Annotated in this window: 105 protein-coding genes and 2 pseudogenes (1 of these 107 running past the window's edge); 42 read left to right on the top strand and 65 right to left on the bottom strand. The window is 68.8% G+C overall.

The genetic code is table 11. The annotated features are described in order from the left end of the window. Positions 1-508: the 5' end (the start) of a hypothetical protein gene (locus tag ACIBVN_RS30690; protein ID WP_397142264.1), read on the bottom strand. Its footprint begins 1,343 nt before the window's first position; 508 of the gene's 1,851 nt are visible here — the first part of the coding sequence; it begins with the start codon at positions 506-508; its stop codon lies off the left edge, out of view. Positions 509-880: 372 nt separating this feature from the next. Between ACIBVN_RS30690 and ACIBVN_RS30685 the strand changes: the two genes are divergently transcribed. The 9 genes from ACIBVN_RS30685 (at position 881) to ACIBVN_RS30645 (ending at position 7,457) form a co-directional block, all read left to right on the top strand. Then, positions 881-1,348, top strand: coding sequence for a WXG100 family type VII secretion target (locus ACIBVN_RS30685; protein WP_397142262.1), 468 nt, complete (start codon positions 881-883; stop codon positions 1,346-1,348). Positions 1,349-1,432: 84 nt separating this feature from the next. Continuing rightward, positions 1,433-1,756 (top strand): WXG100 family type VII secretion target, encoded by a 324-nt coding sequence (locus ACIBVN_RS30680; RefSeq protein ID WP_397142260.1) that lies wholly within the window; start codon positions 1,433-1,435, stop codon positions 1,754-1,756. Positions 1,757-1,833: 77 nt separating this feature from the next. Continuing rightward, on the top strand, positions 1,834-2,298 hold the full coding sequence (locus tag ACIBVN_RS30675; protein WP_397142258.1) for a hypothetical protein: 465 nt from the start codon (positions 1,834-1,836) through the stop codon (positions 2,296-2,298). An 18-nt stretch (positions 2,299-2,316) separates the two neighbouring features. Beyond that, positions 2,317-3,744, top strand: coding sequence for a hypothetical protein (locus tag ACIBVN_RS30670; RefSeq protein WP_397142256.1), 1,428 nt, complete (start codon positions 2,317-2,319; stop codon positions 3,742-3,744). A 20-nt stretch (positions 3,745-3,764) separates the two neighbouring features. After that, positions 3,765-4,241, top strand: a complete 477-nt coding sequence (locus ACIBVN_RS30665; RefSeq protein ID WP_397142254.1) for a hypothetical protein — start codon at positions 3,765-3,767, stop codon at positions 4,239-4,241. A 9-nt stretch (positions 4,242-4,250) separates the two neighbouring features. Continuing rightward, complete coding sequence (locus ACIBVN_RS30660; protein ID WP_397142252.1) at positions 4,251-5,564, top strand: hypothetical protein; 1,314 nt, start codon at positions 4,251-4,253, stop codon at positions 5,562-5,564. Positions 5,565-5,759: 195 nt separating this feature from the next. Beyond that, positions 5,760-6,065, top strand: coding sequence for a hypothetical protein (locus tag ACIBVN_RS30655; protein ID WP_397142250.1), 306 nt, complete (start codon positions 5,760-5,762; stop codon positions 6,063-6,065). Continuing rightward, on the top strand, positions 6,062-7,243 hold the full coding sequence (locus tag ACIBVN_RS30650) for a transglycosylase SLT domain-containing protein (RefSeq protein WP_397142248.1): 1,182 nt from the start codon (positions 6,062-6,064) through the stop codon (positions 7,241-7,243). The genes ACIBVN_RS30655 and ACIBVN_RS30650 overlap by 4 nt, the downstream gene beginning before the upstream one ends. Before the next feature lie 91 nt (positions 7,244-7,334). Continuing rightward, positions 7,335-7,457 carry a hypothetical protein gene (locus ACIBVN_RS30645; RefSeq protein WP_397142246.1) on the top strand — a complete coding sequence of 41 codons (123 nt, stop codon included), beginning with the start codon at positions 7,335-7,337 and terminating at the stop codon, positions 7,455-7,457. A gap of 15 nt (positions 7,458-7,472) precedes the next feature. Here the strand turns inward: ACIBVN_RS30645 and ACIBVN_RS30640 are convergent, their stop codons facing one another. Then, positions 7,473-9,695 (bottom strand): serine/threonine protein kinase, encoded by a 2,223-nt coding sequence (locus ACIBVN_RS30640; protein ID WP_397142244.1) that lies wholly within the window; start codon positions 9,693-9,695, stop codon positions 7,473-7,475. Positions 9,696-9,940: 245 nt separating this feature from the next. Here ACIBVN_RS30640 and ACIBVN_RS30635 point away from each other — a divergent pair, with 245 nt between their 5' ends. Further along, positions 9,941-10,132, top strand: a complete 192-nt coding sequence (locus ACIBVN_RS30635; RefSeq protein ID WP_397142242.1) for a hypothetical protein — start codon at positions 9,941-9,943, stop codon at positions 10,130-10,132. Here the strand turns inward: ACIBVN_RS30635 and ACIBVN_RS30630 are convergent. The 4 genes from ACIBVN_RS30630 to ACIBVN_RS30615 form a co-directional block, all read right to left on the bottom strand. Next, the gene (locus ACIBVN_RS30630) at positions 10,122-16,277 is read right to left on the bottom strand and encodes a hypothetical protein (protein ID WP_397142240.1); all 6,156 of its coding nucleotides are present in this window, start codon (positions 16,275-16,277) and stop codon (positions 10,122-10,124) included. The genes ACIBVN_RS30635 and ACIBVN_RS30630 overlap by 11 nt on opposite strands. A gap of 6 nt (positions 16,278-16,283) precedes the next feature. Then, positions 16,284-16,583 carry a hypothetical protein gene (locus ACIBVN_RS30625; RefSeq protein WP_397142238.1) on the bottom strand — a complete coding sequence of 100 codons (300 nt, stop codon included), beginning with the start codon at positions 16,581-16,583 and terminating at the stop codon, positions 16,284-16,286. Next, positions 16,580-16,963, bottom strand: a complete 384-nt coding sequence (locus ACIBVN_RS30620) for a YbaB/EbfC family nucleoid-associated protein (protein WP_397142236.1) — start codon at positions 16,961-16,963, stop codon at positions 16,580-16,582. Before ACIBVN_RS30620 ends, ACIBVN_RS30625 begins: the two co-directional genes overlap by 4 nt. Before the next feature lie 166 nt (positions 16,964-17,129). Then, complete coding sequence (locus ACIBVN_RS30615) at positions 17,130-17,402, bottom strand: WXG100 family type VII secretion target (protein WP_026214895.1); 273 nt, start codon at positions 17,400-17,402, stop codon at positions 17,130-17,132. Positions 17,403-17,532: 130 nt separating this feature from the next. Between ACIBVN_RS30615 and ACIBVN_RS30610 the strand changes: the two genes are divergently transcribed. The 7 genes from ACIBVN_RS30610 (at position 17,533) to ACIBVN_RS30580 (ending at position 24,096) form a co-directional block, all read left to right on the top strand. Then, complete coding sequence (locus tag ACIBVN_RS30610) at positions 17,533-18,252, top strand: SDR family NAD(P)-dependent oxidoreductase (RefSeq protein ID WP_397142234.1); 720 nt, start codon at positions 17,533-17,535, stop codon at positions 18,250-18,252. A gap of 28 nt (positions 18,253-18,280) precedes the next feature. Continuing rightward, positions 18,281-20,029 (top strand): acetyl/propionyl/methylcrotonyl-CoA carboxylase subunit alpha, encoded by a 1,749-nt coding sequence (locus ACIBVN_RS30605; protein ID WP_397142232.1) that lies wholly within the window; start codon positions 18,281-18,283, stop codon positions 20,027-20,029. Between the two features lie 128 nt (positions 20,030-20,157). Next, positions 20,158-21,534 carry a hypothetical protein gene (locus ACIBVN_RS30600; RefSeq protein WP_397142230.1) on the top strand — a complete coding sequence of 459 codons (1,377 nt, stop codon included), beginning with the start codon at positions 20,158-20,160 and terminating at the stop codon, positions 21,532-21,534. Between the two features lie 399 nt (positions 21,535-21,933). After that, positions 21,934-22,437 (top strand): AAA family ATPase, encoded by a 504-nt coding sequence (locus ACIBVN_RS30595; RefSeq protein ID WP_397142228.1) that lies wholly within the window; start codon positions 21,934-21,936, stop codon positions 22,435-22,437. Continuing rightward, entirely contained in the window at positions 22,434-23,054 is a 621-nt protein-coding gene (locus ACIBVN_RS30590) for a histidine phosphatase family protein (RefSeq protein ID WP_397142226.1), read from the top strand. Before ACIBVN_RS30595 ends, ACIBVN_RS30590 begins: the two co-directional genes overlap by 4 nt. Next, the gene (locus ACIBVN_RS30585; protein ID WP_397142224.1) at positions 22,997-23,527 is read left to right on the top strand and encodes a GNAT family N-acetyltransferase; all 531 of its coding nucleotides are present in this window, start codon (positions 22,997-22,999) and stop codon (positions 23,525-23,527) included. The genes ACIBVN_RS30590 and ACIBVN_RS30585 overlap by 58 nt, the downstream gene beginning before the upstream one ends. Continuing rightward, positions 23,524-24,096: a DUF6506 family protein gene (locus ACIBVN_RS30580; protein ID WP_397142222.1), complete on the top strand. Its 573-nt coding sequence runs from the start codon at positions 23,524-23,526 to the stop codon at positions 24,094-24,096. Before ACIBVN_RS30585 ends, ACIBVN_RS30580 begins: the two co-directional genes overlap by 4 nt. On the opposite strand, the gene ACIBVN_RS30575 is transcribed toward ACIBVN_RS30580, so the two are convergent. From ACIBVN_RS30575 to ACIBVN_RS30525, 11 genes and pseudogenes are all read right to left on the bottom strand, one after another. Then, positions 24,093-24,374 carry a gas vesicle protein K gene (locus ACIBVN_RS30575; RefSeq protein ID WP_397142220.1) on the bottom strand — a complete coding sequence of 94 codons (282 nt, stop codon included), beginning with the start codon at positions 24,372-24,374 and terminating at the stop codon, positions 24,093-24,095. The genes ACIBVN_RS30580 and ACIBVN_RS30575 overlap by 4 nt on opposite strands. Then, positions 24,371-24,565 (bottom strand): gas vesicle protein GvpJ, encoded by a 195-nt coding sequence (gene gvpJ / locus ACIBVN_RS30570; protein ID WP_397142218.1) that lies wholly within the window; start codon positions 24,563-24,565, stop codon positions 24,371-24,373. Before gvpJ (ACIBVN_RS30570) ends, ACIBVN_RS30575 begins: the two co-directional genes overlap by 4 nt. Further along, the gene (locus ACIBVN_RS30565; RefSeq protein ID WP_397142216.1) at positions 24,559-25,425 is read right to left on the bottom strand and encodes a GvpL/GvpF family gas vesicle protein; all 867 of its coding nucleotides are present in this window, start codon (positions 25,423-25,425) and stop codon (positions 24,559-24,561) included. Before ACIBVN_RS30565 ends, gvpJ (ACIBVN_RS30570) begins: the two co-directional genes overlap by 7 nt. After that, positions 25,422-25,739, bottom strand: a complete 318-nt coding sequence (gvpJ, locus tag ACIBVN_RS30560) for a gas vesicle protein GvpJ (RefSeq protein ID WP_397142214.1) — start codon at positions 25,737-25,739, stop codon at positions 25,422-25,424. The genes ACIBVN_RS30565 and gvpJ (ACIBVN_RS30560) overlap by 4 nt, the downstream gene beginning before the upstream one ends. Before the next feature lies 1 nt (position 25,740). Beyond that, complete coding sequence (gene gvpO, locus ACIBVN_RS30555; protein ID WP_397142212.1) at positions 25,741-26,103, bottom strand: gas vesicle protein GvpO; 363 nt, start codon at positions 26,101-26,103, stop codon at positions 25,741-25,743. A 4-nt stretch (positions 26,104-26,107) separates the two neighbouring features. Continuing rightward, entirely contained in the window at positions 26,108-26,338 is a 231-nt protein-coding gene (locus ACIBVN_RS30550) for a gas vesicle protein GvpG (RefSeq protein ID WP_397142210.1), read from the bottom strand. Between the two features lie 6 nt (positions 26,339-26,344). Beyond that, complete coding sequence (locus tag ACIBVN_RS30545; protein WP_397142208.1) at positions 26,345-27,154, bottom strand: GvpL/GvpF family gas vesicle protein; 810 nt, start codon at positions 27,152-27,154, stop codon at positions 26,345-26,347. Positions 27,155-27,357: 203 nt separating this feature from the next. After that, positions 27,358-27,531 (bottom strand): annotated as a pseudogene (gene gvpJ, locus ACIBVN_RS30540) (gas vesicle protein GvpJ); the annotation flags it as partial. A gap of 166 nt (positions 27,532-27,697) precedes the next feature. Next, a complete protein-coding gene (locus ACIBVN_RS30535; protein ID WP_397142206.1) occupies positions 27,698-28,702 on the bottom strand; it encodes a LacI family DNA-binding transcriptional regulator in 1,005 nt (334 codons plus the stop codon). Further along, complete coding sequence (locus ACIBVN_RS30530) at positions 28,699-31,461, bottom strand: glycoside hydrolase family 3 C-terminal domain-containing protein (protein ID WP_397142377.1); 2,763 nt, start codon at positions 31,459-31,461, stop codon at positions 28,699-28,701. Before ACIBVN_RS30530 ends, ACIBVN_RS30535 begins: the two co-directional genes overlap by 4 nt. 104 nt (positions 31,462-31,565) lie before the next feature. Next, positions 31,566-32,765 carry an ROK family protein gene (locus tag ACIBVN_RS30525; RefSeq protein ID WP_397142204.1) on the bottom strand — a complete coding sequence of 400 codons (1,200 nt, stop codon included), beginning with the start codon at positions 32,763-32,765 and terminating at the stop codon, positions 31,566-31,568. A gap of 197 nt (positions 32,766-32,962) precedes the next feature. Between ACIBVN_RS30525 and ACIBVN_RS30520 the strand changes: the two genes are divergently transcribed. From ACIBVN_RS30520 to ACIBVN_RS30510, 3 genes are read left to right on the top strand one after another with little or no spacing between them, the layout of a single operon-like run. Then, positions 32,963-34,600 carry an extracellular solute-binding protein gene (locus ACIBVN_RS30520; protein WP_397142202.1) on the top strand — a complete coding sequence of 546 codons (1,638 nt, stop codon included), beginning with the start codon at positions 32,963-32,965 and terminating at the stop codon, positions 34,598-34,600. Positions 34,601-34,634: 34 nt separating this feature from the next. Further along, entirely contained in the window at positions 34,635-35,606 is a 972-nt protein-coding gene (locus ACIBVN_RS30515; RefSeq protein WP_397142200.1) for an ABC transporter permease, read from the top strand. Continuing rightward, the gene (locus tag ACIBVN_RS30510; protein ID WP_397142198.1) at positions 35,603-36,520 is read left to right on the top strand and encodes a carbohydrate ABC transporter permease; all 918 of its coding nucleotides are present in this window, start codon (positions 35,603-35,605) and stop codon (positions 36,518-36,520) included. Before ACIBVN_RS30515 ends, ACIBVN_RS30510 begins: the two co-directional genes overlap by 4 nt. On the opposite strand, the gene ACIBVN_RS30505 is transcribed toward ACIBVN_RS30510, so the two are convergent. The 4 genes from ACIBVN_RS30505 to ACIBVN_RS30490 all read right to left on the bottom strand — a co-directional run bounded on the left by ACIBVN_RS30505 (position 36,510) and on the right by ACIBVN_RS30490 (position 39,922). Continuing rightward, positions 36,510-37,694, bottom strand: a complete 1,185-nt coding sequence (locus ACIBVN_RS30505) for a serine hydrolase domain-containing protein (protein WP_397142196.1) — start codon at positions 37,692-37,694, stop codon at positions 36,510-36,512. The two genes, ACIBVN_RS30510 and ACIBVN_RS30505, sit on opposite strands and share 11 nt — an antisense overlap. A 41-nt stretch (positions 37,695-37,735) precedes the next feature. Further along, positions 37,736-38,113 carry a helix-turn-helix domain-containing protein gene (locus tag ACIBVN_RS30500; RefSeq protein ID WP_397142194.1) on the bottom strand — a complete coding sequence of 126 codons (378 nt, stop codon included), beginning with the start codon at positions 38,111-38,113 and terminating at the stop codon, positions 37,736-37,738. Between the two features lie 1,225 nt (positions 38,114-39,338). Continuing rightward, positions 39,339-39,575 carry a hypothetical protein gene (locus ACIBVN_RS30495; protein ID WP_397142192.1) on the bottom strand — a complete coding sequence of 79 codons (237 nt, stop codon included), beginning with the start codon at positions 39,573-39,575 and terminating at the stop codon, positions 39,339-39,341. Further along, the gene (locus ACIBVN_RS30490) at positions 39,572-39,922 is read right to left on the bottom strand and encodes a hypothetical protein (protein WP_397142190.1); all 351 of its coding nucleotides are present in this window, start codon (positions 39,920-39,922) and stop codon (positions 39,572-39,574) included. The genes ACIBVN_RS30495 and ACIBVN_RS30490 overlap by 4 nt, the downstream gene beginning before the upstream one ends. Positions 39,923-40,774: 852 nt before the next feature. Here ACIBVN_RS30490 and ACIBVN_RS30485 point away from each other — a divergent pair. Next, positions 40,775-41,095 (top strand): hypothetical protein, encoded by a 321-nt coding sequence (locus ACIBVN_RS30485; RefSeq protein ID WP_397142188.1) that lies wholly within the window; start codon positions 40,775-40,777, stop codon positions 41,093-41,095. 134 nt (positions 41,096-41,229) lie between these two features. On the opposite strand, the gene ACIBVN_RS30480 is transcribed toward ACIBVN_RS30485, so the two are convergent. From ACIBVN_RS30480 to ACIBVN_RS30445, 8 genes are all read right to left on the bottom strand, one after another. Beyond that, a complete protein-coding gene (locus ACIBVN_RS30480; protein WP_397142186.1) occupies positions 41,230-41,784 on the bottom strand; it encodes a hypothetical protein in 555 nt (184 codons plus the stop codon). Positions 41,785-43,080: 1,296 nt separating this feature from the next. Then, positions 43,081-45,750 (bottom strand): cellulose binding domain-containing protein, encoded by a 2,670-nt coding sequence (locus tag ACIBVN_RS30475; RefSeq protein ID WP_397142184.1) that lies wholly within the window; start codon positions 45,748-45,750, stop codon positions 43,081-43,083. 171 nt (positions 45,751-45,921) lie between these two features. Then, positions 45,922-46,353, bottom strand: a complete 432-nt coding sequence (locus tag ACIBVN_RS30470) for a hypothetical protein (RefSeq protein ID WP_397142182.1) — start codon at positions 46,351-46,353, stop codon at positions 45,922-45,924. A 61-nt stretch (positions 46,354-46,414) separates the two neighbouring features. After that, positions 46,415-49,291, bottom strand: a complete 2,877-nt coding sequence (locus tag ACIBVN_RS30465; RefSeq protein ID WP_397142180.1) for a glycoside hydrolase family 3 C-terminal domain-containing protein — start codon at positions 49,289-49,291, stop codon at positions 46,415-46,417. Between the two features lie 14 nt (positions 49,292-49,305). Beyond that, complete coding sequence (locus tag ACIBVN_RS30460) at positions 49,306-50,127, bottom strand: carbohydrate ABC transporter permease (RefSeq protein WP_397142178.1); 822 nt, start codon at positions 50,125-50,127, stop codon at positions 49,306-49,308. Beyond that, a complete protein-coding gene (locus ACIBVN_RS30455; RefSeq protein WP_397142176.1) occupies positions 50,124-50,987 on the bottom strand; it encodes a carbohydrate ABC transporter permease in 864 nt (287 codons plus the stop codon). Before ACIBVN_RS30455 ends, ACIBVN_RS30460 begins: the two co-directional genes overlap by 4 nt. Beyond that, positions 50,988-52,295 carry an ABC transporter substrate-binding protein gene (locus tag ACIBVN_RS30450; RefSeq protein ID WP_397142174.1) on the bottom strand — a complete coding sequence of 436 codons (1,308 nt, stop codon included), beginning with the start codon at positions 52,293-52,295 and terminating at the stop codon, positions 50,988-50,990. Positions 52,296-52,313: 18 nt separating this feature from the next. Next, positions 52,314-54,602 (bottom strand): TIM-barrel domain-containing protein, encoded by a 2,289-nt coding sequence (locus ACIBVN_RS30445; protein WP_397142172.1) that lies wholly within the window; start codon positions 54,600-54,602, stop codon positions 52,314-52,316. A 239-nt stretch (positions 54,603-54,841) separates the two neighbouring features. Here ACIBVN_RS30445 and ACIBVN_RS30440 point away from each other — a divergent pair, with 239 nt between their 5' ends. Continuing rightward, a complete protein-coding gene (locus ACIBVN_RS30440) occupies positions 54,842-55,237 on the top strand; it encodes a nuclear transport factor 2 family protein (protein ID WP_397142170.1) in 396 nt (131 codons plus the stop codon). Positions 55,238-55,259: 22 nt separating this feature from the next. On the opposite strand, the gene ACIBVN_RS30435 is transcribed toward ACIBVN_RS30440, so the two are convergent. From ACIBVN_RS30435 to ACIBVN_RS30415, 5 genes are all read right to left on the bottom strand, one after another. Next, positions 55,260-55,439, bottom strand: coding sequence for a hypothetical protein (locus ACIBVN_RS30435; protein WP_397142168.1), 180 nt, complete (start codon positions 55,437-55,439; stop codon positions 55,260-55,262). Positions 55,440-55,680: 241 nt separating this feature from the next. Continuing rightward, positions 55,681-57,309 carry a phospho-sugar mutase gene (locus ACIBVN_RS30430; protein ID WP_397142166.1) on the bottom strand — a complete coding sequence of 543 codons (1,629 nt, stop codon included), beginning with the start codon at positions 57,307-57,309 and terminating at the stop codon, positions 55,681-55,683. A gap of 28 nt (positions 57,310-57,337) precedes the next feature. Further along, positions 57,338-58,141 (bottom strand): purine-nucleoside phosphorylase, encoded by an 804-nt coding sequence (locus tag ACIBVN_RS30425; protein WP_397142165.1) that lies wholly within the window; start codon positions 58,139-58,141, stop codon positions 57,338-57,340. Positions 58,142-58,144: 3 nt separating this feature from the next. Next, the gene (locus tag ACIBVN_RS30420) at positions 58,145-59,449 is read right to left on the bottom strand and encodes a M20/M25/M40 family metallo-hydrolase (RefSeq protein WP_397142164.1); all 1,305 of its coding nucleotides are present in this window, start codon (positions 59,447-59,449) and stop codon (positions 58,145-58,147) included. Then, positions 59,446-60,438: an Lrp/AsnC family transcriptional regulator gene (locus ACIBVN_RS30415; protein WP_397142163.1), complete on the bottom strand. Its 993-nt coding sequence runs from the start codon at positions 60,436-60,438 to the stop codon at positions 59,446-59,448. The genes ACIBVN_RS30420 and ACIBVN_RS30415 overlap by 4 nt, the downstream gene beginning before the upstream one ends. A gap of 111 nt (positions 60,439-60,549) precedes the next feature. On the opposite strand from ACIBVN_RS30415, the gene ACIBVN_RS30410 reads away from it, so the two are divergent. Continuing rightward, positions 60,550-61,851 carry an MFS transporter gene (locus ACIBVN_RS30410; protein ID WP_397142161.1) on the top strand — a complete coding sequence of 434 codons (1,302 nt, stop codon included), beginning with the start codon at positions 60,550-60,552 and terminating at the stop codon, positions 61,849-61,851. On the opposite strand, the gene ACIBVN_RS30405 is transcribed toward ACIBVN_RS30410, so the two are convergent. Continuing rightward, the gene (locus tag ACIBVN_RS30405) at positions 61,848-62,339 is read right to left on the bottom strand and encodes a gamma-glutamylcyclotransferase (RefSeq protein ID WP_349446890.1); all 492 of its coding nucleotides are present in this window, start codon (positions 62,337-62,339) and stop codon (positions 61,848-61,850) included. The genes ACIBVN_RS30410 and ACIBVN_RS30405 overlap by 4 nt on opposite strands. Positions 62,340-62,523: 184 nt before the next feature. Between ACIBVN_RS30405 and ACIBVN_RS30400 the strand changes: the two genes are divergently transcribed. Continuing rightward, a complete protein-coding gene (locus ACIBVN_RS30400) occupies positions 62,524-63,912 on the top strand; it encodes an NAD(P)H-quinone dehydrogenase (RefSeq protein ID WP_397142158.1) in 1,389 nt (462 codons plus the stop codon). Positions 63,913-63,930: 18 nt separating this feature from the next. Here ACIBVN_RS30400 and ACIBVN_RS30395 read toward each other — a convergent pair whose 3' ends face one another. Further along, positions 63,931-64,656: a MarR family transcriptional regulator gene (locus ACIBVN_RS30395; protein WP_397142156.1), complete on the bottom strand. Its 726-nt coding sequence runs from the start codon at positions 64,654-64,656 to the stop codon at positions 63,931-63,933. A 294-nt stretch (positions 64,657-64,950) separates the two neighbouring features. Here ACIBVN_RS30395 and ACIBVN_RS30390 point away from each other — a divergent pair, with 294 nt between their 5' ends. The 3 genes from ACIBVN_RS30390 to ACIBVN_RS30380 are packed head-to-tail and all read left to right on the top strand — an operon-like array spanning position 64,951 to position 68,337. Next, the gene (locus ACIBVN_RS30390; protein WP_397142154.1) at positions 64,951-66,126 is read left to right on the top strand and encodes a cytochrome P450; all 1,176 of its coding nucleotides are present in this window, start codon (positions 64,951-64,953) and stop codon (positions 66,124-66,126) included. Between the two features lie 44 nt (positions 66,127-66,170). After that, positions 66,171-67,454: a serine hydrolase domain-containing protein gene (locus tag ACIBVN_RS30385; protein ID WP_397142152.1), complete on the top strand. Its 1,284-nt coding sequence runs from the start codon at positions 66,171-66,173 to the stop codon at positions 67,452-67,454. Then, positions 67,432-68,337, top strand: coding sequence for a DUF4097 family beta strand repeat-containing protein (locus ACIBVN_RS30380; protein ID WP_397142150.1), 906 nt, complete (start codon positions 67,432-67,434; stop codon positions 68,335-68,337). Before ACIBVN_RS30385 ends, ACIBVN_RS30380 begins: the two co-directional genes overlap by 23 nt. 126 nt (positions 68,338-68,463) lie before the next feature. Here ACIBVN_RS30380 and ACIBVN_RS30375 read toward each other — a convergent pair whose 3' ends face one another. From ACIBVN_RS30375 to ACIBVN_RS30365, 3 genes are read right to left on the bottom strand one after another with little or no spacing between them, the layout of a single operon-like run. Further along, positions 68,464-68,949 (bottom strand): GyrI-like domain-containing protein, encoded by a 486-nt coding sequence (locus tag ACIBVN_RS30375; RefSeq protein WP_397142148.1) that lies wholly within the window; start codon positions 68,947-68,949, stop codon positions 68,464-68,466. Positions 68,950-68,959: 10 nt separating this feature from the next. Further along, positions 68,960-69,910, bottom strand: coding sequence for a sigma-70 family RNA polymerase sigma factor (locus ACIBVN_RS30370; protein WP_397142146.1), 951 nt, complete (start codon positions 69,908-69,910; stop codon positions 68,960-68,962). Beyond that, positions 69,871-70,686, bottom strand: a complete 816-nt coding sequence (locus ACIBVN_RS30365) for a MerR family transcriptional regulator (protein WP_397142144.1) — start codon at positions 70,684-70,686, stop codon at positions 69,871-69,873. Before ACIBVN_RS30365 ends, ACIBVN_RS30370 begins: the two co-directional genes overlap by 40 nt. Positions 70,687-70,767: 81 nt before the next feature. Between ACIBVN_RS30365 and ACIBVN_RS30360 the strand changes: the two genes are divergently transcribed. The 3 genes from ACIBVN_RS30360 to ACIBVN_RS30350 are packed head-to-tail and all read left to right on the top strand — an operon-like array spanning position 70,768 to position 73,635. Continuing rightward, positions 70,768-71,490, top strand: a complete 723-nt coding sequence (locus tag ACIBVN_RS30360; protein WP_397142142.1) for a TetR/AcrR family transcriptional regulator — start codon at positions 70,768-70,770, stop codon at positions 71,488-71,490. Next, complete coding sequence (locus ACIBVN_RS30355) at positions 71,450-72,910, top strand: AMP-binding protein (protein ID WP_397142140.1); 1,461 nt, start codon at positions 71,450-71,452, stop codon at positions 72,908-72,910. Before ACIBVN_RS30360 ends, ACIBVN_RS30355 begins: the two co-directional genes overlap by 41 nt. Then, on the top strand, positions 72,907-73,635 hold the full coding sequence (locus ACIBVN_RS30350; RefSeq protein WP_397142138.1) for an enoyl-CoA hydratase/isomerase family protein: 729 nt from the start codon (positions 72,907-72,909) through the stop codon (positions 73,633-73,635). The genes ACIBVN_RS30355 and ACIBVN_RS30350 overlap by 4 nt, the downstream gene beginning before the upstream one ends. A 21-nt stretch (positions 73,636-73,656) precedes the next feature. Here the strand turns inward: ACIBVN_RS30350 and ACIBVN_RS30345 are convergent, their stop codons facing one another. From ACIBVN_RS30345 to ACIBVN_RS30325, 5 genes are all read right to left on the bottom strand, one after another. Further along, positions 73,657-74,268: a PH domain-containing protein gene (locus tag ACIBVN_RS30345; protein WP_397142136.1), complete on the bottom strand. Its 612-nt coding sequence runs from the start codon at positions 74,266-74,268 to the stop codon at positions 73,657-73,659. Then, complete coding sequence (locus ACIBVN_RS30340) at positions 74,265-75,338, bottom strand: adenosine deaminase (RefSeq protein ID WP_397142134.1); 1,074 nt, start codon at positions 75,336-75,338, stop codon at positions 74,265-74,267. The genes ACIBVN_RS30345 and ACIBVN_RS30340 overlap by 4 nt, the downstream gene beginning before the upstream one ends. Positions 75,339-75,371: 33 nt before the next feature. Further along, complete coding sequence (locus ACIBVN_RS30335; protein ID WP_349446875.1) at positions 75,372-75,722, bottom strand: cupin; 351 nt, start codon at positions 75,720-75,722, stop codon at positions 75,372-75,374. A gap of 4 nt (positions 75,723-75,726) precedes the next feature. Beyond that, the gene (locus tag ACIBVN_RS30330) at positions 75,727-76,314 is read right to left on the bottom strand and encodes a hypothetical protein (protein ID WP_397142132.1); all 588 of its coding nucleotides are present in this window, start codon (positions 76,312-76,314) and stop codon (positions 75,727-75,729) included. A gap of 100 nt (positions 76,315-76,414) precedes the next feature. Beyond that, complete coding sequence (locus tag ACIBVN_RS30325; protein WP_397142130.1) at positions 76,415-77,830, bottom strand: MFS transporter; 1,416 nt, start codon at positions 77,828-77,830, stop codon at positions 76,415-76,417. 87 nt (positions 77,831-77,917) lie between these two features. On the opposite strand from ACIBVN_RS30325, the gene ACIBVN_RS30320 reads away from it, so the two are divergent. Then, a complete protein-coding gene (locus tag ACIBVN_RS30320) occupies positions 77,918-78,304 on the top strand; it encodes a MarR family winged helix-turn-helix transcriptional regulator (RefSeq protein ID WP_397142128.1) in 387 nt (128 codons plus the stop codon). A gap of 122 nt (positions 78,305-78,426) precedes the next feature. Here the strand turns inward: ACIBVN_RS30320 and ACIBVN_RS30315 are convergent, their stop codons facing one another. The 6 genes from ACIBVN_RS30315 to ACIBVN_RS30290 form a co-directional block, all read right to left on the bottom strand. Beyond that, positions 78,427-79,704 (bottom strand): thymidine phosphorylase, encoded by a 1,278-nt coding sequence (locus ACIBVN_RS30315; protein ID WP_397142126.1) that lies wholly within the window; start codon positions 79,702-79,704, stop codon positions 78,427-78,429. Further along, complete coding sequence (locus tag ACIBVN_RS30310) at positions 79,704-80,102, bottom strand: cytidine deaminase (protein ID WP_397142124.1); 399 nt, start codon at positions 80,100-80,102, stop codon at positions 79,704-79,706. Before ACIBVN_RS30310 ends, ACIBVN_RS30315 begins: the two co-directional genes overlap by 1 nt. After that, a complete protein-coding gene (locus ACIBVN_RS30305) occupies positions 80,099-81,379 on the bottom strand; it encodes an ABC transporter permease (protein ID WP_397142122.1) in 1,281 nt (426 codons plus the stop codon). Before ACIBVN_RS30305 ends, ACIBVN_RS30310 begins: the two co-directional genes overlap by 4 nt. After that, on the bottom strand, positions 81,376-82,518 hold the full coding sequence (locus ACIBVN_RS30300) for an ABC transporter permease (RefSeq protein WP_397142120.1): 1,143 nt from the start codon (positions 82,516-82,518) through the stop codon (positions 81,376-81,378). Before ACIBVN_RS30300 ends, ACIBVN_RS30305 begins: the two co-directional genes overlap by 4 nt. Then, the gene (locus ACIBVN_RS30295; protein ID WP_397142118.1) at positions 82,518-84,104 is read right to left on the bottom strand and encodes an ABC transporter ATP-binding protein; all 1,587 of its coding nucleotides are present in this window, start codon (positions 84,102-84,104) and stop codon (positions 82,518-82,520) included. Before ACIBVN_RS30295 ends, ACIBVN_RS30300 begins: the two co-directional genes overlap by 1 nt. 83 nt (positions 84,105-84,187) lie before the next feature. Further along, positions 84,188-85,255 (bottom strand): BMP family protein, encoded by a 1,068-nt coding sequence (locus ACIBVN_RS30290; protein ID WP_397142116.1) that lies wholly within the window; start codon positions 85,253-85,255, stop codon positions 84,188-84,190. Positions 85,256-85,559: 304 nt separating this feature from the next. Between ACIBVN_RS30290 and ACIBVN_RS30285 the strand changes: the two genes are divergently transcribed. Beyond that, the gene (locus ACIBVN_RS30285) at positions 85,560-87,410 is read left to right on the top strand and encodes a Xaa-Pro dipeptidyl-peptidase (RefSeq protein WP_397142114.1); all 1,851 of its coding nucleotides are present in this window, start codon (positions 85,560-85,562) and stop codon (positions 87,408-87,410) included. Positions 87,411-87,455: 45 nt separating this feature from the next. Here ACIBVN_RS30285 and ACIBVN_RS30280 read toward each other — a convergent pair whose 3' ends face one another. From ACIBVN_RS30280 to ACIBVN_RS30260, 5 genes are all read right to left on the bottom strand, one after another. Further along, positions 87,456-88,220: a hypothetical protein gene (locus ACIBVN_RS30280; RefSeq protein WP_397142112.1), complete on the bottom strand. Its 765-nt coding sequence runs from the start codon at positions 88,218-88,220 to the stop codon at positions 87,456-87,458. Positions 88,221-88,227: 7 nt separating this feature from the next. Further along, complete coding sequence (locus tag ACIBVN_RS30275) at positions 88,228-88,674, bottom strand: GNAT family N-acetyltransferase (RefSeq protein WP_397142110.1); 447 nt, start codon at positions 88,672-88,674, stop codon at positions 88,228-88,230. A 91-nt stretch (positions 88,675-88,765) separates the two neighbouring features. After that, on the bottom strand, positions 88,766-89,551 hold the full coding sequence (locus ACIBVN_RS30270) for a hypothetical protein (protein WP_397142108.1): 786 nt from the start codon (positions 89,549-89,551) through the stop codon (positions 88,766-88,768). Positions 89,552-89,621: 70 nt separating this feature from the next. Then, positions 89,622-90,626 carry a DUF711 family protein gene (locus ACIBVN_RS30265; protein ID WP_397142106.1) on the bottom strand — a complete coding sequence of 335 codons (1,005 nt, stop codon included), beginning with the start codon at positions 90,624-90,626 and terminating at the stop codon, positions 89,622-89,624. 78 nt (positions 90,627-90,704) lie between these two features. After that, on the bottom strand, positions 90,705-91,946 hold the full coding sequence (locus ACIBVN_RS30260) for an amidohydrolase (RefSeq protein ID WP_397142104.1): 1,242 nt from the start codon (positions 91,944-91,946) through the stop codon (positions 90,705-90,707). A 440-nt stretch (positions 91,947-92,386) separates the two neighbouring features. Between ACIBVN_RS30260 and ACIBVN_RS30255 the strand changes: the two genes are divergently transcribed. After that, entirely contained in the window at positions 92,387-93,778 is a 1,392-nt protein-coding gene (locus ACIBVN_RS30255; RefSeq protein ID WP_397142102.1) for a peptide ligase PGM1-related protein, read from the top strand. Here the strand turns inward: ACIBVN_RS30255 and ACIBVN_RS30250 are convergent. Beyond that, complete coding sequence (locus ACIBVN_RS30250) at positions 93,750-93,995, bottom strand: SCO4848 family membrane protein (protein WP_349446862.1); 246 nt, start codon at positions 93,993-93,995, stop codon at positions 93,750-93,752. The genes ACIBVN_RS30255 and ACIBVN_RS30250 overlap by 29 nt on opposite strands. A gap of 83 nt (positions 93,996-94,078) precedes the next feature. On the opposite strand from ACIBVN_RS30250, the gene ACIBVN_RS30245 reads away from it, so the two are divergent. After that, the gene (locus ACIBVN_RS30245) at positions 94,079-95,188 is read left to right on the top strand and encodes a D-alanyl-D-alanine carboxypeptidase family protein (protein ID WP_397142100.1); all 1,110 of its coding nucleotides are present in this window, start codon (positions 94,079-94,081) and stop codon (positions 95,186-95,188) included. On the opposite strand, the gene ACIBVN_RS30240 is transcribed toward ACIBVN_RS30245, so the two are convergent. Both ACIBVN_RS30240 and ACIBVN_RS30235 read right to left on the bottom strand, forming a co-directional pair. After that, positions 95,177-96,127, bottom strand: a complete 951-nt coding sequence (locus ACIBVN_RS30240) for a YihY/virulence factor BrkB family protein (RefSeq protein ID WP_397142098.1) — start codon at positions 96,125-96,127, stop codon at positions 95,177-95,179. The genes ACIBVN_RS30245 and ACIBVN_RS30240 overlap by 12 nt on opposite strands. Before the next feature lie 32 nt (positions 96,128-96,159). Then, a complete protein-coding gene (locus tag ACIBVN_RS30235) occupies positions 96,160-97,443 on the bottom strand; it encodes an amidohydrolase family protein (RefSeq protein ID WP_397142096.1) in 1,284 nt (427 codons plus the stop codon). 61 nt (positions 97,444-97,504) lie between these two features. On the opposite strand from ACIBVN_RS30235, the gene ACIBVN_RS30230 reads away from it, so the two are divergent. The 4 genes from ACIBVN_RS30230 to ACIBVN_RS30215 all read left to right on the top strand — a co-directional run bounded on the left by ACIBVN_RS30230 (position 97,505) and on the right by ACIBVN_RS30215 (position 101,329). Beyond that, positions 97,505-98,011 (top strand): MarR family winged helix-turn-helix transcriptional regulator, encoded by a 507-nt coding sequence (locus tag ACIBVN_RS30230; protein WP_397142094.1) that lies wholly within the window; start codon positions 97,505-97,507, stop codon positions 98,009-98,011. 200 nt (positions 98,012-98,211) lie between these two features. After that, a complete protein-coding gene (locus ACIBVN_RS30225; protein WP_397142092.1) occupies positions 98,212-99,402 on the top strand; it encodes a helix-turn-helix domain-containing protein in 1,191 nt (396 codons plus the stop codon). Positions 99,403-99,509: 107 nt separating this feature from the next. Then, on the top strand, positions 99,510-99,695 hold the full coding sequence (locus ACIBVN_RS30220; protein ID WP_397142090.1) for a hypothetical protein: 186 nt from the start codon (positions 99,510-99,512) through the stop codon (positions 99,693-99,695). Positions 99,696-99,790: 95 nt separating this feature from the next. Beyond that, a complete protein-coding gene (locus tag ACIBVN_RS30215) occupies positions 99,791-101,329 on the top strand; it encodes an alpha/beta hydrolase (protein ID WP_397142088.1) in 1,539 nt (512 codons plus the stop codon). Positions 101,330-101,514: 185 nt separating this feature from the next. Here ACIBVN_RS30215 and ACIBVN_RS30210 read toward each other — a convergent pair. Beyond that, positions 101,515-101,715 (bottom strand): annotated as a pseudogene (locus tag ACIBVN_RS30210) (MarR family transcriptional regulator); the annotation flags it as partial. Positions 101,716-101,929: 214 nt separating this feature from the next. Between ACIBVN_RS30210 and ACIBVN_RS30205 the strand changes: the two are divergent. Beyond that, a complete protein-coding gene (locus ACIBVN_RS30205) occupies positions 101,930-102,277 on the top strand; it encodes a YciI family protein (RefSeq protein ID WP_397142086.1) in 348 nt (115 codons plus the stop codon). Further along, positions 102,271-103,458 (top strand): RNA polymerase sigma factor, encoded by a 1,188-nt coding sequence (locus tag ACIBVN_RS30200; protein ID WP_397142084.1) that lies wholly within the window; start codon positions 102,271-102,273, stop codon positions 103,456-103,458. The genes ACIBVN_RS30205 and ACIBVN_RS30200 overlap by 7 nt, the downstream gene beginning before the upstream one ends. A gap of 326 nt (positions 103,459-103,784) precedes the next feature. On the opposite strand, the gene trpS is transcribed toward ACIBVN_RS30200, so the two are convergent. Together trpS and ACIBVN_RS30190 are read right to left on the bottom strand one after the other, a co-directional pair. Next, positions 103,785-104,789 carry a tryptophan--tRNA ligase gene (gene trpS / locus ACIBVN_RS30195; RefSeq protein ID WP_397142082.1) on the bottom strand — a complete coding sequence of 335 codons (1,005 nt, stop codon included), beginning with the start codon at positions 104,787-104,789 and terminating at the stop codon, positions 103,785-103,787. Positions 104,790-104,803: 14 nt separating this feature from the next. Then, positions 104,804-106,117: a hemolysin family protein gene (locus ACIBVN_RS30190; RefSeq protein ID WP_397142080.1), complete on the bottom strand. Its 1,314-nt coding sequence runs from the start codon at positions 106,115-106,117 to the stop codon at positions 104,804-104,806. Between the two features lie 86 nt (positions 106,118-106,203). Here ACIBVN_RS30190 and galE point away from each other — a divergent pair, with 86 nt between their 5' ends. After that, entirely contained in the window at positions 106,204-107,154 is a 951-nt protein-coding gene (galE, locus tag ACIBVN_RS30185; RefSeq protein ID WP_397142078.1) for a UDP-glucose 4-epimerase GalE, read from the top strand. Positions 107,155-107,363: 209 nt separating this feature from the next. On the opposite strand, the gene ACIBVN_RS30180 is transcribed toward galE, so the two are convergent. Further along, positions 107,364-108,335, bottom strand: a complete 972-nt coding sequence (locus ACIBVN_RS30180) for a malate dehydrogenase (RefSeq protein WP_397142076.1) — start codon at positions 108,333-108,335, stop codon at positions 107,364-107,366. 56 nt (positions 108,336-108,391) lie between these two features. After that, on the bottom strand, positions 108,392-110,443 hold the full coding sequence (locus ACIBVN_RS30175) for a serine/threonine-protein kinase (protein WP_397142074.1): 2,052 nt from the start codon (positions 110,441-110,443) through the stop codon (positions 108,392-108,394). 157 nt (positions 110,444-110,600) lie between these two features. Here ACIBVN_RS30175 and ACIBVN_RS30170 point away from each other — a divergent pair, with 157 nt between their 5' ends. Next, positions 110,601-111,728, top strand: a complete 1,128-nt coding sequence (locus tag ACIBVN_RS30170; RefSeq protein ID WP_397142072.1) for a saccharopine dehydrogenase family protein — start codon at positions 110,601-110,603, stop codon at positions 111,726-111,728. Positions 111,729-111,752: 24 nt separating this feature from the next. Here the strand turns inward: ACIBVN_RS30170 and ACIBVN_RS30165 are convergent, their stop codons facing one another. Further along, the gene (locus ACIBVN_RS30165; protein WP_397142070.1) at positions 111,753-112,784 is read right to left on the bottom strand and encodes a polysaccharide deacetylase family protein; all 1,032 of its coding nucleotides are present in this window, start codon (positions 112,782-112,784) and stop codon (positions 111,753-111,755) included. 114 nt (positions 112,785-112,898) lie between these two features. Continuing rightward, positions 112,899-113,342, bottom strand: a 444-nt coding sequence (locus tag ACIBVN_RS30160) for a FadR/GntR family transcriptional regulator (protein ID WP_397142068.1), incomplete at its 5' end; no start/stop codon positions are given.

The raw sequence follows: 113,342 nt of genomic DNA, 5'->3' as shown, positions 1-113,342 counted from the left end.
CGTCCGCGACTCCGTTGCCGTCGGTGTCCTCCACGCTGGTGTTGGGATCCTCGACGTCCTTGACCCCGTCACCGTCCTGATCGTCGGGTGTTCCGTCCCCGTCGGCATCGGTCTGGTCGACCTGGACGCCACTCTGTTCGCCTGACTCCTGAGGCTTGGGGGTCTCGTTCGTCTCGGCGTACGCGGGCAGCTCCGTGCCACCGCGGGCGCGGTCGTCAATGTCGTGAAGCACCGTCGGATCGTCGTCGCGGGACCCGTCGACCGTGAGCCGCTCACCTGCGGAGCTCGGCGTCGAGTAGACGGTCGTGACGGCAGAATCGCCGAGAACATCCGCAGTCCCGTTACCGTCCACGGCATCGCCCACGACCATCTCGGCCCCAAGTCCGGATGACGCGGGAATCTCGGCACTGTCACCCGCCGGGATCGAGACCACGCTCGCGCGCGTCGCGTCGTCATGTGGCGCGTCGCCCCAGTTGAGCAGCGCTTCGATGCCTGGCCCCTGAGTCACTGCGGCCCCCGTTCAAACGCCCATGCTGATCGGGAACCTTAGCCGACCCAGCTGCCTGCCGTACAGAACGGGACGAACACCACCGAACATCACACGGACATACGACGCAGACTGCCACAGAGGCAACCAGATCACCTCAACACTCGTAGCCAGCCCCTCGCATGCAGAGACTTCACCAGCAGGACGAATGATGTTAATCCGTAATCGTGCATGCATGATATGTATGTGGCAAGATACTCCCCGTGTGACTTTTGATGTTACACGTGGAGATCCTCCGAGCTGACAACCCTGGTCAGATCGGGAGCGGACGGACGCGGTCAGACGTCGCCCTGAAGAGACTGCAGGGCACAGATTCGCCAGAGGGGACCTGAAGTGGCTGAAAGCCTGAACAGCTTCACAGCAACACCAGAGCAGATGAAAGTGGCCGCCGGCCACGTCAAGGAAGCGGCCGAGGCAATCGACAGCCTGCGCCGAAGCGTCGGGACGGCGATCGAGCAGCTCACCCAGATGGCCGGCGGCCGCCAGGGCTGGGGTGGGCAGGCCGCCAACCAGTACAGGCTGCACATGGAGAAGTGGGACCGGATCTGCCGGGACAAGATCCTTCGGGATCTCGAGAAGATCTTCGACGACCTCAACGTCACCGCAGGTGTCTACTCCAACGCCGAGGCCGACAACAACCTGAACAGCCTCGGCCTCACCGACCTGGACGGGAACGGCCAGACTGACGCGCTCAACCTCCACGACAACAACGTCCCGGGGGGCCGGGGGGACATCGACAGCCTCATCAACCAGTACGAGCCCATTGCGACCCAGTCCGAGAACGCTGCAGCCTCTCGCTGACCCATCACCGGCACCGTCAGGACCCGCTGATCTTCGGTTGCCGCTAGACCAGCACGCAGCATGAGCTAGACAACGGAGGATGCCATGAGTGGCAGGACGCAAGTCAACTTCGGGATGATGGAAGACGCCAACATCGCGCTTCTCGGCGTGGTGACGAAGCTCGACCAGATCACCGACGACCTGTACAAGCAGATCATGCTGGACTTCGGTCAGGACAGCAACGACCCTGCTGTGAACAACTGGGACGGTGCCGCGAAGACATACTTCGACCAGCGGCGCGCGGCCTGGGACCAGGCCGAGCGGGAGATGGGTGACCAGCTCCACGCGGCGGCCAAGGCAATCGGCGTGGCCAACGACAACTACAAGGCAGCCGAAGACGCGAACCGCAGGATCTGGGCACAGCCCTGACTAGAGCTGTCGGGCATTCTTGGCCATTGCTTCATGCCGCGGCCGAGAATGCCCGTCTTGTGCGTTGAAGGAGAGATGTGGCGGAGGACTATCCCCCCTACTACGCCGGGTCAGGCTACAACCCTCCGGGGCCCGATGCGGACAGGGGCTGGGACTGGATCGAGGACGTCAAAGGCGTCGGCGAGGATCGCGTCAACGACCCCGGCCGCATGAGGGACGTGGCCAGGGAACTGGACCGCGCAAGAGGGCCATTGACCGGTGACGCCTTCTCCGAGGGTTACACGACGGGCACCGTCTCGAGCATCAGGGAGACCATCGACCCGTCGGGAAGCGAAGGCAGCGACCTGGCCGGCAGGGGCGCGGCCGCCATCGTCGGCAAGTGGGACGCCGCCAAGGACTTCGGCGCCATCCTCAACAGCGCCGGAACACAATTCGGCACGGCGTACGAGTGGTTCGTCGAAACCTACGACGCAGCCATCCGGGCCATCAACAGGAACGCCGACATCCACGACATCACCGGACAGGCCAACGAAGGCAACTGAGTTCAAAGGAACGCGACGATGGCGACTGGCAAGCGGGAACGGCTGCAGATCGCTCCGGGGGTCGTGCCGGCGCCCGGCGGTGAGGACCAGTACAACAAGGCGACCATCCAGAACCTCCTGCAGGACACCTCGCCCGCCATGATCTCGGACGTGGGCTTCGCTTACATGCACGCGGCCAATGCCATCAAGGACGCCTGTGCAGCGCTGAAGACCCAGGCGCAGGCACTCGCCGGCGTATGGAAGGGTCCGGACGCGGCCCAGGTCCAGGAAGCCCTGCGCATGTTGTACTCCACCGGGATGGAGATCTCCACCAAGATGGACCGGATGTCCACCGGCGTCCGAACCTATGCGCAGACGCATCTCCCCCAGGCGATCAGCAAGGTCAACGCGATCAATCCCGGGGATACGGCCCAGGAGGGCAGCGCCGGAGGGGCCTCCGGCTACAGCACAAGCCAGCAGGCCGAACAGGCCGCCGATCAGCAGGCTGCCAATGCCGCGGCCGAGGAGGAGAACCGCCAGGCGCGTGAGGCACTCCGCACGCTGAATGGCGAGCTCAACTCCATCTGGGCCGCACACGTTCCCGTGGACATCGAGGTCGACCTGCCGACGATCAACCTTGGCGCCGGCGACGGCCACGACCCGGCCGACCCGTACGGCGGACGCAACCCGGGCGACATCGTCGTGAGCGGCAACAGTGGCGGGAGCAGCGGCGGGAACGGTGACGGGAGCGGTGGCGGGAGCGGTGGCGGGAACAGCGGCTCCGCTGGGGGCGGCTACCGCGGTGGGAACACCGGACCCCACGACGGCACAACGGGCGGGGATCAGCGCGGCGACCGGCCGGGCGGACAGGACGAACGCGGCGAAGACGACCGCGGCGGCGGAAACGGCACGGACCGGCCGGGCGAGGGCGACCAGACCAACCAGCCAGGCGACCAGTCCAACCAGCCAGGCGACCAGAACGCGGGCGACCAGGATGGCAGGGGCAACGGCGGTCCGGACAGCAGCCGGCAGGGCGACACCGTCCCGCCGGTGATCGGCCAGGACGAACAGCAGCACACCCGACTCGGCGACACCGATAGCCAGATCGACCCGAAGCGTACCGAAAACGTCAGTTACGACCCCACGATCTCGCAGCCCACCAGTACGCCGCACCAGAACACGATAACCACGCGACCCACCACCCCGGCGATCACACCGACGACGCAGGGACCGGTCACGGTGATCGGCGAGCCGATGTCCGGCCGCCCCGCCTCCATCCCGTCCGCCGCCGTGCGGGGGTCCGGAGCCACGCCGTTCTTGGGCATGCCGTACGCGCCACTTGGCCACGCCGGCATGATCGGCGACCAGGGCGGGGAAGCCGTACGGAACGTCAACCTTCCCGTGGATCGAAGCCAATGGGACCCGCAGCTCGATGAGCACACACCGGTGTCTGACACGATCCGTTGACGCGAGAAAGGGCAACCATCATGGCTTTTCGCCTCGATCCTGACTGGCCTGGGCTCAAGGACCAACCGAGCGTCGACGACCACGACGTTGATGACACCAACATGAAGCGCATCGCCGGCGACATGGAAGCACTACTGGACCGCCTCACCCGAAACACAGGCTCCGCCGAATCCGCAGAGTTCGAGCCTGGCGACCAGCTGCCGGCCGCTCCACAACTTTCAGAAGGCGCCGGGACTCTCCCCGATCTACAACGGATATGCGCCATCACCGAGACGCAGATGGGTGGCAGCGACCCAATGTGGACGACGGCGAACGGCTTCGCCCGATCAATCATGAACGCCTATGTCCTCCTGGTCGGCGAGCAAGGTAGCGGCTCCGGCAAGTACGCGCTGCTGACCGCAAAGGACGAGAAAGGCAACTGGCCGCTGGCCGAGACGGTGCGGACAATGGGCAAGCGCTGGGGCGAGGCCAACGAAGCCAACACTTTCCAGGTCTAGGAGCACGACATGGGCGAGAAACCGCAGAACGTCTCATCGGAGCCGATCACGTCCATGGGGATGCGGCCCGGGAGCACCCAGGATCCGCAGACCACCTGGGTGACGGGGGCCGGTTGGCTCACCACGGAGGCCGCCAACAAGATCAAGGAGTGGTTCGAGAGCACCGATCCGGTGGCCGTCCAGCGGGCCGGCTCCTACTACCTCGCCGCCGAAGGGTTGCTCAACCGCTTCGCTCACGACTTCAAGGAGAAGGCGATCGAGCTGGCTCAGCACTACAAGGGGCCTACCGCCAAAGCGACCCAGGAGCAGTTGCAGTACTTTCATGCGAGCGTCCGCGAGCTGGCGGACAAGTTCGGCGAGGTGGGCAGGCCGCTCCAGGATTACGCCCAAACGCTGGCGCGTGCCCAGCAGGACATCAAAACCAGCGATGACCTCGGGTTCTTTGAAGGAGTCCCCTTCAAGCGCATGCACGACCTGGAGAACAAGGCGAAGGATCTGCTCAAGAAAGTCAACGAAGAGATCGTCCAGCACTACGACCGGCTTCCTCGCTCAATCCAGCAGGCCATGCCTGACCCCAACCTCAATGGCGGCACCCCTCCGTTCGAGAAGATCAACATGCCTTCCTCCTTCGACGGCCCGAACTTCGATCCGAACTCGATGAACTCCTCCGGTTACGACCCGAACGCGCTCAACCGGCCGGGACTGGATCCGAAAAACTTCGACACCGACGGGATGAACGACGACGGAATCGACACCCGCCCGATCAAGACGGACGGGTTCAACACCGGCCCGACGGATCCCGGCAGGCTCAATGGCAACGGTCTCAATGGCAATGGGATCGACCCCAATGGCCTCGGCCAGCGCGGCATGGGTGACAATGCGTTCGACACGAGCGGCCTGAACCCCAACGGCATGAACCCCAACGACCTGGACCCCAACAGCCTGAACCCCAACGGCCTGAACCCGAACGGCCTGAACCCCAGCGACCTGAACGACCGAACGGGCTTGGCGAATTACGTCCCGAACACCGCATTGACGGATCCGAACGCGCTGAACACCCCGACCGGGTACAACACGTCAGGAAACTCGGCCGGCAGCGGGTACGGCTCCAGCGTGGGGAACGGGACGGCGGCGACGGCGGCGAACGCAACCCGCGGCACCGGCATGAACGGCGCACCGTTCTTCCCCATGAACGCCCATCCGGCCGGCGCCAACCAGGATGGTCAAGGGAACCGAACCTCCCCTCTTTACGAGGACGACGATGTCTACACCGGCGGCGGCCCCGACACCATCGTCAGCAACATCGACCACCGCACGGTGTGAGGCGAATCCCTGGTCCTTGGACGAAGGGCTGAGGGTAGGCGAACCAGCCGCCGTGCGGCGACCATGCCGTCGAGACCCGGTGCCGAGCGCCACAGAGTGGGGCGCGCCGATCAGCCCATACGGCGTATACGTAACTCAGTTAGCATTTCCCCACTATGTTCCGCTGTATGCGGCTCCGGAGGAAGGACGACCGCGGTGGCAGGCTTCGACCTCAACCGTCAGGCGCTCGAGCGAATGCGCCGGACCGTGATCGAGGCTGCTGGGCAGCTGGGCTCGATCGGCGACAATTTCGCTGACAAGGCGCCCAATTCGTCGATCTTCGGTACGGTTGCGAGCGCGGACATCCTGGCCAAGGCAGTGAACGGAGTCGAGCAGCGCGCGAGTGATGAGTACGGGAAGGCAGAGAGCAACCTGAAGGCTGTCGAGCGCGCGATCGGCAAGGTCCAGACGAACATCGACCAGGCAGACCTCGACAGCACACCGGGTGAGAGCAAAAAGTGAGCCTGCGCGACCAGATCGCCGCACTCCCCGGCGGCGGCCAGCTGACCCCCAGCATGGACAAGGTCAACGGCGACCCAGAGAAGATCAGGGCGATCGCCGCCCGCTGGCGTCTGCTGGGCAACGCCTCCTTCGAGGAGCCTGCCAACCGCGGCGAGGTGGCCAAGCCCGGCCCACTCGGCGACATCGCCGGCGCCGCGCGGCTCGTGGACGACGCGTGGAACGGTGACTCGGCCCGGGCGTTCCTCGACCACATGAAAAGTTACGGCAACGCGGGTCTGGCGCTGCAGGAGGCGCTCGACGACTGTGCCAGGTTCCTGGAGGACGCCGCGGACTCGCTCGATCGTGCCAAGCGAGGCGTGAACGGCATCTGCGAGACCCTGCTCACCCAGGTCTCCACCTTCAGAACCAAATACAGGAATTACCCGGCCTCCGATGTCGAGCCCGGTGTGGAGAGCATAGTCAAGAAGCATGTGGAGCCTGTCCAGACCCACGCGTCGAACGCGGAGACGGCCGTCTCCGCCGCCGCCAGATCGATCAACCAACGACTGGGCGAGAACCGGCTGCCGTTCACGTTCGAAGACATCAAGCCTCCAGAGGAGGAGGGCTTCGTCGGCACGAGGAGCGGCTGGACACCAGTGTCTCCCGAAGAGCTGTCCGACCCGGTCAGGACCACGCTCAGCGGCGACGCGGGCAGCGGCGGGGGCGCGGGGACGGGCGGCGGCGCCGCCTACAGCGGCGTCTCCGGCGGAGGCGGCCCGCCCGCGCCCAAGGAGCAGGTGGTCCAGTGGATCCAGAACGCGATCAAGGAGATGAAGGACCCCCGCTACGCCGCCGAACTGCGCCGCCGCGGGATCGACCTCAGCGACCTGGATCCGAACGACCCCAAGGACATCGAACGCATCTGGACGATCATCTTCCATGAGTCCGGTGGTAGGCCGGATGCGATCAACAACTGGGACATCAACGCGCAGAACGGCGTGCCGTCGCAGGGCCTGATGCAGACCATCCCACCCACGTTCAACGCCCATAAGCTGCCCGGCCACGACGAGATCCTCAACCCGGTGGACAACATCATCGCCGGCGTCCTGTACACCTACGGTCGCTACGGCGACCTGGCCCACCACCCGGGCATCTGGTCTCTGGAGAACGAGCCCAACGGTGGCTACAAACCGTACTAGAGGGCCTGTACGGAGTTCGGAACACATCAAGCCAGCCGGGCACTAGGAGTTCGTGCCCGGCTCCGGCCACCGGCTCGACAGCCGTCGGACGATGAGCCACACCGTGGCCGCCATCGTCGAATACATGCACTACGCCATCGAGCGCTACAGCTCAGTATCCGCGGTGCCGGGGGTCGTGGGGATGACGACCGGGTCCGGCTACCACGGTTACTGAGTCGGTCAGCGGGTCCTAGCCGCAGTTGGACCAGTCGACGCTGGTGCTGCCCGAGCCGGCGCTGCCGGAGTACTTCACACACTTGCCCTTGGCGGGCAGCTTGACGGGCCCCGCGTAGTACTCGAAGTTGCCCGAGTCGGTTTGGCTCCCGCCGCCCTTCACCTCGAGCGTGGCGCTGACGGGGGTGGCCTTGCCCACGTTCGGGCCCGACTTGAGGGTGACCACGCAGTTCTGCCCCGTGCTGTTGTTCCAGAGCTGGTACGTGGTGCCGCCGCTGAACGAGCTCGACCGCTGGACGACGAACCCGCCACCGCACACCTGGGTCGCGGTGTAGGGGTTCGGCTTCGACGGCGGAGGGGTCGTCTTCGTCGGAGTCGGCTTCGGCGTCGTCTTGGTGGGGGTCGGCCTCGGCGTCGTCTTGGTGGGGGTCGGCTTCGGCGTCGTCTTCGTCGGCGTCGGCTTTGCGGTCGTCTTGGTGGGGGTCGGCCTCTGGGTCGGCCGCTGCGTCGTCCGCGTCGGCGTCGGCTCCGGCTCCCTCGTGGGCTCCTTGGTGGGCTCCTTCGTGGGCTCCTGGGTCGGGCTCTGGGTCGGCGTCGGGCTGGGCGGCACGGTCTTGGTCACCGTGGCCGTCGGCCTGGCCTTCCTGGTCTTGGTCGGCTTGCCGGTCGCCGTCGGCTGCTGAGTCTGGGTCGGCTGGGCCTGGGTCGGCTGGGCCGTCGTCGTGACTGTGGGGATGGGAACCGGCTGCGTCGGGACCAGCGTCGGCGTCGGCGCGGTCGGGATGACGGGCAACTGGGGGCCGGCCGTGGGATCGTCGCTCGGAAGCGTCATGGGGCCAACCCCGTTGTCGTCATAAGGGGTTGGGGTGGTAGCCCACGGCGCCGTAACCACCGCTTGCGGCTGGGTGGGCGCGACGCTGGTGGACCCCTGGGCAGCGAAGGCGTCGCCCTGTTGATTCGCCTGATTCGTCGGCTCCCCGCTGGCCGCGGCAGCTGGGGCGAAAGTGACCTTGTTCGAGTACGCACTCGCGCCCCACAGGCCGAGCCCGGACAGGAGCACGACCGCGGTCACGCCCGCCACGAGGCCGACCGGGAACGGCTTGCGCGGCTGGCCGCCACCCTGCCCGCCGGGGACGACCGTCGGTGTCCAGCCCTGGGGCTGGCTCTGCGAGCCCGGCGGGGGTCCCCAGATCTGGGGCGGCACGCCCCCATTATCCACCGGTCCCTGCGCCATCGGGCCCTGCACCATGGGGCCCTGCGCCATCGGGCTGGAATCCACAGGGCCGGGCTGGATGGGCGGCTGGTCTGCGGGACCGGCCTGCATCGGCCCTTGCTGCATGGGCGCCATGGGGCCCTGGGGCGGCATCATGGGCGTCTGTGCGCCCTCGATCGACAGCTGGATGGGCAGGACCCCGGGCGGGACGGGAAGCGGCTGCCCCCCGATCAGCGTGGGCGGCGGCACCGGCACGCCCTCGATCGCCGAGGCGGGCATCGGCGCCTTGCTGTCGCCGAGCAACCGCAGCAGGGCCGTGTACGTCGTCGGCCGCCCGGACACGTCCTTGGCCAGCGCGGCCAGCACCACCTGTCGCAGCGGCTCGGGCAGCTCCCCCACCTCGGGCTCGCCGTTCAGCACCGACTCGGCGTCCTGGCCGAACGGGGCGGACCCGGTCGCCGCGAACACGACGGTCGCGGCCCACGCGAACACGTCCGCGTACGGCCCGTACCTCAGCCCGTTGATCTGCTCCGGGGCGCGGTAGCCGATCTCGCCCACGGGGTCGCCGATCTCGATGTCGGTGACGCGGAGCCCCTCGCCGGTGAGGATCACGTTCGACGGGGTGAGTCCGCGGTGCGCGAACCCGGCGAGGTGGACCGCGGTCAGCGCGGTCAGCATCCCCACCGCCACGCGCTCCAGCGAGTCCCCGCTCAGGGGCCCGTCGGCGGCGACGGTCTCGGCCAGCGAGCGGCCCTCGACGTGCTCCCTGACCACGTACGACAGGCCGTCCTCTGTGCCGGCGTCGATGGTGCGGGCCACGTACGAGCTCGACACCTTCGCGACGCTCTTGAGCCTGCCCGCGAAACCGGGGTCGGCCGGGTCGGCCTGCAACGTCTTGATGGCGACGCGTGCCGCTTCCTCGGACTCCCGTCCCAGGTAGACAACGCCCCGAGGTCCTTCGCCGAGCCGGTCCACGATTTCGTGGCCACCGATGCGCTCAGGCAAAGAGGAGTCCTTCTCGGCCATGACCGTCCTTCCGAGCATCCCTCGTGATCGCAGGACATTTAATCAAATAAGCCACATACGTATCACTAGTTTCGGCTTCCGCGATCTGACTGTTAACCGGCAATTTGCACCGGAGCCGCGGGGCGCCGCCGCGCCCGAGCGCGAACCGCGCCGCCGGCCTCGTCCGCGGCCCATCGGCACGAGCGCCCAGGGCCACGACCCCCAACTGCTCGGACGGCGCCCGCCTTGAGGTCGGGCTGGTCCTGATGACCTCGGCCGGCAAGGACACAGGGCTGGCCTATTTGGGTCATGCGCTGGAAGGCCGTGCGGTGGTTCTGCCACGCCTGCTGGAAACGCTGGGCGCCCGGCCCTGTCCACGCCGTGCCGACCTTGGCGGCCTCGCGGTCGAGCGCGGTCATGGTGGTGCGGACCGCTCCCGATCGAAGGTCAGCGCATGATGACCCCGGGATGTGCGGCGTCGAACTCGGCGAGCCCTTCAGGGGTGAGCCTCAGGTAGAGGCCCTTGTCGACGTCTATCACCAGAGGCTGGCCCTCTCCGTGGAGCACGACGGAGATGTCCAATTCGAGGTACGTGTTCTCGTGCTGCTCCTCCATGAAGTTACGTTCGACGATGTTGGCGTTCCGCGATGCGGCTTCGTCCGCCGTCTTCGTGCTGCCACCGATGCCGCCGAAGCCCAGGTTCCCTTCGCCGGTGGATCCGGTGGACCCGCCTACTCGGGCGGCCCGGCCCCGGCCGTGCTCCTGGCCGTGCCCGGTTGTGCTCATGGTCTGCGCGTAGACGCGTTGTTTGACCAGCGCGCTGGTGATCTCGCGGGCCCCGTTGACGTCGATCCCCACCCTGCCGATCCCTGGGATCTCGTAGTCATGCGCGAGCAACTGCTCTATATGCGCGCGCATGGTGCTTTCCTTGGTGGCCTCGGTCAGGGACATGCCGGCCGGGCGAGAGAGCTCGAATCCGTTGGGCCGGTTGTCCAGCGAGGGCACCTCCTCCCTGAGCTTCGGCGGTACCGCGGCCAGCGGCGCCCATCGCTCCACCAATGTGGCGGCCGGGAACGCGACCTGGCTGACGTCGCCCTTGGGGACACCCTTCCCGAGCGTGGTGGTCATGGTGTTGGGTCCTGCCGGCTCCGCCCATCGCGGGTCTGCGGCGACGACCGGCGTACGCGCCGCGACCGGGGTGCCTGGCGGCACCTCCGTGGTGAGGTGCCCCGGCACCAATACGCCGAGTTCGCCGTCCGCGACCGCGCTGGACGTCGAGGTGACCCCGACATGCTTGTCAAAGAGCCGCACGGCCCCGTCATGTCCGGTCACCTCGCCCACCTTGAGCAGGACGTTGCGGGCCGCACTCTGCATGGGTTCCAGGACAGGGCGGACCTGGGCGCGCTCGATCGTGATCTCGTACGTGACGGGATGCTTGAACTCCTGCGGGGCTTCGCGCGTCTGGTAACGGTTGATGTCTTTCACATTCGTTCCGCGCGCGTCCACGGTGTGGGAGTCGCGGAAGTTCGCGAACGCCGCTTCTGCTCCCCTGAGCTGGCCGTCAGAAGACTCGGAGTAGCGCGCGAGCAGCTCCGCGCCGCGGTCCGAGCCCGCCTCGCGCAGGCTCAGGTCGCCGCTGAGGCGCTCGCTGCGGAGCATGAGGCCGGCGTCAGGACGCTCGCCGACGTGTACGCCGTCGCCGATCTCGGCCGTGACCCGGATACCCACGCGTTCGGTGACCCGGTCGTGTTCATCTGTGAGGAACAACCAGGAGGACACTCCGTTTCCGCGGAGTTCCCCCAATTTCGTGGCGAGCGCATCCTGGCTGTAGTTGCCGCGCAGGTGCTCGGCCACCGGGTGGTTCGTGAACTCCTGGTCCGGGAAGAGCAGCCCCTCGTCGCGAAGCTTCTCGAGGATCTTCGGGAGTACGGTCTGCGCGTCGAGATGCTGAACGGCGGCGGTGCTCATCGCCGCCTCGGGTGCGGAATAGGCACGGGTCGTGTCCCCCGCCTGCTTGGCGGGCTCCACGGCCTCCGGGCCTGCCAATCCGTGACGGCGTGCCACCTCGTCAGGAAGGACGAGGTCCATGATCTCCCCCACCCGGACGTATGTGGTCGGGCCCCGCTCGACCGTTTCCCCGTTGGTTCTGGTCGGTGTCATCTCCACGACGAGGTCTCCGCGATACCAGTGCGAGGGACTCTCGTCTGAGTAGGTGACCCGGGCGACGTCGCTGCCGCCCAGGTAGGAGCTTTCCTGGGTCATCCCCTTCGCGGCGGCGTGCACCCCCGCTCGCGCCACGACCTTCCGCTCGTTTCCTGTGGTTTCCTCGTCCCCTCTCGTATGACCTGCCGTCTCACCGCCGTGCTCACCGTCGCGGCCGAAGCTGACGCGCAGACCGGTCCGGGCGTGCCCGCCCAGGGACTGTCTGCTGCGCTCGCTGTCCGTCACCTTCGAGTTACTGCTCGAGTAGATTTCGTGCTCTACCCCGGTCTCCGACTTGACGTGCGTCAACCCGGCCACATCGGCCTTCACATGCACATCGTGCCGCCATCCCCCTTGGTCGGACACCGTGTAGTGCAGGCCGTCAGGGTGAGATGTGATCATGGTTTCCAGCTTGATCACGTCGGTGGCGGTCTCGAACACCGTCGGCACGTCCAGACGCTCCGCCGGCACCGGCAGTCCCGCCCAGTCGGCGTGCGCCTTGGCCACCGTCTGAACCAGGTCAGGCATGGCACCCAGGCGGACGGTGGCGTGCAGCCGGTCGTCGTGAGCCCATACGTCACGGGGCGGCTCGGTCGACGACTCGATGCGACCCAGATGGGCGACGTCCTGCGCGAGCACCGGCGCCTCCGGCAGGTGGGCATTCGGTACGAGGACCTCCGCCTTGCTGCCGTGCACCTCCCACGACGCGTTCGTCACCTCTGTGCCGTATTGCGAGATCCTCATCCTGACGTCGAAGGAGAGATCCCGCGTGATGGTGAAGCCGCCGCTGGTCTCCGTGCGGTCGTACCTCGTGTGACCAGTGGAGAAGCCGGTACTCTCCGCCTTCGTGCCGCTCCCGGTGAGAGACAGGTTCGCAGGGTCGATCTTGAGCTTTTCGGTCACCTCGAGGCGCGCGACAGCGCGCACCTCCGCACGACCTCCGGCAGAGGTCTCCCGCTGGCTGGTGTCGATCCGCGACGTGATCCTGCGCTCGTTCGCCGTCATGTCGGTCGAGCCGACCTCGTGCCGCCGGCCCAGAGCGCCCTCGGCCAGGATCTCGAAGGTGTAGCCGCCGATCGTCTTGTCGTACCTGATCCCGTGCAGGGCATGCGTCAGGTCGGCTTCCAGGGCCACGCCCCCGAAGCGGCTCTCGATGTCCCGGATGATCTGCCGCCTGATCCCCGGCGAGAGGTCGGGCAGTGCCTGATCGACGGCCTGGCAGATCTCCGCGCTGAGGAGCGTCTCCGAGTGGACGCGGATGCCGCTGCCCAGTCCCGTCCCCCGCCCGGCCGCGAGCGTCTCCGGCTCCAGCACGTGAGGGTCGTAGCCACGGTTCGGGTGCTCGCCCCTTGGCGGATATTCACCGACCGGTTCGCTCCGCACGAACTCCGCACGTACGTTGTCGATTTCCTGGTGGAGATCGGCGAGTTTCTGCCGGATATCGTTGAATTCCCCTTGCGACCGGAGATCGTGGCCGAAGACGTCCTGCTCCATCCGGGGCGCGTCGCTGGCCGGTACGGTCAGCTCGGCCTGCACCTCGACCTCGAAGGTGCCCAGCTTCTCGGTCTCGACCTGCAGCCGCATGTGGGCGTCGTACATGGTGACGTCAGCGCGCCTGGTCAGGACGGTGTGGTTGCCGTGTGCTCTGTTGGTGGTCGTCACATGGTCCGACCCGAAGCCGAACCCGCCGACGGCCCGTCCGATGACCTCCGCCCTGCCGCCAAGGCCCAGACCGATCTTGCCGCCCGCATGAACGTTGACGCTCGCGCCCTGCCGATGTGTCGTCCCATCGCTCTCGCGCCGCCCGATGTCGTCCCGGAGCATTGTCTCGATCGGTGACCGCCCGCTTCCGTCAACGGGCTCGATCCGCGTGATCTGGCCGGTGATCTCGATGGAGTCCTCCGCTGATCGCAGCGCGGAGCTCTTGTACCGGACCGCCTCGGAGGTGGTCCCGCTCGACAGCAACGACTGGCTGCGGTTCTTCATCCCCTGTTCGCTGAGCACGGTGGACGTGAGGTGTTCAACGATCTTGACCACCTCACCCGCGGGCACGCCCGCCGACAACGCCCGGCGCTGCACCTCCAGCACCAGAGGCGTGACGTCCATCCCGGTGATGGCGACACCGTGATCACGGAACTTGTGCTCGGCTCCGGCCGGGACCTCGTGGCGAGGCAGCGCCGGTGGATGGTCGGCGGCCAGCAGCGGCCCTTCACGAGTGAACTGCTTGGGGAAGGGGACGGTCACGGACAGCTCGGGGACTGCCGCGGTTCTTGTGACCCGCTCACCGTCGCGGTAGACGTCCAGGGAGATGTCCGCGGCGAAAAAGTCGTGCACCGGGGAGACGGGTTTGTGGCCGCTGATGACCTCGATGCCGTTTGTATGGGTTGTGCGCAATGTGCTGCTGATGCCCGTACGAGGCAGGGCGCTCGCCTCGGCCTCGTCCGACGACTGGTTCAGCGCGCGAACCAGCCCTGCGGTCCGCTCCAGGGAGGAGGCCTGCGAGGACTTGCCTTCCACACCGTCCCCGCCGAACGCGACCGGCTTCTCGGGCGCCAGGCTCGGGTGCTCCACGTGCGTGAACTCGCTCGGCCTCAGCTTGAGGTAGATCACCTTGTCTTCGACACTGAGCGGCACCCCCCTTTGGAGGTGGTTGGTCCATGTGTCGCGGTTGCCGTCGGAAAGCACCTCCGCGAGCCACTCGCGGATCGCGCGTCGTTCCCGCGGAGTGACATCCGTGATGCCGTCGGTCAGGGCCCGCGCCGCCGCCGTCGCGTTTTCCGGAACCTTGACGTCGTGTACGGCCGTTTCGCCCATGGCGCCGATCTCGACGGTGCGAGGTGGATGAATCTCGGGAGGTGGAACGATCTCGGGCTTGTCCTTCCAGGCCACCGGGCCGTCCGGTCGGGACGGCGGAGCCGCGCTCGCCGCTGTGTCCGGGTTCTTGCTGTTGACCGACATCTCCGGAACACCGCGGTCAGCCGACTCCGAGCCGGCCTCAGGTCTCGCCGCCAGAAGGACTTGAACGTTGTTCATGGCGGCCTTCGCTGACTGAAGGAGCGCCTCACGGTCCTTCCAGGTCGGCGGACCGTCGGGCCGGGACGCTGCCCCGTACGCTGACTGCGCGGGCAGCGCGGCGTTCCACCCCGCCCGCGAACCAGCTGACCGGGACGCCGCATCACCCGCCTGCCGCATGAGCGCCTCAGCGCTCTTCCACACCGGCGGGCCGTCGGGCCGGGACGACGCGGCGACTTCGGCCTGCTGGGACGGCACATCGGGGCTCTTCCAGACAGACGGTCCGTCAGCCCCGGCCGGCGAGTTGATGGTGGTCAGCTGGTTGTGGTTCACCACCGCCGACAGGGTCGTCTCACCGCTGGTCCCGGGTGCGCGCGGGGGGCCAGAGTCCGGGCCGGACGGAGGATGTCCGGATGGCGGAGGATCTCCGGACGGCGGAGGATCTCCGGACGGAGAGGTCGGATGGGGCGAGGGCGGGCCGTCGGCGCCATGAGGCAGGGTCGTGAGCAGGTGCTGCCCGTCCGCGCCGAGCGCACTGGACGTGATGCCCTTGGCCAGCATGTCCCAGCTGAAGTTCCCTTGAGCCCACAGGGTTCCCGCGGTCGTGATGCCGCCGGTCAGGGCATATTGCGCGGCCTGCCCGTACAACGACGAGGTGGCCGCGGCCAGCAGCTTCTCGGCCGTGGACATCTCCGCCCTGGTCAGGCCGGCCCGCAGGGCGGGCGTGGCCAGCCGGCTCAGCCCGCCGGAGAGCAGTCCCATGAGCCCGCCCATGGCGCCGCCGGTCAGCGCCGAGATCGCGACCTGCTCGATGTCGATCTCGTCCCTGCGGCCCTTCACCATCTGCAGGATCTGGATGCCCAGGTCCATGCCGGCCACGATCCCGGCGAACAGCGCTATGTTGATCAGGCACCGCTTGGCGATCTGTGCGACCGTCATCCGTGCGAGCTGCACACGTGGTGGGATGAGCGCCAGACTCGCCCCGCCGCTGACCAGGGCTGCGCCCAGCAGATACGCCAGTTGTGCGATCAGCAGCCAGACGGTGGCCTCGATCATGTACTTGGCGTACTGGATCTGCACTCCCACGCCGTTGAGCGCGACAGCGGTGTCCACGAGCCGCCTGACCAACGCGGCGACCTGACCACCGGCCACCGCCTCGACATGGGCGGCGAAGGCGAGGTGGGCCGCCCCGTCCCAGGCGGAGCCGATCTTGGTTGCGCTCCCTGGCTGGTCGGCGGCCGTGCCCTCGACGAGCCGGTGCGCGGCGATCACGCAGGCGTCGGCCAACCGGAAGCAGCCGGCCTCGTCCCCTTCCGGCCAGTCCATGCCGACCACCCAGCCGATGTACGGCTTGGCGAAGTCGGGCACAAGGAACCCGTCGAAGCCCATGGACGATCAGTTGCGCTTGGCGGGGGGCCGCTCAACCGCCTCATAGTTGCGTGCGTTGACGTTCAGGCCCGAGGCGACGCGCTCGAGCTCGTCGATGTACGTCTTCAGGTCGTCGAAGATGCGGCGTTCGATTCCGGGCAGGTTCTTGGCCAGTTCGGCGCCGTACTCGTCGTTGCCGAGCGTCTTCCTGTCCCGGTCGAAGGCGGCGCGGAGTTCGTCACGCGCCTCCTTCGCGTTGCGCTCGAGCTCGTCGTAGACCCTGGCCTGGAGGTGCAGCGCCTCCCACGCCACGGAGTAGCCGGTCATGGGGCCGGCTCCACGGGGCCGGGGAAGAACGCGTCGAGCGTGGCGTGCTCCCCGAAGACGTCCTCGTGCGGCACGCCCTCCGGCATGAGGGGCTTCAAGAGCTGCTTGCTCTGCTCAGAGACCACGGCGGTGGCCTCGTTGACCTGCTGCATGATCGCGTCGGCCAGCTGCGAGGGGGACAAAGTGCGATAAACTCGGGGATTCAGCTCGATGCCGCGCATCTGACCGTGCCGGCCAACGGTCACGCTCACCATCCCGTCCGCGGAACGTGCGGTGTGCTCCATAACGGAGAGCTCTCCGTACGCTTCGCGAATGCGGGCCATCTGCTGGTTGATCTCGCCCGCGAGCTGACTGATCTCTGCCTGGAACGCATCCGCCACAGATGCACCTTTCGTAGGTCCGATCCAGACGGGACCTTACCTCGCCCTTTTCGCGAAGTTTCGGCTACCTCGCAACGTTTAGGCTGCCGTTAACAAAGCCGTCGCGTGGCCTGCCGGATTCAACGGAGGAAGCCCCGGCTCCCTTGCCAGGGCCCCTGTCCGTTGCTCACTTCGTGGCGGACTCGATGTTCTGGCGGTAGGTGCCGATGACCCGCGAAGCCTCCTGGAGCTCCTCGGTCATGCGCTGGAAGGCCGTACGGTAGTTCTGCCACGCCTGCTGGAAACGCTGGGCGCCCGGCCCTGTCCACGCCGTGCCGACCTTGGCGGCCTCGCGGTCGAGCGCGGTCATGGTGGTGCGGACCGCTTCCGACTGCTGCGTGAACTGACTGGCCATCTGCTGCATTTCCGCGGGGTCGCCGCCGAGCATGCTCTGGCTCATGCATACCTCCTGGAACACGTGAAAGCGCCCTCAACCTAAAGGGAGCACACCAGGCGTCGCCCGCGTTATGCCGAGCGGCTATGGTCTACCCGAGGATTGTTCGGATTCGTCCCTGGGAGCTGGCGGTCTCATGCGCGAGGTTGTGGTGACCGGCGGAGGCACCGGCATCGGATACGCCGTCGCCGCCGCTTTCGTCGCGCTCGGCGACCACGTCACCATCACCGGCCGCCGCGAACACGTGCTGAAGGAGGCCGGCTCGCGGCTCGGCGCGGCGTACGCGGCCTTCAACGCCGCCAGCCCCGTCGCGGTGAACGAGGCGCTCGACAGCCTGCCGCGGCACGTGGACGTGCTGGTCAACAACGCGGGCGGCAACACCAACCTCGATCGCCGGCAGTCCGGCCAGCTGATGGACGTGGCCGAGGCCTGGTGGGCCAACCTCAACGCAAACCTGATGTCCGCCGTCCTCGTCACGACCGCGCTGGCGCCGCGCATCAAGGAGGGCGGCAGGGTCGTCTCCATCGGCTCGATCGCGGCACGCGGCACGGGCTCCGGCTCGTACGGCGCCGCCAAGGCCGCCCTGGAGTCCTGGACCGCCGACCTGGCCGCCGAACTCGGTCCCAGAGGCATCACGGCGAACGTGGTCTCCCCCGGGCTCGTCCTGGACACCGAGTTCTTCCGCGGGCGGCTGACGGAGGAGGGCATCAGGGCCCGCGTGGAGAACACGCGCAACGGCCGCCCTGGCACTCCGTCTGACGTGGCGGATACCGTTCTCTTTCTGGCCTCCGCGGGAGCCAGGCATGTCACCGGGCAGGTGCTCCACGTGAACGGCGGCGCGTACCTGGGCCGCTGAACTCTCTCTCAGGAAGGACTTCGAGTCGGTGCGGAAGGTTCTGATCGCCAATCGCGGCGAGATCGCCGTACGTGTGGCGCGCGCGTGCAAGGACGCCGGGATCGGCAGTGTGGCCATCTACGCCGACCAGGACCTCGAGGCCCTGCACGTCAAGGTCGCCGACGAGGCATACGCGCTGGGCGGCCAGTCACCCGCCGAGACCTATCTCCACGTCGACAAGCTGATCGAGGTGGCACGCCGCGCCGGCGCGGACGCCGTGCACCCCGGGTACGGCTTCCTGGCCGAGAACGCCGGCTTCGCGCAGGCCGTCATCGACGCGGGCCTGATCTGGATCGGCCCGCCGCCGGCCGCCATCGCCGCGCTCGGCGACAAGGTCCAGGCCAGGCACATCGCGCAGAAGGTCGGCGCGCCGCTGGTCGCGGGCACCAAGGACCCGGTCTCCGGGGCCGACGAGGTCGTCGCGTTCGCGGAGGAGCACGGGCTGCCGATCGCGATCAAGGCGGCGTACGGCGGCGGCGGGCGCGGCATCAAGGTGGCGCGCAGGCTGGAGGAGGTCGCCGAGCTGTACGAGTCGGCCGTGCGCGAGGCCGTCGCGGCGTTCGGGCGCGGCGAGTGCTTCGTGGAGCGCTACCTCGACCGGCCCCGCCACGTCGAGACGCAGTGCCTGGCCGACTCCCACGGCAACGTGGTCGTGGTCAGCACGCGCGACTGCTCGCTGCAGCGCCGCCACCAGAAGCTGGTGGAGGAGGCGCCGGCGCCGTTCCTGTCGCAGGAGCAGGTCGAGGTCCTCTACTCCAGCTCGAAGGCCATCCTGAAGGAGGCGGGGTACGTCGGGGCCGGCACGTGCGAGTTCCTCGTCGGCCAGGACGGGACGATCTCGTTCCTCGAGGTGAACACGCGACTGCAGGTCGAGCACCCGGTCACCGAAGAGGTGGCGGGCATCGACCTGGTGCGGGAGATGTTCAGGATCGCCGACGGGGAGGCGCTCGACTACGGCGACCCGGCGCTGCGCGGCCACTCGATCGAGTTCCGGATCAACGCCGAGGACGCCGGGCGCAACTTCCTGCCCGCTCCCGGGACGCTGACCGTCATGCGCGCGCCTTCCGGGCCCGGGGTGCGGCTCGACGCCGGGTACGAGGCGGGGATGACGGTGCCGCAGACGTTCGACTCGCTGGTGGCGAAGCTGATCGTCACGGGGCGGACGCGGAGCGAGGCGCTGGAGCGGGCGCGGCGGGCGCTGGCGGAGTTCGAGATCTCGGGGATGCCCACCGTCCTGCCGTTCCATCGGGCCGTCGTGTGCGATCCGGCCTTCGTCTCCGCGCCGTTCTCGGTCCACACGCGGTGGATCGAGACGGAGTGGGAGAACACGATCGCGCCGTACGACCAGGAGGCCGCCTCCGGGCCGGCCGCCGCGCGCGAGACAGTGACGGTCGAGGTCGGGGGCAAGCGCCTGGAGGTCGTCCTGCCCGCCGGGCTCGGCACGTCCGCTCCCGGCGCCTCCGCCCCCGGCAAGGCGCCGCGGCGGGGCGGCGGCTCCAGGAAGGCGTCGGCGGCGGGCGGAGACGCGCTGGTCAGCCCGATGCAGGGGACGATCGTCAAGGTCGTCGCCACTGACGGGGACGTGGTGAACGAGGGCGACACGGTCGTCGTCCTGGAGGCCATGAAGATGGAGCAGCCGCTGGCGGCCCACAAGTCGGGCACGATCACGGGGCTCTCGGCGACGATCGGGCAGAGCGTCACCTCCGGCGCCACGATCTGCGAGATCAAGGACACCTGACGGCGAGCCATGGCTCCAGGCTCTTGCTCGACGGTGTGCGCTTACGAGCTCGCCTGCGGGTAACGTGCCCAGTGAGGAACTTTGCCGACCGCCCGTTCGTCCTCATGGGCGAAGGAGGCTTGCTGCCAATGACCCATTCGCTGCGCCGAGCAGGGGCCGCGATCGCGGCTCTGATCGCCGGTCTAATCGTCGTTCTTGCGCTGTCCCCTGCCGCCAACGCGGCGGCCCCCCCTGACGCTCAGTCGGTGGTGTCCAACTGGAAGAAGGATCCGCTCTACGTCGTGTCCGGCTCGCCGTTGACGTCGGACCAGCAGAACGAGATCAATGACGCGTTGAAGGGGGCCGACAGCAAGATCTACGCTGTGGCGCTCCCCGACGGCACGGTGGACAACACCAGCATTGCGCCGTACATGAGCTCGCTCAACTCCGCTTTGGTCGCCGCGGGCCGCAACCGCGCCACCATCGCCGTGCTCGACGGCCAGACACTGTTCGCGGCCTCCAGCGCCATCCGCCAGTCGGGTGTCGCGGGCCGGCTGGCCGACCTCTCGGTCACCGCGAACTCGGGCAATGTCGTTGACGGGATGAAGGACTTCGTCAACCGCGTCGACTCCGCCGTCAAGGGCAAGTCGGGCCCCGCGCTCGACCCTGACAGCCAGGCCAACCCCGGCGCCGGCGGCACCGCCGCGCTGCTGGCCCTGGGCGCGCTGGTCCTGGTCGGCGGTGGCGGCTACTTCCTCTACTCCAGCAACAAGAAGAAGAAGCGGGCCATCCAGGAGGCCAAGGACCTGGCGGCCGTCAAGCAGACCGTGGACGAGGACGTCACCAAGCTCGGCGAGGAGATCACCGCCCTCGACGCCGACGTGACGCTCGCCGGCCAGGGCGGCAAGCACATCGAGGAGTGGCAGCAGGCGCTCGACTCCTACGAGAAGGCCAAGACCCAGCTGGCCACCGTCCAGCGGCCCGACCAGGTCCGCGACGTCACCCAGACGCTCGAGGACGGCCGCTACGCGCTCGCCGTGGTGAAGGCCAGGGTCAACAACGAGCCGGTCCCGGAGCGGCGCGCCCCCTGCTTCTTCAACCCGCAGCACGGCCCGTCCATCCGTGACGTCCGCTGGGCCCCGTCCGGCGGCGCGCTCCGCGACGTGCCGGCCTGCCGGATGGACGCGGAGGCCGTGGAGCGCGGCTTCGACCCGCAGATGCGCGAGGTCATGGTCGACGGCCACCGCCGCCCGTACTACGACGCGGGTCCGGCGTACCAGCCGTACGCGTACGGCTACTACGGCGGCTTCGGCGACATCATGACCGGCATGTTCATCGGCACCATGATGGGCAGCATGCTCAGCGGCGGCTGGGGCTACGGCGGCTACGGCGCCGGTTACGCCGAGGGCTACGCGGACGCCGGCGGCGGCGACTTCGGCGGCGGGGACGCCGGCGGCGGCTGGGGCGACTTCGGCGGCGGCGGCGGCGACTTCGGCGGCGGGGACTTCGGCGGCGGCGACTGGTAAACCCCAGGGGCCCAGAAGCATGGGCCTTCGCAGGGAGGCGCTACGCGCGGATCAGCTCCGGGCAGCGCCTCCCAAGGGGGGCAAGCCCCCCTTTCGAACCCCCAAAAAAGGCGAGGTCCTCGCCCGGAGACGCGCTACGCGCGATAGAGAGCTCAGGCTGTGACCTGTGGGGGCAAGCCCCCCACACCCCCGTCTGGGGGTCTCCCGACCCCCAGCCCCCCAGCGTTGGCCAGGTGCCACCAGTGTGTGCATTACGGCCAGCGCGGAGCCACAGAGGATCAGTCGGCCTCCTGGGGCCTTGCCCACCTCGTCCGGCATGCCACGGGTGTGAGCGCGCTGAACGATGCGGACACGGTGGCCAACTGTCAGGCCTCGCGTAATACAGGCAGCATGAAACCCATGCTCATCGTCATCGGCGGCCTCCCCGCGACAGGCAAGACGACGCTCTCCCGGCTCCTGGCCACCCGCCTCGGCGCGGTCCACGTGCGTATCGACACCATCGAGCAGGCGATCGTCCGCTCCGGTCTGGCCCGCCGGCCCGTCGGCCCCGCAGGCTACATCGTCGGCTACGCCCTGGCCGAGGAGCACCTGCGCCAAGGGCTGAGCGTGATCGCGGAGTCGGTGAATCCCCTGGCCATCACCCGTGACGCGTGGCGGGAGGTCGGGGTCAGGGCAGGTGTGCCGGTGGCCGAGGTGGAAGTGGTCTGCAGCGACCTGGCCGAGCATCGGCACCGCGTGACCTCCCGCTCGACCGACATTCCTGACCTGCGGCTGCCCGACTGGCAGGAGGTCACCGACCGTGAATACGAGCCGTGGGAGCGCGAGCGCATCGTCGTCGACACCTCCGGGCAGACACCGGACGCGTCGCTCGGCGTCCTGCTCCGGAGACTTGGGCGATCGTGACGACTCGTCGGGTCCGCCTGCTGTGCCTGCGCCACGGTGAGTCGGAGAACGTCGTCGCCGGGGCCGCCGGGGCGCTGCCTCTGGCGGAGCTGACAGCTAACGGGCAGACTCAGGCGGCAGAGGCGGCCGAGTTGCTGCGGGCAGAGGGAATCACCCGGATATATGCCAGTACGGCGCTCCGGGCCCGGCAGACCGCCGAGATCATCGCGCACGTGCTCGGCCCGGCGGAGGTGGTGACGCTGCCGGGGCTCGTCGAGATGGGTGTCGGGGGGCTGGAGGGCGCCACCGATCCGGCGACCCGGGCGCGTACGGCCGAGGTCCTGCGCGCCTGGATCGTGGACGGCAGGCTGGACGAGGCGGTGGCGGACGGCGAGGACGGGCATGCGGTCGCCGCACGCGTCGTCGCCGCCCTCGCGTCCATCGCGACCGCCCACCCCGGCGAGACGGTGGCCCTGGTAGGGCACGTGGGAAGCCTCACCGTCGGACTCAGCGCCCTATGCGGGCTGGGCCGGCAGGTGTGGGGGGCGCCTCTCCCGCATGCCGTGCCGTTCCCGGTCGAATGGGATGGGCGCTCCTGGCGGTGCCCGTCCTGGCCGGGATTGCTACAAGAGCGATGAATGACCTACCTCGCCGAAGGACCCCGCGTCGGGATCCGCCGCATCGACCACCGGGACCGCGCCGAATTCCTGGCTCTGAACAGGGAGAGCACCGACCTGCTTGCCCGCTGGATGCCCGGCGACCCCATCACCACCGACGAGGCCTTCGAGCGGTACGTCGGGGCACGCGCCAGGACGGCACTCTCGGATACTGCGCCTACGCCTCCACCACCGGGCGCGGCTACCTGACCGAGGGGCTGCGGCTGCTGGTCCGGTACGCGTTCGGCGAGCTGGGGCTGCACCGCATCGAGGCGAACATCCAGCCGGCGAACGCCCCCTCACTGAGCCTGATCAAGCGCGTCGGCTTCCAGCGAGAGGGCTATTCGGCGAACTTCCAGTTCATCGACGGGGCGTGGCGGGACCACGAGCGTGGGCGATCACCCGTGCAGGGGTTGACCTCAACTTTGGTTGAGGTAGCAGACTCCCGAATATGAGCAGAGACAAGGTGATCATTTATGAGGAGGCCGACGCCGACCCGTGGACCGACGTCATGACGATCCAGAACGGGAACGGCCGCACGCGCGTGCGGGCCGTCGGCGAGCCGGGGCAGATGGTCGAGCTGGTGTCCCGGCTGGTCGGCGAAGGAGTGGACCAGGTCGAGCTCTGCGGCGCGTTCGGCGCGGTCTGGCACGCCGAGGCCGGTCGGGCGGCCGGCGGGAAGGCGCCTGTGGGGGCCATCTACTACGGGTTCGAGTCGCTGCCGGGCGTGGCCTCGTACAAGGCGCGCTTCGAGGCCGGGGAGGTGCTGTCCGAGGCGTTCCTCATCGTGCACGAAGGCGCCGATCCGGCGGTTGACGTGGTGGTGCGCGAGCGGGGTGACGGCGGCAGGACGACGTTCGTGGCGGTCCCCGACGAGGCAGCCGCCGGTGAGGTGGCGGGCACGATGGCCGGTGAGCTGCAGCTGATCGAGCTGTACGGCGGCTTCGGGCCCGAGGGGGCCGAGCCGGTCATCCGGGCCGTGGACGGCCGGGTGCCCGTCGGCGTCAGCGGATACAGGCGCTAAAGGAGGGTGCCGAGGGGGCCCAGGTCCAGGTTGAGGTCCTCGGGCGTCAGGCCGAAGCGGTCGCACAGCTCGGTCATCGCCTCCTCCAGGCGCATCAAGGTCACCCCGAGGGTCTCGATCTGCTCGTCCGACAGGTCCCCTTGCTCCATGCGGCGTACGCACTGCCGCTCCACGAGCTGGCGGACCAGCTCGACCACGGTGAGCACGAGGCGGGTCAGGTCGCGCTCGATCGTCTCCGAGTCGGCGGCTATGCGCAGGCGCGGCGCTTCCACGCTCACGCGGCCTCATCCCCCTCGATCGACACGATGATCGTACGGAGCGAGATGCGTACGAGATCCACGTCCGCGATCGACAGGACGAGGTCGCCGGTCAGGACCACGCCACCGGCCAGCAACCGGTCCAGCAGGTCCACGAGCGCCACACGTTCGGGCGGGATCCGGTCGTCGGCCACCACGTCACGTCTCAACATGCCTCCATGACCGTGAAGGAGTACGGGGCCCACGGGCCGGTGAGGCGCACCTCCACGCCTTCCCCGCCGAGGCTGCGGGCCGTCGCGGCGAACTCCTCGTCGCGGCCCTCGTCCACAAGGTAGGCGCCGTTCAGCAGCATCACCTCTTTGCGGCCGGAGAGCTGGGGGTCCTGGGCGCGATGGCGGCAGCTGGCGACGGCGAGCGACGACAGCGTCGCGTGAATGTGGTCGGCGCGGCCCACAAGCTGCCGACGGCTCTGCTCCCGGCCGCGCAGGCTCGCCCGGCGGCGCTCGAGGTACGCGGTTCCGGGCTTCCGCGCGTTGCCGCCCGCCGCCTCATGTCCCTCCCCGATCGCCGGGGAGCCCGCCGCCTCATGGCGCTCCCCGATCGCCGGGGAGGCCGCAGCCTCATCACCGCCCCCGGTCTCCGGGGAAGCCGCCCCCTCATCGCCATTCCTGGCCTCCGGGGAGGCCGCGCCCTGGCTCACGTACGCCTTGACGCCCCACTCCCTGCGCCCCGTGACGCGGGAGAGCACCTCCAGGAAGTCGTCCCTGCGCCGCTCCAGCAGGTCGCGCACCTGGTCGTCGCCCGCGTACACGGTGACGAGCCGGACCGGCGCCGTAGGGGTGGCGGCGGCCACGGCCTCCACCACGCGGTCGTGGGCGCGGGCCGTCACCGACAGCCAGTCCAGGTCCTCCAGGGAGCGGCGCAGTGGCTCCTCCCCGAACTCCGCCAGCGGCACCGTGCTCACATAGGCCACCAGGCCGGCCCCGGCGATCGTACGCACGGGGCCGACGCCGTCAGGGCACTCGACGGCGGAGCGGGCGACCGCGTACACGTACGTGCCGGAGTCGGTCATTCCTCGCCCCTCGCAGCGAGTTGGCGGCGCAGCCGGCGGTTCTCCTCGATCAGCTCGCGGTCCCGCCCCGACAGCCACGGGTCGTGCTCCCACCAGTCGATGCCGAGTTCCCTGGCCGTGTCCACCGAGGCGATCAGCAGGCGCAGCTTGATGGTGAGCAGCTCGATGTCCAGCAGGTTCACCCGGATGTCGCCGGCGATCACCACGCCTCTGTCGAGCACGCGTTCCAGAATGTCCCCGAGGTTGGCGGGCTCGCGGCTGGCGCCCCCGTACGGCTGGCGCACTACAGGGGCGGCACTTCCTACTCTGTCCACGTCACAACGCCTCACCTATGTCGGCGTTGGAGCGCCGGTACCGCCGTAGTCTCCGATATGACAACAAGTTCCCCTCCGTATCGATCTCGGCCTCGTAAAGGGCGAGGATGTCGCCTGAGGAGGGGATGCGGCGGTCTTCGATGACCTCTATCCCGATCTTCCAGCCGTCTTCGACCGGCTGGACGGCCGTCACCCCCTCGACCTGCTTCGTGGTCAGGTCGGCGATGTGCCGGAGCCCGAACTCACCGGCCGTCACGGCGGTCAACTCCCGCGGCCGCGGCTCACGGACTTCCCGCGGCTCACGGACTTCCCGCGGCTCGCGGGCTTCGCGAGGCCGGGTGGCCGTGGGGCGCTTCTCGATCATGCGATTACCTCCGCCCTGTGGCCATCAGCTGGAGCACCCGCTCGACGGCCTGGCGCTCTTCTTCCTCGGAGATCTCTCCGGCCTCCCTCGCCGCCTCGATCTCCTCCAGGTGCCGCCTGACCGAGGCGGGGTTCCTGGTCTCCCTCTCGATCTGTTCCTGGAACAGCTCGGCTAGCCAGAGCAACCCGCGGAAGGGCGCGAGCGGCCACCCGAAAACCAGCCCTAGCAGGCCCATGCGTCATCACCCCTGCTCCTGCGCGACGACGAAGTCGTAGGGCGCGAGCGGTCCGAGCAGCCGGAGGTTCACCCGTCCCTCCCAGCGCTCACCGAGCTGGCTCAGCGCCTTCTCGAGCGCCCGCTGCTCGCCGGTCTTGGCGAGCATGGCCACGTGCACCGCGTCCTGCTCGTGCGACGGCTCCCGTACGACCGCCGTCGAGTAGTGCGCGGCCAGCGCGTCCAGCGCCGTGCGCGTGTCCATATCGCGCTTGGCCTCGATCGTGGCCGCGATGAGCTCCCCGAGCCTGATCCGCTCGTTCCTGGTCAGATCCTCCGAACGGCCCCGGATGGCCTCGCGCAGGCTTGCGGCCTCCGGGTTCTCCGCGAGGATCTCCCCCAACACCGCCGACTCCACGTAACGGCCCTTGACGATGTACTCTGCCTGCCCCTCGAGGTCCCGCAGCGCGCCGAGGAACTGGTCGTGGAACGGCTTGAGCAGCTCCTCCATGACCGCCTCCGGGTTCGCCAGCACCGCGCCGAAACGGAACGGGAGCACGGGCGCCTTGGCGGCGACGGAGTCGAGCAGCCGCTCAAAGGCCAGGAGGTCGTCCGGGCGGCCCAGGGGCTGGTCCACGTTCACATCGCTCACGAGGGCGGCGATCTCGCCGTGCCGTACGAGGTGGACCTCGCCGGCCGGGTCGCCGAGCCCGCGATCGTCTGGCGCGAGCTCCAGGTCCGCGGGCACGATCCCGTACAGGTATGAGGCGATGTTCTGCTTCCGGCGCGCGGCCTGCTTGGGTACGGAGGCCCCGGAAACATTGGTGGATCGTGCCATCTCCCTCACTCTTCCTCTTCGCGCCGGCGAGGAGCCTTCTTCCTCATGCCGTGGCTCTCGACGATGTCGGTCAGCTTCTCGTCCGCAGCCTCGAGCACCCCTTGGACTACCTTCTTGGTGCGTTCCCCGCTGGGAATGCCCTTCGTGGTCTCCAAGACCTCGGGCAGGCCCTTCTCGCTCTCGGCCATGTCGAGGCGGTTGGCGGCCTCCGCGAAGCGCAGGTACGTGTCGACGCTCGCCACGACGACGCGCGCGTCGACCGTGAGGACCTCGATGCCGACGAGCGAGACCCTGACGTAGGCGTCGATCACGAGACCCCGGTCGAGGATCGTGTCTATGACGTCGGCCAAGCCCGTCGGTGTGGGACGTCCGGCCATCTGGCCGGTCGCCGCCGGTTGCACAGAAGTCATCATTCCTCCCCTTGCCTCCGGCACCCTGCCCAAGAAAGCGACACTGAACCACATAGAGCGTAAAAACGGGCAGTGCTTGGCGTAGTCGCCTGCTTGCGTTACGGAATCTTGAGGCGAAGGGGGATGTTTCGTATCAGGTGCTGGCGCGGACGGCGAGGAGGGGCGCCAGCAGGGTGGAGTCCGGCACCGCGCGGCCCTCCAGCTTCGCCATGACCAGGCGCACCGCCTCGCGGCCCACTTGCTCCGCGGGGATCAGCACCGAGGTGAGGGGCGGGCCGGCGCGCTCGGCCACGTCGTCGGGGCAGATCGCGACCACGGCCACGTCGTGCGGCACCCGCCGGTCGAGCTGACGCAGCGCCGCCAGCACGTGGCCGACCGCCGCCTCGTTGTGCACGACCAGCCCGGACAGGCCGGGGTGGTCGAGCAGCAGGTCGCGCACCGTCTCGTAGATCTCGTCGAACGTCTCCTCGCACGGCAGCGCGACGCCCTTGAGCCCGTGGGCCGCCACCGCCTCCACGAACCCCTCGCGCGTCCGCCGGGCGAACCCCGTCCCCCGCTCGTACACCACCGAAGGGGCGCCGAGCAGCGCGATCTCCTCGTGACCGCGCTCGGCCAGGTGCTCCACGCAGCGCGCGCCCGCGGCGGCGAAGTCGAGGTCCACGCACGTCAGCCCGGCAGGCTCGGCGGGGAAGCCGATGAGCACGCTCGGCTCGGGCAGTTCGCGCAGCAGCGGGACCCTGCGGTCGTCCAGCTCGACGTCCATGAGCACCAGCGCGTCCACCAGCGCGCTCGCCGCCACCCGCCGGATGCCGGCCGTGCCCTCGTCGGCGGTCAGCAGCAGCACGTCATGGTCGAACCGGCGCGCGGCCGTGACCACGGCGCTGGCGAACCGCATCAGGACGGGCACGTGCATGCCCGCCCGCAGCGGCAGCACGAGCGCGATCACGTTGGAGCGCTTGCTGGCCAGGGCGCGGGCGCCGGCGTTGGGGTGGTAGCCGAGCACGCTGATGCTGTCGAGCACCCGCCGCCTGGTGTCGGCCGAGATCGTCCGTTTGCCGCTGAGCACGTAGGAGACCGTGCTGACGGCCACGCCCGCGTGCTTGGCGACCTGGGCGATCGTGACCGTGCGCCCGCTCAAGCCCCGGCTCCGAAATCGAGCTGGGCCAGCGTCACCCCGTCGTTCTCGAACACCACATACAGATCGTGCACCCCGTCCACGACCGGAAGCGAGGCCGTGACCGCGTGATAGGCGTAGCGGTCGGTCCTCGGCACCGGGAACGTGGCCAGGGCCTCGCCGTAGAGGGGGTCGCCGCGGCGGATGGTGATCACGCCGCCTTCCGTGCTGCCCGCCGTCGCCACGCAGGTCGTCGCGGCGCCGAGGTCCACCTGCCGGAACAGGAGCCACGCGCCCTCCGCGTCGGACCTGACGGCGTCGCCGTCCACCTTGGTCTCGTCCACGAACGTGATCGCGTCGTACTCGTCGTGCGCCGCCGCGCGCAGCAGCCCCGACTGGGGCGGGACGGTCTCGCCGTCGACCTCGAAGCGGGCGCTCAGGCGCAGGTCGGTGGCGCTGCGGCCGACCATGAGCTGGTGCGACGAGCTCTCCACGACGAACCTGCCCCTGGTCACGTCCCAGAAGGCCAGCTCGGAGACGGGCAACGTCAGGGTGACGGCGCGGCTCTCGCCGGGCGCGAGGCGTACCTTCTCGAACCCGCGCAGGCGCCGCAGCGGCTGCTTGACGCGGGAGCGCTGCTGGTGGGTGTAGAACTGGACGACCTCGACGCCCGGCCTCACGCCGATGTTCGTCACGGTGGCCTCGGCTCTGACCACGTCGCCTTCCAAGTGCACGCGCAGGTCCGCGTACTCGAAGGTGGTGTAGCTGAGGCCGTGGCCGAACGGGTGGAGCGGGACGCCGCGGAAGTACAGGTACGTGGCGTCCGAGGCGATGATGTCGTAGTCGAGCAGGTCAGGCAGCTCCTGCTCCGAGCGGTACCACGTCTGCGTGAGGCGGCCCTCCGGGTCGGCGTCGCCGAAGAGCACCTCGGCCAGCGCGTGGCCGTACTCCTGGCCGCCGTGCGCCGACCACAGCACGGCCGGGAGCTCGTCGTCGGTCCAGGTGAGCGGGTAGCCGCTGGAGATCACCATGACGGTACGGGGGTTCGCCTTGCGGGCGGCCCGCACCACGGCGTCCTGGGCGGGGGCCAGGGCCAGCGTCATGCGGTCCTCGGTCTCGCGGCCGTTGACCAGCGGGTGGTCCCCGACCACCACGACCGCGACGTCGGCCGCGGCGGCCAGGCCGGCGGCCTGCTCGGTGCCGCTGCTGACCACGTCCATGGCCAGCCAGACCGCCTGGTCGGCGTCGTCCACCAGGCGCAGCACGCCGTCGTCGCCCGCGCCGACGTAGCAGCCGGTCGAGATGTGGCGCAGGGCGAGCGTGCCGCGCGGCCGCTCCTCCATCCGGAACGTCTGGCGCACCTCCCACCCGTTCGGCCCCGGCTGGTCGTTCACCAGCGTGACGCCGTCCACCGACACGAACCGGCCGGTCGCCACGGCCCGCAGCGCGTAGGCGCCGCCGCCCCAGTCGAACAGGTCGAACGTGCCCGGCTCGGCCCCGTTGACGCTCAGCGGCCCGCCCGCCGGATCGGCGGCCACCGGCCCTGCCTCGGACGACAGCGTCACCCGGTCCACGGCCTCGCAGAACACGACCTCGCACCGCTCGACCAGCCCCTGGCGGGCGGTGACCGCGTACGGGAGGGTGCCGCTGTACCAGTCCTCCATGAGCGCGTCGCCGAGCTGCCCGATCACCGCGATCTTCGTCACGCCTTCGAGCGGCAGCACACCGTCGTTCTTCAGCAGCACGAACGAGCGCCGCGCCGCCTCCCTGGCCAGCGCCTGGTGCTCGGGGCAGTTGACCACGTTGCCGTTGATGTCGTCGTACGGCGTCGCCGGGTCGAACTCACCCAGCCGGAACCTGATCGACAGCGCGTGGCGGACGGCCCGGTCCACGTCCTCCTCGCTCAGCAGGCCCTTGGCCAGCGCCTCGCGCAGGTGGCCGAGCGTGGCCTCGGAGCGGTCGTCGTCCTGGGTGAAGCTGTCGAGCCCCGCCTTGATCGCGTGTGCGTACGCCTCGGGCAGCGTGTCGTGGTAGCCCTGGAGCGCGGTGAGGTTGCCCGGCGCGTACGCGTCGCTGACCACCAGCAGGTCGTCGGGCGCCCACGCGCGCAGCGCCTGCCCGATCAGCGGGCTGAGGTGGGCCGGGCGGCCGTTGACCAGGTTGTACGACGGCATGACCGCCACGGCCACACCCTGTTCGATGGCGGGCCTGAAGGCGGGCAGCTCGTACTCGTGCAGCACTCTCGGCGGCAGGTTGCTGGAGGTCGTGCAGCGGTCGGTCTCGTTGTTGTAGGCGAGGAAATGCTTGAGCGTAGGGGCCGTCTTGAGAACTCCGGGAGCGCTCCCACGAAGTCCGCGTGCATAAGCCGTGGCCATGACGCCGGTCAGCCACGGATCTTCGGAGTAGCCCTCCTCATTGCGCCCCCAGCGGGGATCGCGCAGCGGGTTCACCACGGGAGCCCACACGTTGCGGCCGGCGCCCGCCGGGTCCTTGTGGTGGAAGGCCAGCACCTCATCACTGGTCGCCTCGCCCACCCTGCGCACGAGGTCGGGGTCCCAGGTCGAGGCCAGCCCGACGGCCTGCGGGAAGACGGTGGCGGGGCCGAGCCAGGCCAGCCCGTGCAGCGCCTCGGTGCCCGTGCGGAACGCGCCGAGGCCAAGCCGCTCGACCGGCGCCTGGTACTGGTGCAGCAGCCCCACCTTCTCCTCGAGGGTGAGCCGGCGCGCCAGGTCGTCGATCCGGTCGGGAATCGGAACCGCAGGGTCGAGGAAGGGTTCTTGCATGGTCATCCCTCTGAGAGTGTCGAAGCGCTTCGACGACCGGCCTGGGGAAGTTACGCGGACATTTCGATAGATTGACTGAAGAGTGCCCTCCCCCGTGACCGAGGTCAAGGGACTCGGGGCAATCTTCCTGAATCTATGGAGTCCAGCACCCTCGCGGCCCCGCCGAGCGCCGCCGCGTCATGACCCAGTGTCGACGCCACGACCTGGCAGCCGCCGGCTTCCTCGGCGATCACGCGGTCGGCCAGCTCGTCCTGCACGGCGGGCAGCAACCACGGCGCCAGCGGGACGTAGTAGCCGCCGAGGATCACCACCTCCGGGTTGAGCAGGTTGGCCAGGATGGACACTCCCTGGCCGAGGCTGCGGCCCACCGACTCCAGCGTGGCCAGGGTGTCCGCGTCGCCGGCGCGGGCCAGGCGTACGGACTCCTCGATCTCGACCTGGATCTCGGCCGGGGACGGGTCCTTGCCCAGCACGGCGCCGATCCCGGCCATGGCCTCCAGGCAGCCGCGGCGCCCGCAGTGGCACGCCGGTCCGTCGGGGTCGAGCTGGACGTGGCCGATCTCGCCGCTGAACCCGAGGCGGCCGCGGCGCAGCCGCCCGTCGAGGATGACGCCCGCGCCCACGCCGATCTCCCCGGTGAGGTAGATCAGGTCGGAGGCCCCGGAGTGCGCGCCGAAGCGCTGCTCGGCCAGGGCGGCGAGGTTGGCGTCGTTGTCGACCTGGATGGGGAAGCCGGGATCGCGCAGGGCCTTGGCCAGGTCTCCGCCGAGGTCGGCGTCGCGCCAGCCGAGGTTGGGCGCGATGCGTACGGTGCCCTGCACGTCGACCAGCCCCGGCACGGCCACGGCCAGACCCAGGACCTGGCGCTCCTCCTTGGCCATGCGGCCGACCACGCGCCTGACGATCGCGCCGACAACCGCCATTCCCTGGTTGACGGAGTCGCCGCCCGTGAACGAGCGCCGCCACGTCAGCAGCCGCTCCCCCGCCAGGTCGGTGGCCACGGCGGACACGTAGTCGACATTGATCTCGACGCCGATCGCGGCGTACGGCGAGCCGTCCAGCACCAGCATCGTGGCGGGCCGGCCGACCCGGTTCTCCGTCAGCCCCGTCTCACGCACGAGCCGCCGGTCGATGAGGTCCGCCACCAGGCTGGACACCGTCGCCTTGTTGAGCCCGGTGGAGGCCGCGATGTCGGCCCGCGAGCAGGGCGCGTGCTCCCGGACGAACCGCAGCACGACCGCGAGGTTGGTGGCCCGTACGTCGGCGAAGTCGGCCGGCTGCGGGCCGGTCGTAGAAGTGATCAATATCAGCCCCGTTCCCGCCAAGAGATGACCCCAGCATGCCGCATCGTGGGCTCCCTTCACCAACCTGTGACCGTTCGCCAGACCTGCGACCGTCGCGATCCCTTGTGGCTGCGGTCACAGTCTACTAATTTGTTTGGTCGGAATACCAACTAATTTTTGGTGAGCCTGTTCTTAACCCTGAAAGAAGGGAGCGAGCCATGGCAACCAACCCGACTCGCCGCGGGTTCCTCGGTCTGGTCGGTGCGAGCGTTCTCGTGGCCGGCTGCGCCGAGAAGAAGGAGCTGTCCAAGGGTACGGCTGTCGCCGCCGACAAGCTCAAGGGCCTGGTGCCCACCCGGGTCCCGTTCGCGATCTCCGGGCTCAAGCCAGATCTCCCGGGCAGTGAGTTCGTCGCCCCCGGCTTCCTGACCCGCCCCGCGAACATGGTGCAGGCCGTCACCACCAAGCCGCTGACCAGCGGCAAGGAGGTGACCGCGATGACGCCGCTGTGGGGCACGGTGCCGCCCGGACCGGGCAGCAACTCCTACTACGACTACATGACCGAGCGACTCGGCGGCTCCGTGCGCTTCAACATCTCGGACGGCAACACGTACGGGCAGAAGCTCAGCACCCTCCTGGCCAGCGGCGACGTGCCCGAGATGATCTGCGTGCCCCAATGGGAGCTCATCAAGATCGCCCACTTCACCGAGGCGGCCAACAAGCTCTTCGCCGACCTGGGCCCCTACCTGGCCGGCGACAAGGCCAAGGAGTTCCCCCTGCTGGCCAACTACGACACGGCGGCCTGGCAGTACAGCGTCTTCGGCGGCATGCTGCAGGGCATCCCGTGGCAGAACGACCCGTTCCCGTTCGCCACGTTCGTCCGCGGCGACATCCTCAAGGACCTGGGCCTGGAGCACCCCAAGAGCGTCGACGACCTGCTGACGCTCGGCAAGGCGATCACGGACCCGAAGAAGAAGCGCTGGGCGTTCGGCGGCATCGACCAGGAGGTCCAGCGCGCCTACGGCGCCCCGCGCGAGTGGCGGAAGAAGAGCGACGGCACGCTCGAGTACAAGTACGAGACCGCCGAGTGGGCCGCGCACGTCGAGTTCATGGCGAAGCTCTTCTCCAACGGGTACGTCCACCCGGACGTCGTGGCCAACAAGGACGCCGACAACAAGGCCATCTTCGGCAGCGGCCAGATGATCATCTACAAGGACGGCCTCGGCGCCTGGCACGAGAACCTCAACCGCTTCCTGCCGGACAACCCCAAGTTCATGATGGAGGTCGTCAACCCCTACCCGGCGCACGCCGGAGAGACGCCCATCGTGTGGCGCAACGAGCCCGCCAGCATGTTCGCCTTCATCAAGAAGGGTCTCGGAGACGCGCGCACACGCGAGTTGCTCGCCCTCGCCAACTGGACCTCGGCGCCGTTCGGGACGCAGGAGTACGACCTCATCACCAACGGCGTCGAAGGCAAGCACTACACGGTCGACAACGGCGCCATCAAGCAGACGGCGCTCGGGCGCAAGGAGGTCGCGCCCACGTACATGTTCCTGTCGGGCCGCCCGAACGCCAACGCGACGAGCGAGTACAAGGAGCTCGTGCAGTCGCTCCACGACTGGCAGACGGGTGCCGCGAAGCTCCTGTCCAACGACCCCTTCGTCGGGCTCCGGGTGGAGACGCCGTCGAAGATGGCCGGGCTCGTCACGCCCATCGAGGACAAGATGCAGGAGATCTTCCGGGGCAAGCGGCCGGTCTCCGAGTGGCCGAAGGTCGTCAAGGAGTGGCAGGACCAGGGCGGGAACGAGGCGCGGGAGTTCTACATGAAGGTCGCGCGGGAGAACGGCAGGCTTTGAGATCCATGAGTAGCCGCGCTAGGAAGGGCCTCTCATGGGCGTGATCACGGCCGGACGAAGGGCTCCGCAGCCCAGCAAGGCCGCCCCGCAGGAGCTCACCTGGCGAGCCAAGCTCCGCCGGGACTGGCCGCTGCTGGCGATGAACCTGCCGATGCTCCTGCTCGTCCTCGCCTTCTGGTGGCTCCCGGCCCTGGGCAACGTCATCGCGTTCCAGGACTACAACCCGTACACCGGCGGCATCGCCGGCAGCCCGATCATCGGCTTCACCAACTTCGCGCTGCTCTTCCAGGACCCGCAGTTCCTGCGCGCCGTCGGCAACACCCTGTCCATCACCGCCTTCCAGCTCGTCTTCTACTTCCCCGTGCCGATCATGCTGGCGCTGCTGCTCAACAGCATCGTCTCGGCCAGGCTGAGGGCGTTCGTGCAGGGCGTGGTCTACATGCCCTTCTTCTTCTCCTGGGTGCTGGTCATCGCGATCTTCCAGCAGATGTTCGGCGGCGCGGGGCTGCTGTCGCAGATCCTTCGCGAGCAGGGCCACCAGGGCGTCAACTGGATGACGAACTCGGACACGTTCATCCTGCTGATCACGTCCCAGACCATCTGGAAGGACGCGGGCTGGGGCGCGATCATCTTCCTGGCCGCGCTCAGCACCATCGACCCCAACCTGTACGAGGCCGCCGCCGTGGACGGGGCGCGCCGGTGGCGGCGCATGTGGCACATCACGCTGCCCGGGCTGCGTCCGGTGATCGTGCTGCTGCTGATCCTGCGTCTCGGCGACGCGCTCAACGTCGGGTTCGAGCAGTTCATGCTCCAGCGCAGCGCCGTCGGCAGCCAGGCGTCCGAGGTGTTCGACACGTTCGTGTACTGGTCGGGCATGCGTACCGGGGACCTCGGGTACGGGGCGGCGGCCGGGCTGTTCAAGGGCCTGGTCGGGCTGCTGCTCATCGTGGCGGCCAACCGGGTCGCGCAGGCGTTCGGCGAGCGAGGGGTGTATTCACGATCATGACCGTCCTGACATCACGCCCGCGCGGAGGCGGCCGCCTGGCCCCATGGGAAGAACGCCCGTCGCCGGTCGGCCGGCTGGGCAAGGGCACCCTGGTGACGCTGATCGTCCTGGTCGTCCTCGGCCCCCTCTACACGATCGTCCTGACCAGCCTCAGCTCGGCCGCCACGGTCAACCGCGTGGGCGGGCTGGTGCTGGTGCCGGACGGGATCACGTTGGAGGCGTACCGGCAGATCTTCTCCGACACCGTGGTCAGCAGGGCCGTCCTGGTCAGCACCGGGGTGACGATCGTGGGGACGCTGATCAGCGCGGGGGTGAGCATCCTGGGGGCGTACTCGCTCTCGCGCCCGGGTTCGTTCCTGCACCGCCCGCTGCTGTTCAGCGTCCTGCTGATGTTCGTCTTCTTCCCGGGCATCATCCCCGTCTACCTGATGGTCAGCGGCCTGGGCCTGAAGGACACGTACTGGTCGCTGATCCTGCCGAGCGCCGTCTCCGCGTTCAACGTGGTGGTGCTGCGCTCGTTCTTCATGAGCATCCCAGGTGAGATCCTGGACAGCGCCCGCATCGACGGGGCCGGCGAGTTCCGCATCCTGTGGCGCATCGTCCTGCCCATGTCGAAAGCGGTGACGGCGGTGGTGGCGATGTTCTACGCGGTCGGCTACTGGAACGCGTGGTTCAACGCGATGCTCTACATCGACGACACCCGCAAGTGGCCGCTGGCGCTGATCCTGCGCCAGTACGTGGTGGACTCCAAGCCGCTGCCGAGCGCCACGGCGGGCGTGATGGGCGACGCGCCTCCGACCTTGGCGATCAAGATGGCCATCGTGGTGATCGCCGTGATTCCCGCCCTGATCATCTACCCCTTCGTCCAGCGCCACTTCACCAAGGGCGTGATCGTGGGCGCCATCAAGGGCTGAGAGCCTGCATCGCCCGCTGCGCTGCGGCAAGGAGGTTCGCGGCCCTGAGGTCCGGCACTCCTTCCAGGACGCGGTTCATGACATAGCCGAACGCGAGACCGGTGGCCGGGTCGGCGAAGCCGAGCGATCCGCCGCGACCGGGGAAGCCGAACGCGGTCGGCGAGTACCAGAACGCGTCCGGTGCCGGCAGGCCGAAACCGGTGCCGATGCGGACGGGCACGCGCAGGATGCGGTCGACGCCGCCGACCTGTTCCGCGGTCGCGGCGGCCAGGGTCTCGGCGGTGAGGATGCGGTGCCCGTCGACCTCGCCGATGAGCGCGGCGTAGAAGCGGGCCAGGGCGCGGGCCGTACAGATGCCGTTGGTGGCGGGCATCTCCGCGGCCTGCTCCTCCGGCCTGTTGTGGTCCAGCGGGGGCGTCACGACGGCGATCGAGCGCCTGGTCAACGACGCCGGATCGGCGAAGGCCGCCATGACCTCGCGCATGGGTTCGGGAAGGGCGTTCAGGTCGATTCCGGCCATGGCCTCCCAGTCGGGCGGGGGTGCGATGATCCGGCTGACCCGGGGCTGCTCGGTTTCCGGCAGCCCGATCCACAGGTCCAGCCCGAGCGGTGCGGCGATCTCCTCCGCGAGGAACGTGCCGATGCTGCGGCCGGACACCCGGCGCACGACCTCTCCGACGAGCCAGCCGTAGGTGAGCCCGTGGTAGCCGTGCTCCGTGCCCGGCTCCCAGTACGGGCGCTGAGCCGCCAGCGCGGTCACCATGGGCTCCCAGGCGATCGCCTCCTCGGGGGTGACGGGGTGGTCGATCGCCGGCAGTCCGGCCTGGTGGGTGAGCAGCCAGCGGACCGGGATGCGACCCTTTCCGTTGGCGGCGAACTCCGGCCAGCATTCGGCCACGGGCGCGTCGAGGTCCAGCTCGCCCCGCTGGGCCAGCAGGAGGGCGCAGGTGGCCGTGACGGCCTTGGTGGTGGAGTAGACGACCTGCAGGGTGTCGCGCCCCCACGGGCGGCCGTTCTCCGGGTCGGCGATCCCGCCCCACAGATCGACGACCTTCCGTCCGTGCAGGTAGACGCTGACCGCGGCCCCTGTTTCCTGGCCGCCGGCCAGGTTGGCCGCGAACGCCTCACGTACTGCTTCGAATCCCGGTGCGGTGTCCCCGCCGATTTCGGGCATGCGTCATCGCCTTCTGTGCTGATGAGGTTTGGGGGGAAGGGCTAGCTGCGCCATTTCCCGACGAGCCAGGCGCAGATCTCCGGCTCGGTCATCTCGGGAAACTCTTCGGCGAACGTGGCGAGCGCGCGTATCGCCTCGTCCCGGGTCAGGCCGCGCAACCCCGCTTCCTTCAGGTACTCCTGGCGCGCGAGGGAAGGACGGCCCCCGCCCGCGCCACGGCCAGGCAGCCCCTCGCGCCATCGCGCGATCTCCGCCAGCCGGTCGGCCCGCCAGCCGGGAGCTCCGTCGACCTCGACGTCCGGCACGGGGAACGGGTGATCGGATTCGTCCGAATAGCGGCTACGCCACTTGTGCACCGCATGCCGGCTCACGCCCAGGGCCTCGGCGATCCCGAGGACACCGAGGTAGCGCTCGGTCATGGGTGCACCTGCTTGTCTGTACGGCCTCCTTCGCGGATTCCAAGTACTACCACGCCAGACGTGGAGATCTTTCGTCGGCGAAGATCCCAAACATCGTCTCTGCCGAAGACAACGTTAGCGGCAGATGGAAACATCGTCTACAGAAGAGACGAACTTTCGAACAACGGGCCGCCCACGACAGCATCCGCACACAATCGGAGCTATGTCTGGTTTCGGCGTAACGTGGATAGATGAGGGGTATGTCCCATGTGCCCACTACAGAAGGGGGCCTGAACATGAGCTTCCCGCGTTATATGTCCGCCGCGCGAATCTGCCTGCCTCTGCCTGCCGCGCCTCCGCCGGATCCTTTGGGACCGACCGGGAGTGACAGTGGCAGCAACAGCCGTTCCCGCCGCCGCCGCAGTCGTCGTCGCTGAACCACGCTTGATGCAAGGGTCGGCCGCGCCGCCCGCTACCCAGCGGGCGGCCGGTGTGGGCGTGCCCGGCGCAGTATGCCGATGATGTGATCAGCCAGCCGTAGCCCGTCCGAGCCGAACGGGATCCCGCCCGGAGGAGGCGGGTGGTCGCGCTGAACGCGGGCCTGGTCTACACACCGTGACCGTCGCCTTCTTCGTCTTCAGCCTGCTCGCGGGCCGGCTGGCCCCCCGTCCACGGCCGCCGGGTGCTGGAGGTCGGGGCGATCATCCTCGCGCTCGGCGCCGCGGTCATCGGAGCGGTGCTCTTCGACGCCTTCACCACCGCCTCCCACGACTGGGCACACGCTGCCGCCCATGCCCTGGCGAGTGACGTCGCTGTCCATCCTCACCACCGCCGCCATCGCGGTGGTCCTGGCGTTCCTACCGCCCAAGACTCGGACAGCCGCAAGCCCAGCTCCCAGGATCCCCAACCTACGACAGGAGCGAAATGACATTGTCAAGCACTCGCACACAAAGGGAGTTATGCCCGTTTTCGACGTAATGCCGATAAGTGAGGGGTATATCCAAATGGACGGGTCGGGGATACGCCCAACCGAAGGGGGCAAGACCATGACCTTCCCGCGCAATATGTCCGCCGCAAGAATCTGCCTGCCTCTGCCCGCCGCGCCACCGCCGAATCGGTTGAGGCCGCGCAAGAGGTCCAGGGGGAGCAGCAGCCGTTCCTGCCGCCGCCGTCGTTGAACCGCATTTGACGCACCCATCAGCCTGGCCGTCCGCTCCCAGGAGTGGCGGCCAGTGGAGGATTCACGTCATTCAAGACGCTTGCGGTCGAGTTCGCCGAGGATTCCGACCAGGCCCAGCTCGAAGCGGTGGGTGAGGCCGGGGCGGGCGGTCAGCTCGTCCGCGACGCCCGGCAGCGCCGAGTGGTCGTCGGCGAACCTCGTCAGCGACGCGTTCTGGCGCAGCCGGGGCATGGTTCCGGCGCTCTTCAAGCTCACCCGGTTGATCGACTCCAGTGTCGCGTGGGCAGCCAGAGGTGAGCTCACTCAACCGCGGGGCCCTGAGACGGCTGATATTCAAGCGTTTGGGGGCCGTCGAAGGTCGCCGGGCCGGTGAGGTGGTAGTCGTGCGCTGATTCGCTGGCGGTGTTGCCGACATCGACGATGTCGGCGGTCGACCAGACGCCCCTGACCTCGTGCTGGACGATGTAGCGGAACTCGTTGAAGTCAAAGGTGGACTTCTTGAACGTGTTGACGACAGTGAGCGAGCGCCGGCCTGCGGTCAGCTGCGCCGGAATGTCGAATTGCTGATCCCGCCACCTGTAGTGGGGCCCTGAGGGGGCAGCGGATCCCACTGTCCAGCCGATTCCCCATTCACCGTGATGGTGGCACATTGCAGGCCGATGTAGGCATCCAGGCGACTGTGCGGCATCCCCAGCACACCGGCCACGATCAGGGCCGCCGCGGCTTCCAGGGCGGCCGGCACCACGATGCGGCGCCGCCCCCGGCGAGGCACCAGATCCTGCCCGGCCTCGTCCGTGCTGGCCATCTGCGCGGTGCTCGCGCTGCGGTCGGCGGATCGGCCCTCTCCGCCCTCCCCCGATGCGCCAGCATCCGGACCGGGCACGCCCGTTCCCATGCCCGCTCCCACGCCGGGAGCTGGTGCTCGGGAACCTGGCAGGCGCGGAGGAACGCCATCATCAGCGCCTTTTTAGGGAAACGCCGGCCGGCCAGCATGTCCGCACAGGTGGCGCGCGGCAGCCGGTCCCCACCAGCCCGATCCGCCCGCGCCTGCAGCTGCCGCAGGGACACATCAGCCCGCGCGAACCGCTCGGCCAGCAGCCTCACCAGATCCTCGTGGCAGGCTGTCAACGGCCACTGACTCCAGTCCAGGCTCAGACACGTCTACGCCGGCCCATGGATCCTCGCCACTCTTGGCCCCCGCTGCAGGATCCTCACCCACGCAGCCTCAGCCTCCCGCTTCACCTAGCCAAGAGCGTATGAACGGTGACCCTCCATGTCCGGAGGATGGCGCAGCACGGCGGCGTACCGTCCGGAACTGGCCGGTGTGTGGACCGATTCTGTCCGAGTGCGTCCGGGCCTCTGTTGGACACCTGACCCCGGTGGCTTTGCTGAGCCTTGCACCCAGCCCGGGCAGCGATCCCGGGGGGAAAGGCCGCCACCCGAGTCTGCTCTGCATACCCAGCGGACAGGGCGGCCGATGAACCAGAACAGGAGTCCAACCCATGTCACTCACCATCAAGAAGCTGTCCCGGTTCACCCTGCCGGTCACCATCGCGGCCATCAGCGCCACCCTGCTCACCCCAGACCCGGCCGCCGCCGCCTCGACGGGCACCGTCAACGAGCGCAGCTACGTGACGGCCGCCTGCGGCCTCTACCGGGACGGTGACGCGGCCATGTACAAGAACTGCTCCGGCGCCGGGGAGAACATCTTCGTGACCTACCTGCTGGGTGGAAACACCTATTTCTGTGTGGGAGCGGGAGAAGCACGGTACGTCGGCAGATGGAGCAACGTGTTCAGGGCGTACAACCGGGGCGGCTGCTGACACCTCATGACACGGGGCCGCGGGCAAGCCGGCCCGTGGCCCCGTGCATCGGATCCACTCGAGACACGGCGAGAAGAGGCCGGCGCTCCGACCGCGGCATCTCGGTGGTCCGCAACCCCGGCGCTGCGGCTGGGTCAGCAGACGCCGGGCAACTTACACACCTTGGCGGCCATCTTCCTGGCGGCCTTGGTGAGCCCGCCGGGTTCGTAGCCTCCCTCGGAGGTCGTGTAGATCATCAGCGCGCTGCCTCGGCGCGCGACGACACCGCTGATCGTCTGGTTCACGTAGCCGTCCTGCCAGGTCTGATAGCCCATGCCCGCGGCCTCGTCCCCCACCTTGGCCTTGGTCGTCCGCCACCGGATCTTGAGTTCGGGCGCCGACGGGTCGCCCTTGCGCGAGCACCGCTTGACCTCGGCACGCAGGCGGGTGAGCGCGGCATGAGCGGCACGGGGGCTCTTGTAAATGACGAGCTGTTCGGAGGAGTCGCTGGGGGCGCTGGTCCAGAGCGAGATCGTGCGGGCCGCCAGCCGGCCGCGGTCGACGGCGCGCCGGTGCACACACGGGTTCAGCTCCAGCGGCGCGGTGAGTTTGTCGCTGATCTTATAGCCCTGTTCCTCTGCCTGGTTGGGGGCCAGTGGCCTGCGCGCGTCGCGTTCGGTGAGCAGGAAGTTCTTCGGAATCTCGGTCACGGTCGCCGGGGAAAAAGCCAGCAGCAAGGAGAGTGTCACACTGATCATGAAGCGTTGGACGCCGGCGGGACCGGCTTTGTTCGCAGCTTCCCATGCGGCGGATGAGCCAGTCGCGCGTCATGGAGCGCCACCGCGGCGGCCGCTTCGGCATGACCGCCATCCTTTTCGCGCAACGCAAGGAGCCAAGAACAACGAGGATGGCCAAGAGAAAGACGATGATAACTGCTGACCATGCAAGAATCTTTGCTGGCAATGGATGTTCAGCCAGCCATTTACGAGACCTTGCCTTTCCGGCTGGAAACAACCGCAGTTGGTCAGGTCATCCGCAACACCACAGTCCCCTCTGGCGTGGCACAAGATAATCGCCTGCGATTTTCATCTCGCGCCGGCTCCAAGGATCTACCCGCCGTCCTCGACACGATGGCACTACTTGGCGCACTGCTCACACCTTGCCCGAACGGCGCGATACCCGTCTCCGGCAACATCGACGCGTTGATGGCCAAGGCCCGGCACATGCTCGACAAGCCACCAGGCGAACTGGCCGACCGCGACCTGTACAAGGCGGGGATCGACGGGTTCGATCTGTCTGCCCTGCGTGGCGACACGCTGCCGCGACTTGGCTGGACGCCGCGCTCTTCGCCCCACGTCTCATCCAGGCAGGGCACACACCGGAGAAGACCGACGAGCTACTCTCCACCCTGCCGCACTGGCGCGACGCACCCAGCAAAGCCGTTACCGGACTCGCAGCGGCCTGGACCCTGTTCCGCCTCTACAAGGCCCAATACGGACCTGAGGAGGTCCGCGAGGCCCGCGCCAGCGCCGCTCACGCGGGCCGGTCCTGGCTGGCCTATCAACAGGCGAAAGACTGATCAGACGTCCAGCAGTACATCGCAAGACCCACCTGGACCGTGATCTCCGCTCGACCACGGTCCAAGCGTGAACGGGGATCCGACTCGACTGTCTGCCACATCGGCCCGTGGCCGGGAGAGCGCGAGAGGGCTGGGAAGCCCTCTCGCCCGGGGCTCGTGGCGAAGCCGCGAGCCCCGATAGACGCGTCCGAGCGACAGCGAGGTCCGCTCGGGGCGGGCTCCAGCAGGCCCACCCGGTAATCGCGCAACGGGTGGCGCCCTGGCGAGCGGAGCGAGCGGGGTTTTCGGGGATCGAAAGGGGCGGAGCCCCTTGGGAGGCGCTGTCTGGAACCCCTGGGCGCGCAGCGCCCCCTTGTGGAAGACCTTGCTTTTCCCCCGGAAGGGCCGGCCCTGGGAGGCCGGGACAGGGCCTCCCAGGGATGCCTTCTTATGCTGGGGTGCAGGTGAGGGTGGTGGGTGGGGTGTTGGTGCCGGTGTAGCTGGCCGTGAAGCCGAACGAGGTCGTCGCGTTCGGGGCCAGAGTGCCGTTATAGCCCGCGTTCGCGACGCTGACGTTGGCGCCCGTCTGGGTCGGGGTGCCGCTCCACAGCTGGCCGATCTTCTGGTCCCCTGCCCAGGTCCAGGTGACCTTCCAGCCTGAGATCTGCGCCGTGCCCGTGTTCTTGACCGTGACCTCCGCCTGGAAGCCGCCCGACCACTCGTTCACTCCCTTGTACGTCGCCGTGCAACCTGAGCCGGTGGTCGGGGTGACCGTGGGTGTCACGGTGGGCGTGACCGTCGGGGTGACCGTGGGCGTGACGGTGGGGGTGACGGTCACCGGTGGGCCCGTGCGGTCGCCGTACAGGATGCCGCGGCCGTTCGTGCCGAGGTAGACGCGGCCGTACACCCTGGGGTCGCCCGTCAGGGCCTCGCCCATGTTGCCCCACTGGTGCTTGTCGTCGTTGATGCGCACCCAGCTCGCCCCGGCGTCGTCCGAGCGGTACAGGCCCGTGACGCCGTCGATCGTGGCCACCGTGAAGACCGCCATGTACGTCCCGCCGGGCGCAGCCTTGCCGAAGCCGACGTTCACCGAGTTCGTGATCCCGGACACCTTCGTGAAGGACGCGCCGCTGTCCGTCGAGTGCCACAGGCCGCCGTCGCCGGCCAGCCACAGGTCGCCCTCCTTGCCGGGGACCGCCTTGAACTTGCCGCTGGTCGGCAGGCCAGTGGCGGCGGTGGCGGTGAAGGTGGCCCCGCCGTTCGTGCTGACGTACAGGCGGCCGCCGTTGAAGCCGTAGAACTTCGACGCGTTGACCCGGTCCGACTCCACGATCGCGCCGGTGGGCAGGCCGGACGCCTGCTGCCAGGAGTTGCCGTACCCCACCGAGTAGACCGGGGTGACGCCCTTCGGCGCCCAGACGAAGCGGGAGCCGTCGGCGGCTGCCGCCACCGTGCCGCCCTCGTTGATGCCGCCCGGCTCCGTGCCCTGGAACCAGTTCGCGCCGCCGTCGGTGGAGAAGGCCACGTGGCTGTCGTTCGGGCGGTCGGCGTCGGTGAAGTTGCCCGCCCTGACCATGATCGACGGGGACTTCTCCGCGTAGTCCAGGCTGGTGGTCGTGGTGAAGATCGGAGCCGTGAAGATCATGGACGGTACGGCGTCAAGGTTCGTGTGGCGGAAGCCGCCGATGTCGCCCAGGGCGCTGACCAGGGACGCGCCGCTCGGCGGGCTGATCAGGTCGAGGACGGCCGTCTCCTCCAGGCCCTTGGCCATCGGCTTGATGGTGAACTGGCCGCCCGCGTCCCACTGGGCCAGGTTCTCGGTGCCGTAGATCGTGGCGCCGGTGCCGTACATCATCCTGTTCGAGTCGAACGGGTCGATCTCCAGGGACTCCGTCATCCAGCCGAGCTTCGGCGTGACCTCAGGCGGCTGCGGGTTGCTGCCGAACGTCAGCCACGGGTTCTCCGTGATGTCCTGCTTGTAGCGGAAGCTGCGGTTCGGGTACGAGGTCCAGTCCCACACGCGGGTCCAGGTCGCGCCCGAGTCCGTGGACCGGAAGAAGATCACGTCCGGCCACCAGGAGATCTGCGTGGCCACCATGATCGTGCCGGGCTTCTGCCGGTCGATGGTCAGGCCGCTGTAGCCGAAGTAGTCATCGGAGCTCGAGGACGGGACGGGGCTGATCTGGGTCCAGGTGCCGGTCGCCGTGGCGTAGCGCCACACGTCGCCCTTGGCGCCGTCGTACGGGCCGCCCGTGTCGCTCGTCGCGATGTAGAGGTAGCCGTTGACCGTGTCAAGCACGCCCTTGTGGGCGAGGTAGCCGGTCGGCTGGCCCGCCACGCGCGACCAGGTGGCGCCCGCGTCGGTCGTGCGGTAGACGCTGTTCTCCTTGTCGGCGACGCCCACGTAGATGGTCTTGGTGGTGGTGCCCTTGGCGGACGAGCGCGGGTCGTAGGTCACCCAGACCACGCCCGGCTTGTGGCTCAGGTAGCCGTTGGGGTCGTTCGGGTCCTGGGCGTAGTTGCCCGGGTTCGGGAAGCTGGCCACCTTGGCCCAGGTGGCGCCGTAGTCGGTGCTGCGCCACAGCCCGTTGCCGTTGGGGGCGCCGAGGTAGAGGACGGCGTTGTTGTTCGGGTCGACGGAGAGGGCCTCGCCCATGCCGCGACCGGGCATGTTGCCGCCGAGCTTGAACGGCAGCGGCGTGACCTGCCAGTTGTCGCCCTTGTCCGTCGAGCGCAGGATCGCGCCGTTGTTGGGATCCCAGCTGTTGGTGTACATGCCGACGGCGGCGTACACCCGGTTGGTCTGCACGGGGTCGGTGGCGAGGCTGATCACGCCGTTGTAGCCCCACTTGTCCCAGCCGACCCAGTCCAGCAAGGGGGTCCAGGACTTGGTCGACTGGTTCCACCGGTACGCCCCGCCGATGTCGGTGCGGGCGTAGATGAGGTTCTTCTCGGTCGGGTTGAAGATGATGCCGGGTACGAAGCCGCCGCCGTCGATCCTGACGTTCTTGTACGCGTACGGGTCCGAGGCGACGGCCGATACCGGCGACATCCGCACGACCGCCGCCACGAGCAGGACGACCGCGGTCGTCAGCATCACGAATAATCTTCTTCGCATGCGCGGCTCTTCCTTTCCAGGCACGCCGACAGGCGCCCCAAAGGCTTCAGATGACCGCCATGCACGAGCAGAGTGCAGGACCCTGACCGTCACCGCGCCTTCGCGCATGAGCTCTACCAGAAGGCTCACACACGGGCGCGTTGAAGGTCAATAGTTTGGTTATACAACGAATTAACGACGGTTGCCGAGCGCCGCCCACAGCGCGATCGCGATGTAGATGACCTGCTCAGGAATCCGCAACCACAGCGGCGTCACGTCCTGGCCGGCGAGCGCGGCGTAAATGTTGGCGGGGAGCAGCGCCACAAAGAACAGCGCCAGGCAGATCCCGGCGGCCTTTCGGGTCCTCTCGAGCACGAGCCCGACCGCCCCGGCCAGCTCCAGCACGCCGGTCAGGTAGACCATCAGCGCCGGGAACGGCACGAACGGCGGCACCATGGCCACCATGTCGGCATGGTTGGGCATGAAGGTCACGCCCGCCGGCACGAAATGCGCACTGGCCGTCACCACCAGCATGACGGCCAGCCCAAGAGCGGCACTCACCTGCCACGAACGCCCCAGGAGCCGGAACGCCAGCGCGGCGACGAGCAGCACGATCACAATCATTACGAACCTCCTTGGATAGCAATGCTATCGGATAACGCTGCTATCCAAGGAGGGGATTCCGTTACGAGAGGGCGAAGTCCTTGATGCGCAGGTCGCCCTTGAACACGAGACACAGGCGGCCGGTGCCCGCCTTGACCGAGGCGGTCGCCGTACCCCACTGGTAGATCCCGCCGGTCGCCGGCACCTGGACGGTCCCCAGCAGGGCGCCGGTCGGCGAGCCCGAGCGCAGCTCGATGGCGCCGCCGCTCACCGACGACACCCCGGCCGTGAAGCGGGAGCCGAAGGAGGCACCGGTGAAGGAGATCCAGTCCCCCGCCGACCCTTCGACGGCCTCGCCGCCGGCCTTCGTCTCGTCCACGAACGCCACGCCCGAGTAGTCGTCGAAGTCCATGGCCCGCGTGGTCCTGGTCAAGTCGCGTACGGGGATGGTCTCGCCGGACACGCGCATGGTCGTGGACAGGCGGATCCGGTCCGAGGAGGAGCCGACGAGGACGTCGTGGGTGGCGCTCTCGACGGCCCACTTGCCCCGGGTGTAGTCCCAGACCGCCAGGTCCGCCTTCTTCAGGTTGAAGGTCACGGTACGGGTCTCGCCCGGGTTCAGGGTGACCCGCTGGAAGCCGCGCAGCTGCTTGACCGGCTGCTTGAAGCGGGACTGCTGCTGGTGGGTGTAGAGCTGGACCACCTCGTCGCCCTTCACCTTGCCGGTGTTGGTGACCTTCACGCTCACCTTGTCGCCCCGGACGGTCAGCCCCTGGTAGCCGAACGTGGTGTAGCTCAGGCCGTGCCCGAACGCGTAGAGCGGCTTGTCCTTCCCGTACAGGTACGTCATCCCGGTCTTGGCCAGGTCATAGTCGTAGATGTTCGGCAGGTTGTCGGTGGCGGGCCAGGTCTGGGTGAGCCGGCCGGCCGGGTTGACGGCGCCGAAGAGCACGTCGGCGACCGCGTGGCCGGTCTCCGGGCCCGCGTGCGTGGTCCACAGCAGGTTCGGTGCGTCCACGATGACCGGGTAGCTGGTCTCCAGGACGACGACCGTGCGCGGGTTGGCCTTGCGCACAGCCTCGATCAGCCGCCGCTGCCCCTCGCCGAGCTGCAGGTTGGAGCGGTCGTGGACCTCGCGCCCCGCGACGAACGGGTTGCTGCCGACCACCACGACCGCCACCTCGGCCTTGGCGGCCTGCGCGGCGGCCTCGGCGACGCCGTCGGAGACGACCTCCTTGCCGAACTTCGCCGCCTGCTCCTTGGTGCCCAGGCCGAGCGTGCCGTCGGCGGAGACCGTGACGTACGGCTCGGGCAGGCCGTACCAGCCATCGCCGGTCTCGTAGCCCGCGTACCTGATCAGGTAGCTGCCGTCGGCCTGTGCTTGGAGCTCGAATTGCTGCTGCACGTACCAGCCGTGGGGCTGGTCGTCGTCGGTGTCGAGCGAGCGCCAGTCGCCGCCGAGCAGCTTGCCGTTGCCCGCGTTGCGCAGCGTGGACACGCCGCTGGTCCAGTCGGTCAGGTCCCACTCGGAGGCCGCGGTGGGCGCCGTGTCGACCAGGGCCGCGTTGTCGTCGGGCCCGGTGCCGGTGGCGGTGATGTACTTGCCGGAGGCCAGGTGCTTGAGCGCGATCCGCTCCAGCCCAGTGCCGGTGCTCACGTCGGCGACGCGCTCCTTGATCCCGTCGAGCGGCGTCACCTGGTACGGCATGGTGCCTCCGTACCAGTCGTGGTACAGCGTCCCGGCCAGCGGCCCGACGACGGCAGCCGACTTCGGCCCCTTGAACGGCAGGGCGCCGGAGTTGCGCAGCAGCACCGCCGCCTTGCCCGCCGCCTCCCGGTTGAGCTTCTGGTTGGCCGGGCTGTTGATCACGTCCTTGGTGATCTTCTTGTACGGCCCGCCGTCCGGGTCGAAGTGCCCCAGCCGGGTGCGGATGGTCAGGACGTTCCGTACGGCCCTGTCCACGTCGGCCTGCGTGATGAGCCCCTGGTTCAGCGCGGCCGTGAGGTGCTCGGCCAGCGGCCCGGAGTTGTTGTCGTCGATGGTGAAGCTGTCGAGCCCGGCCTTGAGCACCGCGGCGAAGGCCTCGGGCTTGGTGTCGTAGTACTTCTCCAGGTCGGTGAGCGCGTGCGGCCCCCAGGCGTCGCTCACGTTGTAGAGCGTCTTGTCCGTCCACGACCTGACCGTGGTGCCGAGGTCGGGGTTGACGTGGTTGGGCCGCCCGTTGACCAGGTTGTACGACGCCATGACCCCGGTCGCGGCGTTGGCCGAGATGGCCGCCTTGAACGCCGGCTCGTAGTACTCGTGCTTGAGCTTCGGCGTCAGGTTGGAGGAACTGAGGCTGCGGTTGGTCTCGTTGTTGTACGCGAGATAGTGCTTCAGCACGGGCGCGGTCTTCAGATAGAAGGGGTCGTCGCCCTGCAGACCCTTGCCGTAGGCCGTGGAGATGGCCCCGGTCAGGAGCGGGTCCTCCGAGTAGCCCTCCTCGTTGCGGCCGGCCCGCGGGTCACGCAGCAGGTCCACGACGGGCGCCCACACCTGCAGGCCCCACACGGTCGGGTCCACGGCGTTGTAGCCGCGGGCCTCGTCGCCGACGGCGGAGCCCACCTTCTTGATCAGCGCCGGGTCCCACGTGCTGGCCAGCCCCACGGCCTGCGGGAACATGGTGCCGCTTGCGAGCTTCTGGCTCCACTTGTCGTTGAGGTCGTTGGACCAGGCGACGCCGTGCAGCGCCTCGGTGCCGTTCTTGTGGTACGCGATGCCCAGCCGCGGGATGGCCGCCTGCGACTGGTGCAGCAGCCCCAGCTTCTCCTGGAGCGTGAGGCGGCCGAGCAGGTCCTCGACCCGCTGCTCCACCGGCAGGGCCGGGTTCTGGAACGGGTAGTCGGCGGCCTGGGCGGGGGGCGCGGCCAGCAGCGCGGCCGCGAGGGTGAGGGTGGCCAGTAACGGGATTTTTCGCATTGGGGGGTTCTCCATCACTTGATGGCGCCGACCGTGACACCACGGGTCAGCGTGCGCTGGAAGATCAGGAAGAAGGCGATCGCCGGCACGACGCCGAGCAGGGCCGAGGCGCTGGACATCGTGGCGTCCATGTACTTCTCGCCCTGCAGGACGCCGAGCGCCACGGGCACCGTCTGGGTGTCGTTGGAAATCAGGAAGATCAGCGGAAGGAAGAACTCGTTCCAGGTCCAGATGAAGAAGAAGATCAGCAGGACGTTGAGGGTGGGCCGGCTGATCGGCACCACGATCCGCCAGAGCGACCGCAGCCGCCCTGCGCCGTCGATCGCCGCCGCCTCGAGGATCTCCTTCGGGAACTGGCCCAGCACGGCGCTCAGCAGGTACGTGCCGAACGCCGCCTGGATCACCGTCATGACGATGATCACGGAGAGCCGCGTGTCGTACAGCCCGACGGCCTTGGCCAGGTAGTAGAGCGGGTAGGCCAGCGCCTCCTGCGGCAGCGTGTTGGCCACCAGGAACAGCACGAGGATCGACAGCCGGCCCTTCACCCGGCCGATGCCCAGCGCGTACGCGTTGAGCACCGACAGCACGACGGCGAGCACCGCCACGGAAGCGCTGATCAGCAGGCTGTTCCAGAGCTTCGTGCCGAACTCGACCCGGTTCCAGAAGTCGATGATCCCCTGGAGGTAGAGCCCGTCAGGCAGGCTCAGCGGGCCCTGCGAGCTGTACTCGGCGGGCGACTTGACCGCGTTGATCGCCACGATCGCGAACGGGAACACCATCACGACCGCCAGCACGACCAGCGCGAACAGCACCGCCCAGCGCCCCGGCCCCCTCATTGGTCACGCTCCTGGACGCGCAGGAACAGGAACGTCACCACGATGATGATCAGGGCCAGCACCGTGGCGATGGCGGAGCCGTACCCGACGTTGCTCTTCTGGAAGAAGTTCAGGTACGAGAAGTACGACGGGACCATGGTGGCGTTGCCGGGCCCTCCGCGGGTCAGCACGAAGATCGGCCCGAACACCTTCAGCGCGGCGATCGTGCAGGTCAGCAGCACCACGAAGACCTCCGGCCGGATCTGCGGCAGCGTGATGTGCCAGAACTTGCGCCACCACGAGGCCCCGTCGATCTCGGCCGCCTCGTAGTACGCCGGATCCACGCGCTGCAGACCGGCCATGAAGATCACGACCGGGTAGCCGAGCTGGAACCAGACCATGACCGCCATGACCGTGGCCAGCGCCAGGTCGGGATCGCCGAGCCAGTCGAGGTCCAGGCCGAAGATCTGGTTGACCGCGCCGTACGACGGGTGCAGCATCCAGCCCCACACCACGCCGGCCACCGCCACCGGCAGCACCTGCGGCAGGTAGTACATGGCCCGCAAGGCGGAGGCCGTACGCGGCCCGAACCGCTTGCCGATGTAGTCGAACAGGGCGGCCGCCAGCACGAGGCCGATCGCGGTGGGCACGATGGCCATGGCCACGATCAGCCCCACGTTGTGCTGGAACGACTCCCAGAACCGCTCGTCCTTCAGCAGCCTGGTGTAGTTGTCGAACCCGATCCACCTGGGCGTGCCCACCCCCGACCAGCGGGTGAAGCTCGCGCCCACGTTCATGAGGAACGGCACGACGATGACCACCAGGAACAGCAGCAGGCTGGGGATCAGGTAGAGCCAGTATCCCCTCGTGCGCACTTTCATCTAGTTGCCAATGTCGGCGAGGTTGTCCTCGTACGGCTTGGCGATCTCGTCCAGCACCGCGGCGGGCGCCTTGCTGCCGTTGATGAGGTTCTGGACCCCGGCGACCAGCACGTCGTAGTAGCCGGGCGCGGGCCAGTCGGGGTAGAAGGCCAGGCCGTCGGCGCTGGTGAGCTTGTTGAACGTCTCTATGAGCTCCTTGCTCTTCGCGTCGGTGATCGCGGCAGGGTCGGCGGCCACGGGGACGCCGCCGGAGTTGCCCAGGAGGTTCTGGATGTCCTTGCTCATCGTGATGTCGATGAAGTCGTAGGCCAGGTCCTTGTTCTCCGACTTCTCGGGCACGACCCAGATGTTGCCGCTGGAGCCCGGGGCCATCGTGGTGCCGGGGAAGAGGAAGTGGCCCCACTCGAACTTCTTGATCTCCGAGGCGAAGCGGCCGTACCACCAGCTACCGCTGATCATCATGGGGAACTTGCCGTTGATGAACGACACACCCATGTCCTCGGCCTTGACCCCCGACGAGTTCTTGGCGATGTAGCCCTTCTTCACCCAGTCGGCGAACGTGTCTGCGCCGTAGGTGAACTCGGGACCGTGGAAGTTCACCTTGCCCTTGTAGGACTGGAAGGCCTCCAGCCACGGCTTCTGCGCCTTGGTCAGCGCGAGCTGGTAGAAGATCTGCTGGGCCGGGTACTCGGCGCCGGCGGTGGCGATCGGGGTCACCCCGGCCTTGACGAACGTGTCCATCGCGGCCGTGAACTGCTCGAACGTCGTCGGCACCTGGACCTTGTGCTTCTCGAACAGGTCCTTGTTGTAGTAGACCATCACGAACTCGCCGTAGTTCGGCACGCCGTACCACTTGCCGGAGCCCATGACGCCGCGGTCGTCGTACTTGGCGGTGGTCTGCAGGCCGCCGGGCAGCAGCTTGTCCCAGCCGCGCTTGGCAGCCTCCTCGCTCACGTCGGTGAGCAGGCCCTGCTTGGAGAGCAGGCCGGCGGTGGCGTTGCCCTTGTTGTACTCCATGATGTCAGGCGCCTCGTCCGAGTTCAGCACCATGCTGGCCGTCTTCTGGATCTGCTCGAAGCCCTTCGCCTCGAACTTGACGGTCACGTTCGGGTGCGACGCCTGGAACTTCTTGATCGCCTCGGCCCACGCCTTGCCCATGGCGCTGTCGGCCGACTCGTAGTGCCAGAGCTTGAGTGTGCGCGGCTGACTGCTGTTCTGGCCGGCCGGGGTCTCCGAGCCGCCGGAACCGCACGCCGACAGGACCAGGACCGCGGCGGCCAGCACCGCCGCGGCTCTTGACTTGACCATTGATCCCTCCAGGGGGTGTTACTGGATTTCGGCCCGTACGGGAGCTCCGGCCACCGGGGCGATGTCAACCCCGGTGACGCGCTTCGGGCCGGTGACGGCGACACGCAGCACGTCGCCGTCCCTGGTGGCGACGGCGACCGTCACGCCGTCCGCGTCGTGGATTTCCGCAGTCGCGTCGCCACCTCCGAAGGCGACGAGGGTGATCTCGGCCGGCACGTCCACCGTGTCTCCCGGTGTGGTGTTGACCGGGATGAGCGCGCCGTGCCGAACGAACAGGGGGATCTGGTCGAGCGGCTTGCTGACCGTGACGTACCGGGAGCCTTCGAGCACCTCGCCCGTCCAGTAGTCGACCCACGCCCCGCGCGGCAGGTACACCTGACGGGTGCCCTCGGGCGCGGTCATGGGGGCGACGAGCAGATCTCGGCCGAGCAGGTACTGCAGGTCGGCCTGCCAGGCCACCGGGTCTTCTGGATAGTCCACGCACATCGCCCGCATCAAGGGTGCGCCGGTGCGCGCGGCCTCGACGGCCGCCGAGTAGATGTACGGCATCAGCCGGTAACGCAGCTTCAGAGCGGCGACGGCCTGCTCCTCGACGGCGGGGAACTCCCACGGCTCGCGGGTGGTCGTGCCGTGCAGGCGCAGCAGCGGGGAGAGCGCGCCGAACTGGGCCCAGCGCACGTACAGGTCGTCGGTGGGCCTGCCGGTGAAACCGCCGGCGTCGTGGCTCCAGAACGGCACGCCGGACAGGCCGTGCGCGAGGCCGCCCCTGATCGTGCTGCCCATGGCGGCGTAGCTGGTGTAGGTGTCGCCGCCCCACTGGGCGCTGTGGCGCTGGCCGCCGAGGTACGAGGAGCGGGCCCAGACGAGCTCGTGGCCGTGGACCTCGCGGGTGACGGCGGCGACGGCGTCGTTGAACAGCAGCGTGTAGACGTTGTGCAGGTCGGTGCCGGTCATGCCGTTGAAGGCGACCGAGTCGGCGGGCACGCCCTCGGCGAAGTCGGTCTTGAACGCGGCCACGCCCTGGCGCAGCAGACCTCTCAGCAGCCCGGTGAACCACTCGACGGCCTGCGGGTTGGTGAAGTCCACGATCCCGCACGGCGGGAAGGAGCCGTGCCAGCAGTCGGCGACGTAGGTCTCCCCGGCCTGGTTCTTCAGGAAATATCCGGCTTCGGCGGCCTCAGCGAAGGCGGGGCTCAGGTGGGAAATATACGGGTTCATCCACAGACAGACCTTGAACCCCATGTCCGCCAACTCGGCCAGCATCCCCTCCGGATCGGGGAAGTTCACGGGGTCCCACCGCAGGTCCGACCAGTGCCCGTCGGCCTGCCAGTACGTGTCCAGGTGCAGCACGTCGCACGGGATGCCGCGCTCCCTGATCGTCCGCGCCCTGGCCAGCACCCGCTCCTGGCTGTCCACGCAGAACCCGGAGGAGATCCAGGTCCCGAACGCCCACTTCGGCGGCAACGACGGGCGGGAGGTCAGCAGGTCGTAACGGTCCAGCACGCCGGAAGGCGTCGGGCCGGCGATCACGTAGTAGTCCATCACGTCGTCGGGCACGATGATCTGCACGACGCTGTGCGTGGACTGGCACACGTCGAACTCCGTCGGGGCGCCGCTGTCGACGAGGACGCCGTAGCCCCTGCTGGAGACGTACAGGGGGATGTTCTTGTACGCCCGCTGCGACTCGGCGCCGAACGCGTCGAAGTTCCACATGAGCGGGCGCTGGCCGCGCTTGTCCAGCCGGGTGAACGACTCACCGAACCCGGCGAAGGCCTCGTCGGGCGCGGCGGCGAAGCTCTCGTGGTACGCGACGGGGGCGCCGCTGGAGCTGGAGCGCCCGAAGGGGAGCGTACGCAGCCGCCCGCTGATGTCGGTGTGCCCGCGGTCCTGCTCGACCAGCGTCCTCCCGGCGGCGTCGGTGAAGCGCAGATGCCACGGCGACAGGCTGATCTCGGCCCGCAACGAACCCGCGTCCACGACGATCGGCTCCCCTGGCGCGACCCCGGCACGTGCCCCTCGATACGTGCCAGGGGTCACCAGCGAGATGGCCCCCTCCGAACGCGGCCTGGCGGTCGGGTCCTCAGACAGCCGGACCCGGATCACTCCCTCACCGGCCACTCCCACCTGGACGACCAGCGTCTCCTCCGCCGTGGTGACGGCCTTCACCATCACCTCGGCGCCGTCGGCCGCGACCAGCTCCGCAGCGGTAACCGCCGACAGACCACCCTCGCCTCGTGCACGAACCGGCAGCTCGGGCGGGTCCGCGACGAAGTACTCGTGCGCGACCAATGGGGGGCGATAGGGCATGGAAGCTCCTTTGAACAACTGCGCCAACTTCGGGAATTAGTTTGACGTCCATACCAACAAACGTCAATGGTCAACGGGCCATTCGTCGAAGCGACACTCACATGCCGGGGCACGCACTGTGCCCCACTCCCGGCGAGGGGACCCCTCCGAGGGCGGACTGCGCCCTACCTCGGTGGTAATCGACGCACAGCGCCTTGGACCGAGAGGGTTGCGGCATGAGTGGTAACACCCGTGACGTCGTGGAAGAACTGCTGCGCAGGATGGCCGAGGGCGATCACGAGCGTACGGCGGAGATGTTCGCCGAGCCGATCGACTGGCAGCTCACCTGGCCCGCCGAGGGGCATCCAGCGGTGCCGTGGACCCGACCTCGGTCCAACCGGGCCGATGTGACCGACCATTTCCAGTCGCTGGAGGCGCATCATGTGCCTGAACTGAACGGTACGTCGGTGACCCGGATCCTGGTCGATGGGACGCACGCCGTCGTGCTCGGACATATCGCCCAGACGGTGCGAGCCGGCGGCACCGCATACACGTCACCGTTCGCGCTGCACCTCACCGTCGAAGACGGGCTGGTCACTCGCTACCACATCTACGAAGACAGCTTCACGGTCGCTAAGGCACTTAGCGAAGCGTGATGGCGTGGACTACTTGAGGCTCTTACCGCCAGACATCGAGCAGTTCCTCCGGGGTGATGTGCCGGACGCCATCCACGCTGCACCCGCTGCGAGAGATCGCATAGAGAGGCGTGGAAGCGTCCGCTCCTGGCATCTTGGAGCGGTGGACGATGAGTTGGCTCAGGTCGTGATGGTCGAACGGTCGATCCTCGAGCCATTTCACGGAGCCCACCATGGTGATCGCCTTCGCAACCGGCTCCCGATCAGCCCCGATGACATCGATCCAGTTAGTCTCACGAGTGAGACTAACTGGATCGTTGGTATCAGCGCATGGCCTTCGTGGCCCTCGTTCACGGGTTAGTCTCACGGATGAGACTTAAGCACGGGTCTCGGTCGCGACCCACTGGAACCTGCGTTGCGAACTGTGCTCGAGGCGAAGGCATGACTTCGGCCTCGAAAACGGGCTACAGACCCAGAGACGCGGACAGGTCGGCCTTCAGGGCGTCGAGGTCGCGGGCGGCCTGTGCGCGGGCCTCCGCCACCTCACCGGTCACCGGAACGACGACCTCCAGGTAGCACTTCAGCTTCGGCTCCGTGCCCGAAGGGCGGACCACCACGCGGGCGTCACCCGCGAGCCGGTAACGCATCCCGTCCGTCGGCGGCAGGCCCCCGTCGCCCTTCGTCAGGTCGTCCACGCGCACGACCTCCCGCCCGCCAAGAGCGGACGGAGGGTGGGCGCGCAGGCGGGTCATGGCGTCGGCGATCAGGGACAGGTCGCTCACGCGGAAGGAGAGCTGGGAGGTCGCGTGCAGGCCGTAGCGGCGGGCCTGGTCGTCCAGGAGGTCCAGCAGGGTACGGCCCGAGCGCTTGGCCGCCGCGGCGATGCCGGCCACCGTGAGGGCCGCCCCGATGCCGTCCTTGTCGTGGACCGGGAGGCCCGCGTCGGAGCCGACGCTGTAGCCGATGGCCTCCTCGTAGCCGAAGACCAGCCCGGGGCCCGCCTTGATGATCCACTTGAAGCCGGTCAGCGTCTCGCCGTAACGGACCCCGTGCGCCTGGGCGATCTTGCTCAGGAGGGTCGAGGAGACGATGGTGGTGGCGACCATGCGGTCGCCGGTGGTGTGGGTGATCACGTGCTCGGCCAGCAGGCCGCCGACCTCGTCCCCGGTCAGCATGCGGCACGTGCCGTCGGGGAGCGGCACCCCCACCGCGCACCTGTCGGCGTCCGGGTCGTTGGCCAGGACCAGGTCCGCGTTCAGCTTGGCGGCCAGCGCGACGGCCAGGTCCATCGCCCCGGGCTCCTCCGGGTTGGGGAAGGAGACCGTGGGGAAGTCGGGGTCGGGGTTGCGCTGTTCCTCGACGGCCACCGGGCTTTCGAAACCGGCGGCGAGGAAGGCGCCCGTCAGCGTGGCGCCTCCGACTCCGTGCAGGGGCGTGTACGCGACGCGCAGGTCGCGGGCGTCGCCCAGGGGCAGGGACGTCACGGCGTAGATGTAGTCGTCGACGATGCTCTCGCCGAGCTCCGTCAGCGTGCCGGGACCGTGGAGGGGGAGCAGGTCCACGCGGCCCGCGGTGTCGATGGCGGCCGAGATCTCGCGGTCGACGGGAGGCACGATCTGGGAGCCGTCGCCCCAGTAGACCTTGTAGCCGTTGTCCCGTGGCGGGTTGTGGCTGGCCGTGACCGTCACCCCGGCGTCCGCGCCGAGGTGACGTACGGCGAAGGCCAGGACGGGCGTGGGCAGCGGACCGGGCAGGAGGGAGGCGTGCAGCCCGGCGCCCGTCAGCACGGCGGCCGTGTCGCGGGCGAAGACGTCGGACTTGTGGCGGGCGTCGTAGCCGATGACCACGTGCTTGCCCGGCCCGAGCACCTTGGCCAGGCCGGCGGCGGCACGCATGACGGTGACGCGGTTCATCCGGTTGGGGCCCGCCCCGAGTTCGCCGCGCAGCCCCGCCGTGCCGAACTCCAGCTTGGTCCCGAAGCGGTCCTGCAGCGCGGGCAGGTCCCAGCGCTCCAGCAGGTCGGAGAGCTCCGCGCGGGTCTCCGGGTCGGGGTCCTGGGCCAGCCACTCGCGGACGGCCCGTTCCAGAGTCACAGGCCCTCCTTCGGATCGGTGTGCCTACTCATAGTTTGTCCACAACCTTGGCCATAAGCACCCCCATGCGGGCCGCCGTGGCGCGGCCGACCTCCAGGACCTCCTCATGGTTGAGCGGCTCGCCCGACAGCCCCGCGCCCGGATTGGTGACCAGGGAGACGCCCAGCACCTCCAGGCCGGCCTCGCGGCCGGCGATGGCCTCCAGGACGGTGGACATGCCCACCATGTCGCCGCCCAGCGTGCGCAGCATGCGGATCTCGGCCGGCGTCTCGTACGTGGGCCCGCGGAAGGCCACGTAGACCCCCTCGGCCAGGCTCGGGTCGATCTCGTGCACGAGCGCGCGCAGGCGGCGCGAGTAAACCTCGGTGAGGTCGATGAACGTGGTGCCGGTGATCGGGTTGGCCCCGGTCAGGTTGATGTGGTCGCTGATCAGGACCGGGTCGCCGACGTTCTGCGTCTCGGGGCGCAGGCCGCCGGCCGCGTTCGTGAGCACGAGCGTGCGCACGCCGGCCGCCGCCGCCGTGCGTACGCCGTGCACGACCGCGTCCACCCCGAGCCCCTCGTAGAGGTGCGTGCGCCCGAGGAACACGAGCGCGTGCCGCGCCGCCGGGGTGCGCACGACGCGGATCTTGCCGCCGTGCCCCGCCACGGCGGGCGCGCGGAACCCGGGCAGGTCGGTGAACGGCACCTCGCTCACCGTCTCGCCGATCGCGTCGGCGGCGGGCACCCACCCCGACCCCATGACAAGTGCCACGTCGAAGGTGTCGAGGCCGGTCGCGCTCCGGAGAGCCGCGGCTGCCTCGGAGGCCAGGGTGTATGCGTCGATGGTCACAGCTCAGTAGTTTAGGAGGAGCCTGTCCAGCACCCGCACGCCGAACTGCAGGGCGTCCACCGGCACCCGCTCGTCGACGCCGTGGAACATCGAGGCGAAGTCCATGTCCGCGGGCAGTCGCAGCGGCACGAACCCGAACCCGCGCACGCCGAGGTCGGCGAAGAACGTCTTGTTGTCGGTGCCGCCCGACATGCAGTACGGGATCGCCCGCGCCGCCGGGTCCTCGGCCTTGAGCGCCGCGATCATCGACTCGACCAGCGCGCCGTCGAACGAGGTCTCCAGCGCGATGTCGTGGTGCACGAACTCGCGCCGCACCTTCGGCCCGAGCAGCGAGTCGACGGTCTTGAAGAACTCCTCCTCGAACCCCGGCAGGAACCGCCCGTCGATCACCGCCGTGGCCTGGCCGGGGATGACGTTCGACTTGTAGCCGGCGTCGAGCTGGGTCGGGTTGACCGTGTTGCGCAGCGTCGCGCCGACGAAGCGCACGAGCGGCCCGATCCTGTCCAGGACCGGCTGCGGGTCGTCCTCGTCGAACGGGATCCCGAACGCGTCCGCGACCTCGGTGAGGAACTGCCGCACGGTCGGCGTGTACGTGAGCGGCCAGTCATGGTCGCCGATCCTGGCCACCGCCTTGGCGACCTCGGTGACGGCGTTGTCGGAGTTCAGCATCGAGCCGTGCCCCGCCGTGCCGTCGGCGATGAGCTTCATCCAGGCCAGGCCCTTCTGGGCGGTCTCGATCAGGTAGAGCCGCAGCGACGGGTCAACCTCGAGCGAGTAGCCGCCGACCTCGCTGATCGACTCGGTGACGCCCTCGAACAGCTCGGGGTGGTTCGCGGTGAGGTACTTGGCGCCGTACACGCCGCCGGCCTCCTCGTCGGCCACCCACGCGAACACGATGTCCCGGCGCGGCTTGCGCCCCTCGCGCTTCAGCTGGCGCAGCACGGCCAGCATCATCGCGTCCATGTCCTTCATGTCCACTGCGCCGCGGCCCCAGATGTAGCCGTCGCGCACCTCACCGGCGAAGGGGTCGACGGACCAGTCGGCGGCGTTGGCGGGCACCACGTCGAGGTGCCCGTGCACGAGCAGCGCGGGCAGTGACGGGTCGCTGCCCTCGACGCGGGTGATCACGTTGCCGCGGCCCGGCTCGCTCTCGATGTACGTGGACTCGATCCCGACCTCGGCCAGCCTGGCCATGACGACCTCGGCCGCCGCCCGCTCGCCGGGACCGCTGCCGTCCCCGTAGTTGCTGCTGTCGGCGCGGATCAGCTCCACACAGAGGTCGGCGACTTCCTTCTCGGCGGGTGTCATGGCGTTTTCTCCCAACGGTGATCCAACGTGAGCAGTCCGGACTTATGGAGATGACCGCGCTTGTAGGCGCGGGTGATCAGGGTGAGGTCGCTGTCGGTGATCTCGTCGTACTGTCCGACAACACGGGTCATGAAGCGGTAGAGGTCGGCCTCGTGCGCGGCCACGACCTGGACGATCAGGGAATGGGTGCCCGAGGTGGCGGCACAGTAACGCACGTCGGGGTGCGCGGCCAGCCGCTGGCCGACCAGGTCCAGCCCGTACGGCCGGACCTTCAGCCAGAGCATGGCCTCGACCTCCAGCCCGAGCAGCGCGGGCTCGACCTCGGCGCGCGGCAGCAGCAGCCGCCGCTCGATCAGCGAGGTCACCCGCCTGCGCGCGGTCGGCACGGAGACGTCGAGGCGCTCGGCGACGGTGGTGAACGCGATCCTGCCGTCGGCGGCGAGCAGCCGCGCGATCTCCTCCTCCAGCGGTGACAGGCCCTCCTCGTCGGGCAGGCACTCGGGCGGCGGCGCCGGTCGCAGCTCGGCCACCTCCTGCTCGCTGAGGTACGGCGCGTGCCACTCGGCCACGGTCCTGAACGTGTGGAGCACGACCTGAGCCTGCGTCTGCCGCACGCCGTCGATCTCGGAGACCTGTGCGGACAGGATGTGGTGCAGCTGCTCGCGGGAGGGCGAGACCAGCTCGCAGCCGATGTCGGCGGCTCCGGTCAGCGCGTAGACCGATCGCGTGTCGGGCCGCTCCGCCAGCGCCTCGGCCACCTTGCCCGCTGTGCCGGGACGCACCTGGACGTGCAGGTGCACCGGACGCCCGTGCCCGGTGCGCAGGTCGTCGTAGATGGCGGTGACCCGCACGACCCCCTCGGAGATCAGGCGCTGCAGCCGCCTGGCGACCGTGCGCTCGTGCTCGCCCACCGCCCTGCCGATCTCGCCCCACGAGGCGCGCGGACTGACTTGGAGCGCGGCGACGAGGCGCCGGTCGAGATCATCCACCTGCAACCTGTTCTGTGTCGGGTTTGTAAATATCCGGCCAGATATTTGACTGTTTCGGTCGTCCAATAGCACAGTAAGCCATCTCCGCACATTGCAGCAAAGGAGCCCATCGTGGCGACCTCCCCCGTGGCACATTCACCAGTCGGCATCCCCAAGAGCCGCGTCCGCCAGCTCATGGCGGCCAGCATCGGCAACGTCGTCGAGTGGTACGACTGGTACGCCTACACGTTCCTCGCGACGTACTTCTCCGCCCAGGTCTTCCCCAAGAGCGAGGGCGGCCTCGTGGCGCTGCTGAGCGCCTACGGTGTGTTCGCGGTGGGCTTCTTCATGCGCCCGCTGGGCGGCCTGCTGGTCGGCGCGTTCGCCGACCGGTTCGGGCGCAAGGCCGCGATGACGTTCACGATCGTGCTGATGGGCGCGGGGTCGCTGCTGCTCGGCCTGACCCCGACCTACGAGGCCGTCGGACTCCTGTCGCCGATCATCCTGACCCTCGCCAGGCTCATCCAGGGCCTGTCCGTGGGCGGCGAGTTCGCCGCCGCGACCACGTTCCTGGTGGAGTCGGCCCCGCACGGCCGACGCGGCCTCTTCTCGAGCTTCCAGTACGTCAGCACCACCATCGGCCAGCTGCTGGCCTCCGGGCTGGCCGCGCTGCTCGCCTCCATCCTCGTGAAGGAGGACATGGGCTCGTACGGCTGGCGCATCCCGTTCATCGTGGGCGCCGTGATCAGCCTCGTGGGCCTGTGGATCCGCAAGGGCGCGGACGAGACCTCGGCCGTGGCGGAGGAGATCCAGCGCGGTGAGGCCAAGCGGCCGAAGCTCTTCGAGTTCCTGGTGGGCTACCCCAGGGCGGCCGCCACGATCGTCGGCATCACGATCGCGGGCACCGTGGCGTACTACACCTGGACGAGCTTCCTGCCGATCTACGCGCAGATCACCGTCAAGTTCGACGCGGCGCAGTCGCTCCAGGTGGGCACGATCTCGCTGTTCGTCTTCATGCTGCTCCAGCCGCTGCTCGGCATGTTGTCGGACCGCGTCGGGCGCAAGCCCATGCTGATCACCTTCGGCGTCGCCTTCCTGGTGCTGCCGGTGCCGCTGCTCAACCTGCTGTCCAACTCGTTCGCGAGCCTGCTGGTCGTGCAGCTGATCGGCATGTTGTTCCTGGGCTGCTTCACCTCGATCTCGGCCGCGGTGAACTCCGAGCTCTTCCCGACCAGGGTGCGCGCGGCGGGCGCGGGCTTCCCGTACTCGCTGACCGTGGCGCTCTTCGGCGGCACCGCGCCGCTCATCGGCACGGCGCTCCAGAAGGCGGGCAACGTCGAGGTGTTCCCGTACTACATGTCGGCGCTGGCGCTGATCTCGCTGCTGGTCTACATCTTCGTGCTGAAGGAGACCAAGGACCAGCCGCTGAGCTAACCACCGTAAGAGGTGCAGGGGCGCTCCCGCAGCTCCTTGACGTAGTCGTCGGGGGCGCCCGCCCGCTCCGCCGCCTCGGCCAGGCTGCCGAGGTAGCGGGCCGAGGGCAGGCCGCCCTCGTAGCCGTCGAGCACGTAGAACCAGGCCACGACCTCGCCCTCGAGGGTCTGCACGCGCAGCCGCACCTTGTGATAGGCCCCGCGGACCGCGCCCTCCCACTGGTCGAGCGAGGTCTCCTCCCAGTCGGGCACGTCATAGAGCACCACGAACACGTGCTCGTCGGGATCCTCGACGATCGTGGCGAGCGCGCCGTCCCAGGCAGGGTCGTATCCGCCGAACGTCAGCCGCCAGCCGGTCAGCCACCCGACGCCCCAGATCGGAGAGTGCGGGGCACGCATGGCCATCTGCTCCGGGTCCATGTTCGAGCCGTACGCGGCATAAAGCCGAGGGTCATTCGGCTTGCCTGAAGGACCTGAAAGCCACGCCACGATCCACCCCTCTCACCGGGTGCCGCCCGTCATCCAGCTACCGCGCCATCCTGTCACGCTGGACGGTCGTCTCGGTCCATCGGCATCAGACCGGAGGGCGACGTGTCACGCTTCGTCGCCAAAGCTCTTGAGACGTGATGGGCCAGTTGCAGCCTTACCAAGCCCATGCGGGAGAATGGGTTATGTGACGAGGATCGTGATCATTGGTGGCGGACCAGGCGGCTATGAGGCGGCGCTGGTGGCCGCCCAGCTAGGCGCACAGGTCACGATGGTCGAGCAGGACGGCCCGGGCGGGGCGTGCGTGCTGACCGACTGCGTGCCGTCCAAGACGCTGATCGCGACTTCCGTGCGCAAGCAGGCGCTGCTCGACGCGCCGTCGCTGGGCATCTCCTTCGACGGGGGGCCCGACGGCGAGGCAGGCACGGTCGGGATCGACCTTCCCCTGGTCAACAAGCGGGTCAAGGAGCTGGCCCAGGCCCAGTCGGCCGACATCGCCACCCGGGTGGAGGCCGAGGGCGTCGAGATCATCAGGGCGCGCGGGCGGCTGGTCGATCCGCAGGTGGTCAAGGCGGGCGACCGTACGATCAGGGCCGACGTGGTGATCGTGGCCACCGGCGCGACACCGCGCGTGATGCCCTCCGCCGAGCCCGACGGCGAGCGCATCCTCACCTGGCGCCAGCTCTACGATCTGGAGGAGCTGCCCGAGCACCTGATCGTGGTCGGCTCGGGCGTGACGGGCGCGGAGTTCGCGGGTGCGTACCGCTCGCTGGGCTCGGAGGTCACGCTGGTCTCCAGCCGCGACCGGATGATGCCCAACGAGGACGCCGACGGCGCCGAGGTGCTCGAAGAGGTCTACCGCCGCCGCGGCATGAACGTCATGGGCCGCTCGCGCGCCGCAGGCGTCAAGCGCACCGCCGACGGCGTGGTCGTGACCCTGGAGGACGGCCGCACGGCCGAGGGGTCCCACGCGCTGATGACGGTCGGCATGATCCCCAACACCGCGGGCATGGGCCTGGAGGAGGCCGGGGTCCAGCTCGACAAGGGCGGCTTCATCAAGGTCGACAAGGTCTCGCGCACCTCCGCGGCCAACGTCTATGCCGCCGGCGACTGCACGGGCGTGCTGATGCTGGCCTCGGTGGCGGCCATGCAGGGGCGCATCGCGGTCTGGCACGCGCTCGGGGAGGCCGTCCAGCCGCTGCGGCTGTCCACGGTGGCCTCCAACATCTTCACCGACCCGGAGATCGCCGCGGTCGGCGTCGCGCAGCGGGTGATCGAGGCGGGCGAGGTCGAGGCGAACGTGGTCAAGCTGCCGCTGGCCACCAATGCCCGGGCGAAGATGCAGGGGTTCAACGACGGGTTCGTCAAGCTGTTCTGCCGGCCGCACACGGGGATCGTGCTGGGCGGCGTGATCGTGGCGCCGCGGGCGTCCGAGCTGATCCTGGCGGTGTCGGTGGCGGTGCAGCAGCGGCTGACCGTCGACCAGCTCGCCCACACGTTCGCCGTCTACCCGTCGATGTCCGGGTCGATCACGGAGGCGGCCCGCCGCCTGATGCAGCCGGGCTTGTCCATCTAGCCCTTCCGGACTCAAAGCCTAGCGGTCCGCCGTTCGCCGATCGGAGAAGACCTGCCGCCAGTGTTCGGCGGCTTGGATCATGTCCTGGCCGACGTGCTGGAGGAACTGGCTCATGTCCTCCAGCCGGACCCCGGCGGGTGTGGCGGTGCCGAGGGTCTCGGCTCCTTGCAGGGCGGCGTCGGCCAGGATGGCGTTCATCCGGGCACTTGCCAGCCAGGCGCGGTACCAGACATCGTCATTGATCACGTAGCGGTCGCGTCGTCGTCGGGGGTCGCGTTCGCGTCGGATCAGTTCCTGCCCTTCCAGGTCGCTGATGGCCTTGGAGATCGATGCCGGGCTGACGTGAAGTCGTTGGACCAGGTCGGCGGCGGTGAGACTGCCGGCGTCAGTGGCGTAGAGACAGGCAAGCACTCTGGCCGTCATCCGCGGGAGCCCCGTCTTGGCCATCAGCGCGGCAAATCGTTCCTCGAAGTTGTGGACCGCCTTGGGGTCGCGGCCGTGGGCGTCGGTGGCGGCGGGCGCCGTCGGGGACGGTGCCGGCTTGCGTCGGCGAGCGCGCCGTTCGGTGGCCTGGTGTGCCTGGTCGGGCCGGTAGTCGCCAGGGCCGCCGTTGCGCGTGATCTCGCGGGTGATGGTGGAGGTCGGTCGCGCCAGGCGTCTGGCGATCTCGGCGTAGGTGAGTCCTTCGGCCAGTCCGGCGGCGATGTGCTGGCGGTCCTGACGGGTCAGCCTGCCTCCTGGCATCGACGCTCGCCTCCTGTTGCCGTCCGGGGTGATGAATCTCCCACTGCCGATGGACAGTATGCGTTCACGGACATCTCATTGCAACTTGGGCCGACTTGAATTGCATTCATTCACATTGTCATTGCAATAGATTTAGCGGCTCCACCTCGATAAACGGCGATCACTATGATTTACAGAATTGACGAAAAATTGAACGCAACGTAGCCTTTCTCGTGCACTGAAGCTTGCGCCCCGAGAAACGCACTCGGAAGGAAAGGCATGACCCAACCCGTCCCAGCCCTGGCTGGGCTACCCATGACACGCCCTACTGGCTGTCCCTTCGACCCCCCCGAGGAGCTGGCACGGCTGCGCGAGCAGCAGCCGATCACCCGGATGGTCTTCCCGGACGGGCATGTGGGCTGGCTGGCGACCAGCCACGCCCTGGTCCGCGCGGTGGTGGCCGACCCTCGCTTCAGCTCCAGGCACGACCTCATCCGGTCCCCGATGCCCGGAGCGGCCGCCATGCAGCAGGCCCCACCGGCTCCGCCTGGAATGTTCATCGGAATGGACGCACCCGAGCACACCCGCTACCGGAAGTTGCTCACCAGCGAGTTCACCGTCCGCCGCATGCGCGAGCTCACCGCCCGCGTCGAACAGATCACCGCTGAGCACCTCGACGCCATGGAACAGCAGGGCGGACCGGTGGACCTCGTGCAGGTCTACGCGCAACCCATCCCCGCGCTGATGATCTGCGAGCTGCTCGGCGTCCCGTCCGTCGACCGCGAGACCTTCCAGCGTCATGCGGCCACCATGAACGATCACGACGCCACGCCGGAGGCGAAGTATGCCGCCTTCACCGCACTTCAGCACTATTTGGGCGAACTGGTGACGGCCAAGCGGGCCACCCCCACCGACGACCTGCTCAGTGGCCTGATCGCCGGCGACCTCACCGACGAGGAACTCGCCAACATCGCCGCTCTCCTGCTGGGCGCAGGACTGGACACCACCGCCAACATGCTCGCGCTGGGCGCTTTCGCCCTGCTCAGCCACCCCGACCAGCTCGCTGTCCTGCGCGCCGATCCGGGCATCGCCGCCCAGGCCGTCGAGGAACTGCTGCGTTATCTCAGCATCACCCACACCGGTGCACGCACCGCGCTGGAGGACGTCGAACTGGACGGTCACCTGATCGAGGCCGGCGAGACGGTTGCCCTGTCGGTCCAGGCCGCCAACCGTGACCCGGCCAAGTTCGCCGATCCCGACACCCTCGACCTGCGCCGGCAGGCCAGCGGGCATGTGTCCTTCGGCCACGGCATCCACCAGTGTCTGGGTCAGCAATTGGCCCGCGTCGAGATGCGCGTCGCCTACCCCGCGCTGTTCACCCGGTTCCCGACCCTGCGTCTGGCCGTCCAACCCCAGGATGTGCCGCTGCGCACTCATTCCGACGTCTACGGCGTGCACCGGCTCCCGGTCACCTGGGAGCCGAACCGATGAAACTCACCACGATCTTGTACGGCTCACCGAACGGAGAAACCCTCATGACCACACGCCCGGCTCGATTCGGCATCGGCCTGCTCGGTGCCGCCGCGATGGTGGCCGGCAGCGTCATGGTGGCTCCCACAGCATCGGCCGCTACGGCAGACGCCCCCAACCACGCCCAGGTTCAGAAAGCGCTCGACCAGGCCGTGGCCGACCGCGGTGTTCCCGGCATGGTCGCCCAAATCCGCGATCCTCGTGGACGGTGGTTCGGCTCGGCGGGGGTGGCCGACACCCGTACCGGTCGCAAGCGCCAGCAGCACGAACGGTTCCGCATCGGCAGCGCCACCAAGCCGTTCACGGCCGCCGTGGTCCTGCTGCTGGAGGCCGAAGGCAAGCTGAGCCTTGACGACACCGTGGAGAAGTGGCTGCCCGGCCTGGTCCAGGGCAACGACAACGACGGCAGCACGATCACCATCAGGCACCTGCTCAACCACACCAGCGGGATCTTCAACTACGGCAACGACCCGGAGGAGTCCGCCAAGTTCACCGGCCCCGCGTTCTTCGAGCACCGCTATGACAAGTACACGCCCGAGCAACTCGTGAAGATCGGCCTTCGCAATCCGCGCTACTTCGACGAACCGGGTGACGGCTTCACGTACACCAACACTGGCTACTTTCTCGCCGGGATGGTCATCGAGAAGGTGACCGGCAGGACGCTCGCCGACGAGATCTCGCGGCGGATCGTCCGCCCGCTGGGCCTGACCGGGACATACCTGCCCGGCCAGGAGACGAAGATACGTGGACCGCACCCGCGGCACTACTCGACGTTGTTCGGGCCTGAAGACGACGCCAAGGTCTACGACGTGACCGAGCAGAGTGCCACCACCGGCTGGGCGGCCGGTGGCATGGTGTCCACGGTCGGCGATCTCGAGCGGTTCGCCGGCGCGCTGCTGCGCGGCAAGCTTCTCCCGCCCGCCCAGCAGAAGGAGTTGTTCACCATGGTCAAGACCAAGGTCAAGACACCGGATGGCACCTGGGTGGACCCCTGGGTCCCCAACACCACCTACGGCCTCGGCGTCTTTTCGTGGGACCTGTCATGCGGTGCGACGGTCTGGGGCATCGGCGGCGCCATCAGCGGTGCGTTCTCCTTTTCGATGGGCACCCGAGACGCCAGGCGCCTGCTCACCACCAACATGAACATCGACCGATATGCCCGGCGTAACTCGCTCGACACGATCAAGAACGTGCTTCAGGCCGAGTTCTGCCCATCCGGCGCCCAGGGCGGGGACGGATCTTCAACCAGCACAGGAAGGCATCGCCGTGCCGACGTTCGAAACCCCTGAACCAATCGCCGTCACCATCGACATCGAAGCCGGTCACGTCCGGATCCACGCCGGCGACCGCGTCGACACGGTCGTCGATGTACGCCCGCGCGACGAGTTCGAGGACGCCGACGTCCAAGCCGCCGTGCTTACCCGGATCGAGTACGCCGACGGCCGGCTGTTGGTGCAGGCCCCCGCGAACAAGATCCGTTCGCTCTTCGGTCGGCCCACGTCGATCGACGTGACGATCGAGCTGCCGAGCGGCTCACGCGTCGACGCGAAGGCCTGCGCGGACTTCTCGAGCGAGGGGCGCATCGGCGAGACCACCATCGACACGGCCGCCGGCCACATCCACCTTGACCAGACCAGCAGTCTGAGACTGCGTACCGCCGCAGGCGACATTTCAGTCAGCCGGTCGGCAGGGCACGCCGACGTGAACACCTCGTCCGGAAAGATCTCGATCGGCGCGATCGACGGCACCGCGGTGGCCAAGACTTCCCATGGTGACATCGCCGTCGGTGAGGCGACCGGCGACGTACAACTGAACACCGCCAACGGCGACATCACCATCGACCGGGCCCAGGCCGCCGTCGGAGCAAAGACCGCCCACGGCAACATCCGGGTCGGCGAGGTGGTGCGCGGGGCGGTCGTGCTCGAGACCAACCGTGGACAAGTGGAGCTCGGGGTCAGGCAGGGCACCACCGCCAGGCTGGATGTTCACGCCAAGCGCGGCAGCGTACACAATGGTCTGAACGACGACGGCCCCGAACAGCCCGGCGAGACCGTCGAACTACGCGCCCGCACCGGTAACGGCGACATCGTGATCCGTCGTGTGCCGACCGATGATCCCAAAATCGACATCGTCGGGGCCGATCGGGAGCCGGTGCACATCTCACCGGAGTAACTGCTCGATGTCTGGCGATAGGCGCACGAGACATCGAGGGGACCTATCCGCGTGGAAGCGCCGCAGGCCGGGGTCGCGGGGTGGTCCGCATGGGGCCGGGGAACGATACTCCGGCCCCAGCGTTCGTCAGGCCAGGCGGAACTGGAGGTCGGTGTCCCAGTTGTTCATGTCGGGCTCCTCCAGCGGATTGGTCTTGTAGAGCTCCAGGCGGCAGCCCCAGTGCTCCGTCCCGTCCTTTTCGGTCATGTCCCAGGTCAGCCCCTGCTCCTCGGCCCACTTCAGCACCGAGGAGTTCACGCCGGCCAGTCGGTCGGGGTGGCCGTGGTGGGAGGCCATGACGTAGCGGCCCGCGGGCAGGACGTCGGCGAAGATCTCGCCCTCTCCCGCCAGCGGCGTGGCGACCGGCACTCCGGCCTGCACCACCAGCCGGTCCTCTGCCATGTTGATGCTGTCGTACCGGAAGAACGGGGCTCCGGCGGGAGCCGCGCCGCGTTCGGCGAGCCAGCCGATCAGGCCCGCGATGCGGTCCCCGACCAGGTGGAAGCTGGTCATGGTGATGGTCTTGCGGATTCCGATGTAAGGGCGGTCCGGGAAATCGATGATTTGTGGCATGTTTCCTCCTTCATCCCTCAGTACGGAGCGAGTGAGCCAAACTCATCGGCAGATCGAAGAAGGGGAACAGGCCGGGATCCAGGTACGTGGTCATGCCCGCTATGCGGCCGTCCGCGATGTCCATGACGACCAGGGCGAACGGCTCGCCGTCCACGTATTGGCCGAAGGCCGGGGAGCCGTTGGCCCTGGTGGGCAGGAGGCGGGCGCCGGCGCACGGCGCGTCCGACGCGAGCAGGACCGCCCGGATGCTCTCGCGCCCTCGCAGCCACCACGTGAACGGCGGCATCGACGACGTGGCGTCCTCGTGCAGCAGCGACACCAGGGTGGCCACGTCGTACCGCTCGAAGGCCGACACGTAGCGGGACAGCAGTTCCTCGTCCACCTCCAGGTCGGCGGGCTCCACCGCGGGGAGCTTGGCGCGGGCCCGTTGCAGGGTGCTGTTGACGGACGTGACCGTGGTGGACAGGAGGGTGGCGGTCTCGGCGGCGGACCATTTGAGCACGTCGCGGAGGATGAGGACGGCGCGCTGCCGGGGCGGGAGGTGTTGCAGGGCCGCCACGAAGGCCAGGCGGATGGTCTCGCGGCTCACCGCCAGTTCCTCGGGGCTGACGCGGCTGTCCGGGATGGGGTGGATCCAGCGCTCGGGAGGCAGTGGCGCGCCCAGTTCGGCGCCCGGGACGGCAGCGGGGCCGAGGTCCATGGCGCGGGCGCGGCGTTGCGGGCCGCGCAGCATGTCGAGGCAGACGTTCGTGGCCAGGTGGAACAGCCACGAGCGCAGCGGTCCGCGCGAAGCGTCGTACGTGTGCCACGCCCTGACGAACGCCTCCTGCACCGCGTCCTCGGCCTCGAACCCCGAGCCCAGCATGCGGTAGCAGTAGCCGGTCAGCTCGCCCCGGTGCCACTCCAGCTCCGTCGCGTCCACTACGCCGAAGTCACCTCGATCTGGAGCTCGGTGACCCATTCGTCCTTGTTCTCCGGGCAGTGCAGGGAGATCTCCCTTGCCAGGCCCAGGGAACGGTAGCCGTTCTCCTCGATCCAGTGGGCCAGCGCCTGGAACGTCGACCCCACCGCCTCCATCGGCCCCTCATGGATGATCGTGGCCGCGGTCTCGATGGGAGGCAGGTCGACGACCTCGAAGTCGTAGGAACCGGGCGGCACGGAAACCGGCAGGCAGGTGTGCACCATGACGGAGCCGTCGTCGTCCGGCACGTAATAGGCCAGGCCGGGACCCACGACGCTCACCCCGGCGGCCTCCACCCGGCGGCAGATCTCCAGGAACAGCGGCTGGATGACCGGGCCGATGTCCGCACCCTCATAGCTGGCCGCCCTGGCGCTGAGCTCGGCGACCCTGACCGCGTCCACCCTCTTGAGCACGACTTCGGCCGTCCGCATGTGCCCCTCCGTCTCGATCGTGCGCAATCGCGCCTCGACGCCCCGGAGCCTGGCCAGGTCGGCGCTGATCTGGGCCTCGAGCTGGGCGCGGCGCAGCCGTACCATGCCGTGCAGCTCCTCCGCGCTCACCTTCTCGTCCAGGATCGCCCTGACCTGCTCCAGTGTGAAGCCGAGGTCCTTGATGGCGACGATCCGGTTGAGCCTGGACAGCTGCGCGGCCTGGTAGGACCGGTAGCCGGTGACCGGGTCCACGTGCGCCGGGCGCAGCAGGCCGATGGCGTCGTAGTGGCGCAACATGCGTACGGACACCAGTCCGAGCCTGGCGAAATCTCCGATGCTGAACATGACGCCTCCAGGGATAGGGCCTGACACGGTGTCAGGGTCAACCTATGGCGATTCAGGGATTAATGGGGTATTTTTCGAAACATGGGCGACCGAACGTTCGGTAGGTCGATGGTGGACCTCACTGACCGGGACGCGGATGCTAACCAGCGGATCAGGACGGCGGCGGTGCTGCTGTTCGCCCGGCAGGGCTATGCGGCCACGAGCATCCGCGATCTGGCCAGAGCGGTCAACATGACCAATGCCGGGATATATCACCACGTGGCGAGCAAGGAGGCCCTGCTCGCCGACCTCATGCGCGTCGCCCAGCAAGGGCTGATCGACGCCACGGAGCGCATGCTGCGCGACGCCGAAAGCCCTGCCGACCGCCTCGCCCTGTTGATCAGCTCGCTCACCGCCGTCCATGCGCTCAGCCCCATGACCACCCGCGTCATGGACGGCGAGCTGCGCTCACTGACGCCCGGCTCCGCCGCCCGCGACGAGATCATCGCCCTGCGCGACGCGTACGAGGACTACTGGAGGGACGCCCTCGCACGAGGCGTCGAAACCGGGGCGTTCCGCGTCGCCGACCAGAAGCTGACCCGACTGGCCCTGATGTCCATGTGCACCGGCACCAGCGAGTGGTACCGCCCCGACGGGGCCTCCACGCTGGAGCAGGTGTGCGCCGAGTTCGTCACGATCGGCCTGGCCGCCGTCCGCGCGCCCGCCCGGGCCGAGGCAACCCTCGATCTCTCACTGCTGCCCGACTTCCCGTGGGAGCCGCCGGATGCACGAAACGATCCCCGACCTGATGAGGCACGCCGCTAGCACGTACGGCACGCGCGAGTTCCTCCGCTTCCCCGACACCTCGCTCACCTTCGAAGACGCCGACGCCCGGTCCGACGGCCTGGCCGCCGCCCTGATCGACAAGGGCGTCCGGCCGGGCGACCGGGTGGCGATCATGATGGACAATGTCCCTGACTGGCCGCTGAGCTGGCTGGCGATACTCAAGGCGGGCGCGATCACCGTGCCGGTGAACGTCCGCTACCGGGCCGCCGACCTGGAGCACGTCCTGCGCGACTCGGGCGCCGTGGCCACGCTGACCACCGAGGAACACGTCCCGCACATCCCGGGTACGGTCTACGTCCTCGGCTCGGTCCCACGCGCCAGGATCCCCGCCAGAACCCACGAGATCGCGAATTTTCAGTACACGTCGGGGACGACCGGGTTTCCCAAGGCCTGCATGCTCACCCACGACTACTGGCTCAGGACCGCCCGACTGGTCGCCGACCAGGTCCGCCTGCGCGACGACGACGTGATGCTGATCGCCCAGCCGTACTCGTACATGGATCCTCAATGGGTCACCCTCCTCTGCCTCATCGGCGGCATCCCCCTCGTGGTGCTCCCCCGCTTCTCCGCCTCCGGCTTCTGGGCCTCGGCCAGAGAGCACGGCGCGACGCTCACGTACGTGCTGGGCTCGATGCCTCTCCTGCTGCACAAGCAGCCGCCACACGCCGACGACGGCGCCGGGCGGCTGCGTCTGGTGCTCTGCTCGGGCATCCGCCCGGACCTGCACAGGGCGTTCGAGGAGCGCTGGGGCGCGCCGTGGCGCGAACTGTACGGCTCCACGGAGAGCGGCCCGGACCTGGGGGTGCCCATCGACGCCGAGGAGACGGTCGGCACCGGCGCCATGGGCCTCCCGTACCCGGGCAAGGAGGTCACGCTGGACGAGGAGACCGGCGAGATCCTGGTCAGAGGCGCGCCCATGATGAAGGGCTACTGGAACCACCCGGAGGCCACCGCCCACGCCTTCAGAGGCGGCTGGTACCACACCGGCGACCTGGGCTTCCGCGACGAGCACGGCTACATCCACCACGCCGGGCGATTGACGGACATGGTGCGCAGGGGCGGGGAGAACATCTCGTGCGCCGAGGTCGAAAGCGTGCTCACCCAGCACCCGGCGGTCCTCCAGGCGGCCCTCGTGCCCATCCCCGACGACCTGTGGGGCGAGCTTCCGAAGGCGTTCCTCCAGCTCCGCCCCGGTCACGCCGCCGACGAGGACACAGCCATGAGCGTGATCGAGCACGCCAGAGGCCGCCTGGCCCGCTTCAAGATCCCGGAGTATGTGGAGTTCGTGGAGGGGTTCGCGCTGACCCCGTCAGCCCGCATCGAGAAGCGCCACCTACTCCACCCGGAACGCGACCAGCGCGCCGCCCCAGCTCTGTTCACTGGCAAGGAGAGACCGTGATCGAAGTAACCGAACGCGACCAGGTCACCGTGATCACGCTCGCGCGCCCGGAAAAGCTCAACGCCCTCACCGCCGGCATGCGAAGGGACCTGGCCGCGGCGATCCGTGAGCACGGCGGGAGCGGCAGGGGCATCGTGGTCACCGGCACCGGACGGGCGTTCTCGGCCGGCGAGGACATCCACGAGGCGGCCGGCAAGTCGCTGGTCGAGGAGGTGGCGCTCTTCCACGACATGACCAGGGCGGTGCTGGAGACCCAGGTCCCGGTCGTGGCGGCGGTCAACGGCCTGGCCGTGGGCGGGGCCGCCGAGTGGACGCTCTGCTTCGACACCCGCATCGGCACCCCGGCGGCCGAGTACTTCTTCCCGGAGAACCACATCGGCCTGTCGATCTCGAACGCCGCCTGCTACCTGCTCCCCCGCCTGGTGGGCGCCAAGGCGCTGCGGCTGGTGCTCGACTCCACCCGCATGACCGCCGAGCAGGCCCTGGCCACGGGCCTGCTGGACGAGATCGTCGCCCCCGGGACGCTGCTGGACACGGCGATCGAGCGCCTGCACCACTGGACGCGGCCGGGCACCGCCACGGCGGTGCACCTCGGGCTGCTGCGCCCGCCCGTCGACGAGGTCGAACGGGCCTTCGCCAAGGAGACGGAGGCCGCCAAACAGGTGGAGGAGTCGGGGATCGCCCAGGCGGGCATGTCCCGCTTCGTCAACAGACCCAGGCGGTGAGGACCACCGCCGCCGAACGGCTCAGGCGATGACGATCGCGGCGACCAGGAGCACCCCGGCCGCCGCCAGCACCGCGATGGCGTCGTAGGACCACGTCACCCGGCCCGGCGCCGCCTCCTGGTCGCGGCGCCTGGCTGACTCGGCGCGCTCGCGGATCTGCTCGCCCACCCAGTCGGCGTGCGTCTTGCCCGTGAACGCCTCCGCCGCCGCCTGCTCCGCCTTCGACAGCGTGGGCTCGGTGCGGAGGCGCCCCCGCTCCTGCCTGGGCATCCCGCGCCGCTGTGCCCTGGCCCGCTCCCGAGCGCTGCTCATCGGCGTCCAGAGCCGCAGCACCCGCCCGTCGCCGTACGAGACGTTGATCGAGTGGGACACCGTCACGTCCTCGACCGAGGCCCACGGCAGGAAGGTGGTGCGGAGCGGGTTGCGCCCCACCAGCCCCTCCTCAGTGAACACCGTGGCGGGGCGCAGCGCGACCACATAGACGAACGCCGTCAGCGCGCCCAGCACGGCCAGCGCCACCAGCGACGACTTGCCGGTGTAGTGGGCGATCAGGTCCCACACGTTGAAGGCGACGAAGACCAGCCACACCCACGCCAGCACGAACGCGGTCCTGGACCGGTAAGTCTGCTTCACGGCTGCCACTTGAGCTGCGCGAATCCCGGCTTGATCACGCCGTTGATCAGCGCCAGCCGCTCGTCGAACGGGATGAACGCCGACTTCATCGCATTGACCGCGAACCACTGCAGGTCATCCCAGCCATAGCCGAATGCCTCGACCAGCTTGGCGAACTCCTGCGACACGCTGGTCGAGCTCATCAGCCGGTTGTCGGTGTTGACCGTGACCCGGAAGTTCAGGCGCCGCAGCAGCCCGATGGGGTGCTCGGCGATCGACGTGGCGGCCCCGGTCTGCAGGTTGGACGTGGGGCACATCTCCAGCGGGATGCGCTTGTCACGCACGTACGCCGCCAGCCGCCCCAGCTTGGTGGACCCGTCCCCGGCCACGGAGATGTCGTCGATGATCCGCACGCCGTGCCCGAGCCGGTCGGCGCCGCACCACTGGATCGCCTGCCAGATCGACGGCAGCCCGAACGCCTCGCCCGCGTGGATGGTGAAGTGGGCGTTCTCCCGCTGGAGGTACTCGAACGCGTCGAGATGCCGCGTGGGCGGGTAGCCCGCCTCGGCCCCCGCGATGTCGAACCCCACGACGCCCACGTCGCGGTAGCGCACGGCCAGCTCGGCGATCTCCATGGAGCGCGCCTGGTGCCGCATGGCCGTGAGCAGCGTGCCGACCCGGATGCCGCGCCCCTCGGAGCCCTGTCTGAACCCCTCGAGCACCGCCTCGACGACTTCGTCGAGGGTCAGCCCCATGGTGGTGTGCTGCTCGGGCGCGTAGCGCACCTCGGCGTAGACCACGCCGTCGGCTGCCAGGTCCTGGGCGCACTCGGCGGCCACGCGCTGGAGCGACTCGCGGGTCTGCATGACCCCGACGGTGTGCTCGAACGTCTCCAGGTAGCGCTCGAGCGAGCCGGAGTCGGACGCCTCCTCGAACCACTGGCGCAGGTTGTCGGGATCGGTGGTGGGCAGCCGATCGTAGCCGGTCTCCCTGGCCAGCTCGACGATCGTCTCGGCGCGGAGCCCGCCGTCGAGGTGATCGTGCAGCAGCACCTTGGGAGCCCGCCGGATCTCGTCAAGCGTGAGACTCATCTGGCCATGATAAGGGCGGACTCCCCATGCGGCTCAGTCGCGACCGGCGCTCTCCGGCGAGAAGGCGGGCAGGCACACCGCGATGTACTCGGCGCCCTCGGGACCCACGCTGTAGCGGACCTTCTCCCCCGGCGACGTCACCACCGACTGCCCGGCGGCGACCTGCGTCGTGCCCTCGGCGTGCTCCACCAGCAGCAGGCCACGCAGGACCACGGTGTACTCGGTGAACAGCGGCGTCTGCGGCGGCTCCTCCCAGCCGGGCGGAGCCGTCATGTGGGCTATGGAGATCGCGTCGTCACCACTGTTGACGCGGCCGATGTGCTCGTCGATGAGCTTTCCGCCGGGAACGGGTATGCGGGCCGGGGCCTCGATCTTTCTCACCACGAGGTCAGTGTGCCACGTCGATGATCAGCCGGCTGGGATCGCCCTGCTCGTTGAGCTGGAACGCCGCCTGCCTGGCCAGCACCAGGCCGATGCCGACGTGGCCCTCGAAGTCGCCGGTCTTGACGACGTCGGTGAGGTTGCCCAGGTTCGCGGGGAAGACGGGGCCGCCGGCCCACGTGGGCTTGCCGTTCTCGTCGTGGGCGTTGGCCGGGAAGAGCGTGACCTGGAGGTACGCGCCGCCGCGCACCTCGATGGGCTTGCCCGAGCCCTCCTCCAGGAACTGATCCACCCACCTGACGTTGTATCCGGGGACCTCGCCCTCGAGGTGGACGACCACGCGGTCGTACGTGTCGTGGGCGGCGTAGCGCACATCCGTCACCACGGCGGGCTCGATGCCGTCGCGCTGGACGTCCACCTCGGCGGTGCTCGTCGGCTTGCCGCCCTCATGCCTGGCCGTCCCGGTGGCGGACGGGGTGTCCGTCAGGACGGCCTGGGTGCCCGTGCCGCAGGCGGCGAGCAGCGCCAGGCAGGCGAACGGGAGGACGGCGCGGCAGCGCGACGACCGGCGCGCGGACGGGGATGACGAGCGCATGCCCGGTAGATGCCCAGGTTACGGGCCTGCAAGCGGCGGATCGGCGTGCTGGAATGAAAAAGGGGCCCGCCGGACTGGCGGGCCCCATGGTGAAGGACGGTCAGACGGTCTCGTACACCTGCACGTTCTCGTCGGCCTTCGTGACGGCCGCGGCCTTGCGGTTGCGCAGGCCGGTCGCCGCGATCGCCAGCCCGACCAGGGCCAGCACCAGCGACACCACGATCGCCGAGCGCAGCGCGCCGATCGAGAGCGTCTCGCCGCCGCCGCCCGAGGTGAGCACGGCGGTGACCACGGCCAGCACGATCGCGCCGCCCACCTGGCCGGAGGTGTTGAGCAGCCCGGAGGCCAGCCCCTGCTCGTCGTCGTCCACGCCGTTGGTGGCCTGGATGTTCAGCGCGGGGAACGACAGCGCGAACGCGATGCCCATGAGGATCATGCCCGGGATCACCATGCCGCCCAGGCTCGGGTCGCTGTCGATGCCGAGGAAGATCGCGTACCCGCCGGCCAGCGCCGCGGAGCCGATGACGATCAGCTTGCCGGTGCCGAACCTGTCGGCGAAGTCGCCCATCTTGGTCGAGGTGACCGCGACGAGCAGGCCCGCGGGCAGGAACGCCAGGGCGGTGCCCAGGGCCGACCAGCCGAGGAGGTTCTGGAAGTACTGCATGGCCACGAACTGGAACGCGACGTACGAGCCCATGAGGATCAGCAGCCCCAGGTTGGCCCGGACGATGTGGGCGGAGCGCAGGATGCCGAGCCGCACCAGCGGGTGGCGCATCCGCAGCTCGGCGAGGATGAACAGGCCGAGCAGCACGGCCACGCCCACCAGCGAGCCGATCGTCTGCAGCGAGGCCCAGCCGGCCTCGGGCGCCTGCACGACCGTGAACACCAGCAGCAACATGGAGGCGGTGATCAGCACCGCGCCGATCAGGTCGTGGCCGCCCTCGGCCCGCTCGTCCCGGCCGCGCAGCACCTTCGGCGCGACGAGCAGCGCGAGGACCGCGACGGGCACCGGCATCAGCAGCGTCCACCGCCAGCCGATCTCAGTGAGCAAGCCGGACAACACGAGACCGAGCGAGTAGCCGCTGGCGCCGCAGGCGGTGAAGATGCTCAACGCCTTGTTGCGCTCCGGGCCCTCGGGGAAGGTCGTCGTGATGATCGACAAAGCCGCGGGGGCGGTGAAGGCGGCGGCCACCCCCTTGACGAACCGGGCCGCGATCAGCAACCCGCCGTCGTCCACAATGCCACCGAGCAACGACGCCACGGCGAAGACGCCCAAAGCGGCCAGGAACACCCTGCGCCGCCCGAGCAGGTCGGCGGTCCTGCCTCCGAGCAACAGAAGACCGCCGTAGCCGAGCACGTAGCCGCTGACCACCCACTGCAGAGACGAGGTACTCAGGCCCAGGTCGTGCTGGATGGCGGGCAGGGCGACACCGACCATCGAGACGTCCAGGGCGTCAAGGAAAATCACTGCGCAGAGCACGGCGAGCGCGCCCCAACGGGATGAGGAAGAGGACATGGGACTGAACAATACATGCAGACGCATCTTATGCAAACGCATTTAATGCCGTTGCATGAGATTTAGCGAAGTGGTAACCTCCGCGACATGGACGAGGAGTTCGTGGTCGAGACCTGGCATTACGTCCTGGCCAAGCACGCCAAGGCCATGTGCGCGCTGGAGCGTGAGCTGGGCGATCGGCACGGGCTGGGACCGAGCGAGTTCGAGGTGCTCGATCGGATCGTCCATCACGACAGAAAGCTGCGCATCCAGGAGCTCTGCGACGAGGTCCACCTGAGCCAGAGCGCCCTGTCCCGGGTGGTCGCCCGCCTGGAGAAGGCCGCGCTCGTGTCACGCGGGGTCTGCGACGCGGACCGGCGCGGCGTGTTCGTGTGCATCACGGACGAGGGCCGCGCCCGCCACGCGGAGGCCCTTCCCACGCAGCGGGCCGTCCTGTCCGAGATCTTCGCCGACGCCCCTGCTCTCGTCCGCTGACGACGCCCGGCGTTACGCCCCGCGTCCCACCGACCGGGGCCGTTCAGAGGCGCGCCGCTCCGAAGGGGCGCCCGCGCACGCCGTACGGCCGGACGCGCCCCTTCGGATCACCGTGGAGACGGCTACGAGGCTGTGATGCGGTCGATGATCAGGGGAAGCAGCTCCTCGCCCGCCTCGCCCACCGCGTAAGCGCCCTCCAGCGCCTCCAGAGCCCGCGAGAACCGCTCCGTCTCGTCCGCGTGCAGCGTCAGCAACGGCTGACCCGCACGCACCAGGTCGCCGGGCTTGGCGTGCAGCGTTATCCCGGCCCCGAACGACACGGGGTCCTCCTTGCGCGCCCGCCCGGCGCCGAGCCGCCACGCCGCCAGACCCACCGCGTACGCGTCCAGCCGGGTCAGCACCCCGGACGAGGGCACCTCCACCGTCAGCGTCTCCGCGGAACGAGGCAGCAGCGCGTCAGGATCCCCGCCCTGCGCGCGGATCATGCGGCGCCAGGCGTCCATGGCCGACCCGTCCGCCAGAGCCTTGGCGGGATCCTTGCCGGACACCCCCGCGGCCTCCAGCATCTCGTGCGCCAGCCGTACGGTGAGCTCCACCACGTCGGCGGGCCCACCGCCCGCGAGCACCTCGACGGACTCCGCGACCTCCAGCGCGTTCCCCACGGCCCGTCCCAGCGGCCGGTCCATCGCCGTCAGCAGCGCCACCGTGCGCACCCCGGCGTCCGTCCCCAGGGCGACCATGGTCTCGGCCAGCTCGCGAGCCGCCGAAGGGGTCTTCATGAACGCCCCGGAGCCCACCTTCACATCGAGGACGAGCGAGCCCGTCCCCTCGGCGATCTTCTTGGACATGATCGACGAGGCGATCAGCGGGATCGACTCGACGGTGCCGGTGACGTCGCGCAGGGCGTACAGCTTCTTGTCCGCCGGGGCCAGCCCCGAACCCGCCGCGCACACGACCGCGCCCGCCGAGCGCAGGACCTCCAGCATCTCGCCGTTGGAGAGCGAGGCGCGCCAGCCGGGGATCGACTCGAGCTTGTCGAGCGTGCCGCCGGTGTGCCCGAGGCCGCGGCCCGAGAGTTGCGGCACGTACGCGCCGCAGGCCGCCACCAGCGGGGCCAGCGGCAGCGTGATCTTGTCGCCGACGCCGCCCGTCGAGTGCTTGTCGGCGGTCGGCCGGTCGAGCGCGGACCAGTCCATGCGCTCGCCGGAGCGGATCATGGCCTGCGTCCAGTCGGCGATCTCGCGGCGGTTCATGCCGTTCAGGAGGATCGCCATGGCCAGCGCGGACATCTGCTCGTCGGCCACGCCGCCGCGGGTGTAGGCGTCGATCACCCAGTCGATCTGGGCCGTGGTCAGCTCCCCGCCGTCACGCTTGGCGCGGATGACCTCGATGGCGTCCATCAGGCGCTCCGGCTGAGGTCGTGCGGGCCGAACGCGTACGGCAGGATCTCCGCCATCCGCTTCGGCCCGTCCACGGTCTCGACCAGCAGGTCGTCGCCGCCGAACTCGTAGAGGAGCTGGCGGCAGCGCCCGCACGGCATCAGCAGTTCGCCGTGCCCGTCCACGCAGGTGAAGGCCACCAGCCGGCCGCCGCCCGACGACTGGAGAGCCGACACCAGGCCGCACTCCGCGCACAGGCCCACGCCGTAGGAGGCGTTCTCGACGTTGCAGCCGGTGACGACCCTCCCGTCGTCCACCAGCGCCGCCGCTCCCACGGGGAACTTCGAGTAGGGCGCGTACGCGTTACGCATGGCCTCCGAGGCCGCGTCCCGCAGGCCGTCCCAGTCGATGGTGGTCAATGTTGCTCCCCCCGGCGATAGCGCACGCCGTCGGCCTTGGGCATCCGCAGCCGCTGCGAAGCCACCAGGAGCACGAGCAGCGTGAGCACGTGTGGTGTGATGAAGACGAATTCGTTCGGCAGCTGGTCGACGGCCAGCCAGAGCCAGAAGAGCACGGCCATGCCGGCGGCGGCGACCGCCATCAGCGTGTACTCCTTGGCGCCCCTGGCCGCCAGATCGGCGGGCCGGCCGGGCGCGAGCGTCCGGCGGACCATGACGCCCAGGTAGATGAGCAGCAGCACGGCGCCGAACAGGAAGAACGAGGTGATCGACCCGGTGCTGCGCAGCTGCAGGCCGTCGGCGTAGCCGAACAGTGAGGCGCCGATCGCGAGCCCGCCGGGACGCCAGTTGCCGAAGATCATGGCGGCCAAGCCGATGAAGCCGCGCCCCGCCGTCTGGCCCTCGACGTACTTGGTGGAGACGAAGACCAGGAACACGCCGCCGAGCCCGGCGAACGCGCCGGAGATCACGACCGCGAGGTACTTGATCAGATAGACGTTCACGCCCAGCGACTCGGCCGCCCAGGGGTTCTCACCCGCCGAGCGCAGCCGCAGGCCGAACGCCGTGCGCCAGAGCACGTAGAACGTCAGGGGCAGCAGCAGGACCGCCAGGATGACCAGCACGTTCACATTGTGCGTGAGCCCGCGCAGGATGCCCGCGAGGTCGGAGAGCAGGAACCAGTGCGTGCCTTCCAGCTTGCCGAGCAGGTCCGGCCCGTCGGACAGCAGCGGCAGGCTGACCGACGGCGCGGGCGAGGTGATCGCGGGTGAGCTGGTGATGCCCGCCCCGGCGTCGGCCGCGGGGGTGCCCTCCTTGAAGAGGACCTCGGACAGGAAGCGGGTGACGCCGGGGCCGAGCAGGTTGATCGCGACGCCGCTGATGATGTGGTCGACGCCGAAGGTCACGGTCGCGACCGCGTGGATGAGCCCGCCGAGCGCGCCGCCGAGCAGCCCCGCCAGCAGCGCGGCCACGGCGCCCCACTGGTATCCGGCCCAGCCGGCGAACCAGGTGCCGAGCACCATCATGCCTTCGAGGCCGATGTTGACCACGCCCGCCCGCTCGGCCCACAGGCCGCCGAGACCGGCCAGGCCGATCGGCACCGCCAGCAGCAGCGCGGCGGCGAACGTGCCGGAGGAGGTGATGTCGTCCTGGCCGGACACGACGCGGACCAGCGACATCAGCAGGATGAGCGCGGCGACGCCGACGAGCGCCACGTGGTACTTGCCAAGCCTGGTCATGCTGCCACCTCAACCGGAGTGTTCCTGCCGAGCTGCTGGGCGGCCCGCCGTTCTTCGAGTCTGAGCGCCAGCCGGTTCGTCACCTCGTTCGCCACGACGACCAGCAGGACGATCACGCCCTGGATGATCGTGATGACGGACGGCGGGATGTCCGCGAACTGCAGCGCGCCCTGCGCCCGGTCGAGGAAGGCGAACAGCAGCGCGGCGATCGCGATGCCGACCGGCTTGTTCCTGCCGAGCAGCGCCACCGCGATGCCGAGGAAGCCCAGGCCCGCGGTGAAGTTGGAGTTGAACGCGCCCTTGTCGCCGAGGATCTCGGGCAGCCCGATGAGGCCGGCGATCGCGCCGGACAGCACCATCGCCGCGATGATCATCTTCTTGGGGTTCACGCCGGAGGCGAGCGCCGCCGGGCCGTTGAGGCCGCTGGCCTTGACGTTGAAGCCGAACCTGGTGCGCTCCAGCAGCACCCAGATCGCCACGCCGAGCAGGATCGCCATGATCAGGAAGCCCCACAGGCCGCCGCCGCGGGTGGGCGGCAGCAGGCCGAACCCCTCGAACAGGAAGTTCAGGTTGGGGAACATGCCGGAGTCGGGCAGCGCCGGCGTGGTCGTGGTGAGCTGGCCCTCGGCCCGCTGTCCCGCGAAGGGGCCGCGGACGAGGTAGGAGGCCAGGTTGATCGCGATGTAGTTCAGCATGATCGTGGCGATGACCTCGTTGACCCCTCTGGTCACCTTCATGACCGCGGGGATCAGCGCGTACAGGCCGCCGACGGCCGCCGCGACCAGGATGATCACACCGATCTGGATCGGCGCGGGCGCCTGGAACGTCGAGCCCACGTACGCCGCCACAATGGCCGCGAGCCGGTACTGGCCCTCGACGCCGATGTTGAAGAGGTTCATGCGGAAGCCGACGGCCACCGCCAGGCCGGCGATGAACAGCGGCACCGCCCGGTTGACGAAGGCAGCGATGCCGTTGGAGACCGCCCGCGGGGTCGCGCCGAAGTCGAAGAAGGCGGCGAACGCGTCCAGCGGGCTGGCACCCGCTGCGACGATCGCCACGCTGGAGATCGCGATCGCCAGGATGATGGCGATGACGGCGCCCGCCACGGTGAGCAGCGCCCGGTTGAGCCCGGCGGGCATCACGTCTCCTCAGTTCCGGCGATGGCGCCGGTCATGTAGCCGCCCAGCCGCTCGGGCGTGATGTCGGAAGGATCGAGAGAGGCCACGAGCCGGCCGCGGTAGATCACCCGCAGCGTGTCGGACAGGCCGATCAGCTCGTCGAGGTCGGCCGAGATGAGCAGCACGGCCAGCCCGGCCGCCCTGGCGTTGCGCAGGTGGTCCCAGATGGCGGCCTGCGCGCCGACGTCCACGCCGCGCGTGGGGTGGGCGGCGATGAGGAACTTGGGCTCGCCGCTCATCTCCCGGCCCACGATCAGCTTCTGCTGGTTGCCGCCCGACAGTGCCAGGGCCAGGGTGTCGACGCTGGGCGTGCGTACGTCGTAGTCCCTGACGATGCGCTCGGTGTCCGCCTTGGCGGCCCGGCGGTTGATCCAGATGCCGCTGCGGGCGGGCTTCCTGGTCTGGTGGCCGAGCACGCGGTTCTCCCACAGCGAGGCCTCCAGCAGCAGGCCCTGCCGGTGCCGGTCCTCCGGGATGTAGCCGATCCCGGACTCCCTGCGCCTGAGCGTGGACCAGGCGCTGATGTCCTGCCCGTCCAGCCCGATGCCGCCGTGCGCGGGCCTGATGCCCATGATCGCCTCGATCAGCTCGGACTGGCCGTTGCCCTCGACCCCGGCGATGCCGAGGATCTCGCCCTTGTGGATCTCGAACGACACGTCGTCGAGGAGCAGGCGCTTGCCCTCTTCGCGCAGCTTGCCGAGGTCGGCGCCCGGGTGGTGGCCGTCGGCCTCCACGGTGAGGTGCTCGACCTTGAGCGCCACGACGTCGGTCACCGTGGACTCGCGGGTCTCGGGCGTGGGCAGCTCGCTGCCGACCATCAGCTCGGCGAGCTGGCGCGCGGTGACCTCGCCGGGATCCACGCTCGCGACCGTGGTGCCGCGCCTGATCACGGTGATCGCGTCGGCGATGCCGAGCACCTCGTCGAGCTTGTGCGAGATGAAGATGACGGTCAGGCCGTCGGCCTTGAGCTCGCGCAGGTTCTGGAAGAGCTCCTCGACCTCCTGCGGCACCAGCACAGCCGTCGGCTCGTCGAGGATCAGGATGCGGGCGCCGCGGTAGAGGACCTTGAGGATCTCCACACGCTGGCGGTCGCCGACGCCGAGGTCCTCCACGAGCTTGTCGGGGTCGACCCGCAGCCCGTGGTTCTCGGCCAGCTCGGTGATGCGTTTCCTGGCGGAGCCGGTGTCGAGCCTGCCGCCCTTCTTCGGCTCGGCGCCGAGGACGATGTTCTCCAGCACGGTGAGGTTGTCGGCCAGCATGAAGTGCTGGTGGACCATGCCGATGCCCACGTCGATGGCGTCGCTGGGCGTGCGGAAGCTCACTTCCTCGCCGTTGACCCTGATGGTGCCCTCGTCCGGCTTCTGCATGCCGTACAGGATTTTCATCAGCGTGGACTTGCCCGCGCCGTTCTCCCCGACGATGGCGTGCACGGTGCCCTGCTGGACGGTGATGCGAATGTCATGGTTCGCGATGACACCGGGGAAACGCTTGGTGATGCCCTCCAGCTCTACGGCGGGTTTCACCGTGGCCAGGGTGTCAGCACTCATTGCCTCTCCTAGCGGGGGGCGGGGGGATAGACAGAAGGCCCGAAGTCAGGACTCCGGGCCCTCAGCTGTCACTCCTACCCCGATTACGGCTTCGACGGAACCGTGATTTTGCCGTCGACGATGTCTTTCTTTGCCGCGTCGAGCTTGTCCTTGATGTCGTCGATCTCGCCGCCGGTGGTGGACAGGCCCACGCCGTCGACCTTGAGGTCGTACGTGACGTTGGTGCCGCCCTTGGCGCCACCCTGGAAGGCCTTGATGAACTCGAAGACACCGACGTCGACGCGCTTGAGCATCGAGGTCATGATGACCGGCTGCAGGTCGGCTTCCTTGACCGTCTGGCGCTGGTCGGAGTCGACGCCGATGGCCTTCTTCTTGGCCGCGGCCGCCGCCTGGAACACGCCCAGGCCCGAGTCGCCGGAGGCGTGGTAGACGATGTCGGCGCCGTCCTGGTACATCTTCTCGGCCGCGACCTTGCCGCTGGCCGGGTCCTTGAAGCCCTTGAAGTCGCCGTCGGGCGAGAGGTACTTGATGTCGACCTTGATGTCCGGCTTGACCGACTTCGCGCCCGCCACGAAGCCCGCCTGGAACTTCTTGATCAGGTCGTTCTCGACGCCGCCGACGAAGCCGAGGTGGTCGGCCTTCGTCTTGCTCGCGGCGGCCACGCCCGCCAGGTAGGAGCCCTGCTCCTCGGCGAACAGCAGACCGGTCACGTTGGGCCCGTTGGAGGCGGAGTCGACGACCGCGAACTGGATGTCCGGGTATTCGGCCGCCGTCTTCTTGATGTCGTCGCCGTAGGCGAAGCCGACACCGATGATCGGGTTGTAGCCCGCGTCGGCGAGCTGACGCAGGAGGTCACCGCGGTTTGAGCCGTCGGCCGCCGGACTCAGCTCCTTGATGTCCGCGCCGAGGTCCGTCTTGGCCTTCTCCAGACCGGCGTAGGCGGCGTCGTTGAACGACTTGTCACCCCGACCGCCGACGTCGAACGCCAGCCCCACCTTGAGCGCACCCTTCGGCGCCTCACTGCTCGCGCCTGCGCTGGGCGCCTCGCTGGCTGTGGTACCCCCACCACTGCCGCCGCAGGCCGCCGCTGCCATGAGCATGACGCCGGCCACGGAGCCGATCGCCATCCTGTTGAATCGCTTGCCGAGCAAGGCGACTCCCTTCCATTTCCCCGTCGTCCTCGCCGCTGTCAGGCCCAAAGAACGTACGGCACCTGCACGGAAGATAGTTGCTTGACCAGGGCGAACCAAACTGGCGCACAGGGTCGAAACCGCTCCGTTATCGACATCACTCGCGTCCGTGACCTGAAGCACGATTCCGGACACATGCCGCGACGCAGAGGAAGTTTTGCCCAACTTTGACCTCTTGTGTTGCGGCGGATCCTAACGGAGATTCCGACAGACGGTGGAAGTCTTAATCCTGGAGTCCCGAATGCATCCTTGGAAGGTCTTATCCGTGCCCTTGGCCGCGCTGCTCGTCGTGGCCTTGAGCGGCACCACCCCCGCCACCGCCGGCACCCCCGCCATCAAGATCGAGAACAACGCCACCCAGCCGGTCTTCTCCAGGGCCGACGCCGTCAAGCAGACGGTGTTCGTCGAGGTCGAGGGGACCGACAGCGACAACGACGGCAAGCCCGACCGCGTCGCCGTGGACATCCTGCGGCCCAAAGAGACCGACCAGGGGCTGAAGGTCCCGGTCATCATGGAGGCCAGCCCGTACTACGCCGGCGGCAACGACGTCGCCAACCACCCCGTGGACGTGGACGAGAACGGCAACCCGCTGCCCGCCATGGTCGCGATGGCGAACAAGTCGGCCGCCGGGCCGTTCGACGGCTACTACGACAACTACTTCCTGCCTCGCGGGTACGCCGTCGCGCTGGTGGAGAACCTCGGCAGCGGCCGTGCCACCGGCTGCCCCACCTCCGGCGACCGCAACGAGACAGCCGGTCCGAAGGCCGCGATCGACTGGCTGAACGGCCGTGCCAAGGGCTTCGACGCCGACGGCAACCCGGTCAAGGCCACCTGGTCCACGGGCAAGGTCGGCATGATCGGCGTCTCGTACAACGGCACGCTGCCCAACGCGGTCGCCGCGACCGGCGTCGAGGGCCTGAAGACGATCGTCCCGATCGCCTCGATCTCCAGCTGGTACGACTACTACCGCGCCAACGGCGGCGTCCTCGCGCCCGGCGGATTCCAGGGCGAGGACCTGGACGTGCTCGCCAAGTACGTGCTGACCAGGGAGAACGGCCAGCAGGCCTGCGGCGCACTGATCGACGGGATCACCGCGGCCCAGGACCGCGTCACCGGCGACTACAGCCCCTTCTGGGACGCCCGCAACTACCTGAACGACGTCGGCAAGGTCAAGGCCAGCGTCTTCCTCGTGCACGGGCTCAACGACTGGAACGTCAAGACCAAGCAGTTCGCGCAGTGGTGGCACGCCCTGGCCAAGCGGCATGTGCCACGCAAGATCTGGCTGCACCAGGGCACCCACATGAGCCCCTTCAACTTCCGCGCGGCCGAGTGGCTGCGCCAGCTGCACGGCTGGTTCGACTACTGGCTGTACGGGATCGACTCGGGCATCATGCGCGAGCCTCAGGCCGACGTGGAGCTCGTGCCCGGCCAGTGGGGGCAGCACGCCTCCTGGCCGCTGCCCGGCTCGGCCACGGTGCCCCTCTGGCTGGGCTCGGGCTCGAAGCTGGGGCTGGTGCCGAGCCCGCGATCGGCCAAGGAGACATTTGTCGACCAGAAGGTCAGGACGGCCGAGCAGCTGGTGGAGGCCACCGGGACAGACCCGAACCGGCTGGCGTACGTGACCGGTGACCTGCCCGCCGACGTGCGGATCTCCGGCACGCCCACAGTGTCGGTGCGGGCCTCGCTGAAGGACGGCGCGTCGCCCTACCTGACGGCGTTGCTGGTGGACTACGGCACGGACGTCCGCGCGAACGGCACCCTGCTCTCGACGGGCCAGACCTACTGCTACGGCCAGGGCGTCCCGGGTGACACGGGCTGCACGACGCTCAGGACGCTCGGCACGGCCACGACCCCGTACAAGATCGTCACGCGGGGCTGGCTCGACGTCCGCAACCGCCACCGCGCCGACCGGACCGAGGCCCTGCGCCCCGGCAAGGAGTACTCCTTCACCTGGGACTTCCAGCCGACGGACTACCTGTTCAAGAAGGGTCACCGGCTGGGCCTGGTGATCATCTCGACCGACTACGACTACACCCTGCGCTACCCGCCGGGCACCAGGATCACGCTCTCGCCGGGGCAGTCGTCGCTGCGGCTGCCCGTGACCTTCGGCCTCTGAGGTGACGATCGGTCGTCGCCGCCGCGCCTGCGGCGGCGACGGCCGTCATATGGCCCTGGTCTGCCGCTCGAGCTCCTCGGCCTTGAGAATGGGCGTCACGCATGCCCAGGCCGAGTCGAAGTGGCTGATCAGAGCGTCGATGATCTCCGCGTTGTAGGTGAGGAAGACGACCGTGCTGTCCCTGACTCCAGGGCCGGGCGTGGTCTCTATGCCGAGGATCGCCGCCACCCGGTCGAAGACCTGGTACGACACGAGCGTGTCGAACTTGTCGACTATCCCGATCTTCACCCGGCCCTCCTCCCCACTCGTCTTGAGCAGGGTCACGAGGTGCTCGCGGAAACGCGGGCGCAGCTCCTCGCCCGTGATCCGCCAGTATCTGCTGAGGCTGCCCAGCCGAAGGGCCTGCTCGGTGGCGGCCAGATAGTCCGTCTGCTTGGATGCCGGGTCGGAGAGCTGGTCCTGCCTGGCCCTGCCGATGACCCGGATGTGCCGGCTGGTCGCGACCAGCCCGTTGACGATGTCCATGCCACCGCTGTGCTCGTCGAGCCGGAGCAGGTGAGCGGCCTGCACCAGTTCGCTGACGTGCACCTCGATCCGCGTCAGGCGGTTGTGGACGAACGCCGAGGCGAAGACCGCGGCCAGGAAGAGCCCCACCAGGGCCCACTGGGGCGGTCCCGCGCCGGAGGAACTGGCGAGGTTGGACAGCACCAGCCCGAATGAGGCGCCGACGAGACCGGCGATGATCGGGCTGCCGACGAGCTGCGAGTAGAACCGATTGGTGGCGCGGCGGGTCGTGCGGAACAACGCCATACGAACCTCATCCCTCGTCGAAAGTCATCCGCTTGCTCACCCGGTGGTGTGTCCGCCCGGCGATGAGAAAGGGATCGCGGTCCACGGTGAACCCGAAAAGCCGGGCCAGACCCAGCGCGGAGGTCTGCGCCGTCGCCTCGACGAGGTCGTATTTCCGCACATGCGCCACCCGCAGCATGGAGGCGACGAGCAGGAAGCCGATGCCTTGTTTACGCATCTCGGGAACCACGGCGAGGCGTTGCAGATGGTTTTCTGCCATCCGAGCGCTGCCGACTGGAATGCCGTCCTTCGTCTCGACGAGGAAGTGTATGCAATAGTCATCGCTGCCGTCCTCGTCGAGTTCTCTCGGTATCCCCTGCTCCCGCTGGAAGACTTCACGGCGGATGATGCGGACATTTCCCCCCAGCTCCGGCCAATACCCTTCGCGAAGCACAAAGGTATCTAAGAGCTCCATTTCCCCTCCCGCCCCATGGCCAGACCATGCTAAACCAGCCTAACTCTCTGGCTCCGATCGGGAAGTCGATGTTTCCGATCCGATATGCGGGTCAGGACCAAAGAATGAGATCACCATTGTCGGTTATCCCGACGAAAAATGAGACGGTGATCCGCCGGCCGTCGCCGGGGCGGACGGCATGTAAATTGCGGGAGTCGAATATGACGACGTCGCCGGCATTCGGCTTGATCACGGCGGACGGGCATTCCGCCACGACTGCCGGGTCGTACCCGACGCCGACGCGGTGGCGCTCATCGGCGGGGCTCCGCCGCTTCTGCCAGATCACGGTCTCCCCGCCGGCTCGCGGCGCCGCGATGAACAGGTTGAACCCCAGTTGCACCACCGGCGGCTGCTCGAACAGCGCCCGGCCGTACTCGAAGACGACGTCGTCGCAGTGCACCACCGCGCCGTGGCTCAGTTCGCGGACGATCCCCCAGTAGAGCGGGCGCCCGCCCGCGCGGGCCGGCCCGATGTCCCCCGGCCAGGCCTGGCGCAACAAGTCGGCACAGGAGCTTCTGACGCGCTCGCAGTCGGGGTCGCCGCGCCAGAAACCGAGCGCGTCCTCACTGCGCCGCCAGTAGCCGGCGTCGATGCCGCCGTTCTCGCGCGCCTCGTTGAGGCTCGGCCCGAGGCGCGCCGCCGGCAGCCGATAGCGCTCGATGTCGTAGTCGTCGAAGCGCTGCCGCGCGACCGCCGCGCACACGACCGCGCACATTTCCGGCGACAGAGCACCTCGAATGTGCACGCCCGCCACCTCGCAATCGGCGAGGCGCTGGAGATCCTTGCCGTCCAGCAGGTCACAGACGAGGACGGGGAATGCTTCCTGCTCGAATGGCATGAACGCCCCCGGGGGTGAGATCCCTGGCCACGCCAAGTATCACACGAGCGCACATGGCCGTCGATGCGGCTCAGCGGCCGAGCTTTCGCACCGCCACGTCCCGCAGATATGAGTTCCGGAAGTCGGTGTTCTCCCCTATTCCGGCGTTTCCGTCGGAGATGAACCGGGCGGACAACGGCTTGCCATATTTCAGGGACAGCGCCCGCAGGAGTTTCAGCACATCCAGAACCACCTCGGGATCCTCGTCGGTCCCGATGGGATAGGTGTCGATGCCGAGGCCGGAATGCATGGACAAATAGAGGTTCGTGGCGAGGTCGAAGTTGCCCTTCTCGTACTCGATGCTCAGTTCGAAGTCCTCAAGGCACGGGAACATGAGCCCGCAGAGCCCGACCGGCTTCGGATTGTGCTGCTTGACGAACGTGGTGGTGCGTACGTAGAAGTCGGTGATCAACGATCGCCGCAGGTCTCCGCAGCGTTTGCCGACGAAGTCGATGAGGCTGCCCGCCCCGGAGCCGAGGGGCGCGACCGAGGAATCAATCCCCAGAAAGCCCGGCATATCCCCCAGCGCCGCGACTATCTCCTCCCAGGCGGACCGCATCCTCGCGAACCACTCTTCCTGCGACTCGCAGCCGGCGGCCAGGTCCGTCGGCTGCAGGCCGACGGAGAAACCCGGCCGCTCATAAGCCGCGGAGGGGAAGAACGGACTGGACGGCACGTTGCTGAAGACGTAGGAGAAATAGAACGTCTTCGGCGCCGCCTCCCGGACGAACCTCATGAGCAGCGCGACATGGTCCAGCGTCGGCTCTTCATCGGTCAGGTCCAGGTGGCAGCACATGCGCTCACTCGCGTAAAAGGCGTCGAGCTGCCGATGAATCTCTTCTGCGGACAATCTGCCGACGCTCGGATAGATGTCCATCCCGTCGGTGAACCGGGCCAGCTCCGCCATGGCGACCGGAGCGACAATTCTCCTGGTCTGAATGGTGTAGCCGGCGTCGGACAGGCGCCTTTCGACCTTTTGCTGCGCGCGCAATACGTCGTCGTGCGGATTACGGCTGAACATGCAGACCGTCCGCACCAAACGCTCCATCCGGCACCGCCCCTGTCTGGTGATGGCCTTTAACCGATTATCCCGAGGTGCGCAGCTGCGAAACAGTCACAACTGTGCACCCTCCCACAGCGAGGTAAAGGTGGTGGTGGCCAAGGTACGCACGCCGACGCCGATCGCCCGCTCGTCGATGTCGAAAAGCGGATGATGAATGTCGACAGCGGGCGCGTCCGGGCCCCGCGTGCCGAGCCGGGCGAGCGCCCCGGGGATGGACTCCACGTACCAGGAGAAGTCCTCACCGCCGAGACTCTGCGGGGTGGGAACCACCGCCGTGCTGCCGAGCACCCGCGTCGTCGCGTTGCTGAGCATCTCGATGCTGGAGGCCTCGTTGACGGTCGGCGGCGTGCCGCGGCGGTAGTCGAGGTCGACCTCGACGCCGTACGGCGCGGCCACCGACTCCACCAGCGCCTTGATCAGGTCCGGCGCCTGGTGCCACGCCGCCTCGTCCAGCGAGCGAACGCTGCCCTGCACGAAGCCTTCGTCGGGGATCGTGTTGAAGGCCGACCCGGCGGTGATCTGCCCCCACACCAGGCTCAAGCTGGAGCGCGGATCCACCCGGCGGGAGAGCGCGGCGGGCAGCTCGGTCACGAGCTTGCTCAGCGCGTAGACGACGTCGACGGTCAGATGCGGCCGGGCAGTGTGCCCACCGGGCCCGGTCACCTTGATCTTGATGTGGTCGCAGGAGCCCGTGATGGGGCCCACCCGAAGCCCGAGCTGCCCGACGTCGATGCGCGGGTCGCAGTGCAGGGCGAAGATCCGGTCGACGCCGGAGATCCCGCCGTCCTTCATGACCTCGAGCGCGCCGCCGGCGACCTCCTCGGCCGGCTGGAAGATCAGCCGCACCCGCCCCGGCAGCGCACCCTGGCGCGCCTGCTCGGCCAGGAACAGGCCGACCCCCAGCACGATCGCCGTGTGAGCGTCGTGGCCGCACGCGTGGCAGACACCGCGGTTCCTGGAACGATAGGGAACGGTCTTCTCGTCCTCCATCGGCAGGGCGTCGATGTCGGCACGCAAAGCCACGGTCGGACCGCCCTCGCCGCCGATGTCGGCCCACAAACCAGTGCCACGTGTCAGGAGATGGGGAGACAGGCCCGCGCCCGCGAGCCGCTCGGCGATCCGCTCGGTCGTGCGCTGCTCGTTGAAGGCGACCTCAGGGTGCATGTGCAGGTCACGACGGAAGGCGATGAGCTCAGGCTCCATCTTCTGGAGAAAGGCATCGAGCTGCCCGACGAGATCGCGTCCTGCCGGGCCCTCCGGAGTCGACTCTTCCTCAACGACTCTCGACAACATGTCCAATGCCTTCCATCCTCACACATCTGACTCAGTGTCACCGTCCCGGCCGCCCCATGAGACGTGCACGCTCCGCCTACTGTTACGAATGCGCACTCAGGCCCGGGTCACGGGTGCAACTGCATGTGAGCTAAGCGTCGGGCACACGCCGAGGCCGGTAAGCCACCTGGCGCTCCGATAGTGCCTTGACTCTATCTCGCCGCCGACCCTGCAGGGAGTTTTCTACCCTAAAGATAGCCGACAGCATGACCGTAACCAGCGGTCGTCACGTTACGTGAACGTCAACGCGGCCCGGAAATAGTCACAACGGATCAGTAGATCATGACCCGATGCTGTCAGTTCAAACGTGGTCAGCGATTACGAATCCTGTCACCTTCTGTCATGGTCATGCCACTTCAGCGCTGGCTGCATTTGAGAAGAATGCGTGTTTCACTCGCAATATGATCACTAATATCCCGTTCGGGGAGAAGTGTGCTGGGTTGAGCATCTTCGAGCCGGGCGAGGGGACCATGGTGGTCGTACCCTCGCTCTCCCTTCCGCAGGATGAGCTTCGCCGGATCACGGCAGCCAGATCGTACGAGGAACGCCTGCTGTTCCTGCTGCTCACGCTCCGCGAACCCGGGGTCAAGGTGATCTACCTCTCCTCTGCCCCCATCGATCCCGACATCATCGACTACTACTTCGCGTTCCTGCCCGATCCGGATGACGCCGCCAAGCGGCTCACGCTCATCAGCCTCGACGACCCCTGGTCACAACCGCTGACCAAGTCCCTGCTCGCCCGTCCCGACGCGCTGGAGCAACTGCGCGCGGCCATCGAGGGCGACGCCTGGCTGGTGCCGTTCGTCCTCAGCGAGCTCGAGGAGGAGCTCGCCTCGTTACTCAATGTTCCGCTCTACGGCCCGGCCACCGCTCTGGCCTATTACGGCTCCAAGAGCGGGGCGCGCGAGGTCGGCCACGAGGCGGGTGTGCCCATGCCACGCGGCTTCGGCGACGTGCGGAACGTGCTCGAACTCGAGGAGGCGATGGAGGCGCTGCCGGGCGAGCGGGTGATCGTCAAGCTGAACGACGGCTACTCCGGGCTCGGCAACGTGATCGTCACCAAGGCCGACAGGTCGCAGACCAGCTTCTCGGCGGCCGGCGAGACCTGGGACAGCTTCACCGCGAAGGTCAGAGATCGCGGGGCGGTGGTCGAGGAGTTCATCGAGCACCGGCCGCTGTACTACCCGAGCGCGCTGGCCCACATCACGCCCAGCGGCGACGCCCGGGTGCTGGCCACGCACGACCAGGTGCTCGGCGGCCCGAACGGCCATGTCTACCAGGGCTGCACGTTCCCTGCCGCGCCCGAGTACCGCGCCGAGGTGGGCGCGTCGGCCGAGCGGATCGCGCGCGTCCTGGCGGAGCGGGGCGTGGTGGGGCTGTTCGGGATGGACTTCTTCGCGCTGAAGGCCGACGCCGGATACGCGGCGCTGCTGTGCGAGATCAACCTGCGGATCGGCGGCACCACGCATCCGCTCGGCGCGGCCGTGCTGACGACCGGGGCCTCGTACGACCCGGCCACCGGACTCCTCATGTCCGGAAATCAGCCGAAGTACTACACCGCGACCGACAACTGCTCCTCCTCCTGCCTACGCGAGCGCACCCCGGGCGAGGTCATGCGTACGGCCGAGCGGCTCGGGGTCGGCTTCGACGCCGAGCGGCGCACCGGAAACGTCTTCCACCTGCTCGGGGCCATCCCCGAGCACGGCAAGCTGGGCTTCACCTCGATAGGCGACTCACGCGAGGAGGCCGACGAACTGCACGCCCTCACCCGGCGTCTCCTGTGCGGCCCTTGACGGACCCGCCGGGTGCCTTCTTCGTGGCACCCTGGAGGCCGCGCCAGCCGATGATCCCCAACACGACGGCGAGCACGATGTTCACCGCGATCAAGATGCCGTGCACCACGTAAAAGCTGGTCGGATGCCCGTCGGCCAAGTTAAACCCGAGGTTCACCCATTCGAAAATCATGAATACGCCCAGGATGATGAGGAATCCGGCGATCTTTCGGGACATCAGCGCCTCTCTTGTATCAAAGGTGGATCTTCGGGGGATGTGTCGCCACATGGGCATTCACACGAAGCTACGCTGAGACCGCCATGTGGACGAAAATCGTGCCGGTCACGGCACTCCTCGCCTCAGTCTCGCTCATCGGCGGGACCGCGTATGCCGCGCCGACCACGCCGGTCGGCGGCGAGGCGCTGGGCAGCCGCGGTCTGGTGGCGCCCCAAGGCGTCAAGAAGCCGCCCAAGAGCGAGGCCACGTCGTACGTCATCGCCGACGTGGAGACGGGTGACGTGCTCGCGGCCAAGGACGCCCACGGGCGCTACCTGCCGGCCAGCACGCTCAAGACGCTGACCGCGCTCACCCTCATTCCCAAGCTGGACAAGAACCGCAGGATCCGTCCCAGCGACAACGCCTGCAACCAGGAGGGCTCGGCGGTCGGCCTGTCGCCCAAGGCGACGTACAAGGTCGACGACCTGTTCAGGGCGCTGATGATGTCGTCGGGCAACGACGCGGCCATGGCACTGGCGGAGACGAACGGCGGCCTGGCCAAGACCATGCGCGACATGAACGCCGAGGCCAAGCGGCTGCAGGCGTACGACACCGTGGCCAAGACACCCAGCGGGCTGGACAAGCCGGGACAGAGCAGCTCGGCGTACGACCTGGCGCTGATCGCCCGGGCGGGCCTCGCCAATCCCGCGTTCCGGGGATACATCGCCACCAAGACCGCCAACTTCCCCGCTCCAAGGGGCCATTACGAGATCAGCAACCACAACAAGCTGCTCGGGCGCTACAAGGGCATGATCGGCGTCAAGAACGGCTGGACCTCCAAGGCCCTGGGCAGCTTCGTCGGCGCGGCGACCCGCGACGGGCACACGATCGTGGTGACCGTCATGCGGCACGAGGGCTCCTTCTGGGACGAGGTGTCGCAACTGCTCGACTGGGGCTTCTCGGTCAGGGGCCAGGCCAGGCCGGTCGGGAAGCTCGTGGATCCGGTCCCGGACGCCCAGGCCGCCCCGCGGGCTTCGGCCCCGGCCGGGCAGGTCACGCCGGCCGCCCAGCCGCCGCTCCTGAACGACACCGCCAAAAAGAGCGATTCCAGCAATCTGATTGGTTTCGTGGTGATCGGTGGAGGGTTGCTGTTCGGGCTGATCTGGCTCGGATACGGCATCCGCCGCCGTCGCCGCGGCGGGTCACGCGCCTGAGGCCGCCGCCGGCCCCGCGCCCGAGGACGGGATCGGAGAGGGGGCCGGCGGGGGGCAGTAGCCGGCGGTGGCCGTCCAGGCGGCGACGTAGAGCACCAGCCTGGCCGAGAAGTTGATCCAGATGAGCAGCCCCACGATGACGGCGAACGTGCCGTAGACCGGGTTGCCCAGCGTCTGCCCCAGCAGTAACGTCGCCACCTGCTTGAGCAGCCCGAACCCGATCGCGCCCAGCAACGCCCCCTTGGCGATCACCCGGAACGGCTGGGTCGGCCTGGCCACCCACCCGAGCAGGATCACGAACAGCAGCCAGTCGGCCCCCACGCTCGCCGCCACGCCCGCGGCCCGCAGCCCCCAGGTGGCCACCGGCGACTCACTGCCGAAGACGAAGTGCATGACCTTGTCCGTGGCCGTGGTGGCGAACCCCGCGACCAGCACGGACGTGATCATCGTCAGCCCGAGCAGGAGGAGCGAGGCCAGATCGCGGAGCTTGCCCACGAAGAAGTTGAGCGGCGGCGTGGTGGTCATCGACACCTCGCGCAACGCCCCGCGCAGCGCGTCGAAGGCGCCGAGCCCGGCGTAGAGGAGGCCGAGCAGACCGATGATCCCGGCGGCCTCCTTGGCCTTGCCGATGGCCTCGAGGTTGAGCTGCGTGGCGATGCCCGGCAGCCGTTCCACGATCGCCTGCTCCAGCGCCTGCCTGGTGGTCTCGCTGGTCGCCACCACGAACCCGAGCACCGCGTACGACAGGGAGATCAACGGGAAGAACGACAGGAACGCGAAGTACGTGACCGCGCCCGCCAGCCGGTCGCCGTTCTGGAGCTGGTAGCGCTGGACCGCCCTGATCAGATGGTCGAGCCACAGGCCGCGGACCCGCCAGAAGTCCACCTTGCCGCGGCCCCAGGCCTTGGTCGCCTCGATCCGCTCCGTCCAGCTCGCCATCACGCGCCTCCCGGCGGCCTACTATCCGGCGATCACGCGCTCATGACCACACCTGCCGATTCGGCGAGGGTCGCAAGGACCGCCGTCAGGTCGTGGTGGAGCAACTGCCCACCACGCTTGACCACACGCCCCGCGACCAGAACCGTGTCCACCGAGCTGGTGTCGGCGTTCAGCACGACGGCGCCGATCGGGTCGTGGGCCACCGCCATGCCGAGCGTGTCCGTACGCAGGAGCATCAGGTCGGCCTGCTTGCCCGGCCGCAGCGAGCCGATGACGTCCGCCAGGCCGAGCACCTCGGCGCCCTCGATCGTGGCCATGCGCAGCGCGTCGCGGGTGGTGAAGCCCAGTCCCGCGCCGCCAGGGCGGCCGCGTTCGAGCAGGTGGACGGCCCTCATCAGGCTGAACATGTCTCCGGGCGCGCACACCACCGTGTCGGCGCCGAGGCCCGTCGGGATGCCCGCCGCCCTGAGTCGGCCCGTGGCCGGGTAGCCGAGCCCCAGGTTCATCTCGTCCACGGGGGCGAGCGAGGCGGCGCCGCCGGCGGCGGCGATGCGCTTGAGCTCCTCGTCGGTGTAGTGCAGCGCGTGCACGAAGGTCGTCGGGGTGGCGAGCAGCCCGTTCGACTCCAGGAACGCGAGCCCCTGAGCGGCGCTCTCGGGGCCGTGGCCGCCCAGGTGTGCGGTGACCGGCAGGCCGAGCTCGGCGGCCACGCGCCACTCCTCCAGCGCCCGCTCCTCCCCCACGATCTCCGGACCGAGCGCGGCGACCGCCATCGTGACCAGTCCCGGCGTGCCGGAGAGCAGGTCGTGCACCCGCACGGTCTCCTTGGTCAGGCCGTCGGGCTCGCCCCCGTAGCAGTAGCCGAACACGGCCCTGACGCCGGACTCGCGCAGCGCCCGCACGGCGGCGTCGGTGTGGCCGGGGCTGAACTGGATGTGCGACCAGTCGAGCAGCGTGGTGATGCCCGCGTCCAGGCACTCCAGCGCGCCCGCCAGGTTGCCCGCGTAGACGTCCTGGGGGCGGTGGCGCGGGGCGAGCTCGGTGAGGATCCGGCGCAGGTAGCCGTCGAACGCGATGTCGGGCGCGACGGCCCTGATGCCGGCCTGCCAGGTGTGGCGGTGGGTGTCCACGAACCCTGGGAGCACGATCCGCCCGGTCGCGTCGATCACCTCGGCCCCCGGCTCTTCGGGCAGGCCGGGGCCCACTTCGGCGATGACGCCGTGCTCGACCCGGACGTCCACCCGGCCCAGCACGACGGGCTCGGGCTCGGTGTCGACGACGACGCCGTTCTTAATCAGGATTGAAGATGATGTCATGACCGAAAGCTTAGAGAGAAGCTTTTTAGAAAGCAATATGCGGCTCGGTATGCTCGATGGCGTGAAACCCGATGAGATCGACGCGATGGTCCCCCGGTGGGCGGAAGCAGGGCTGTCGCCGTCGCTCATCGCCACCCTGGAGCTGGGCAAGCGGATGTCGCGGCTCCATCTGCTCTTCGACCAGGCGGTCAAGGCCGAGCTGGCCGAGCTGGGGTTGACGTACGCCGAGTTCGACGTGCTGGCCGCGCTGAGCCGGGCGGCGCCGCCGCACCGGATGAAGCCGAGTGAGCTGTCCAAGGCGCTGTTCCTCACCTCCGGGGGCATCAGCAACGTGCTGCAGCGCCTGGCGGCGGCGGGATACGTCGAGCGCGAGGCCAACCCGGGTGACGCGCGCAGCCGCTGGGTCCAGCTCACGGACGAGGGACGGCGCGTGACGGACGCCGCGCTGGAGGCCTCCGGGCGCGCCTACGGCGACATGGCGGCCGGGATCCCGGACGAGGTCGTGCGCGAGGCGGCCGACGCGCTGCGCAAGGTCCTCTCCCACGTCGGTCGCCGCCGCTACCGCTAGTACGGAGCGACCGCACGCCCTCCTTCAGGACGACGTTCCGGCCCCTTTGAGCCAACCGGAACGCGAGCAGTTGTCGGGTTTGCCGCCCCACCTCCTGGAGCGCCGGCAGCTCCTCTGAGCAGGGCTGAATCCATGGCAGGCGATCTTCTGGAGCCCTAGCCTGATGTGACGTCGGGACCGACCCAGGAGGCGCCACGCCCATGGCCGAAATCAGCACCGGGCAGATGATCAGGCTCCAGCGCGAGCGGCGGGGAATGAGCACCACCGCGCTGGCGACCCAGTCCGGCTGCACCCCCAGGCACATCGAGCTGATCGAGCACGGCAAGCGAACACCCTCGCTCCCCCTCCTCCGGGAGATCGCCAAAGTGCTGGGCGTGCGGACCGCCGTGCTCCTGGGTGAGGCCCCGCGCGACTCGCACGAGCCCAGCAGGCCGCAGATCAGCGACATCGAGCGCGCCCTGTTCACGTGCCGGTCGCTGGCGCCCGACATCGAGCCGCCCGACGCCGACCAGCTCGCCGAGCGGGTGGCGTCGGCGCGCAACGCCTGGTTCACCTCGACGCGCCGCTATTCGATCCTGATGTCGGCCCTGCCGTCCCTGATCTCCGACGCCGAGAACCTCGCGCTCGAGGGCACGCCGCGGGCGCACAGCGTGGCGTCGGACGCGTACATGCTGGCCAGGGGTGTGCTCAAGCACCTGCGGCGGGTGGACCTGGCGCATCTCGCGGCGGACCGGGCCATGCGCTTCGCGGAGGAGACGGCGGATCCGCTGATCCGCGCGTGGGCGTACTGGAATCTGGGACAGTCGATGTTGTCGGACGACATGCACCAGATCGCGTACGACGTCGCCCGGCGTGGTCTCGAGGTCCTGGAGCCGCACGTCGCCGACGGCGACGACCGCCACATCAAGGCGCTCGGGGCGCTGCACCTGCTCGCCGCGGTCAGCGCGGCCCGCGGGGGCAACGACGACGAGGCCAGGGAGCGGGTACGCGGGCCCGCCACGCAGCTCGCGCAGCGCGTGGAGGACGGGTCCGGCGTCTACGACCTGGCCTTCTTCGGGCCCACCAACGTCGCCATCCACATGGCCAGCATCGAGAGCGACACCGGCCGCCCGGAGGCGGTGCTGCAGATCGCCGACGACATCGACCTGCGGCGTACGCCGTCCATCGAGCGGCGCACCGCCCATCTGAGCCAGGTCGCCCGCGCCTGCGAGGACGTGGGCGACGACGCCGCCAGCCTGCTCCACCTGCTGCGGATCGAGCGGGAGAGCCCGGAGGAGCTGGACCACAAGCTCCTGCTGAGGGAGATGGTGCGCTCGCTGGCCCGGCGGGCGCGGCCGTCGTGGGCGCCGGAGGTCCGCTATCTCGCCGAACGGCACGACATCCCGAACTAGGAGTTCGGTCGCGGCGAACGGGGAGTTCTCTTGCTCCAGTTCGTCACGGAACGGGGCTGGGGTGACACGCTGCGCTCATGACCAGTGCGCCGAGTGCCGATTTTGTCATGGAACGACTGCTTCAGGAGGCTACGCGGGAGTTCCCCGGGTGGTCGTTCCGGCGGGACCTTCGGGGCTGGACCGCCACTCACGGCGACATCCGGCTCACCCGGCCGACCCTGGCCGCCCTGCGTGCCCTGCTGCGGGTGCACCGGGCGGCGCCGAGCCAGCCCGGGCAGGCCCTGCGCGGCTAAGACCACGGTCCCGCTGCCGCCATCCTCGCGAAGGATCCGGCAATTCATACTTCCGCCCGATTTTCAGCCGCCCAGAGCCGGTTGAAGATCAGTTCATGCGTAGATTCGCAGCATTGTTGTTCGGGCTCTTAGCCCCCGTCTCCCTTCTCACGCCGGTGGCCGCGGCCACGACGCAGGCCGCCTCGGACACGATCTCCTGGGCGCCCTGCCAGGAAGATCCGGCCGTGGAATGCGGGACGCTCGCCGTACCGATCGACTGGAGCCGACCCGCGAGCGGCACGTTCAACGTGGGCGTCGCCCGCAGAAAGGCCGCCGATCCGGCCGCCAGGATCGGCGCGCTCGTCCTGGGGGCGGGCGGTCCTGGCGGTTCGGGGGTGAATCTGGTCATCCAGAGCACGCGGATGCTCAGCCCCGAGGTCCTGCGCCGCTTCGACATCGTCAGCCTCGACCCGCGCGGCACGAACCGCAGCCACCCCGTGGTCTGCTCCACCGACCTGCTCATGCAGGCACCGGATCCGATCTTCAAGAACCAGGCCGACTTCGACCGGGCGCTGGACTACAACGCGCGCCTGCGTGCCGACTGCAGGGCCCGCACCGGCCCGCTGTTCGACCACGTCGACTCCCTCAGCACCGCGGCCGACCTCGACGCCTTCCGCGCCGCGCTCGGCGAGCAGAAGCTGACCTTCTGGGGCGGCTCCTACGGCACCCTCCTCGGCCAGCTGTACGCCGAGCGCTACCCGGAGCGGGTCCGCGCCTTCGTCCTCGACAGCACGATGGACCACAGTCTGGGCACGCAGGGCTTCATGGACACCGAGGCCTGGGGCGTGCAGGACGCCTTCAACGAGTTCGTGACCTGGTGCGACCGGGACAGCCGCTGCCTGCAGCACGGGAAGGACGTCCGCGCGTTCTGGCGAGGTCTGCTGGCCCGCGCCGACCGCGGCGAGCTGCACGTGCCGGAGGAGCCCGGCACTCAGGTGACCGCGTTCATGCTCATCAGCGCCGCCGTGGGCCACTTCTACGATCCGGCCAACTGGCAGCCGTTCTCCCAGCTGCTCGCCGATCTCGACAGCGGCCGGGCGCCGAGCCCGGGTGCTCTGCCCATGTCGGCCGACACCACGCAGGAGGTCAGCCCCAACCCGTTCCAGATCTTCTGCCTGGACTTCCGGCTGCCCATCCGGGACTACAAGGAGTACGCCAAGCACCTGCGCCGCCTGGCGAAGATCGCGCCCGACATGCGGTACAGCTCCCTGTCGCTCGGCCCGGTCGTCTCATGCCTCGGACAGCCTGACCCGATCCCCAACCCGCAACATCGACTGAAGGTCCGCACGGGCACGCCGGTGCTGGTCGCCAACTCCCTGCACGACCCGGCCACCGTCTACCCGTGGGCCCTGAGCACCGCCCACCAGCTGGGCCGTTCTGGCCGGCTGCTCACGTACGAGGGCTGGGGCCACATCGTCTACCGCCGCGGTGCGTGCGCCACAGAGGCCATCGACGCCTACCTGATCTCGCAGACCATGCCGGCGCCCGGGACCCGTTGCCCGGCCGTCCCGCCCGCCGAGGTCCAGACGTTCCATGAGCCCGTCAGACCGCTTCCCGGCACGCCGGGGTGGATGTCTTCCAGGCTCTTCGGCTGATCTCCGGATGAGGTTCGGCTTGTGCGCGTCATGTGCGCGCACGAGCCCGCCTGTTCGGGAACCTCAGGAGTCCAGATGAGCCAGGCGGCCGGGCAAGGCCAGCGTGCCACGGGCTGGAAGAAGGACGCGTCGACGCTCTCGACGGCGGCGATGGCACGCGGGGCCAGCTCGGCGCCGGCATCGGTGACACGCAGCCGTTTGGCGCGGGTGTCGGCGGGGTCGATCTCGCGCTCGACCAGACCTTCGGCTTCCAGGGCACGCAGCACTTGGGAGGTCATCTTGACGTCGGTCCCGGCCTGAGGGGCCAGGTCCAGTTGGTTGGGCCGCTCGCCGCGGGTGTTGAGGCACCGCTCGCAGGCGAGCAGGACGAACTGGACATGGGTCAGGCCAAGAGGGCTGAGGGCCGCGGTGATGTCGCGCTGCCAGCGCAGTGTGGCATGCCAGAGCAGGAATCCGGGGCTGTCGCCGGGGTTGAGGGCGGACGTCGGCCATGGCAGGAAATCGGGGGCCAGACAGACAAGATTTCGGTGTGGAGTTGTCGATTTCTTGGCTCGCGGTTCGTCTTACTGCGACCAGCCTGGTCATGAAGAGGAGGCAGCGATGAAGTACGTCATGCTGATCTATCAGGGCGCCGCGCTTGAAGGGCAGGCCGCGCTGTCCGAGGAGGAGCAGAAGCAGGTCCAGGCCGAGTACCAAGGGATCAATCAGACGCCGGGCGTCACCCCCGGGGTGCCGATGGGTCTTCCCGAGAACGCGACCACCGTGCGGGTCGAAGGCGGCAAGACCCTGACAACCGACGGCCCGTTCGTCGGGATGAAGGAGGCCGTCGGCGGCTGGTTCATCCTCGAGGCCGATGACCTCGACGCGGCCATCGAGATGGCCGCCCGCCACCCTGCAGCACGCTATGGTGGCGCCATCGAGATCCGCCCCTCGGAGGTGTATTGGTAGCGACGCTCGAACAGGTCTTCCGCGAGGAGTGGGGCCGCGTTCTTGCTACCTTGATCGGCTTCCTCGGCGACTTCGACCTCGCCGAGGAAGCCGCGCAGGAGGCGTTCGCCATCGCCGCCGATCACTGGCCACGCGACGGCGTGCCGACCAACCCGCGCGCCTGGCTGATGAGGACGGCTCGCAACCGCGCCACGGACCGCATCCGCCGCGACCGGACCCTCGCCACCAAGTTCGGCCTGCTCGTCGCAGACGATCGTGTTGAGGTGCCGATGAACGTCACCGCGTTTCCCGACGAGCGCCTGGAACTCATCTTCACCTGCTGTCACCCGGCGCTCGCAATCGAGGCGCAGGTAGCGCTCACCCTGCGCGCCCTGGGCGGGCTCAGCACCGAGGAGATCGCCCGCGCCTTCCTGGTGCCGGAGCGCACGATGGCGCAGCGGCTGGTGCGGGCCAAGCGCAAGATCAAAGCAGCGGGGATCCCGTTTCGCGTGCCACCGGTTCACCTGCTCCGCGAGCGGCTCGACGCCGTTCTCGCCGTCGTCTACCTGATCTTCAACGAGGGGTACGGCGGCCGCGACGAGCTCGCGGCTGAGGCGATCTGGTTGGGACGCGCGCTGACCGAACTGCTCCCCGACGACCCCGAGATTCGCGGGCTGCTGGCGATGATGCTCCTGCACGACTCCCGCCGCGAGGCGCGGTTCAGCGGCGGCGAGCTCGTGTTGCTGGGCGATCAGGACCGGTCACGTTGGAACGCCGTGCAGATCGCCGCTGGACGCGCCGAGCTCGACCGCGCGCTCGCCCTGGGCGGCCGCGGGCCCTACGTCCTGCAGGCCGCGATCGCCTCGTTGCACGCCGAGATGCCGTGCGACTGGGCGCAGATCGCCGCTCTGTATGGGGAGCTCACCCGCCTGACCGGCTCGCCAGTCGTGGAGCTGAACCGCGCCATCGCCATCGCCGAGACTGAAGGCGCCGAGGCCGGGCTGCGTATTGTCGACGGACTCGGTCTCGACGACTTCCGCTACCTGCACTCGACCAGGGCCGAACTGCTGCGACGGCTCGGGCGGACCGATGAGGCGCGGGAGGCTTATCGACGTGCGAGGGAGCTCACCGACGACGGTGCCGAACGGCGCTTCCTCGAACGCCGGCTTACGGAACTGGCGGGCAGGACCGGCTCGGGTTAGTCGTGTTGGAACTTCGGACCGTACTCGATCTGCCTCAACCCCGGATGCAGCCGCACGACCCGATGGCGCGGCCGGAGGCCGCCTGAGGGAGAGCAGCCCGAGCGCCAGCGAGGACCGCTCGGGGTGGGCTCCAGCAGGCCCACCCGGTAACAGGGCAAGGGGTGGGCGATGGCGCCGCAAGGCGCGGGGGTTGCGCCGCCAGGCGCCCAAATGAGAGCGCCTGAGCCCCGAGCGCGAAGCGCTCCCCGGCGAAGACCTTTGGCCCGGGGCGGGGTCCAGCAGGCCCACTCGGTGATCGGGCAACGGGTGGGGGGAAGGTGGGTGACCTACAACGTGGGGAGGAGGCCGACCTTGTCGCGGACCTCGGCCATGGTCTGCCTGGCCACCGCCGACGCGCGTTCGGCGCCGATGGCCAGCAGCCGGTCGAGCTCCGCCTCGTCCGACAGCAGCTTCTCCGAACGCTCCCTGATGGGCGTGAACGTGTCGACCACCGCCTCCGCCACGTCCTTCTTGAACGTGCCGTACCCCTGCCCCTCATACCGGGTCACCAGCTCGGGGATGGGCGTCCCGGTCAGCGCGGACTGGATGCGGAGCAGGTTGGAGATGCCGGGCTTGTTCTCCTCGTCGAACAGCACCTCGGTGCCGGTGTCCGTGACCGCCCGCATGACCTTCTTGCGCAGCGGACCCGGCTGCTCCAGGACGTCGAGGATGCCGGCGGGGCTCGAGGAGCTCTTCGACATCTTCGCCGTCGGGTCCTGGAGGTCGGTGATCTTCTCGACCTCCTTGAGGATGTACGGCTCCGGCAGCGTGAACGTGTCGCCGAAGCGGTGGTTGAAGCGCTGGCCCAGATCGCGGGTGAGCTCCAGGTGCTGCTTCTGGTCGGCCCCCACGGGGACGCGGTCGGCCTGGTAGAGCAGGATGTCGGCGGCCTGCAGGATCGGGTACGTGAAGAGGCCGACGCTGGCCGCGCTCTCGCCGAACTTGGCCGACTTGTCCTTGAACTGGGTCATCCGGCCCGCCTCGCCCATGCCGGTGAGGCAGATCAGGATCCACGCGAGCTCGGTGTGCTCGCGTACGTGCGACTGCACGAAGACGGTGGACCGCTCCGGGTCGAGGCCGGCGGCGAAGAGCTGGGCGGCGGCCACACGGGAGCGGCGGCGCAGCGCGTCGGGCTCGGTCGGCACCGTGATCGCGTGGAGATCGACCACACAGTAGAAGGCGTCGTGGGTCTCCTGCAGCGTGACCCACTGGCGGACGGCACCCAGGTAATTGCCCAGGTGGAAGGAGTCCGCAGTGGGCTGGATGCCGGAGAGAACACGAGGTCTGGCCATAGCAGGCAATTGTGTCAGGAATCCCGCTCGAGCGGCGACTCGGCCGCTGGACGGCGTTTCACTCTAACCCTGGAGATACGGCGCCCGTCCAGCTCGGTTACTGTCATCTCAAATCCCGTTATTTCCACCTTTTCCCCTACAGCTGGCACATGCCCCAGCATCGCCATGACAAATCCGGCCAGCGTCTCGTACGGGCCGTCGGGCAGCCGGATGCCGGTCTCGGTGGCGACGTCGTTGAGGTTCGTGAGGCCGTCGATCTCGATCTCACCGGCGGGCAGGACCACGACGTCCTCCTCGACGTCGTACTCGTCCCTGATGTCCCCGATCAACTCCTCGACCAGGTCCTCCATGGTCACGATGCCCGCCGTGCCGCCGTACTCGTCCACCACGATCACCAGGTGCTGCCCCTCGTCGCGCATCTCGTTCAGGGTGCTGAGCAGCCGCTTCGACGCGGGCACGAACTTCGCCGCGCGGATCGGCACCACCGCGCTGATCGGCTCGGTCCGCCCAGTGAGCTCGGGGTCCAGCAGGTCACGTACGTGCACGAATCCGATGATCTCGTCGTAGGTGTCCCGGTAGACGGGGAAACGCGAGTGCGGCAGCGCGGCGGCGAGGCGGGCCGCCTCGTCCAGCGGGGTGTCGGCGTCCATGAACTCCACCTCGGTACGCGGCAACATCACCTCCCTGAGCTGCCGCTTCCCCGCCGCGAACACCTCGGCGATCAGCTTGCGCTCGTCGGCGGTGAGATCGGTGTGCCCGACCACCATGTCGCGCAGCTCCTCGGTGGTGACCTCCTCCCGACCGGCCTCCGGGTTGCCGCCGAGCAGCCGGACCACGAGGTCGGTGGACTTCGACAACATCCAGATGATCGGCCGCGACAGGGCCGCGATCCGGTCGAGGAACGGCGCGACGTACAGTGAAAGCCCCTCGGCCCGCTGCAGCGCCAGCCGCTTGGGCGCCAGCTCGCCCAGCACCAGCGAGAGGTACGAGATCGCCAGCGTCACCAGCACGAGTGCGAGCACGGGTGCGACGGCACCGGGCACCCGCCACCGCTCGAGCACGGGCACCAGCTGCCCGGCGAGCCGGTCGGCGCCGAACGCGGCCGACAACATGGTGGCCACGGTCACGCCGATCTGGACGGCGGACAGGAAGCGGTTGGGGTCGCGGGCGAGCTTGGCCACCCGCTCGCCCCGGCGACCCCGTTGGGAGAGCTTGCGGACCTGGCTGTCCCGCAGGGAGACCATCGCGATTTCGGCGGCGGCGAAGAACCCCCCGATCAGGATGAACAGCAGAACCAGGGCGATGTTGGCCGCGACGGTGTCAAACATGGTGGTTGGCAGCGTACTCGGCGGCTTTCCCGCGTATGCTGAACGGCAAGCCGTACAAAATCAAACATATTTGAACAGGAGCGCACATGAGGCTACTGGTCACCGGGGGTGCCGGATACGTCGGCAGTGTGGTCGCGGCGCAGCTCATCGAGGCAGGACACGACGTGACCGTACTCGACGATCTGTCAACGGGGCATCAGGACGCGGTGCCAGAAGGTGCCAGGTTTGTCCAAAAAAGCATCACGGAGGCACATGACGCGCTGGACGGCATGGACGCGGTGCTGCACTTCGCGGCCAAGTCGCTGGTGGGCGAGTCGGTGCAGAAGCCGGGCCTCTACTGGTCCAACAACCTCGGTGGCACGCTGGCCCTGCTCGACGCCATGCGGGACAAGGGCGTGGGCAGGATCGTGTTCTCCTCGACGGCGGCCACGTACGGCGAGCCCGAGCGCTCCCCGATCGAGGAGGACGACCCGACGCGCCCGACCAATCCCTACGGCGCCTCCAAGCTGGCCGTCGACACCGCGCTGAGCGCGTTCGCGCAGGTCCGCGGTCTCGGCGCGGTGAGCCTGCGGTACTTCAACGTGGCCGGCGCCTACGGCCGCTACCGTGAGCGGCACACGATCGAGACCCACCTCATCCCGAACGTCCTGAAGGTCGCGACCGGCGAGCGGGAGTCCGTGAGCGTCTTCGGCACCGACTATCCGACGCCCGACGGCACCTGCGTGCGCGACTACATCCACGTGGCCGACCTCGCGCGGGCGCACCTGCTGGCGCTGGAGGCGATCGTGCCGGGCGAGCACCAGATCTACAACCTGGGCAGCGGCAGCGGCTTCAGCGTGCAGGAGGTGATCTCGGTCTGCCGCGAGGTCACGGGGCACGAGATCCCGGCTGTCATCGCGGAGCGCCGCCCCGGCGACCCCGCCGTACTGGTCGCGTCGTCCGCCAGGATCCAGCGCGAGCTGGGCTGGAAGGCCGAACGGCCCTCGCTGCGCGACATCGTTTCCGACGCGTGGGACGCGCTTTCCGCAAACGCGTGATACGGCACCCGGAAATGTGCTGTGATACCCAAATGTGAGGAACTTTTCACCAAGGGTCACGAAGCTGCTCTTCGGTGTCCTCATCATGGCGGGTTGCCTCCTGGCCGCCGCAGGCGTGGTCTTCGCCACGCCGCAGCCCGCTCCCGCCGAGCAGCCGGTGTCCTGTCCGCCCTGAAGCCCCCCGCGCGCAAGCGGGGGGCCGGGAGGCGTCAGATGAGGCCGAGCTCCTTCACCGCGTCGCGCTCCTCCGCCAGCTCGCGCACGCTGGCGTCGATCCTGTCACGGGAGAACGCGTCGATCTCGAGCCCCTGGATGATCTCGAACTTGCCGTTCGCCGCACGCACGGGGAACGACGAGATGAGCCCCTCGGGCACGCCGTAGGAGCCGTCGGAGACGATGGCCGCGGAGGTCCAGTCGGTGCCGTTGACCCAGTCGTAGACGTGGTCGATCGCCGCGTTGGCGGCCGAGGCGGCCGAGGAGGCGCCGCGGGCCTCGATGATGGCGGCGCCGCGCTTGGCCACCGTCGGGATGAACGTCTCGCGCAGCCACTCGGGGTCGACCTGCTCGGCCGCGACCTTGCCGCCGACCTCGGCGTGGAACAGGTCGGGGTACTGCGTCGCGGAGTGGTTGCCCCAGATCGTCATGTTCTTGATCTCGGTGACCGGGACCTGCAGCTTGGCGGCCAGCTGGGACAGCGCACGGTTGTGGTCGAGCCTGGTCATCGCGGTGAAGCGGTCGGCGGGCACATCGGGCGCGTTCTGCTGGGCGATGAGCGCGTTGGTGTTGGCCGGGTTGCCCACGACCAGGACCTTGATGTCGTCGGCGGCGTGGTCGTTGATCGCCTTGCCCTGCGGGCCGAAGATGCCGCCGTTGGCGCCGAGCAGGTCGCCGCGCTCCATGCCGGCCTTGCGCGGCATGGCGCCGACCAGCAGGGCGACGTTGGCGCCGGCGAAGGCGACGTTGGGGTCGTCGGTGATCTCGATGCCGGACAGCAGCGGGAACGCGCAGTCGTCGAGCTCCATGGCGGTGCCCTCAGCGGCCTTCACCGCCGCCGGGATCTCCAGCAGGCTGAGCTTGACCGGGACGTCGGCGCCGAGCAGCTGCCCCGACGCGATGCGGAAGAGCAGTGCGTAGCCGATCTGACCGGCTGCTCCGGTGACGGTCACCTTGACGGGCCCCATGGCCTTCCCCTCACTCGCGGGATATTCGCTGACTTTGGGATGTTACCCGCTTGTCATCAGCAGCTTTCCATCGCGGGCACCTTCAGCTCCGGCTGGAAGTCAACCTTGGCGAAGTGCCTGGTCAAGAGCTGCTTCATGAAGCCCGTGCGGTAGACGTCGGCGATCACGGCCTTGACCGCCTTGCAGGTCTTCACGTCGCCGTTCCTGATGCCGACGGCGTAGCGCTCGTTGTTGAGCTTGGCGCCGAGCACCTTGAAGCGCATGTTCTCGCGGGCGGCGAACCCGGCCAGGATCAGGTCGTCGCCGGGCACCGCGTCCACTTTGCCGGTCTTGAGCATCGCCATGCAGACGGCGTAGTCGGTGGCGCCGACCGGCTCGACCGCCACCTTGTCCTGCACGTCGCCGACGGACGGGCTGTCGGGGGCGCAGAGCTTCTTGCCCTTCAGGTCGTCGATGGAGTCGATGCCGCTGCCCGCGCGCACGAGGACGTCGCGGTGTGCCAGGTAGTAGGGCCCCGCGAACTGGGTCTCGGACTTGTCGACCGAGTATGTGGCCACGACGAGGTCGACGCTCCCGTCGGCGAGCGCGCTCGCCCGGTCGTCCCTGCTGACCCTGACGAACTCGGTCTCCTTCGCCCCTAACTCCGCGGCGATGCGCTTGGCCACGTCGATGTCGAAGCCCTGGAACTCGTCGCCGGGTGTGCCGTTCTCCAGGCCCACGCCGGGCAGGTCGCCCTTGACGCCGATCACGATCTTCCCGGTCTGCGCCACCTTGTCCACCACAGTGGCGAACGCGCCGGGATCCTGCGCGTCGAACGTCTCGCTGGGATCGGGCTCCTCACCGAACGCCAGTGGCCAGCCGACTTTCAGCACCAGCGCGATGGCCGCGGCGGCGAGCAGGATGATCGCGGTGCCCAGCGCGAGCCACACCTTCGCGCGGCGCGACCGCGCGGGCACAGCGGGCTCGGTCACCGGGAACGGCCTCTCGCGCGGCGGCGTCGTCAGGGCCGCCTCGTTCCGGGAGGGCGACACCGTCGCCGCCGTCCCCTTAGGAGAGGGCGGCGGTCCCGTCGGGGTGCTTTTCGGGGAGGGCGGCGGTCCCGTCGGGGTGCTTTTCGGGGAGGGCGGCGGTCCCGTCGGGGTGCTCCCCTTCGGAGAGGGCGGCGGTCCCGTCTGGGCGGCCTCCTTCCGGGCGGGCAGGTCCGTGATCGACCCGGCCGACACCCTGCTGAACGGCGTGGTGTCGTCGCTGGCCACCTGCACGCCCCGGGTGAGCACCGCCGTGGACGCCCCCACGGTGGACGGCTGACCGAGCAGCCGCAGCAGGATCTGGTCGGCGGACGGCCGGTCGGCGGACGACTTGGCCAGCGCGGAGCGCACCACGCTGCGCAGCGGCTCCGGCATCATGCCGACGTCGACCTCGTGGTTGAGAATGCGGTTGAGCACCACCGCGATGGACTTGCCCTCGAACGCCGGTTTCCCGGTGGCCGCGAACGCGATGGTGGCGCCCCACGAGAACACGTCCGTATAGGGCCCCACCTCGTCGCCCGCGATCTGCTCGGGCGCCATGTAGGCGGGCGTGCCGATGGCCCGGCTGGTGATCGTGCCGGTGGAGTCAATGATCCGGGCGATGCCGAAGTCCACCACGCGCGGCCCGTCGGCGGCGATCAGCACGTTGTCGGGTTTGAAGTCCCTGTGGACGATCGCGGCGTGGTGGATCGCGGTGAGCGCGGTCGCGGTGCCGATGGCCAGCCGGTCGAGCACGGTGCCGGTGAGCGGCCCGTCGGCCTCGACGATCTCCCTGAGCGGCCGCCCGTCGATGTACTCGCTCGCGATGTAGGGCGTGTTGCCGTCGAGATCGGCCTCTATCACCCGGGCCGTGCAGAACGACGCCACCCGCTGCGCCGCCTTGAGCTCCCTCGCGAAACGCGACCTGGCGATCGTGTCACCGCTGAACTTCACATGCAGCAGCTTGATCGCGGCGCGCTCCCCCTTGTCGTTGACGCCCAGGTAAACGATGCCCTGACCGCCTTCTCCGACCCGTCCGGACAGCCGGAAGGACCCCAGATGGGCGGGATCGCCGGCGACCAGCGGCGAGATCTGCGGCATTCGTCATCCCCACGTGTGCTGAACCCCAACCACGCAAACTTTACGACGGTCAGCAACCTCTCAGGGATCCGTTAACCGTTCGTGACGTCACGGTTTTACTCGCCGCCCGCGCGGGAGGGGTTGCGTACGCTGCTCTTCTGCCTGGAGGCTCAGGATCATGGACCGCCCCTACGACATCGTGCTCTTCGGAGCGAGCGGCTTCACCGGCGCGCTCACGGCCGCCTACCTGGCCGATGCCGCGGCCCCCGGCACGCGCTGGGCGCTGGCGGGGCGCGACCGCGCCAAGCTGGAGCGGCTCGGGCTCGACGTGCCGATCCTGCTCGCCGACGCCACGGATCCGGCCTCGGTGGCCGGGCTCGCCCGTCAGACGCGTGTCCTGGCCACCACGGTCGGCCCCTACGTCACGTACGGCGAGCCGCTGGTGGCTGCCTGCGCCGAGGCCGGCACTCATTACCTGGACCTGACGGGCGAGCTCGAGTTCGTGGACCGGGTCTACGTCCGCTACCACGACAGGGCGGCCAGGAGCGGCGCCAAGCTCGTGCACGCCTGCGGCTTCGACTCCATCCCGTACGACCTGGGCGTGCTCCACACCGTCGGCCAGCTCCCCGAAGGCGTGCCGCTCAAGGTGAGCGGCTTCCTGCGGGCGAACATGAGCCCGTCGGGCGGCACCCTGGCCACCATGATGTCCATCCTCGGCCGCGCCCGGCAGATGGTGGAGCAGGGCACGCAGCGCCGCTCCGCCGAGCCCGGGCCCGCCGGACGCAAGGTGAGCTCCCTGCCCGGCGGCGTCCGGTACGTGGGCGGCTGGGCGCTCCCCATGCCGACCGTCGACCCGTTCATCGTCGGCTACTCGGCCCGCCTCCTCGACCGCTACGGCCCGGACTTCACCTATCGCCAGCACTACGCCGTCAGGACTCTCCCCGCCGCCCTGGCCACGGCGGCGGGCGCGGGCGCCTTCGCCGTGCTCGCCCAGATCCCGCCCGTACGCGACCGGATCCAGAGCCGCGTGCGGCCCGGCGAAGGCCCTTCGGCCGAGCGGCGCGCGCGGAACTGGTTCAAGGTCACGTTCCTGGGCGAGGGCGGGGGCGAGCGCGTGGTGACGGAGGTCGCGGGCGGCGACCCCGGCTACGGCGAGACCGCGAAGATGTTCGCGGAATCGGCCCTCTGCCTCGCCTTCGACGACCTGCCGGATCGTGCGGGCCAGCTGACGACGGCCTCGGCCATGGGACAGCCGCTCATCGACCGGCTGCGCGCGGCGGGCATCATGTTCGCCAGGAAGCCGTGATCCGGCGGTCGCCTGGAACGTTCCTCAGTAGGGCAGGCTCCACTGCGTGAACGTCTTACGCAGGTACGGGGTCTTGAACTTCGGATACGCCACCGTGCTTCCGTCCCCGTCGGAGGTGTAGCGCATGTCCGGGTTGCTCTTGAGCCAGTCCAGCCAGGCCTCCGAGCAGAACTGCTTGCAGTCGCCCTTCTTCTCCATGACCTTGATCCGCGGGATCCCCACCGGGTCGAACGCCTTGCTGAAGGGCGACGCCGCGGGGGTGTACCCCGCCAGGAACGCGCCCTGGTGGTTGTAGGCCTTGCCGCCGCGCAGGGCCCACTCCCTCTTGGACGGCTGGTTGCCGTAGGGCAGGGCGATCGTGGTCGGGTTGATGTTGGACAGGGAGTGGATCTCCTTGGCGATCGAGCCGATCTGCTCCTCGACCTCCTTGTGCGAGCGTCCGCGCAGGTTGAGGTGGTCGCGGGTGTGGTTGCCGATGTCGAAGCCGTTGTCCTTGAGCCAGAGCAGCACCTGGGCCTGCTCCTCGCGCGCACTCTTGCCGAACATGTCGCGGGTCACGTAGAACGTCGCCTTCGGGCGGAATCCCGGGTTCTTGGCGGCCACGTCCTTCAGGATCGCGACGGCCGTGTTGGGTGCGGGGACGCCCGCCTCGTTGAGGGTGAGCTGCGAGGGGGACGAATCATCAAATGTCAGGACTACGGGGTGCTTGCCGGCCGGGATGTCGATCTTGCCGGTCACCATCTCGGTGGCCGTGATCGGCACGTACCCCTCCTTGACCAGCCGCTCCAGGTCCGCGCGGAACTGCTGCGGCGTCCTGTCGTCCGTCGTGCCCGGCTTGTCGATGACCCGGTGGAACATGAGCACCGGGATCTGCCCCAGCTCGTTCGCCTTGACCTTGGCGGCGAACTGGGCCTTGGCGACCTTGGCCGCCTTGAGCTTGGCCGCGGCGTCGACCTTGGTGTCGGCCATCTTGACGGTGCTGGGCTGCGAGTCGCACCCGGTCAGGCTCGCCGCGGCGGCCAGCAGGCCCAGTCCACTGAGAATACGCAGTCGCATCCGAACCCCCCGAGACACGTACGACTGTTGCTGTGGGGGCTCTTACCCAGCTGATCAACTACGGCACGCCGCCGCACCGTCAAGAGATGGTCTGGGAGCAACGAACGGACCGCATCAGGGGGAACTTTCTGAGCTTTGGGCGGAAGAGTCCGGTTCGGCGTGGTGCTTGCGCAGGCGCCAGGCGGCTTGGGCGCCGAGGCTGGTGTCGATGTGCTCGCGCATGACGGCGGCGGCCGATTCGGCGTCGCCCGCGACCACGTACTCCAGCAGGGCCTCGTGCTCGGCGGCCTTGCGGTCGCGCGCCGCCTGACCGCGCTCGACCTCCAGGGCGAGGCGGCGGTAGCGGTCGGCCTTGTCCCACAGGCCGTCGAGGGTCTGGACGAGCAGATCGTTGTGCGAGGCGCAGTAGAGGGCGGCGTGGAACTTGCGGTGGGCGACGAGCTGCTCGTAGGCGGGGTTGCCCGGCAGCGACTCGAGGCCCTCGTGGGCGGCGCGCATGGCGGCGATGTCTGCCTTGGTGCGGCGTTCGGCGGCCAGCGCGACCGCCAGCGGGTCGAG

The organism is Nonomuraea sp. NPDC049400 (assembly GCF_044466425.1).
In the GTDB taxonomy this organism is placed as follows: domain Bacteria; phylum Actinomycetota; class Actinomycetes; order Streptosporangiales; family Streptosporangiaceae; genus Nonomuraea.
The sequence above is the reverse complement of the archived record's forward strand: the minus strand, read 5'-3'. Positions and strand labels throughout refer to the sequence as shown.

Coding starts and splice junctions, on each gene's coding strand:
- ACIBVN_RS30680 (WP_397142260.1), top strand. CDS start 1,433: ATGAGTGGCAGGACGCAAGTCAACTTCGGGATGATGGAAGACGCCAAC.
- ACIBVN_RS30670 (WP_397142256.1), top strand. CDS start 2,317: ATGGCGACTGGCAAGCGGGAACGGCTGCAGATCGCTCCGGGGGTCGTG.
- ACIBVN_RS30665 (WP_397142254.1), top strand. CDS start 3,765: ATGGCTTTTCGCCTCGATCCTGACTGGCCTGGGCTCAAGGACCAACCG.
- ACIBVN_RS30660 (WP_397142252.1), top strand. CDS start 4,251: ATGGGCGAGAAACCGCAGAACGTCTCATCGGAGCCGATCACGTCCATG.
- ACIBVN_RS30645 (WP_397142246.1), top strand. CDS start 7,335: ATGAGCCACACCGTGGCCGCCATCGTCGAATACATGCACTACGCCATC.
- ACIBVN_RS30640 (WP_397142244.1), bottom strand. CDS start 9,695: ATGGCCGAGAAGGACTCCTCTTTGCCTGAGCGCATCGGTGGCCACGAA.
- ACIBVN_RS30635 (WP_397142242.1), top strand. CDS start 9,941: ATGACCTCGGCCGGCAAGGACACAGGGCTGGCCTATTTGGGTCATGCG.
- ACIBVN_RS30630 (WP_397142240.1), bottom strand. CDS start 16,277: ATGGGCTTCGACGGGTTCCTTGTGCCCGACTTCGCCAAGCCGTACATC.
- ACIBVN_RS30625 (WP_397142238.1), bottom strand. CDS start 16,583: ATGACCGGCTACTCCGTGGCGTGGGAGGCGCTGCACCTCCAGGCCAGG.
- ACIBVN_RS30615 (WP_026214895.1), bottom strand. CDS start 17,402: ATGAGCCAGAGCATGCTCGGCGGCGACCCCGCGGAAATGCAGCAGATG.
- ACIBVN_RS30610 (WP_397142234.1), top strand. CDS start 17,533: ATGCGCGAGGTTGTGGTGACCGGCGGAGGCACCGGCATCGGATACGCC.
- ACIBVN_RS30600 (WP_397142230.1), top strand. CDS start 20,158: ATGACCCATTCGCTGCGCCGAGCAGGGGCCGCGATCGCGGCTCTGATC.
- ACIBVN_RS30595 (WP_397142228.1), top strand. CDS start 21,934: ATGCTCATCGTCATCGGCGGCCTCCCCGCGACAGGCAAGACGACGCTC.
- ACIBVN_RS30585 (WP_397142224.1), top strand. CDS start 22,997: ATGGGATGGGCGCTCCTGGCGGTGCCCGTCCTGGCCGGGATTGCTACA.
- ACIBVN_RS30580 (WP_397142222.1), top strand. CDS start 23,524: ATGAGCAGAGACAAGGTGATCATTTATGAGGAGGCCGACGCCGACCCG.
- gvpJ (WP_397142218.1), bottom strand. CDS start 24,565: ATGTTGAGACGTGACGTGGTGGCCGACGACCGGATCCCGCCCGAACGT.
- ACIBVN_RS30565 (WP_397142216.1), bottom strand. CDS start 25,425: ATGACCGACTCCGGCACGTACGTGTACGCGGTCGCCCGCTCCGCCGTC.
- gvpO (WP_397142212.1), bottom strand. CDS start 26,103: ATGATCGAGAAGCGCCCCACGGCCACCCGGCCTCGCGAAGCCCGCGAG.
- ACIBVN_RS30550 (WP_397142210.1), bottom strand. CDS start 26,338: ATGGGCCTGCTAGGGCTGGTTTTCGGGTGGCCGCTCGCGCCCTTCCGC.
- ACIBVN_RS30545 (WP_397142208.1), bottom strand. CDS start 27,154: ATGGCACGATCCACCAATGTTTCCGGGGCCTCCGTACCCAAGCAGGCC.
- ACIBVN_RS30530 (WP_397142377.1), bottom strand. CDS start 31,461: ATGCAAGAACCCTTCCTCGACCCTGCGGTTCCGATTCCCGACCGGATC.
- ACIBVN_RS30520 (WP_397142202.1), top strand. CDS start 32,963: ATGGCAACCAACCCGACTCGCCGCGGGTTCCTCGGTCTGGTCGGTGCG.
- ACIBVN_RS30515 (WP_397142200.1), top strand. CDS start 34,635: ATGGGCGTGATCACGGCCGGACGAAGGGCTCCGCAGCCCAGCAAGGCC.
- ACIBVN_RS30510 (WP_397142198.1), top strand. CDS start 35,603: ATGACCGTCCTGACATCACGCCCGCGCGGAGGCGGCCGCCTGGCCCCA.
- ACIBVN_RS30505 (WP_397142196.1), bottom strand. CDS start 37,694: ATGCCCGAAATCGGCGGGGACACCGCACCGGGATTCGAAGCAGTACGT.
- ACIBVN_RS30500 (WP_397142194.1), bottom strand. CDS start 38,113: ATGACCGAGCGCTACCTCGGTGTCCTCGGGATCGCCGAGGCCCTGGGC.
- ACIBVN_RS30490 (WP_397142190.1), bottom strand. CDS start 39,922: ATGTGCCACCATCACGGTGAATGGGGAATCGGCTGGACAGTGGGATCC.
- ACIBVN_RS30485 (WP_397142188.1), top strand. CDS start 40,775: ATGTCACTCACCATCAAGAAGCTGTCCCGGTTCACCCTGCCGGTCACC.
- ACIBVN_RS30475 (WP_397142184.1), bottom strand. CDS start 45,750: ATGCGAAGAAGATTATTCGTGATGCTGACGACCGCGGTCGTCCTGCTC.
- ACIBVN_RS30470 (WP_397142182.1), bottom strand. CDS start 46,353: ATGATTGTGATCGTGCTGCTCGTCGCCGCGCTGGCGTTCCGGCTCCTG.
- ACIBVN_RS30465 (WP_397142180.1), bottom strand. CDS start 49,291: ATGCGAAAAATCCCGTTACTGGCCACCCTCACCCTCGCGGCCGCGCTG.
- ACIBVN_RS30460 (WP_397142178.1), bottom strand. CDS start 50,127: ATGAGGGGGCCGGGGCGCTGGGCGGTGCTGTTCGCGCTGGTCGTGCTG.
- ACIBVN_RS30455 (WP_397142176.1), bottom strand. CDS start 50,987: ATGAAAGTGCGCACGAGGGGATACTGGCTCTACCTGATCCCCAGCCTG.
- ACIBVN_RS30450 (WP_397142174.1), bottom strand. CDS start 52,295: ATGGTCAAGTCAAGAGCCGCGGCGGTGCTGGCCGCCGCGGTCCTGGTC.
- ACIBVN_RS30445 (WP_397142172.1), bottom strand. CDS start 54,602: ATGCCCTATCGCCCCCCATTGGTCGCGCACGAGTACTTCGTCGCGGAC.
- ACIBVN_RS30420 (WP_397142164.1), bottom strand. CDS start 59,449: ATGACACCCGCCGAGAAGGAAGTCGCCGACCTCTGTGTGGAGCTGATC.
- ACIBVN_RS30395 (WP_397142156.1), bottom strand. CDS start 64,656: ATGCCAGGAGGCAGGCTGACCCGTCAGGACCGCCAGCACATCGCCGCC.
- ACIBVN_RS30390 (WP_397142154.1), top strand. CDS start 64,951: ATGACACGCCCTACTGGCTGTCCCTTCGACCCCCCCGAGGAGCTGGCA.
- ACIBVN_RS30385 (WP_397142152.1), top strand. CDS start 66,171: ATGACCACACGCCCGGCTCGATTCGGCATCGGCCTGCTCGGTGCCGCC.
- ACIBVN_RS30375 (WP_397142148.1), bottom strand. CDS start 68,949: ATGCCACAAATCATCGATTTCCCGGACCGCCCTTACATCGGAATCCGC.
- ACIBVN_RS30370 (WP_397142146.1), bottom strand. CDS start 69,910: ATGGGTCACCGAGCTCCAGATCGAGGTGACTTCGGCGTAGTGGACGCG.
- ACIBVN_RS30365 (WP_397142144.1), bottom strand. CDS start 70,686: ATGTTCAGCATCGGAGATTTCGCCAGGCTCGGACTGGTGTCCGTACGC.
- ACIBVN_RS30360 (WP_397142142.1), top strand. CDS start 70,768: ATGGGCGACCGAACGTTCGGTAGGTCGATGGTGGACCTCACTGACCGG.
- ACIBVN_RS30355 (WP_397142140.1), top strand. CDS start 71,450: ATGCACGAAACGATCCCCGACCTGATGAGGCACGCCGCTAGCACGTAC.
- ACIBVN_RS30340 (WP_397142134.1), bottom strand. CDS start 75,338: ATGAGTCTCACGCTTGACGAGATCCGGCGGGCTCCCAAGGTGCTGCTG.
- ACIBVN_RS30330 (WP_397142132.1), bottom strand. CDS start 76,314: ATGCGCTCGTCATCCCCGTCCGCGCGCCGGTCGTCGCGCTGCCGCGCC.
- ACIBVN_RS30325 (WP_397142130.1), bottom strand. CDS start 77,830: ATGTCCTCTTCCTCATCCCGTTGGGGCGCGCTCGCCGTGCTCTGCGCA.
- ACIBVN_RS30320 (WP_397142128.1), top strand. CDS start 77,918: ATGGACGAGGAGTTCGTGGTCGAGACCTGGCATTACGTCCTGGCCAAG.
- ACIBVN_RS30315 (WP_397142126.1), bottom strand. CDS start 79,704: ATGGACGCCATCGAGGTCATCCGCGCCAAGCGTGACGGCGGGGAGCTG.
- ACIBVN_RS30305 (WP_397142122.1), bottom strand. CDS start 81,379: ATGACCAGGCTTGGCAAGTACCACGTGGCGCTCGTCGGCGTCGCCGCG.
- ACIBVN_RS30300 (WP_397142120.1), bottom strand. CDS start 82,518: ATGCCCGCCGGGCTCAACCGGGCGCTGCTCACCGTGGCGGGCGCCGTC.
- ACIBVN_RS30295 (WP_397142118.1), bottom strand. CDS start 84,104: ATGAGTGCTGACACCCTGGCCACGGTGAAACCCGCCGTAGAGCTGGAG.
- ACIBVN_RS30280 (WP_397142112.1), bottom strand. CDS start 88,220: ATGGCGTTGTTCCGCACGACCCGCCGCGCCACCAATCGGTTCTACTCG.
- ACIBVN_RS30275 (WP_397142110.1), bottom strand. CDS start 88,674: ATGGAGCTCTTAGATACCTTTGTGCTTCGCGAAGGGTATTGGCCGGAG.
- ACIBVN_RS30270 (WP_397142108.1), bottom strand. CDS start 89,551: ATGCCATTCGAGCAGGAAGCATTCCCCGTCCTCGTCTGTGACCTGCTG.
- ACIBVN_RS30260 (WP_397142104.1), bottom strand. CDS start 91,946: ATGTTGTCGAGAGTCGTTGAGGAAGAGTCGACTCCGGAGGGCCCGGCA.
- ACIBVN_RS30255 (WP_397142102.1), top strand. CDS start 92,387: ATGATCACTAATATCCCGTTCGGGGAGAAGTGTGCTGGGTTGAGCATC.
- ACIBVN_RS30250 (WP_349446862.1), bottom strand. CDS start 93,995: ATGTCCCGAAAGATCGCCGGATTCCTCATCATCCTGGGCGTATTCATG.
- ACIBVN_RS30245 (WP_397142100.1), top strand. CDS start 94,079: ATGTGGACGAAAATCGTGCCGGTCACGGCACTCCTCGCCTCAGTCTCG.
- ACIBVN_RS30240 (WP_397142098.1), bottom strand. CDS start 96,127: ATGGCGAGCTGGACGGAGCGGATCGAGGCGACCAAGGCCTGGGGCCGC.
- ACIBVN_RS30235 (WP_397142096.1), bottom strand. CDS start 97,443: ATGACATCATCTTCAATCCTGATTAAGAACGGCGTCGTCGTCGACACC.
- ACIBVN_RS30225 (WP_397142092.1), top strand. CDS start 98,212: ATGGCCGAAATCAGCACCGGGCAGATGATCAGGCTCCAGCGCGAGCGG.
- ACIBVN_RS30220 (WP_397142090.1), top strand. CDS start 99,510: ATGGAACGACTGCTTCAGGAGGCTACGCGGGAGTTCCCCGGGTGGTCG.
- ACIBVN_RS30215 (WP_397142088.1), top strand. CDS start 99,791: ATGCGTAGATTCGCAGCATTGTTGTTCGGGCTCTTAGCCCCCGTCTCC.
- ACIBVN_RS30205 (WP_397142086.1), top strand. CDS start 101,930: ATGAAGTACGTCATGCTGATCTATCAGGGCGCCGCGCTTGAAGGGCAG.
- trpS (WP_397142082.1), bottom strand. CDS start 104,789: ATGGCCAGACCTCGTGTTCTCTCCGGCATCCAGCCCACTGCGGACTCC.
- ACIBVN_RS30190 (WP_397142080.1), bottom strand. CDS start 106,117: ATGTTTGACACCGTCGCGGCCAACATCGCCCTGGTTCTGCTGTTCATC.
- galE (WP_397142078.1), top strand. CDS start 106,204: ATGAGGCTACTGGTCACCGGGGGTGCCGGATACGTCGGCAGTGTGGTC.
- ACIBVN_RS30180 (WP_397142076.1), bottom strand. CDS start 108,335: ATGGGGCCCGTCAAGGTGACCGTCACCGGAGCAGCCGGTCAGATCGGC.
- ACIBVN_RS30175 (WP_397142074.1), bottom strand. CDS start 110,443: ATGCCGCAGATCTCGCCGCTGGTCGCCGGCGATCCCGCCCATCTGGGG.
- ACIBVN_RS30170 (WP_397142072.1), top strand. CDS start 110,601: ATGGACCGCCCCTACGACATCGTGCTCTTCGGAGCGAGCGGCTTCACC.
- ACIBVN_RS30165 (WP_397142070.1), bottom strand. CDS start 112,784: ATGCGACTGCGTATTCTCAGTGGACTGGGCCTGCTGGCCGCCGCGGCG.